This window comes from Microbispora siamensis (genome assembly GCF_016863095.1).
GTDB classification, from domain to species: Bacteria; Actinomycetota; Actinomycetes; order Streptosporangiales; family Streptosporangiaceae; genus Microbispora; species Microbispora siamensis.
In genome coordinates, this window is sequence record NZ_BOOF01000001.1 from 112,542 (window position 1) to 227,884 (window position 115,343).

The window sequence follows — 115,343 nt, forward strand, 5'->3', positions numbered from 1 at the left end:
CGGTCGCATCGGACAGGACGAGGCGGGTGCCGACCGGGTGGCGGGAGAAGTCCACCACCACGTCGGTTCGCTCGCCGGCGCTCAGCGTCAGCTGCGTCCGGGGCACCGGCTCCGGGAGCAGGCCGCCGTCGGAGGAGATCTGGGTGAACTGCACGCCGTCGAGGCCGAGCGTGAACGATCCCTCCGTCGAACCGTTGAGCAGCCGGAGGCGGTACTTGCGCGCGAACACCGGGAAGTACGGCTGCGCCTTGCCGTTGGCGGTGAGGACGGTGCGCTCCACCGGGTTGCCGAAGACGAGCGCGCCGGTCTCGTCGATTTGGGCGTTGCGGATCAGGATGGGCACGTCGAACGCCCCGGACGGCAGGCGCAGCCCCTTCTCCGCGTCGTCGTCGATCAGGTAGAAGCCGTGCAGGCCCCGGTAGACGTGCTCCGCCTCCATGTGGTGGGAGTGGTCGTGGTACCAGAGCGTCGCGCCCCGCTGCGCGTTCGGGTACTCGTACACGCGCGACTGGCCCGGCTCGATGACGTCCATGGGGTGGCCGTCGCTGCTCGCGGGCGTGTGACCGCCGTGCAGGTGCACATTGGCCGGCATGTCGAGCCAGTTGCGGAAGGTGACGGTGACCGGGCGGCCGGTCTTGGCCCGGATCGTCGGTCCGACGAAGGACCCGTTGTACGTCAGCGCGGGGGTCGTGACACCGGGCAGGATCTCCACGTCGGCGGGCCGGATGTCGATCTGGTAGGCGTCGCCGGCGGCGCTCGAGCGCACCGGCCGCAGCGTCTGCGGCACGGGCATGCGGACCTGGAACGGTCCGGTGGAGGCCGCCCCGGTCCGCCGTGCCCCGAGATCGGCCGCACCCGCACGCAGGGCCAGCAGCGGAGGGCTCAGGACCGCCCCTCCCGCGACGAGACCGCCGAGCGCCAGAAAGTTCCGTCGGTTCAGCATGTGCTCCCCATAGGGCGATCGGGCGTCGCCGTCCACACCGTGCGTGGACGGGATCGCAGTTGGTTGCCCGCTACTGGGCGACTCCGATCGTGGTCCTTTGCGGGAATTTGGTCTTCTTCCTGGATGCTGAACCTTTTGTCGGTGTAGCCGCCGGCCGGGATCAGGCGGTCTCGAGCAGGATCGTCAGCAGCTCCCGCGGTGCGTCGCGCACCCCGCCCACCAGCCGCCGTGGCACATGCCGGGGATCAGGGCGAACGTGGCCATGGTGTGCCTCACTGTCTCGTGGACGCTCGCGCGTCGGGTGTCTTGCCGGCCGAAGCGGTCCCGGCCCGGCGGGAGGGATTCACGGACGCCGCGATCAGGGCCGCGGCGGCGCACAGGATCGCGGTCCACGCCAGGGTCGCGGCGGTCGAGGTGTGGTCGGCGACGAGCCCGGCGAGCCACGGGCCCGCGGTCTGCCCGGCCGCGAAGATCGTGGTGAACGCCGCCAGGGTGGCCGTCCAGTCGGCGGGCGGGGTGTTCGCCTTGATGAGCGCGGTGACGGCGGCGGGCACGCCCATGAACGTCGCCCCGTAGACGATCGCGGAGGCGAGGATGACCGGTGGTGCGGGCGCCGCCATCGCCAGCGCCGCGCCGCCGCCCAGGAGGCCGAGCAGCACGGCCAGGGCCCGGGTGCCGGGCCACTGCGCGGTCGGGCGGCTCCACAGCGCGGGCGCCGCCACCACGGCCAGGCCGAGCGCCGTCCAGGTGAGCACCACCTGCCCGAGCGGCGCGTGCCGGTCGGCCAGGTAGGCGGACAGGAAGGTGATGTAGGTGATGTAACCGGCGGCGAACATCAGGTAGGCCAGGGCGACCCCCCACAGCGGCCGCACGTGGACCCGCCCGGCGTCGGCGGCCTGCGCCTCCTCCCCCGGCTGCGCGTCCTCCCCGGCCCTGGCGGCGGTCCAGCTCAGCAGCGCCGCCAGCCCGGCGGCCACGCCCAAGCCGGCCCAGGCCAGGTGCAGGTGGTCGCCCAGCGTCGGGATGCCGGCGCCGCTGACGACGATGCCCACCCCGGCGCCCGCGAAGTAGACGGTGATGGGCGCCCCGGAGGCGGCGCGGGCGGCGAGGCGCGACGCGATGACGCCGCCGGTGACGAACACGGCGGCGCCCGCCGCGCCTGCCGCGGCACGCGCCGCCAGCAGCACCGGATAGGCGTCGCTCGTCGCGGTGGCCGCCAGCGCCACCGCGGTGAGGACCATGCCCCACCGGAAGGTGGCCGCCGTGCCCAGGCGGCGTACGACGACCGCGGTCACCAGCGCGCCGAGCAGGTAGCCCAGCCCGTTGGCGGCGCTCATCTCCCCGGCTTCGCCCAGGGACCAGTGCAGCTCGTCCCGCATCGCCGGGAGGAGCAGCCCGTACGCGAAACGCGCCAGCCCGAGAGCCGACGCGGTGCCGAGAGCCAGCCGCGCCGCCTGCCACGCCGCCCGACGTGTCTCCCGCCGGACCGGCGTGCCGATGGCGAGAGGGTCGGACATGACGGACTCCCGGAGATCGAACCGATCGGTACGATCTCGAAGCGTAGCAGCGGATCGAACCGATCGGTACCATCTAGGTATGCCGGTTCCCAAGGGCTCGACGATCGATCCGGAGCGCACCCGCGCCGCCATCCTGGAGGCGGCCACCGCCGTGCTGTACGAACGCGGGCTCGACGGCGTCGGCGTCGCCGAGCTGTGCGCCCTCATCGGGGTGTCGAAGGAGACGCTCTATCGGCACTTCGGCACCAAGGACGGGCTCGTGGAGGCCATGCTCCGGGCCCGCAGCGAACGCGTGACCCGCTGGCTGGCCGAGGCCTCCGCGGCGGCCGGGGACGACCCCCGCGACCAGCTCGCCGCGGTGTTCGACGCGCTGCGAGAGTGGTACCAGGACCCGGTCTTCCGCGGCTGCGCGATGCTGAACGCGGCGGCTCAACATCACGTCGAGCCCGTGCGCGCCATCACCGCGCGCCACCTCGACCGCTACCTCGACCTGCTGACCGGCATCGCCGAGCGCGCCGGAGCCGCCGATCCGCCCCTCCTGGGACGCCAGTTGCTCATGCTGGTCGAGGGCGCCACCGTCGTCGCCGCGCACCACGGCACGGCCGGCACGGGCGAGCAGGCCCGCCAGGCGGCGCTCGCCCTGCTGTCGGCCGCCTCCCGCGACGGCGGCGGAGACTGAGCCGCCCGGACTACGGCGTTCGCGACGTGCCGGCCGAGGGCCGGCCGGGGTTACTTCTTCTTGCGCTTCTCGCGGATCTTCATTGTCACCTCGATCGGGGAGCCCGCGAAGCCGAACTCCTCGCGGATGCGGCGCTCGAGGAACCGGCGGTAGGTCTCCTCCAGGAACGCCGAGGTGAACAGCACGAACTTCGGCGGCTCCGTGGACGCCTGGGTGGCGAACAGGATCTTGGGCTGCCGGCCCCCGCGCACCGGCGGCGGGGTGGCCTGCACCAGCTCGGTGAGGAACTGGTTGAGCCGGGCCGTCGGCACCCGCGTGCCCCACGACTCCAGGGCCCGTTCGATCGCCGGGGCCAGCTTCTCGACGTGGCGGCCGGTCTTCGCCGAGATGTTCACCCGCAGCGCCCAGGGCGTGCGGACGAGCTGCCGGTCGATCTCCTTCTCCAGGTAGTACCGCCGGTCCTCGTCGACCAGGTCCCACTTGTTGAACGCGACCACCATCGCCCGGCCCGACTCGATGACCAGGCCGATGATCCGCAGGTCCTGCTCGGTCAGCACCTCGGAGGCGTCGATCAGCACGACCGCGACCTCCGCCCGCTCCAGCGCGGCCCGCGTGCGCATCGCCGCGTAGAAGTCCGCGCCCTTCAGCTCGCGGTCCCGCCGCCGGATGCCGGCCGTGTCGATGAACCGGTACGTCGTGCCGCCCAGCTCGATCAGCTCGTCCACCGGGTCGCGGGTGGTGCCGGCCATCGGGTCGACGAGCACCCGCTCCTCACCGGCGAGCTTGTTGAGCAGCGACGACTTGCCCACGTTGGGCTTGCCCAGCAGCGCGATCCGGCGCGGGCCCCGCCGCTCGCCGAACGTCTGCGGCGGCGTCTCGGGCAGCGCGTCGAGCACCACGTCGAGCAGGTCGCCGCTGGCGCGGCCGTGCAGGGCCGAGACCGGGTGCGGCTCGCCCAGGCCGAGCGACCACAGCCCGGTCGCCTCCAGCTCCATCTGCTGGTTGTCGACCTTGTTGGCGGCCAGCACGACCGGCTTGCCCGAGCGGCGCAGGACCGCGCCGACGGCCTCGTCGGAGTCGGTGACCCCGACACTGGCGTCCACCACGAAGAGGATCACGTCGGCCAGCTCGGCCGCGATCTGCGCCTGCTCGGCGATGCGCAGGGCCATCCCGGTCGCGTCGGGGTCCCAGCCGCCGGTGTCCACCAGCGTGAACCGACGGCCCCGCCAGGTCGCCTCGTAGGTGACCCGGTCGCGGGTCACGCCCGGCACGTCCTCCACGACCGCCTCACGACGGCCGATGATGCGGTTGACCAGCGTCGACTTGCCGACGTTGGGGCGCCCCACCACGGCGACGACCGGCAGCGGGCCCGAGTCGGGCTCCCGCTCCGCCTCCTCGGCGGAAAGCTCGGCGAGCTCGGCCTCGATCCAGCCGCCCTCGTCCTCGTCGTACTCCCCCGTCACGTCCATACCCTGCCTCATCGGCTGCTCTTCCCGTTCTCCCCGGCCTCCCGTGAGGCCTCCCGGCGGACCGCTTCCGGGGCCGGGCTCGTACGTACGTCGCACCGCGTGGCCCACCCCCTTCTCTGCAGACACGGCGCGGCAGACGCGGCGCTGGAGGCGGTCAGGCGGGGCGTGCGGGCGTCAGACCCGCTCCTTGACGAGCCGGAGCACCTCGGCGATCACCTCGTCCAGGTCCAGCGGCGTCGTGTCCAGTTCCACCGCGTCCGCGGCCATCGCCAGCGGATCGGCCTTGCGCGTCGAGTCGAGGGTGTCGCGCCGGGCCATCGCGGCCCGCTGCGCCTCCACGGTCGTCCCGTCCAGTTCGGCCGTACGGCGCAGGGCGCGCGCCTCGGCGCTCGCCGTGAGGTAGATCTTGACGGGCGCGTCCGGCGCGACCACGGTGCCGATGTCGCGGCCCTCGACCACGATCCCCCCGCCGGGAAGGGACTCGGCGATGATCTCCCGCTGCAGGGCCACAAGCCGGCGGCGCACCTCGGGCACGGCGCTGATGGCCGACACCGCGCCGGTCACCTCGGGGCCGCGGATCGGCCCGTTGACGTCGACGCCGTCCACGGTGACGCCCGGCGCGTCGGGGTCGGTGCTCATCACCAGTGCGGGCTCGGCGGACCTCGCGGCGATCTCGGCGGCGTCCTCCAGGTTCACGCCCCGCTGGAGCATCCACCAGGTGACCGCGCGGTACATGGCGCCCGTGTCGAGGTATCGCAGGCCCAGCGCCCGCGCGACGCCCTTCGAGGCACTCGACTTGCCCGATCCCGAGGGACCGTCCATGGCGACGACCAGACCCGACACCGGCTCTCCTTCTCCCCTTCGAATCGTCGTCCCCGAGGCTACCGGGATACCGCCAGAAAGCATGCATCGGCGGCGGGACAGGACCTCCCGCGCGACGGCTCTCAGGCGGTCTCCTCGGCGGTCCCGCCCAGCACCCGGGCCGCCCGCGCCTCCTGGGCCAGGCGGCGCAGGGAGGCGAGCACAGGGTCGCCGAGAGCCGTCCAGATCACGATCGCCTCGGCCATGGCGTGCAGGTCGCCGCGCCGGCTGATCGCCCGCACCTCCGTGTCCGCCAGGCTCTCGGCGGTCTCGGCGTAGGTCTCCAGCAGGTCCAGGTAGTCGTCCTGACCGAGGCGGCGCAGGGTCGCCAGCGCGTCCGCCAGCGTCCGCCTGGCCGGGTTGCCCGGCTTGACCTGCCAGCCCCGCCGGGCGATCAGGTCGTCGACCTGCGCGGCGGCCTCGTCCCAGGCGTCGTCCTCGGTGTGTTCCCTGGGTGGGGTCAGCGCGTACTGCGCCTTGCCGAGCACGTCGAACTCGGAGATGCCGGAGGAGAAGATCAGCGTGAGCGCCTGACGGGCCGAGGCCACCGGCAGCCCGCCGACCTCGACCAGCGCCCGGGCCAGCCGCAGCCGCCTGACGTGCTCCTCGCCGTACCGCGCCTGGTTGGGGCCGGTCCGCTCTCCCGGCGGGACCAGCCCCTCCCGCATGTAGTACTTGATGGTGGGGATAGGGACCCCGGTCCGCCTGCTCAGCTCCGCGATCCGCATGTCCCTCTCCCTCGCCGCACCCTCCCAGGATAGGCCCGGGGCTTGCTCACCCCCGCAGTTATGGATAGCGTCGCTATCGATTAATTATGGATAGCGACACTCTCTACTATCTGAATGGGGGAAGCGCATGTTCGGCGCTCTCGGCCGCTTCGCGGTCCGTCGCCGTCGCCTGATCCTGCTGGGCGCGCTGCTGTTCACCGTGGCCGCGGGCGTGTGGGGCATCGGCGTCTTCGGCCGCCTCGGCGGCGGCGCGGGCTTCGACGACCCCGGCAGCCCGTCCTCGCACGCCGACCGTCTGCTCGCCGGACCGCTGGGCCGCCACACGGCCGACGTCGTCGTGCTGTACGAAAGCGACCGCCTCACCGTGGACGACCCCGCCTTCGCCGGACCCGTACGCCGGGCCCTCGACGCGCTCCCCCGCCAGGACGTCGTACGACTGGAGTCGTACTGGTCGACCGGCTCACCCGGCTTCGTGTCGGAGGACCGGCACGCGACGTACGTCACCGTGCAGTTCCGCTCCCCCGACGACCAGGAGCGCGTACGGGCCCTGCGCGGCATCCGGGACAGGTTCGACGTCGAGGGCCTGACCGTGCGGTTCGGCGGGATCACGGCCATGACCGACCAGGTCAACAGCATGATCGGGCGTGACATCGGCCTGGCCGAGGCGATCTCGGTTCCGATCCTGCTGATCCTGCTGGCGGTGGTCTTCCGCAGCCTCCTGGCGGCCGCGCTTCCCCTGGCCGTCGGCGTGGTCGCCGCGCTCGGCACGATGGCGGTCCTGCGCCTGGTCACGCTGGTCGCCGACGTCTCGACGTTCGCCATCCAGGTCGTCACGGTGCTCGGCCTCGGCCTGGCGATCGACTACGCGCTGCTCGCGGTCACCCGGTTCAGGGAGGAGCTCGGCAGGGGCGCGTCCGTCGAGACGGCGGTGGAGCGGACGACGGCTACGGCGGGCCGGACGATCGCGTTCTCCGGCGCGGTCGTGGCGCTGTCGTTCGCGGGGCTCGCGGTGTTCCCGTCGCGGTTCCTGCTGTCGATGGCGTACGCGGGCGCCGCCACGGTCGTCCTGGCCGTGCTGACCTCCCTCACCGTGCTCCCCGCGCTGCTGGCGGTGATGGGACGGCGGGCCGGCCGCGCCCGGCCCGCCGCCTCCGGCGAGCGGTGGCATCGACTGGCCCACGCCGTCATGCGGCGGCCCCTCGCGAGCGCGCTCGCCGCCGTCGCGGTGCTCCTGGCGCTCGGCCTGCCGTTCCTCGGTGTGAACTGGGCCAGGCCCGGCGACTGGGTGCTGCCCGCGGGCGCCGACGCGCGCGCCGTGACCCGGGAACTGGCCGAGCGTTTCACCGCCGACCCCGCCAAGGTCGTGACGGCCGTCGTCGAGTCGCCCCGCGCCCTGGACCGGGCCGCACTGGACGGCTACGCCGCCCGTCTGGACGCCGTGCCCGGTGTGGAGGGCGCGTCCGTCACCGGAACCTCCGGCCCTCTCGCCAGGATCACCCTCGGCTACGCGATGGACCCCATGTCTCGCGAGGCCGTGCGGATGGTCGAGGACCTGCGGGCCGTGCCGCCGCCGGCCGGGGCCGTCACGTCGTTCACCGGGATGCCCGCCTCGCGGGTGGACATCGTGGACATGGTCGTCTCCCGCCTGCCGTGGATGGTGCTGTTCGTGGCCGTGGTGTCGATCGCCCTGATGTTCCTGGCGTTCGGCTCGGTGATCCTGCCGGTCAAGTCGGTGCTGCTGAACCTGTTGTCGCTGTCGGCGTCCTTCGGCGCCATCAAGCTGATCTTCCAGGACGGCCGCCTGGCCGGGCTGCTCGGCTTCGAGCCGGTCGGAGCCGTCGACGTGAACTTCCCCGTGCTGATCGTCGCGATCGCCTTCGGGCTGGCGATGGACTACGAGATGTTCCTCCTGTCGCGCGTACGCGAGGAGCGCGAGCGCGGGGCCGATCCCGCGGAGGCGATGGCGCGCGGCCTGGCCCGGACGGCCGGGGTCGTCACCAGCGCCGCCCTCCTCGTCGCCGTGTCCGTCGCCGGTTTCGCCTTCTCCAGCGTGACGATCATGAAGATGGTCGGCGTCGGCCTGGTGATCGCGGTCGCCGTGGACGCGACGATCGTGCGCTGCCTGCTGGTGCCGGCTACCATGCGGCTGCTCGGGGAACGCGCCTGGTGGGCGCCCTCAGGACTCCAGATCCGCCGGCAGCAACTGCTCGGTGAGCAGGCGCCGTACGCGGACGGTGCGGTCGGGGTGGTCGAGCCAAGAGTTCAGCAGCCGCCATCCGTGGTAGTAGCCGAGCGTGTAGATCCCCATCCCCGCCGTGCGCAGTGAGCCCAGCACCGCCGCGGCCTCGGCGTCGGAGAGCAGGGCCCAGCGCGACAGGTAGCCCGCGACCTCGTGGTCCGGCCGCCCCTCGGCGACCAGGAACGCCGCGTTGGCCCAGACGCCGAACAACGCGGTGCGGGCCCGGTGGATGGCGGCGAAATCGCTGCCGTCGGGGTCGATTCCCTCCTCGGCCAGGACGTTGGCGGTCAGCCATGCCTGGGCCTCGTCGTCCTCGAAGACGATGTCCTGCGCGTGCAGCCCGAGCCCTTCGCTGATCACGAACGACGGCCCGAGCATGAACCTCACCCACTGGTCGAGCCGGCCCTGCTCCTCGATCAGCACCAGCTCCTTGAGCATGGACTCGGCGATGTGCCCGGGATGGCCCTCGTGCGCCACCACGTACAGCAGGTCGGCCAGGTTGAAGGGCAGATCGGCGTTGATGAAGATCGTCGAGCGCAGTCCGCCCGCGTAGTGACCGGCCGCCAGGTAATGCGCGCCGTGCTGCAGCCGGCACTCCACCACCTCGTCGTCCGGCAGCGGCACCAGCGCGCTCGTACGCCGGCGCGTCTCGGCAACGGCCCGTTCCACGAGGGCGGGCAGCCGGCCGAGCCGTTCCACCGGCAGGGTGTGGGCCGCCTGCCAGGCCCGCAGCCGCTCGGCCAGCGAGCCGGGCCCTCCTCCGGCAGGGGGCAGGGCCCGGTCGAGCTGGGCGTGCGCCTCCTCGAACACCTCCAGCGGCAGCCAGGGCACCTCGACACCCAGGCACCGGCGGGCGTACTCCGGCAGTGGCAGTTCCTCCCCGCCGAGGCGCCGGGCGACCGCGCGCAGCGCCCGCACCTGCGCCGTCAGATACCGGACCCGTCCGGGTTCGAACGGCGGCCGGTCCAGCAGGGCCTCGGCGTCGTCGGCCAGCCGTCCCGGTGGAGGCGGATCCTCCCGTTCGACCTGTTCGCTCCACTCCTGCGGCCCGCGGTAGACGAGCATGGTCGCCCCGCCGTCACCGGTCACCTGCCTGTTGACGCGCAGTGCCAGCAACGCGTACGCGCGCAGCCACTCCTGGGGGGTCATACGACATCTCTCCCTTCCATGACACGACCGCGGTGCCGAAGCTAGCTGTACGGTTGGCCGTACGTCGTACGGAAGGAGGAGCGGATGTCCCGGCAGCGACCGCCCGCCGTCTGGTTCACTGAGGAACAGCCGCGCAAGCCCCGGCTGTCCCGCGAACGCATCGCGCGGGCCGCCGTCGCCCTGCTCGACGCCGAGGGAGTGACGGGCTTTTCCATGCGCCGCCTCGCCGCCCGGCTCGACGCGGGGGTGATGTCGGCCTACGAGTACGTCCGCGGCAAGGAGGACGTGCTCGACCTGGCCATGGACCAGGTCTTCGCGGAGATCGAACTCGACGACACCGGCATCACGCCCTGGCGCCAGGTCCTGACCCGGCAGCTCCACCAGAGTCGCCAGGTGATGAAACGCCACTCCTGGCTGCCGTCGCTGATGGCGGTCCGTCCCCTGCTGGGCCCGCACTTCCTCGCCCGCTCCGAGCTGTTCTACGCCACGCTCGCGCGGGCCGGGCTGCGCGGCCCCGAGTTGCTCGCCGCCGTCGGCACTCTGACGTACTACGTCCAGGGGTACACCGCGGCGGAGATCACCTGGCGCGGCTCGGTCCGCGACTCCGCCGAGGAGACCGAACTACGCCGTCAGGCCCAGGAGTACCTCGACCAGCGGGCGGAGCTGTATCCCACCCTGACCCGGCACGCCCAGCTCGCCGACGACGACTTCGACGGCCAGTTCCAGCGAGGGCTGGATCTCATCCTCGACGGCATCCAGGCCCGGCTCGGGCACGAGGCGCAGGACCGCTGATCCTCCGCGTGTCGACCTCCGCCTGTTGACCTTGCGCGTGTTGACCTTTCCCCTGGGTGAAGCCCCAGCATCGTCGGCACCGGCCGTGGCGGCCGGGACGAGGAGGAGTGGTGCGGGAGCTGCTGACCATCGGGACGTTCGCCCGGGCCGCCCGGCTGTCGCCCAAGGCGCTGCGGCTGTACGACGAGCTCGGGCTGCTGCGGCCGGCCGCCGTGGACGGCGAGTCGGGATACCGCTACTACGACCCGGCCCAGCTGGAGCGGGCCCGCCTGATCGCCGGGTTGCGGCGGCTCGGCATGCCGCTGGCACGCGTCCGGCAGGTGTGCGACCTGCCCGCGCCGGACGCGGCCGAGGAGGTGGCCGCCTACTGGCGGCACGTCACGGCCGAGACCGAGGCCCGCGGCCGGCTCGCCGCCTTCCTCGTCGACCACCTTTCGGGAAGGGGCAGCGCCGTGAAGGACACCACGACCACGCTGGGGATCCGCTACGCCGCCCGGTCGGAGCCCGGGCCGGTGCGGACGAGCAACGAGGACGTCGCGTACGCCGGCGAGCGGTTGCTCGCGGTGGCCGACGGGATGCGCGGCCCGGGCGGCGACCGCGCCGCAGCGGCGGCCGTCGACGCGCTCACGCGCCTGCGGACCCTGCCCGCGCCCCCCGAGGACCTGCTCGGCGCGCTCGCCGACGCCGTCGGCGACGCGGAGCGGGCGATCCGGGACATCGCCGCCTCGACACCGTCGGGGGAGGCGGTCACCACGCTGACCGCGCTCGTGTGGTCCGGGTCGCGGCTGGCGCTGGTGCACATCGGCGACAGCCGGGCGTACCTGTTCCGCGACGGGGGGCTGTTCCAGATCACCCACGACCACTCGTACGTGCAGTCGTTGATCGACGAGGGGCGGCTCACCCCGGAGGAGGCCGTCTCCCACCCGCGGCGCCCGCTCCTGGTGCGCGCGCTGACCGGCGCCGGGTCCTGCCTGCCCGACCTGTCGATGCACGAGGCCGTCCCCGGTGACCGTTACCTGCTCTGCTCGGACGGGCTGCCGGGTGTCGTGCCGGCCGGCGTGCTGCGCGAGACGCTCGCCGGTCCCGGCGGTCCGCGGCAGGTCGTCGACGAGCTGATCGACCTGGCGTACGCCGCCGGCGCCCCCGACAACGTCGCCTGTGTGGTCGCCGATGTGGTGGCCGACGCTCCGGCTGACCCGGTGGCGGCGCAGGGATCCGCGGCCACCGGCGACGACGAGGCCACGCGATGAGTGCCGCGACGGCGCGGCCGCCCCGTTCTTCCACCTGTTCCTCCAGGCCGGCCTCCGCCCGGTCCTTCGCCGTCGACTGCCGGCCGCTGGCCGTCCCGGCGTTCCGGCGGATGTGGGCCGCCTCGGTGGTCTGTGCCGTGGGCGGGTCCTTCAGCGTGGTCGCGGTGCCGACGCAGCTGTTCACGGTCACCGGCTCGTCGGCGGCCGTGGGAGCCGCCGCTGGGGTGTCGCTCGCCGCACTGATCGTGGCGGCGGTGTGGAGCGGCGCCCTCGCCGACGTCATGGACCGGCGGACGATGCTGCTGGCCGCTCATCTCGGCCTGGCCCTGACGTACGCGGCGCTGTGGATCCAGGCGGTCCTGGGCGGCCGCTCCGTCCCCGTCCTGCTGGTGGCGGTGGCCTTCCAGGGGCTGACCTATGGGACGGTCATGACGACGACGGGGGCCACCGTGCCCAGCCTCGTCCCGGCCGAGTTGCTGCCGGCGGCCAACAGCCTGAGCTCGCTGGTCCGCTACGGCGGGTCGATCCTGGGGCCGGTGCTCGCCGGGATGCTGGCCCCGGTCATCGGGCTCGGCACGCTGTACCTGTTCGATGCCGTCGCACTGCTCGCCGTGGTGTGGGCCGTCGCCATGCTGCCGCCGCTGCCGCTGCCTCCCGCGGCGGGCGTGACGGACGCGGGCGGCGGCCGGGTCTCCTCGGCGGCCCGCCGGATGCCGGCCGGGTTTCGCCACCTGGCGGCCGACCGGCTGCTGGTGGCGGTGCTGGCCGTGGACCTCGCGGCCATGGTCTTCGGCATGCCGTCGGCGCTGTTCCCCGAGCTGGCCCGCCACGCCTTCGACGACACGGCCGGGGGCGGCCCGGAGACGGGGCTGCTCTACGCGGCCTACCCCGCAGGGGTCTTCGCGGCCGGGCTGCTGTCGGGCACGTTCACCCGCGCCCGGCGCCACGGCGTCCTCGTGGCGGGTGCCGCCATCGCGTGGGGGATCGCCGTCGTGCTCGCCGGCCTGGCCGCCGAGCTGTGGATCGCGCTGGGGGCGCTCGCGCTCGGCGGCGCGGTCAACTTCGTGCTGAGCACCTTCCGCACCACGATCACGCAGGCGCGCACCGGCGACGCCGTACGCGGGCGTGTCCAGGGCGCGCTCACCGTCGTGCTGGTCGGAGGGCCGCAGATCGCGAACCTGCTGCATGGTGTTGCCGGCGCGGCGTACGGCCCGCGCATCGTGGTCTGCGCGGGCGGGCTGCTCACCGTGGCCGCCGTGACGGGGATCGCCTGGGCGATCCCCGACCTGCGCCGCTACACCGCTCCCGCTCTCGCCACGGAACCGGCGGTCACCCCGATGCCACCGGCCGCACCGGGAGACCGGATCAGCCCGGCACCTGCCAGCCGCGCTCGCGCAGGCCGTCGGTGAGCACTCCCGCCGCCTCCGGCTGGACGTACAGCTCGGCCGCGCCGAGCTCCAGCCCGGTGGCGTGTTCCAGGCGGATGTCCTCGATGTTGACGCCCGTCTCTCCCGCGGCCTGGACCAGGCGGGCCAGCTCGCCGGGACGGTCGCCGATGAGCACCTGGACCACCGCGTACGTCCGCGCCGGGCCGCCGTGCTTGCCGGGAATCCTGCCGGTCCCCCGCACGCCGCGCGACAGGAGATCGGTGACCTGCTCCATCGCCGCGCCGTCGCCCGCCAGCGCGCGCAGCGACCGGGCGGCGGCGCTCAGGTCGGCCACGAGCGCCTCCAGCACCTCGGCGACGGGCAGCGCGTTGCCCTCGAGGATGCCGGTCCACAGCGCGGGGTCGCTGGCAGCGATGCGGGTCACGTCGCGCACGCCCTGCCCCGACAGCCCGAGCGCCGTCTCCGACGCCTCCGCCAGCCGGGCCGCCACCGCGGCGGCCGTCACGTGCGGGGCGTGGGAGACCACCGCGACGGCACGGTCGTGCTCGTCCGCGTCCACCCGGACGGCGTTGCCGCCGCACAGCGAGATCAGCCGCTCCACCGCGGCCACCGCCCGCGGGGACGCCTCGTCCGTGGGGCAATACGCCCACGGACGGCCGAGGAACAGGTCCGCGCGGGCCGCCGCCGGGCCCGACCGCTCCCGGCCCGCGAGCGGGTGCCCCGCGATGTACGCCGACAGGTCGCAGCCGAGCTGGGCGGCCTGGGCCAGCGGGAGCGCCTTCACGCTCGCCACGTCGGTGTAGAAGCGGGCGCTGTCGCGCTTTTGCAGGTCGAGCAGTTGCTGGGCGACGAACTGGGGCGGCACGGCGATGACCGCGAGATCCACCCGCTGCTCGCCGGTCCAGTCCTCCCCCGCGCCCAGCTCACGCGCCAGCCGTACGGCTCCCGCGTCCCGGTCGGCCAGGAAGACCCGCACGTCCCGCTGCCGCAGCGCCAGTGCGATCGACGTGCCGATGAGGCCCGTCCCGACAACGACCACACTGCCGATCTCGGCGTCCTCGATGGGAGTCATCGTGCTCTTCCTGCCGTCGCCGTCCCCGGGTGCGCTGTCCCGCGACGGATGTCTCGTGGGGTGGATGGTGATGGTTCGCCGGCCGTGCCGCCCCGGCGTGGTCCTTCCGGGCGTCGCCTACTGGGCGATGTCCACGCGCAGCGCCACGGCACCGCGCAGGTACACGTGCTGGATCTCCTGCCGGGGACGGTCGGTCTGCACGTGGGCCATCAGCCGCACCACGCGCGGAAGCGCGCCCGGCACGTCGATCTCGGTCGCGCACAGCAGGGGCACGTCGTGGAACCCGAGCTTGCGCGCGGCCAGCGCGGGGAACTCTGCGGTGAGGTCGGGCGTGCACGTGAAGATCACGCTGATGACGTCGTCGGTCGTGAGGTTGTTGCGCCCCATCACCTCGGTCACCAGCTCGGTCGTCCCGGCGAGTATCGCGTCACGATCGTTGCCGTCGACCTGGACGGCTCCGCGAATCGCCCGCACCATGTCGTTCCCCTCTCGCTGGGCCGGGCCTGGTCTCCTCGCGGAGACGAGCCCGGCCCATCTACGTGGCTTTCAGCAATATGCCCGGCTTGCGGCTTTCGTTCGCCGCGCGGAAAGGCTACAGGCCGACCGCCGCGTACAGCTCACCGATCTCCTGCACGGTGAGCGCCCGTACGGTTCCCGGCTTGAGCCGGCCGAGCTTGACCGGGCCGAACTCGATGCGGGCCAGGTCGATCACCCGGTGCCCGACCGTCTCCAGCAGGCGCCGGACGATGTGCTTGCGGCCCTCGTGCAGGACGACCTCGACCAGCGCCTGCTGGCCGTGCTCCTGCACCACCCGGAACTCGTCCACCTTGGCCAGTCCGTCGTCCAGCTCCACGCCCTTGCGCAGCACCTTGTGCAGGTCGCGCGGGACGGGACCGGGCACCTTGGCCCAGTACTTCTTCTGCACGCCGTAGCTCGGGTGGGTCAGCCGGTGGGCGAGCTCGCCGTCGTTGGTCAGCAGGAGCAGGCCCTCGGTCTCGGTGTCGAGACGCCCCACGTGGAACAGCCGGGGCGCGAGGTCCTGCACGTAGTCGTTCAGGCACGGCCGGCCCTCGGGGTCGTCCATCGTGCTCACCACGCCGATCGGCTTGTTGAGCGCGTAGTAGACGGTGTCCGAAGACGTCGGGATCCGCTTGCCGTCGACCCGGATGACCTGCTTGGCGGGATCGACGCGGGCGCCGAAGCGGCGCACCGTCTGCCCGTCCACCGTCACCCGGCCGTCGCCGATCATCTCCTCGCACGCCCGCCGGCTGGCCACCCCGGCCTGGGCGAGCACCTTCTGCAGCCGCTCACCGCCCGGCACCTCGGTCGTGTCGCGCTCGTCGGTGTAGTCCTCGTCGTAGAAGTCCGGGTCGCGCAGCGGCTGCCTGGACGTCTTGAACGGGTTGCCCGCCGGGCGCGCGCCGGGACCCCTGGAACCTCCCGCGGGCCGCGCCGCGCCGCGCGAGCCCGCGCTCGCTCCGGCGCCGCCGAACCGGCCGCGACCGCCGCCCTGGCGGCCGATCGTCTGCACGTCGTCACGGCTCGCACGGCCCCTGCCACCGCCGCGCGGCGCGCGGAAGTCGCCGCGCTCGCTCCGCTCCTCACGGTCGCCGCGCCGGCTCCGGCCGTCGCGGTCGCCGCGCTCCTCGTCACGGAAGGCCGCCCGCCTCGTCTCCTGGGCCGTCTCGTAACCGCCGTCGCGGTCACGCTGCCGGTCCCGGCCGCCCTCGGGCCTGCCGTACCTGCCGCGCGAGCCGGTCCCCTCGGTACGGAACGAGGGACGGCCGGCGGAGGAGGCGTCCCGGGCACCGCGATCCCGGCCGGAACCGCGATCACGGTCGAAGTCACGCTCGTAGCCGCGGCCGCCGCGGTCGGAGCCACGGTCGGAACCGCGGTCGAAGCCACGGCCGCCGTCGCGGTCGCCGGTACGGCCGCCCTCGGGCCTGCCGTACCTGCCGCGAGAACCGCCCCGCTCCGCGCGGAAGGAGGTCCGGTCGTCGTCGCGATACCGCTCGCCGCCGGAACGCGCGTCACGGCGGCCGGTGTCGCCGTAACGACCCGTGTCACCGTAACGACCGGTGTCGCCGTAACGGCCGCGGGAGCGGTCGTCGCGGGCGTCGCCGGTACGGCGCTCGCCGTACCGGTCGCCGCGCGGGGCCTCCTCGTCGCGGGGCCGCCTGGAGTCCGGCCTGTCGGACCGGAAGTCGGACCGTGAGCCGGACCTGGAGTCGAAACCGTACCCGGACCGGGAACCAGGGACGCGGGAACCGCCGCGCCGGTCGCCCTGGGGGCGGAAGCCGCCGGATCCGCCGCGGGATCCACGCGGGCTCGCGCCCTGCTGACCGGTGCTCCGGCTCCGACCGCGTCCCTCACCGGACGGGGTGCCACGCCTGTTGTTCACTACTTCTGCTCCTCAAGAATTTCCACGTCGTCCGGGAGGAACGGGGCGAGCTCGGGAAGCTCGTCGAGGCTCCGCAGCCCCAGTCTCTCCAGGAAGTAACTCGTCGTCCGGTAGAGCACTGCCTGGCTCTCCGGGTCGGTTCCGGCCTCTTCCACGAGGCCGCGTGCGACCAGCGTCCGCATGACGCCGTCGCTGCTCACGCCGCGCACCGCCGCCACCCGGGCCCGGCTGACCGGCTGCCGGTAGGCGACCACGGCGAGGGTCTCCAGCGCGGCCTGCGTCAGCCGCGCCTGCTGGCCGTCCCTGACGAACCTCTCCACCAGCGCGGCACACTCCGCCCTGGTGTAGAAGCGCCAGCCTCCGGCCACCTCTCGCAGGTCGAAACCCCGTCCGGAGGCCGTGTATTCCTCCGACAGCGCGCGGAGCGCGGCGGCGACCTCCGCCGTCGGGCGTTCGAGCACCTGCGCGAGGGTCACCTCGGCGACCGGCTCGTCCACCACCATCAGGATCGCTTCGAGGGCCGCGGTGAGCGTGGGGCCCTCCACCGGCTCCGCCTCGGACTCCCGGGCCACGGAGGCCGGATCCGGTGATCCGGGGCCTGATGACGCGAGCGCGCCGCCGTCCCGCCCGGTCACATCGCCGGCGGAGCCGGCGAGGTCGTCGCCTGAACCGGGGGTGTCGCTCGCTTCCATCGCTCCTCGCTCGTCCTGCGGGTCACGTCTCCGCCGCCCGGTTCGTTCGCGTCCTCGGTTCGGCGCGGCCTCGACGCGGCCGGGTGGCCCGCCTCACTCGTCCCCTGCGGCCGTCGCCTCGGCGGGCCGCTCCTCGCGCCGGCCCTCGTCGTAGTCGTCGCCCACCGTGACGTCGCCGTCGGCGGTTCCCGTCCAGGTGACGTACAGGTCGCCGAGGGGTTCGACCTGTTCGAAGGAGACCGCGGCCTCCCGGAACAGCTCAAGGACGGCCAGGAAGCGGGCGACGACCTCGAACGTCCCCGCGCAGTCGGCGGTCAGCGCCCGGAAGGTCGCCGTGTGCAGCCGCCTCAGCCGCTCGACAAGAATAGCGGCTTGCTCCCTGACGCTGGCCAGCGGTTGGTAGATGTGCGAGACCGACACCGACGGCGGGGCCTTGGGGGTGAAGGCCCGTGCCGCGATCTTGGCGAGCTGCTCGGGCCCGATGCCGAGCACGAGTTCCGGCAGCAGGTCGGCGAACCGCTTCTCCATCGGCACGGCGCGAGGGAAGCGCAGCGCCTCCTCGGCCATCCGGCCGGAGAAGATCTTCGCGACCTCCTTGTACGCCCGATACTGCAGCAGCCGCGCGAACAGCAGGTCGCGGGCCTCCAGCAGGGCGAGGTCCTCCTCGTCCTCCACCTCTCCGGTGGGCAGCAGCCGGGCCGCCTTGAGATCGAGCAGGGTCGCCGCGACGAGCAGGAAGTGGCTCGTCTGGTCGAGGTCCCACTCCGGGCCCCGCGACCGGATGTACGCGATGAACTCGTCGGTGACCTTGTGCAGGGACACCTCGGTGATGTCCAGCTTGTGCTTGGAGATCAGCCCGAGCAGCAGGTCGAACGGCCCTTCGAAGACGTCCAGGTGCACCTGGAAGCCGCTCGGGGCGCTCTCCTCGGTCCCCTGGTCGGTCTCCTGGCCGGTCGTCACACCTGCCATTGTCCCCTACCGGCCTGATCGCGCGGCACCTACGACGACATCGCTGTCAGACGCGGGCGGGCCACCTGGCCAGCAGCTCACGGGCCAGCTCACGGTAGGCGGTGGCGCCCATCGAGCCGGGGTCGAACTGCGTGATCGGCTCCCCCGCCAGGGTGGCGTCGGGGAAGCGGACCGTCCGGTTGATGACCGTGTGGAACACCTTGTCGCCGAAGCCCTGCATGATCGTCTGCAGCACCTCGCGGGCGTGCAGCGTACGGGGGTCGTACATCGTGGCGAGCAGGCCGTCGATCTCCAGGCTCTTGTTGAGCCGCTCCTGGACCTTGCCGATCGACTCCATGAGCAGCGCGACGCCGCGCAGCGCGAAGAACTCGCACTCCAGCGGGATCATCACGCTGTGCGCGCAGGTCAGCGCGTTGACCGTCAGCAGGCCGAGGGACGGCTGGCAGTCGATCAGGCAGATGTCGTAGTGCGGCAGGAGCGGCTCCAGCGCCCGCTGGAGGGCGTACTCCCTGGCCACCTCGTTGACGAGCCGGATCTCCGCGCCGGACAGGAAGATGTTACTCGGCAGGAGCTGCATGCCCTCGACGGTGGTGTCGAGCAGCACGTCCTCGACCGTGACGTCGGGCTCCTCCATGATCAGGTCGTAGACCGTCGCCTCGAGCGGCCGGGGGTCGATGCCGAGACCGACCGACAGCGCACCCTGCGGGTCGAAGTCGACGAGCAGAACCCGCTGACCGACCTCGGCGAGCGCGGCGCCCAGGTTGATCGTGGTCGTCGTCTTGCCGACGCCGCCCTTCTGGTTCACCATCGCGACGATGCGCGCGGGCCCGTGCGACTCCGGCGGGGTCGGCTCGGGGAACACCGGACGTGGACGGCCGGTAGGCCCGATCGCGCCGGGAGCCCCCACCCACGTCCCCTCTGTGGTCGCAGTCACCTGTTGGTCCTCCCTGACGGCCTTCGAACCTGATCGAATCTAAAGGGTAGGCACGTGGTCGGCAAGGCGGCGCGCCAAAGGCCCGCGAGATGCGCCTTCTAATGCAACGCACGGGGATGCGCCGCCGCGTACACCTCCCGGAGCTTGTCGACCGTCACCAGGGTGTACACCTGCGTGGTGGTCACCGAGGCGTGGCCGAGCAACTCCTGGACAACCCTAACGTCGGCGCCCCCGTCCAGGAGGTGGGTTGCGAACGAATGGCGCAACATGTGCGGCGATACACCGGAAAGTCCGGCTCGTTCCGCCGCCGCCTGCAGCACCTCCCAGGCGCCCTGCCGCGTGAGCCGCCCGCCCCGCGCGTTGAGGAACAGCGCCGGCGTCCCACGGCCGTGCGCCGCCAGCCGGGGCCTCGCCCTGACCAGGTACGCGTCGAGCGCCTGGCGGGCGAAGCGGCCGAGGGGCACGATCCTGGTCCGCCCGCCCTTGCCCCTCAGCCGCACCTGGTCCTGGTCGGGCTCCTCGTCGTGGACCGGACCCGTGGGCACGTCGTCCACCGCCAGCCCGACGGCCTCGGAGATCCGGGCGCCCGTGCCGTACAGGACCTCCAGCAGCGCGCGGTTGCGCAGGGCGAGCGGCGAGTCCTCCGGGCCGCAGGCGGCGATGAGCCGCTCGACCTCCGCGACGGTGATCGCCTTGGGGAGCCGCCGGAGCTGGCGCGGCGGGCGCACCTCGTGCGCGGGGTCGTGGCCGGCCACGCCCTCGCGCAGGGCGAATCGGTGCAGCCCGCGTACGGCCGACACGGCACGGGCGGCCGAGCTGGCGACCAGCGCCGGGTGGTCCTCGTCGCCCTCCCGCAGCGCGGCGAGGAAGGCGACCACGTCCGACTCGGCGACCTGCGCGAACGTCTCGAGCCCGCGCGCCCGGAGATGCTCGACGTATCGGCGCAGGTCACGCCGGTACGAGGCGAGCGTGTTGGCAGACAGCCCCCGCTCCACCGCCAGGTGGGCGAGGTAGCTGGACAGCACCGCCTCGGGCTCGCTCAGGACGTCTCCCTACGGACTCATGCCTCCGGCGCGTCGGCGGGACGAAGGCCCTTGAATCCGTCGGCGGAAGCAGCGTATGCGGCGAGGATACCGGCGACGGCAGGAGAATTGTGGATCATTCCGCTCAGCACCTTGTCGACCGCCGCACCCAGGGGAATCCAGACCGCCGGCATGTCGGTCTCCTCGTGATGGCGCACGTACGTGTTCTCCTCGTCGGGGATCGGCTCCACGTCGCGCGCCAGGAAGACCCGGATCCGCTCGTCCGACATGCCCGGGGAGGTGCGCAGGTCGACCAGCGTGTGCCACGTGCGCGCCCGGTAGGCGGCCTCCTCGGCGAGCTCGCGCGCCGCGCACTCCACCAGCGGCTCGCCGGGCACGTCGCGGATGCCGGCCGGCAGCTCCCACAGCAGGCGCCGCGCCGGATGCCGGTACTGGCGGATCAGCAGCACGCGGTCCTCGTCGTCGAGGGCGAGCACCGCGACCGAGCCGGGGTGGACGACGTAGTCGCGGTCGGCGGTCACCCCGCCGGGCATCTCCACGGTGTCGGTGCGCACCGTGATGATCCGCCCGGCGAAGCGCTCGGCCGAGGCGACGACCTTCCAGGACTCCTCGGCGTCCTCCACCTTCACCGTGTTCTCGGCCGTCACTTGGCCCGCCCCGCCTTCGCCACGTTCTCCCGCCGGCCGGCGTACTCGAGCGCGGCCTGCACCAGCCCCTTGAACAGCGGGTGCGACCGGGTCGGGCGGGAGCGGAACTCGGGGTGGGCCTGCGTGCCGATGAAGAACGGGTGCTGGTCGGTGGCCAGCTCGGCGTACTCGACGAGGCGGCCGTCGGGCGACAGGCCGGAGAACACCATGCCGACCTTCTCCAGCCGCTCCCGGTAGGAGTTGTTCACCTCGTAGCGGTGCCGGTGGCGCTCCTCCACCTTGGCCTTGCCGTACAGGCGGCGGGCCAGCGAGCCCTCCACGAGCCTGGCCGGATAGAGGCCGAGCCGCATGGTGCCGCCCATGTCGCGCTCACCGGCGACGACGTCCTTCTGGTCGGCCATGGTGGAGATGACCGGGTTGATGGTCTCGGGGTCGAACTCGGTGCTGTCGGCGTCCTCGATCCCGGCCAGGTTGCGGGCCGCGTCGATGACCATGCACTGCATGCCGAGGCAGATGCCGAGCAGGGGAACGCGCTGCTCGCGCGCGTGCCGTACGGCGCCGACCTTGCCCTCGATGCCGCGCACGCCGAAGCCGCCGGGGATCAGCACGCCGTCGACGCCGTCCAGCTCACGGGCCGCGCCCTCGGGGGTCTCGCAGTCGTCGCTCTTGACCCAGCGGATGTTGACCCGCGCGTCGTTGGCGAAGCCGCCGGCGCGCAGCGCCTCGGTGACCGACAGGTACGCGTCGGGCAGGTCGATGTACTTGCCGACCAGCGCGATCGTGACCTCCTTGGCCGGGCGGTGGACCCGGCGCAGGAGCTGGTCCCACTCGGTCCAGTCCACGTCGCGGAACGGCAGGCCGAGCCGGCGCACCACGTACGCGTCGAGTCCCTCGGCGTGCAGGACCTTCGGGATGTCGTAGATCGAGGCCGCGTCGACGGCGGAGACCACGGCGTCCTCGTCCACGTCGCACATCAGGCTGATCTTGCGCTTGAGCGAGGTGGTGATCGGCCGGTCAGAACGGCAGACGATCGCGTCGGGCTGGATGCCGATGCTGCGCAGCGCGGCGACCGAGTGCTGCGTGGGCTTGGTCTTCAGCTCCCCGCTCGGGCCGATGTACGGCAGCAGGGAGACGTGCAGGAAGAAGACGTTGTCGCGGCCGACCTCGTGGCGGACCTGCCGGACGGCCTCCAGGAACGGCAGCGACTCGATGTCGCCGACGGTGCCGCCGACCTCGGTGATGACCACGTCGACGTCCGGGCCCGCCATGCCGCGGATGCGGTCCTTGATCTCGTTGGTGATGTGCGGGATGACCTGGACGGTGTCGCCCAGGTACTCGCCGCGCCGCTCCTTGGCGATCACGTTCGAGTAGACCTGGCCGGTGGTGACGTTGGCGGAGCCGTGCAGCTCGGTGTCGAGGAAGCGCTCGTAGTGGCCGATGTCGAGGTCCGTCTCGGCCCCGTCGTCGGTGACGAACACCTCGCCGTGCTGGAAGGGGTTCATCGTGCCGGGGTCGACATTCAGGTAGGGGTCGAGCTTCTGCATGGTGACGCGGAGGCCGCGAAGCTTGAGGAGGCGACCGAGGCTGGAGGCCGTGAGTCCCTTGCCGAGACTGGAGGCGACGCCGCCGGTGACGAACAGATGCTTGGTTTGTGCGGCGCTGCGCAAGAAGAACTCCCGTGGTCGATGTCGATCCGGCCGTCCGGTTTGGACGCCGCGATGCCCACGGGCTCTCAGAATATCAAACGCTGGGCAACAATGGGCTTGCCACGTGCACTAACCCGCCATAGCGGACAAGCCGACCTAACGGTAACTTGTCGCGTTATGTCGTTCGTGAAGCGCGCCGTCGGCCGTCTGGTCCACCGGGGCTGGGCCTACGTGCGGGAGGCGGCGGCGGTGAGCCCGGCCGCACCGGCGGGCTACCGGTTCCGCGCCCTCGGCGAGGGGGCGTGCATCTCCTTCCCCCAAGGCGCGATCTTCGGCGAGCAGTGGATCGAGATCGGCCCGCACACGCTGGTCGGCGAGCGGGTGTCGATTTCCGCAGGCATGGGCCCCGGCGTCGACCTCGGGCCCGACTCGATCGTGCGCATCGGCCGGGGCTGCTCGATCGGCAGGGGCAGCCACATCGTCGGCCACCAGTCCATCGACATCGGGGACGACGTCTTCACCGGGCCCTACGTCTACATCACCGACCAGAACCACGTGTACGACGACCCCGAGACGCCCATCGGGCGGCAGTGGCCGCGCAACAAGCCGGTCTCCATCGGCTCGGGATCCTGGATCGGGACGGGCGCGATCATCCTGCCGGGGACGCGCATCGGCCGCCAGTCGGTTGTCGCCGGCGGCGCCGTGGTGCGCGGGGAGTTCCCGGACCACTCGGTCATCGCCGGCGTCCCCGCCAAGATCGTCCGGCGCCACTCCCCCGACCTCGGCTGGCACAGCCCCTCGGCCGCCCGCCGCACCTCTCCCCTGCCCACCGACCCCCGCACCCGGACCGAGCACGAGTCCCGTACGGCCTGACCGAACGCCGGCAACCTCTCCAGCCTCCCGTGACTACGATGGGTGACTCGATTGTCGTGTCGAGTAATCGCCCGAGGAGAGGAGGACACGGATGACCGCGGCTTTCCCTGACTGGTTCTATCCCGGTCCGCCGGGCGGATGGACCGCCGACATGCTCGACCATCTTCCCCCTGACGCCCCCGCGCACGTCGAGTTGATCGATGGCTCCCTCATCATGAGGTCTCCCCAGACGAACTTTCATATGTTGATGGTCAACCTGCTGGTCGACCGCGACCGCGGCATTCGGCCGCCAAGTCATCTCGCGGTCGCCAGGGAGATGTCCATAACTCTCGGCCTGCGGCAGCGGCCGGAACCCGACGTCCTCGTCGTCAAGAAGGAAGCGCTTTCCGATCTACGGAGAACCTCCTACCGTCCCGAGGAGGTCCACCTCGTCGTCGAAGTGGTGTCTCCCGACTCGGAGGAGCGGGACCGCACGACCAAGCCGATCAAATACTCCGACGCCGGGATCAGATATCTCTGGCGCGTCGAGCTGGAGGACCAGGAGCCGGTCGCGTACACGTTCGAGCTGGAGCCGAGCGTGAAGGCGTACGCGCCGACCGGGATCCACCGCAAGCGCCTCACGACCTACGTCGGCTTCGACGTGGACATCGACCTGGACCTGAGCCCGTTCATCGGCTGATCCACCCTGTCCGGTCAGCCGGGCGGGGCTGCGACCCGGGCGCGGCGGGCCGCCCGGTAGCGCCGCACCCTGCGGATGAGCCGCCAGGCCACGAACGCCAGCACGGCCAGCGCCGCCACCACCAGGACGGGCAGGAAGATCGCGATCAGGCTCATGCCGAGCGAGCCCACGTCCTCGACCGTGCTGACGACCGGCGCGCCCACGCCCGCCGTGGTGGCGTTCACCACCGGCCGCGCCGTGGCCTTGATCACGTGTACGGCGAGGGCGACGGCGATTCCGAGCAGCCAGCCGACCGCCGGGTGCTCGGCCATCCACGCCGAGTTGTCGATCTTCGCCGCGGCCGCCGTGGCGCTGAAGACCACGCCGCCCGACGCGGGCCGCACCACCGTCTGGATCATGTCGTTGACGTGGTCGACCACGGGCACCTTGTCGAGGACGAACTCGGCGACCAGCAGCACGGCGACGATCGCGAGGACCCAGGTGTCGGACAGCCAGGCGTACTCGGTCGGCAGCCGCACGGCGTCGGTGAGCCGCGCGAGCACGCCGACGAGCAGCAACGGGATGTACGCGTTGAGCCCGGCCGCGGTCGACAGTCCGAGTCCGGTGAGCGCCGCGAACATGAGCAACCTCCTCCGGCCGACGGGACGATCCCGCCTTTCCGTCAACGGACGGCCCCGGCGCCGTGTCCCTGGTTACTACCGCGAATCGGGCTCGCGACACCTCACGGCATGAGCCGGGCGCGGCAACCGGGCCGACGGCTCGGTTGGCCGCTCTGCCGGCCGTCCGATCGGTGCCCGGATGCGCCGTCAGCCTGTCGCGGCGGTGAGTCCGTCGATCGCCGCGGGGAGGTCCTCGGCGCGGGCGCCGCGCTTCACCAGCGCGCCAAGGCGCTGCGCCTGCTCTCTGGTGGGGAGGAAGCCGGTCAGCAACGCGGGCAGAAGCAGTCGTCTGGCGAGCACCTCGGGGGCGGAGATGCCCTCGGGCCGCCGGACCACCGAGACGTTCACCCGGATGGCGTGCTCGTTGCCCGGCGGCACCCCGGGCCGGTCGGTCTCCCTGGCGGCGTAACGCATGCCGTGTGCCACGTCGCAGCGCGGGCACCCCGCCCGACGGCCCAGCGGGCCGCCGCAGGACGGGCACCGCCGCAGCGGCTCGCCCACCGCAGGTCGCATGATCACCTCCTGCGGACGCCCCCGCGCGTCGCTCATCGGCCGGTATTGGCGGGCGGCCGGCGCGCGAACCAGGTGTTCCTCCTGGGCTTGACGGCGGTTTCCCGGGGCGCGGCGGTCCGCTCCGCCACGGCTCCCGCCGTTCCCGCCAGCGGCAGCGTCAGAACGAAACGGGCGCCTACCGGCGAGTCCTCGATCCGCAGGGTGCCCTTGTGGGCGCGGGCGATGTCGCGAGAGATGGCGAGGCCGAGTCCGCTGCCGCCGGAATCCCGGCGACGCGCCTCGTCCAGGCGAACAAAACGCTCGAAGACCCGCTCGCGGTCCGCAGGGGCGATGCCCGCCCCGTCGTCGGTAACCGCCACGAGAGCCTGGCCGCCCACGGAGTCGACCGTTACCGTGACGGCGCTGACCGCATGCCGCCGCGCGTTGCTCAAGAGATTGCCGACCACTCGGGCCAGTTGGATCCGGGAGCCGCGGACTCGCACGTCGCCGGCCGCCCGAACGCGCACCGGCACCCCGGGGCCGAGGGCCGACACCTCCTCCGTCACCAGCGCACCGAGCTCTATCGACTCCGGCGCCGCCGCGTCGGCGCCGCGCAGCCTGGTCAGCAGCAACAGGTCGTCGACGATCGCCTCGAGCCGGCCGGTGGCCCGCAAGGCTCCCTGGATGGTGTCGCGCGGGTCGACATCGTCGGGATAGAGGAGAGCCTCCTCCAGTCGTGCCCGCAGGCCGGCGATCGGCGTCCTGAGCTCGTGGGAGGTGGTGGAGGCGAACTGACGCTCCCGCTCGACCGGGCGAAGGGTCCGGCCCACGGCCCACCACGTCATCCAGGCCACCGAAACCAAGATCAGAGCACCGCCCGCGGCGATGACGTACTCCAGATTGTGCGTGGCCAGGAGGGACGGCTGCGCCGTGCCGGCGTAGACGACCGGCGAGTCCGCCGCGGGAGAGACCCGATTGGCCATGAGCATGACACACCGGTCCTGCGCGGAGCACTCCGTGCGCTCTTGAAGGCGATCGTCGGCTGGAGGCCGCAGCGTGCTGAGCGGCCCCATGCCCGCGGCCTGCAGGCTGGAGTCGACGACCCTCCCGCGGGCATCCACGAGCTGGACGAGGGTGATGTCGGTGAATGTGGGGATCGGACGGGGCACGGCGCCGTTGCGCGCCGCCGCGCTCCACCGTGCGGCGACCTGCTCGGCCGAGAAGAAGACGTCGTTCTGGATTCTGTAGCGGATCGCCAGGTCGAGGCCGACGCCTCCCACGACCAGAGCAAACAGCAAGAGCCCTGCCGCGGCGATCGTGGAGCGCGCCTTTATGGAGTGCGGGTTCACATCCGGTTTCCCCTCCCTCGTAGCGGCGGACGGTTTCTGCTTCGGGACGATCAGTTCTGCGCGTACCAGCGCCGGATCGCCTCACCCGCCTGGGGCGCACGACGGTCCGCCGCGGCCCGCACGTCGGCCAGAGTCTGCGCGGCCAGCGCCCGCCGCCACGCCAACTCGGCCTTGCGCATCGCGGTCGAGACCGCGCACGGGGCGCGGAACTGCCACTCCGGCCTCGCCGCCCCGGCCCCGCGCCGTCGGATCTCCGTGCACTGGAACGCCTCGGCAGGTCCTTCGATCGCCGTCACGACGTCCATGACCGTGATCTCCTCCAGGGGCCGGGCCAGCCGGAACCCGCCCCTCACCCCCGGAGTGGATGTCATGATCCCCGCCTTGGCCAGCGCCTGAAGCTGCTTGTTGAGGTATGCGGGCGGCAACTCGAACCCGGCGGCGAGCTTCGCCGTCGAAACCGGCACCTCGTTGCCGAGCCATGCCAGCGTCAGGCAACAGTGCATCGCCCACTCGACGCCCTCGCTCATCCGCATAACCTGGATACTACACATCCAGGATTGGCGCCGGGAACCGTTGTGCCTGGTCAGAAGTGGTGCCGCCGCAGTGCGATCAGCCGTGTGGGAGGGAACCGGGTGAGGGCGTAGCGGCCGACGAGCGCGGCCGGAAGTCCCGGCTCCACGGGCGCGGAGCCCTCGTGAGCGGCGTGAGGACGAGCGCGAGGGCCGGCTCCGGCCGGCTCTCGGGCCGGAGCGCGGGTCAGCCGCCTTGACGGGTGGCGGGCTTGAGCACCAGCACGGCGGTGTCACCCGCGACCTGTGCGAGCCGCAGGTCGACGTCGCCGATGCGGCCCGGCCTGCTCGTGCTGATCGTCACCGCTCCCCTGACCCGGCAGCGGTCGTTGTAACAGCTCCGGCTGATGCTGATGTTCACACCGTCGACGACCGTCGAGGTGCCGGTGAAGGCGAGCCTGACGGCGTCTCCCCGCAGGCCCACCACGGTGATCTCGTCCACGCCCAGCCTCGGGTCGATCGGGATGGCGTCCCCCTCACGCACCCGCGCCTCGCAGTCGCCGTCCCGGCACCCGGCGAGGTCGGTCGGCGTCGCCGACGGGCTGGGCACCGGCGCCGGCGTGGGCGTCGCGGACGGACTGGGCGAGACCGGGGCGAGAGTGACCGACCGGCTCACCGGCACCGCGGCGAACGACCGCGCCGGAGCCTCGCCGCAGCCGGCGAGGAGCGCGGTCACCGACCCGGCGGCGAGCACGAGGCGAGCGTAAGGGCTGGACGCGATGGTCGTCGTACGCATTGTTTCCCCGATTGCCAGAGACGGATTCGCCCGGCGGGAGCCGCTCGAATAAGCGGCTCCCCTGACGCGTGAACGTGAATCCACGCGCCGACGAATGCCTTCCCCACATCAGGCCAGGTCAACCGCGCTCGAATCCCGAACCCCGCTCATTTCCGCACAGCCGCCGGCGTTTCCGGAGGGGTAATACCGCGAAAATCACACCGATTTCCGCATTTCACCCACCAGCGGTTCTCGCGCACAATTCACCGGAAGCCGCCGAATTCGAAATCCTGCGGCGCGGTTCTGCCGCAGGCGGGCGCCGGCCCATGGCGATGCCGCCCGTGCGGCTCGCCCCGGGCCGTCAGCATCGTCCCCGGCCGTTACGGCGTAGCACAAGGTCACCGGTCACCGCGCCGTCGCCGCACGGTCGTCGCACCGTCACTTCACGCCGGCCTCGCGCATGTCGCGGACCTCCCGCTTGAGCTCCTTGATCTCGTCGCGCAACCGGGCCGCCACCTCGAACTGCAGGTCGGCGGCGGCGTTGTGCATCTGCTCGGTCAGCGACTCGATCAGCGACTCCAGCTGGGCACGCGGCATCTCCCCCGCGATCGCCTTGGCGTGCTGGCCCGCGCCGCGGGACGCGAGGCCCGGCACCGGCGCCTTGCCGCGCGACTGCTGCCGCCCGGCGCCGCCGAGAAGCTGCGCGGTGTCGGCGTCCTCGCGGACGAGGCTGTCCAGGATGTCGGCGATCTTCTTGCGCAGCGGCTGCGGGTCGATGCCGTGCGCCTCGTTGTAGGCGATCTGCTTGGCCCGGCGCCGGTTGGTCTCCTCGATCGCCCGCTCCATGCTGGGCGTGATCTTGTCGGCGTACATGTGAACCTGGCCGGACACGTTGCGGGCCGCGCGGCCGATCGTCTGGATGAGCGAGGTCTCCGAGCGCAGGAAGCCCTCCTTGTCGGCGTCGAGGATCGACACCAGCGACACCTCGGGCAGGTCGAGGCCCTCACGCAGCAGGTTGATGCCGACGAGCACGTCGAACTCGCCCATGCGCAGCTCGCGCAGCAGCTCGATGCGGCGCAGCGTGTCGACCTCGCTGTGCAGGTAGCGGACCCGGATGCCGTTGTCGAGCAGGTAGTCGGTGAGGTCCTCGGCCATCTTCTTGGTCAGCGTGGTGACCAGGACCCGCTCGTCCCGCTCCGCCCGGACCCTGATCTCCTCCATGAGGTCGTCGATCTGGCCCTTGGTGGGCTTGATGATCACCTCGGGGTCCACCAGACCGGTGGGGCGGATGACCTGCTCCACCACCTCGCCCTTGCTGCGGCCCAGCTCGTACGGCCCCGGCGTGGCGGACAGGTAGACGGTCTGCCCGATGCGCTCCAGGAACTCCTCCCACTTGAGCGGGCGGTTGTCCATCGCCGACGGCAGGCGGAACCCGTGGTCGACCAGCGTCCGCTTGCGCGAGGCGTCGCCCTCGTACATCGCGCCGATCTGGGGGACGGTCTGGTGCGACTCGTCCAGCACGAGCAGGAAGTCGTCGGGGAAGAAGTCGAGCAGCGTGTGCGGCGGGCTGCCCGCCTCGCGGCCGTCGATGTGCCGCGAGTAGTTCTCGATCCCGGCGCAGGTGCCGACCTGGCGCATCATCTCGATGTCATAGGTGGTGCGCATGCGCAGCCGCTGGGCCTCCAGCAGCTTGCCCTGCCGCTCCAGGTCGGCGAGCCGCTCGGCGAGCTCCGCCTCGATGCCGGCGATGGCCCGCTCCATCCGCTCGGGACCGGCCACGTAGTGGGAGGCGGGGAAGATGTGCAGCTCGTCGTCCTCGCCGACGACCTCGCCGGTCAGCGGGTGCAGCGTCGCCAGCTTCTCGATCTCGTCGCCGAACATCTCGATGCGGACGGCCAGCTCCTGGTAGACCGGGATGACCTCGACCGTGTCGCCGCGCACCCGGAACGTGCCCCGGGTGAAGGACAGGTCGTTGCGGGTGTACTGCATGTCGACCAGCCGCCGCAGCAACTGGTCGCGCTCGATCTGCTGGCCGACCTTGAGCCCGACCATCCGGTCGACGTACTCCTGCGGGGTGCCCAGGCCGTAGATGCAGGAGACGGAGGCGACCACCACCACGTCGCGGCGCGACACCAGCGACCAGGTCGCCGAGTGGCGCAGCCGCTCGACCTCCTCGTTGATCGAGGAGTCCTTCTCGATGTAGGTGTCGCTCTGCGGGACGTACGCCTCGGGCTGGTAGTAGTCGTAGTACGACACGAAGTATTCGACCGCGTTGTTCGGCAGCATCTCGCGCAGTTCGTTGGCGAACTGGGCGGCGAGCGTCTTGTTCGGCTGCATCACCAGCGTCGGGCGTTGCACCCGCTCGATGAGCCACGCCACCGTCGCGGTCTTGCCGGTGCCGGTCGCGCCGAGCAGGACCGTGTCCTTCTCCCCGGCCCTGACCCGGCGCTCCAGCTCCGCGATCGCCGTGGGCTGGTCGCCGGACGGCGTCATGTCGGTGACGACCTGGAAGGGCGCGACCTTCCGCTTCAGGTCCGTCATGGATGTCATCGGCCGCTCAGCTCCTCACTCGCCCCGTCCACCGGTGCGGGCGGCCACACAGACGCGCGCCCGCTCCGGTTCACCTCCATAACCTACGCTCGGCGACCGACAATTCCGGCCCCGATGCCCGCTCCGTTCATCGCTTCCTGGCCGCCGCGCCCTGGTCGGCGAACCCTTTGCCGGACCATGACCCTGTCGTTACGATCGAGTCGGGGGCCGACACTGACGGGATGGCGGGGCTGACCTATGGCGGGGTTGCGGAGTGCCGTCGGCCGGTCGCTCGCGTGGGCGGCCAAGAACGTCGACGGGGCCATCGCCCTCGTGCTGGCCGTGGCGGTGGGCGTGCTCGGCGTGCTGCCCGACAAGGTGATCCCCGACGAGGTGAAGTCGCAACTGGTCAGCGGCACCACGCTGGTCGTCCTGGCCCTGGTCGCGACCGCGCTGCTGCGTGACCGGGTCCGGCAGGAGCCCGTCGAGGAGGCCATGCACGCCACCTCCGGCGTCCTCGCGCGGCTGCCCGAGCGCCTGGACCGCCTCGACGAACTGGAGGACCTGGTCGCGGGCACCCGCCGGGCTTTGGAGGACATGGCGGTCATCCGCATCCTGGGCAGCCAGCACGAGATCGCGCAGGCGCACGCGGACGCCCGGAGGGGCACCGACCGCTGGACGTTCAAGGGCGGCACCGGCACCTACATGCGCGCCGTCACGCTGCCCGAGTGCGTGGCCGCCGCGCGGCGCGAGAAGCGGCACCTCACGGTACGCCTGGAGATCATCGACCCGACGGACGAGGCGGTGTGCGAGAGCTACGCGCACTACCGCAGGTCGCTGTCGGACCGCCCGGATGGCACCGGTGAGCTGTGGACGACCGACCGGGCCAGGAAGGAGTCGTACGCGAGCGTCCTGGCCGCGTTCTGGTATCGCCAGCGGTACGGCCTGCTCGACATCGCGGTGGGGCTCACGCCGGTCATGACGACCTTCCGCTGGGACATGTCCGGCCGCTCCCTGATCATGACGTCCGAGGACCCCAACCGGGCCATCATCGCCTTCAGCGGCTCGTTCTTCTACGAGAGCTGCGGCACCGAGCTGCGCACGAGCTTCGAGCAGGCCCGCCGCGTGGCGATCGACCGCTACCGGTCGGTGCCGCTGAGCGACGAGCCGACCGTCGAGGAGGTCCGCAGGCTGTTCGACCGCGTCGACCTCCCCCTGCCCAAGTCGTTCACCGACCGCGACGTGGTCGAGGTCACCCGCAAGGCGCTGCGCGCCAAGGATCCGTACGCGCCATGAGGTACGGGGACGTGTCCGACGTGCTCGCCGGTGGGAGCGCCCGCGAGTGGGCCCTCGGCGTGCTCGGCGAGATCGCAGAGGGCGGCTCGCGCGGCTCGCGCGGCTCGGGCGTGCGGGGTGTGCGGCATCCGCTGGGGTTCCTCTGCCTGCCGCTGGTCCGCGAGGGAGACCTCGGGGTGTGCGTGCACGTGTGGACCGCCGGCGCCCGGCGCGCCCGCAGCACCACCTCCCAGGTCCACTGCCACAGCTGGGACCTGGTCAGCCACGTCCTGTACGGCCAGGTGCGCAACGTCCACGCCGTGGTGACCGACACCACCCGGTCCCCCACCCACCGCGTCTTCGAGGTGGTCAGCACCCCGTCGGGCGACGTCGTCCGCCCCACCCCGAGGACCGTGACGTACGCCCCGGGACGCGCCGAGCTGTTCGGCGCCGGGGACACCTACACGCTGGTCGCGGGCGCCTTCCACAGCAGCGTCATCCCCGAGGACGGCGAGGCCGCCACGGTGGCGCTCGGCCGCGGCCGGCCGGGCCTGGGCGACCTGTCGCTCGGGCCGCTCGCCACGCCCCTCCACCACGTCAGGCGGGAACGCCTCGACGTCGCCGAGACCGCACGTGCCGCCGAGCTGGCCAGGAGGAGCCTGTGGACCTCGAACACGCCAGGCGGGTAGCCGTCGAGGCCGCCCTGGCCGCCGGGGCCGTGCTGCGCGAGAGCGCGCCGGGAGCGGTCGCCGTCCACCACAAGGGCGGGTCGGGCGACGTCGTGACCGACCTCGACCTGGCCGCGGAGAAGCTGATCCTCGACCGCATTCGGGCCGAGTTCCCCTCCCACCGGATCGTGGCCGAGGAGTCGGGCGTCCACGGCGGCGACCGTACGGACGGCGGATGGACCTGGCTGGTCGACCCCCTCGACGGGACGAACAACGTGGCGATCGGCCTTCCCGCGTACGTCGTGGGCCTGGCGCTGTGCGCGGACGCCCGCCCGGTGCTCGGGGTGGTCCACGAGCCGCTCTCCGGCCGCACCTGGTCGGCCGTCAGCGGGGCCGGGGCCCGCGGGCCGGCGGGGCCGCTGACCGGGCCGCCGCGCCGCGACCTCCGGCACGGGCCGGTGCTGGCCTGGACGCAGGGCCACGGGGTCTCGCGGAGCGACCCGGCGGCACGGTCGTTGAAGATGACGATGGACGCCCGCGCCCGGCGGGTGCTCCAGCTCTGGGCTCCGCTGCTGTGCTGGGCGATGCTCGCCCGCGGCGACATCGACGGCATGATCGGCTACCGCGCGGAGGGTCTCGACCTGCCCGCCGGGGCCCTGATCGCCCGGGAGGCGGGGGTGGAGATCCGCGGTCTCGACGGCGGGCCGTTCGAGGCGTCCGCCGAGGGGCCGCCCGAGGACCGCAGCTTCGTCGCCGCGCCGCCCGCCCTGGTCGGGGACCTGCTCGACCTGGTCGCCGAGGCCCGTCGTCTGGCGCCCGCCCTGCCGCCGCTCTGACTCGCCGCAGACCCGGGGTCAGTCGTCGAGGCCGCGCGCGGCGAGCGCCTCGCCCAGCGCGTCGGCGTGCCGCAGGGCGCCCACGACCAGCGGGACGGCGAAGGCGCGCGGGCTCCGCTCGACCCCTCTGGCGCGCTGCGCCTCCCGCACCCGGGTGACCAGATCCGCGATCACCGGCACGCTGCGCAGTGTGAGGGACAGCAGCAGCGACAGGCGGAACGGATCGAGGCCGGCGAACCTGGCGGGGGCGAGGCAGCGCTCCAGGCAGGCCATGAGGGCGCTGGTGCGGGTCGTGAGGGTGACCAGCCCGGCCAGGGCGACGGCGAGCACGACCCGGAGCGTGGAGGACGCCGCCGTGGGCAGGTCCGCGAACACCAGCTGCACGCCGAACAGTGCCACGGCGAACCAGCGAACGGGCCGCACCTGCGCCCAGGCGGCGGCGAGCCCGACCCCGGAGACGGCGTACAGCAGCACCACGGCGGCCGCGGCGCCCGCCAGCGCCGCGGGCGAGCGCAGCAGCAGGAGCGCCGTGCAGGACACGGCGAGCCCGGCGAGCTTGGCCCCGGCGGGCAGCCGGTGCAGGAGCGAACCGCCGGGCACGTAGGCGCCGGTGAGCCCGCTCACGCCATCATCTTCCTGTAGTGGCCGATCGCGGCGGCGGGCTCGGCGTCGGCGACGATCCGCCCCTCGTCGATCACGATCACGCGGTCGAAGTCCTCCAGCAGCGGGAGATCGTGGGTCACCACGACCACCTGCTGCGGAAGGGTCCGGAGCAGCGCGGCGACCTGCCGGGAGTGGCGAAGGTCGAGCAGCGTGGTCGGCTCGTCCATGACCAGGATCTCCGGTTCGAGCACCAGGACCGAGCAGAGGGCGAGCAGTTGCTTCTGGCCGCCGGACAGGTGATGCGCGGGGTGGTCGGCGTGCTCCCCCAGGCCGTACCTCTCCAGGACCTCCCGCACCCGGCGCTCGACCTCCTCGCGCGCCAGCCCCTTGCGGCGCAGCGAGAAGGCCACGTCCTCGGCCACCGTGGGCATCACGATCTGCGCGTCCGGGTCGGTGAACAGGAACCCCACGCCGCGCCTGATCCGGGCCGCGTGGCGGCGGGTGTCGAGCCCGGACACCGTCACCGTGCCCGAGGACGGCAGGACCAGGCCGTTGACGAGGCGGGCGAGCGTGCTCTTGCCCGAGCCGTTGGCCCCGACCACGCCCACGCGGCGCTCGGTCAGCGAGGCCGTGACGCCGCGCAGCACCTCCCGCTGCCCGAGCCGCACATGGACGTCCTCCAGCCGGATCACTCACACCACCTCGAACAGGGCGGCGATCCCGAGACCGCCGCCGACCGCGACCGCCGCCAGGCCCAGCGTCCCGGAAGGCGCCCCGAGGAGCCGGCTGAACAGGCGAGTCACCACCACCGCTCCGCTCGCACCCCAGGGATGGCCGAGGGCGAGCGCGCCGCCGTCCGCGCACACGCGGCCGGCGTCCGCGCCGAGGGGATCGAGGCCGAGCGCGTCGGTGACCGCGAGCACCTGCGCCGCGAACGCCTCCACGATCTCCACCGCCGCCACCCTCTCCAGGTCCGCTCCAGTCCGCCGCAGCACACGCCGTACGGCGGGCACCGGCCCCCACCCGGGAAGCGCGGGGTCGCAGCCGGCGACGGCGCCGGCCAGCAGGCGCAGACCGGGCAGCCCGGCCGCCGCGCGCAGCCGCTCGGGCACGACCGCGACGGCGGCGGCGCCGTCGCTCACGGGGGAGGAGTTGCCGGCCGTCACCGTACCCCCCGGCACGAACGCGGCGGGCAGCCGGGCCAGCGACTGCGGCCGCAGCACGCGCGGGCGCTGGTCGTCCGTCCGGCCGCCGACGGGGACGATCTCGCGAGTGAACCGTCCGGCCTCCCGGGCGGCCAGCGCCCGCGCGTGGCTCCGGCAGGCGTACGCGTCCTGGCGCTCCCTGGTCACGCCGCGCGCGGCGGCGAGCGCCTCGGCGGCCGGGCCCATGTCCGGGTCCGGGTGCCCCTCCGGGGCGAACGGCGCGCGCTCGTACGGCACGCCCGGCTCGCCCTCCCGCCGGCGGACCCGCAGCGGCGCGGTGGAGGCGCTCTCGACACCCCCGGCGACGACGAGGTCCGCCTCGCCGCAGCGGACCGCCTGGGCGGCCAGCAGGATCGCGGCGAGCCCGCTGCCGCACTGCCGGTCGACGGTGACGCCGGGCACCTCGTGGCCCATCCCGGCGGCCAGCGCGCAGACCCGGGCGAGGTTGCCCCCGGGTCCCGTGCAGTTGCCCAGCACCACGTCGTCCACCGGGACGCCGAGGTGCGCCACGTCGCGGGCGACCGCCTCGATGACGGGCGCGGCGAGCCGGTCGGCCGTCAGGGTCCGGAACGCGTGGCCGGCGGTGCCGATGGGCGTGCGGCGGGCCGCCACGACGACCGCGTGCTCGTCCATGTCAGCCGAGCCGCCGCAGGCCGGGGTCGTCGCCGGCGGCGAGACGGGCGGCGACGAGGCCGCGGGCCGGCTTGCCCGTGGGGGTCCGGGGCAGCGACCCGGCCGCGTACCAGCGCCTGGGCCTTTGCGCCGGGTCGAGTTCGGCGCGCGCCGTCGCCTCCAGGGCGGCCCTCGACGCGCCCGTGCCCTCGACGACCGCCGTGACCACGGCGCCCAGGTAGGGGTGCGGCGTGCCGACCACGACCACGTCGTCCACTCCCGGCACCTTCCTGAGCACCTCCTCGACGTCCTCGGGCACCACGGTGGCGCCGCCGGTCTGGATCGCGCCGTCGCCCCGGCCGCGCAGCCGCAGGACCTCGCCGGGCCGGTGCGGCTCGGCCAGGTCGCCGACCGTCATCCAGCCGCCGTCGTCCCGCCGCAGGGGGCCGGTCGCGCCGGCCAGGTAACCCTCGCAGAGCCACGGGGAGCGCACCCACACCTCGCCCAGGGCCTGCCCGGACGGCACCCTGACGTCGATCTCGACGCCGGGGAAGGGCCGCAGCCCGGCCCCGTCGGCATCCACGGCGACGAACGACAGCTCGGTGGCGCCGTAATAGGACACCACACGCACTCCGGCCGCCGCTGCCCGGGTCCTGGTGGCGGCGTCCAGTGCGGCCCCGCCGACCACGGCCGTGCGCAGCGGGCCACCGGTTTTCTCCAGGGCGTCCAGTACGGCCGGCAGGCGGTGGGGCACCACGTGGACCACGGTGGCCCGCCGCAACTGATCCGCCAGCCCGCCCGGGGACCACCGGCCGGGGACGACAGCGGTCGCGCCCGCCGCCAGCGTGTGCACGGCGGCGAAGCCGTACAGGGAGGAAACCAGCGGGCCGGGGATCAGCACGACGTCGTCGGGGCCGATCCCGGTCAGCGCGTCCAGGTGGGCGAACGACGCGGTCCACGAGGCGCGATCGCGCACCACGGCGCGGGGCCTGCCGGTGCTGCCGGAGCTGAAGCAGGCCCAGGTGAGGTCGTCCGGCCCGGGGCGGTGCCGTACGGGCGGGCCGTCCGCCTCCGGCAGCGGGGCGTCGAAGCGGGCGGCGACCGGCACCGCGGCCATGACCTGCGCCCGTCGTTCCTCGCTCCAGGCGTGGTCGCACAGCAGCGGCGTGGCTCCCGCCAGGTCGGCGGCGAGCACGGCGACGAGCAGGGCCACCGGGTCGGCCTGGCCGGCCGCGACGAGCGCGCCGGGCCCGATGCCCTCGTCGGCCAGTCGGCGGGCGGCGCGGCCGGCCCGGGCGGCGAGTTCGGCGTAGCCGAGGTCGCCTCCGGGCCCGGACACCGCGATCCGGTCCGGGTGGGCGGCGGCGTGCCGCATGACCTGCGCGGCTACCGGCACGGGCGCGTCACCGCCCTCCTGCCCGCAGCCGCTCGCGGTGCACCGCGGGGACCGCGTCGGGGTAGGCCCGCTGGGTGCCCCGCGCCACGATCGACGCCAGCACCGCCTTGGCCAGGTCGCCGGGCAGGAAGGCCGCGCTGAGCAGCGCGGTCTTGCCCAGGGACAGCCCGGTGACCAGGGCCTGCACGGGGATGCCGCACAGGTAGACCACGCCGACGCCGCCGGCGAGGCAGGCGGCCACCAGCCGCACCGTGGACGGCGTGCGTCCGCCGCGTTCGACGATCCACCCGGTCAGGGCCGCGCCGGGAAGCCAGCCGATCAGGAAGCCGGCCGAGGGCCCGGTGAAGACGCCGAGCCCGCCGCGTCCACCGGCCAGCAGGGGCAGTCCCGCGGCGACCAGCACGAGCAGGACCACGATGGCGAGGGCGGAGCGCCACGTGCCGAGGATCGCCCCGGCGAGCATGACGCCGAGTGTCTGCAACGTGATCGGCACCGCGTCGCCGAAGATGTTCAGCGCGCCCGGCATGCCGAGCACGGCGATCAGCGCGGCGAAGACGCTGACCCTGGCGACGTCCGCCGCGGGGAAGCGCCGCCGAGGCGGACTCTGTTCATCTGTCACGGATCGATCCCATACCAAGACGCTCCGTTCGGCGCATGAGGAAACCCACAACTTTTCGCCGTGTCGTTCTCAGCGCCGCCCATAGCCGGGCGGCTGCGGCTCAGGCCGTGAGGATCAGGACGGTCACCGTCGCGGCGAGGCCGGTCACGGCGAGGCCCGCGCCGGTGGCGACGAACTTGGCCAGCGGCACCCGCACGTCCCCCCGCCGGCACCACTCGAACCACAGCAGCGTCGCGAGCGAGCCCCAGGGCGTGATCACCGGGCCCAGGTTGGTGCCCGCGAGCAGCGACAGCAACTGCGTGTGGTTGGCCGCGGGGACGACCTGCTCGCCCGCGACGTACGCCGGGAGGTTGTTGAGCACGTTGGACAGCGCGGCTCCGGCGGCGGCCGCGCGGTAGGCGCCGTCCCCGTCGCCGCCCACGCCGACGAGCGCGCGCATCACGTCCGCCAGGCCGAGGCGGCTGAGCGCCGGGACCACGAGGAACAGCCCGGTGACGAAGACCAGCAGCCGCCAGGGGATCAGGCCCCACACGAGCTTCGCGCGGTCGCGCCAGGCGAAGGCGGCGACCACCGCGACCGCCGCGACGAGGGCCGCGACGCCGATCTCCACGCCCGCCAGGAGCGCGGCGATGAACAGCAGGCACGCCACCCCCGCGACGCCGAACAGCACCCGGTCGGCCACCGGCACCGGAGGCGGCGGCACGTAGCGGTCCTCGCCCCGCTCGCCACGCCGCCAGTAGAACGCCCACAGGAACGCCATCGTCACCGCGATCGACACGGCCTGGGGCGCCCACATCCGCGCGGCGAACTCCTGCGTGGTCAGCGCGACCCGGTTCATGGCGAGCAGGTTCGTGAGGTTGGAGACCGGCAGCAGCAGGCTCGCGGTGTTGGCCAGCCAGACCGTGGTCATCACGAGCGGCAGCGGCGCGATCTTCGCGCGCGGCGCAAGGGCCAGCATGACCGGCGTCAGCAGCACGGCGGTCGTGTCCAGGTTCAGGAAGATCGTGACCAGCGAGGCGAAGGCCGTGCAGAGCAGGAAGAGAACGGCGTAGCTCCCCCGGCCGACGATCGCGATGCGGGTCGCGATGACGTCGAAGACCTGCGCCTCCTTGGTCAGCTCCGCCAGCACGATCACCGCGCCGAGGAACAGCAGCAGGGGGGCGATGCGTTCGACGCTGTCCCTGGCCTCCTCGGCCGGCAGCAGGCCGGTGGCCACGAAGACCAGGCCCGCCGCGAGCAGCCCGAACCTGATCCAGTCGAGAACGCTCAGTCTCCGCAGCCCGGTCGCCACGCGCACACCCTATCTCGCGGCCCCCGAGATGATCGAACCCCTCCAAACCGTCGGTGGCAGCGTGAATACTGAGCCCATGACGCACACGGGGCGGGGGGACGCGCGGACCGAGATCTTCGTCAGCTACTCCCCCGCCGACGAGCGGTGGGCGACGTGGATCGCGTGGCAACTCGAAGCCGCCGGCTATCGCACGATGCTGCAGGCGTGGGACTTCGTGCCGGGCACCAACTTCATCGACTTCATGGACCGCGGGGTCAGCGAGGCCGACCTGGTCGTCGCGGTGCTCACCCGCAACTACCTGGGCTCCCGGTACGGCAGGCTCGAATGGCAGGCGGCGCTGCGCGCCGATCCCGACAACCCGTCCAACAAGCTCGTGACGGTGCGGCTGGAGGACTGCCCGCTCGACGGCCTGCTGTCCACGATCACCTGGGTGGACCTCCTCGGCGTGACCGACCCCGGCGAGGCGCGGCGGCTGCTGCTGACCCGGATCCGGCAGGCGCTGGCCGGCCGGGCCAAGCCGGCCGAGCCGCCCCGGTTCCCGGCGGGGCCGGGCGCGCACGCGCTCCAGCCGCCCGCCGACCCCGCGCCCCCGGCCGTACGGGTGCCCCGGGCCCGGCGCACCCCGGCGGCCGAGCCGGTGTTCCCGACGGCCGAGCGCGCGGGCGGCGCCTCCTCGGTGACCGTGCTGCACGTCGCCGGGCCGCGGTTCGGGCGCGGCCTCGCCGAGGCGGACGAGCCGCTCGACGCGGGCGAGCTGCAGGCGAGCGTGTGGGCCGACCTGACCCGGCTGGCCGACGCCGGGGTGCCCAGGCCCGATCTCCTGGTGGTGACCGGCGACCTCACCGAGTCGGGCAGCATCCGCGAGTGCGAGCAGGCGCTGGCGTTCCTCACCGGGCTGCGCGTGCTGCTGGGGCTGGAGCCCGGACGGCTGGTGGTCGTCCCCGGGCCGCGCGATGTCACCAAGGCGGCCTGCCGGGCCTACTTCGCGACCTGCGAGGCCGACGACGTGCGCCCGCAGCCGCCGTACTGGCCGAAGTGGCGGCACTTCTCCACGCTCTTCGGCGAGCTCTACCAGGGCCTCGACGGCCCGGCCTTCGACAGCGCCCAGCCGTGGACGCTGTTCGAGCTGCCCGAGTTGCGCACGGTCGTCGCCGGGATCAACTCCACGATCGCGATGAGCCACCGTGAGGAGGACGACTACGGCTTCGTCGGCGAGGCCCAGGCGGCGTGGTTCGCCGAGCGGCTGCGGCCGTTCGAGGGCTGGCTGCGGATCGGCGTCGTCGCCCATCCCCCGCGTCCCGGCCTGCGTGACGCCGCCACCCTGGAACGGCTGCTCGGATCCCGGCTCGACCTGCTCGTCCACGGGCGGGCCCCCCGGGGCGGCGGCCCGGAGGAGGTCTGGGATCTGGAGGGGCTGCCGTGCGTGCCCGCGCTCGCCCCGGGCCGTCACCAGATCCTCCAGGTCACGCCCGAGGGGCTGCGCCGGTGGACCCGCGACCGGCCGGAGCTGGGCGACCCCGAGGTCCTGCCGTACGGCTGGCGCGGCTGGCGGCCGGAGACCCCCGCCGTGGCGGCTCCCGAGCCGCCGGCGCGGGAGCCGGAGGAGCCGGCGGGCCCGGCCGACCTGCTGCTCGACCGGATCGCCGAGGTCTGCGAGACCCGCTTCGAGCGGGCCAAGATCCGCCGCGTCGCCGGCGACCCGCCGCGCCTGCTCGTCACCCACCCCGAGGACGGGTTCGTCCGGCAGGTCCTGATCGGCGCGCACGCCGGGGAGCTGAACCAGGATCGCGTCGAGGCGTTCCTCGGTCACGTCCATGCGGCGGGGCTGGAGCACGCCGCCGAGCTGGTCTACCAGGGGCCGCAACCGTCCCGGACCTTACGCGACGACGCGCTGCGGCGCGGGCTGCGGCTGCGCAGCTTCACCGAGTTCCAGGGGCTGCTCGACCTGTCGTCGTACGTGGCCGGGCAGACGGCCAGGCTGCGCGGCGACCGCCGCTACCCGCCCGAGCTGTACGTGCCGCAGCGGTTCCGGGAGCTCGACCGGACCGGCGGCGAGGTGCGCGACGATCTGACCGACGAGCTGATGCGGCTGCTCGCGGCCGACCACGGGCGGTTCGTGCTCGTGCTCGGCGACTTCGGCCGGGGCAAGACGTTCTCACTGCGCGAGGTGGCCAGGCGCATCCCCGCCGAGCTGCCACACCTCACGCCGATCCTGATCGAGCTGCGCGCCCTCGACAAGGCGCACTCGGTCGCCGGGCTGGTCGCGGCGCACCTCGCCAACCACGGCGAGGAGCTGATCGACCTCAAGGCGTTCCACTACATGCTGCGCCAGGGCCGCATCGTGCTGCTGTTCGACGGCTTCGACGAACTGGTCACCCGCGTGACGTACGAGCGGGCGGCCGACCACCTCGACACCCTGCTGCGCGCGGCGGAGGACAAGGCGAAGATCGTCGTGGCCGGGCGCACCCAGCACTTCAAGTCGCGCAGCCAGGTGATGACCGCGCTCGGGGAGAAGGTCGGCCTGCTGCCGAACCGCCGGGTGCTCAGCATCGAGGAGTTCACCGAGGAGCAGATCCGCGCCTACCTGGTCAACCGGTACGGCTCGCAGGAGGCGGCCGACGACCGGATGGCCCTGCTCACGGGCATCGCCGACCTGCTCGGCCTGGCGCACAACCCCCGCATGCTCAGCTTCATCGCCGACCTGCCCGCAGAAAGGCTGCGTGCCGTCGCCCGGGCCGGGGAGGCGATCAGCGCCGCCGGTCTCTACCAGGAGATCCTCGACACGTGGCTGGCCTTCGAGGAGGAGCGCGTGCGCGGCGTGGCCGGAGCTCCCGGCGGGCTGACCCGTGAGGAGCTGTGGCGGGCCGCGACCACGCTCGCGCTGCGGCTGTGGGAGACCGGCGAGACCTACCTGCGGCCGGCGGAGCTGGCCGAGGTCGCCGACACGCTCACCGGCCTGGCCGCCGACACGCAGAACCTCGTGCCGTACGGACCGGGGCCCGGTTCCGAGCAGGCGGAGCGGACAGGCCCGGCCGACGCGGACGGCGCCGGGACCACCGGAGGACAGGGGTTCCCGGGAGGGCAGGGGGCCGCGGGAGGGCAGGGGGCCTCGCGGCTGACGCCCGAGCAGGCCGCGCACGCCGTCGGGGCCGGCAGCCTGCTGGTCCGCACGGACGAGGGATTGTTCGGGTTCATCCACGCCTCGGTGGTGGAGTGGCTGGTGGCCCGGCACCTCGCGGAGTCGCTCCACGCCGGCCACGCGCCGGGGCTCGGCCTGCGGCCGTTGTCGGCGCTGGCCGTCGACTTCCTGTGCGACCTGGCCGACGCCTCGCGGCTGCAGGCGTGGGCGGCCCGCACGCTCGCCTCCCCCGCCGCCGCCGACGTCGCACGGGCCAACGCCATCAAGGTGACCACCCGGCTGCGCACCTCGGCCAGGACCGACCTGCGCGGCGCCCGGCTCAGCGGGGAGGACCTGTCGTACCGCGAGCTGCAGGGCGTGGACCTCACCGGTGCCGACCTGACCGACACCCGGCTCGTCGGGGCCGACCTGTCCCACGCGGTGCTCAGGGACGCCCGGCTGGTCGGGGCGCGCCTGGACGAGGCCGTGCTGGTGGGCGCCGACCTGCGCGGCGCCGACCTCACCCGGGCCCGGCTCGCCCGCGCCGACCTGCGGGACGTCGCCGTCGAGGGCAGCCGCTGGGACCGGGCCGCGCTTATCGACGTCACCGGCGTCCCCCGGGGAGCACCGGAGCTGCGCGGCGCGGCCGTGGCGCCCGCCGTCCCCGGCACGGACGGCGGCCAGGTCGGCGCCGAGCTGGCCCCCGCCGTCGTCGGCGTGCCGTACGGCTACCACTTCGAGAGCAGCCGCCTGCCCGAACCGGTCGCCTACCACCCCGACGGCGGCGTGCTCGCCCTGGGCGGGGAGGACGGCGGCGTGCTGGTCTGCGACAGCGTCACAGGGTCCGCCCTGCGCACGCTGCAGGGCCACCGGGGCCGCGTCTACAAGGTCGCCTACGGCGAGGCCGGGCTGGTGACCGGCGCGAGCGACGGGACCGTCCGGGTGTGGGACCCGGCCACCGGAGAGCCGTCGCACGTCCTGCGGGGCCATCCCGAGGGGGTGTGGCCCGTGCTGACCTCCGGCGACCTGGTCGCGGCCGGCGGCGCGGACGGGATCATGCGGGTCTGGGCGTCCGGGGAGCTCGCATGGGAGCTGCCGGGCCACACCGCCCCGATCTACACGGCCGTGTTCCTGCCGGGGCTGCTGGTGACCGGCGACAGCGCGGGGGCGATCCGCGTGTGGGACCTCGACACCGGGCAGGTGCGCCACCACCTCCACGGCCACAGCGGAGCCGTCTACCGCCTGGTCCTCAGCCCCGACGGCACCCGCCTGGCCGCCGGCGACGGCCAGGGCGTGCTGCGCATCTGGGACCCCCGCACGGGCGCCGCGCTGCACGAGCTCACCGGTCACCCCGGCCGGATCTACTCCCTCGCCTTCCACCCGGAGGGCCGGCTGCTCGCCTCCGGCGACACCGAGGGAGCCGTACGGCTGTGGGACCCGGTCACGGGGGCGGCCGCCGGCAGCCTGCCCGGGCACAGCGGCGCCGTCTACCAGGTCCTGTTCGATCCCACGGGCGAGCTGCTCGCGACCGGCGACAGCGACGGGGTCGTACGGATCTGGGACCACCGCACCGGCCAGGCGCGTGCCGAGCTGACCGGGCACCGGGGCTCCGTGTGGCCGTTCGCGTTCCGCCCCGACGGCCGGCAGCTCGCGACCTGCAGCAACGACGGCACCGCCCGCCTGTGGGACCCGCACACCGGTCAGTGCGTCCAGACGCTGCGCGGCCACGGCCGCCGCATCACGTCGGTCCGCTTCTCCGCCGACGGCGGCATGCTCGCCGCCTGCGGCAACGACGGCTACGTACGGCTGTGGGACCCGGTCACGGGCCGCCGCCTGCGTTCGCTCACCGGGGCGGCCGACCGGCTGGTGTCGGCCGTGTTCAGCCCGGCCGGCCCGCTGCTGGCGACCGCGAGCAACGACGGCGGCGTCTACCTGTGGAACCCGGTGGCGGGGACGTACGAGCGCGAGCTCAACGTGGAGACCGACCACGTGTGGGCCGAGGCGTTCAGCCCCGACGGGCAACTGCTGGCCACCGCGAACGACGACGACAGCGTCCGGCTGTGGTACCGCCCCTCGGGGCGGCAGGTCGCCAACCTCGCCGGGCACCGGGGGCGGGTCAGGTCGATCGCCTTCAGCCCCGACGGCCGGCTCGTGGCCACCGGCTGCGACGACCGCAACGTGCGGCTGTGGGACGCGTCGACCGGCCAGTGGGCGGCGACGCTGAGCGGCCACGACGACCGGGTGTACGCGGTGGCCTTCTCCCCGTCGGGCGACCTGCTGGCGAGCGCGAGCAACGACGGCACCGCCCGCCTGTGGGAGGTCGCCTCGGGCGAGTGCCTGCACGTGCTCGCCGGCGGCGGGCGGCTGTGGACGGCGGCCTTCAGCCCGTCGGGCGACCTGCTGGCCACCGCCGGGGACGACCTCGCCGTCCACCTGTGGGACCCGGCCTCCGGCGCGCGCGTCGGCACCCTCGCGGGTCACGGCCGCCGGATCTGGTCGGTCGCGTTCCACCCCTCCGGGAATCTGCTCGCCAGCGCCGGGGACGACGGCGTGGTGATCCTGTGGGACGTCCCGGGACGCGAACGCCGCGCCACGCTGCTCGGCCTGCCCGAGGGATGGGCCGCGTTCTCGCCCGGCGGGCTGTACAAGCTGGAGGGCGACGTGACGGGCCAGTTCTGGTACGTGCTCGGCATGTGCCGGTTCGAGCCCGGCGAGCTGGACGAATACCTGCCCGAGGTCAGGCGGCTGGCCCTCGACGAGCCGTTCTGACGGGTGAGTGCGCCGGTCGGCGGCGGCGACGGTCGTACCGCCGCTGGTCATGCCGGCGTGGAGCCCGCAGCGGCGAGGCCGTGAGCAGGAGCCGGGTGAGGGTATCGATCACCTCGTCGTCGGAGCGGCCGGACTCCGGGTCGTCGCCGAGCAGCGCGTAGGCGAGCATCGACAGCATCCCGCCCATCGCCGCCGCGACCAGTTCCGGGTCGCCCGGGAGGGAGTGCCCCGTCTCTCTCAGGTGCTCCAGGTGCTCGCGGAGCACCCGGGTGTCCTCGATCAGGCGCCGCCAGAGCAGGCCTGCGCCGGGGCCGGCAGCCATCGCCTGTTCGAACAGGGCGATCACGATGGGCCGGTTGTCGCGCATCAGGTGCCAGACCACCGCCAGGTGCGGATCCTCTTGGGCGAGCCGGTCGTGTGCCTTGCCGTGCAGGTCGGCGAGCAGTGCTTGGAGCAACGGCTCCGAGAGATCATGATGCCGTTCTTCTTCAACCGCTTTTACGAGAAGGCCACCGGCTGGCTGTACGACCACGACCCCGGACAACTGCCCATGTCCCGGACGTCCTGATCCCCGCGGCTCATCGCTCGCGGGCGGTGTGAAGGCCGGAGATGACCATGTGGGCCAGCAGGGCGTGGCTCTCGTCGAGGTCCTCGGCGAGCCGGAACGCGCCCGCCGCCTCCAGGACGGCGAAGCCGTGCATCGCCGCGCGCAGGCAGCGGACGGCGTGGATCGCGGCCGAGCCCTCCAGCCCGTACGCCCGGAGTGCGGCGAACATGATGCCGATGAGCCGGTCTCCAGCCTCGGCCGTCTCGGGCCGTGGCGCCTGGATCAGCGCCGAGTAGCGGCGCGGGTGCCGGGCGGCGTAGGAGCGCCAGCCGTCCATCAGGGCGCGCAGCGCCTCGTCGCCGGACCTGCCGAGCACCGCCTCGCTCGCTATCTCCGTCAGCTCGCCCATCACCCGTCCGGACACCAGGACGCGCAGCTCGGCGAGGCTGCGTACGTGCTTGTAGAGGGAGGGGGTGGCGACGCCGGCGCGCCCGGCGACCGCGGACAGGGTGAGCGCGTCGGGGCCCTCCTCGTCCACGACGCGCAGCGCGAGATCGACGACGGCGTCCGGGGACAGCGCCGCCCTACCCACCGACCCGCTCCTTCAGGAACGCGAGCACCGCCGCGGCGACCTCGCCGGGGTGCTGCGCGTGCGGGTAGTGCCCGGCGCCGTCGATCATCACCACCTCGCCGAGCCCGGCCGGCATCCCGGCCACGATGGCGTCCGCCTCGGCCCGGGGGTCGGCCCAGTCGGGGTCCCGGGTGCCGATGACGACCAGGGCGGGGCAGCGGATGTCGCCGAGGCGGGCGCCGGCGTCCGTGGCCGCCGACATGCCCATCGTGCTCACCACCGCCATCCGCCCCGGCCTGCGCAGGTCGTCCTCCAGGTCGGCCAGGTAGTCCGCCCAGTCGGCGGGCTTGACGCCGGGGTAGGCGTGGTCGAGGTAGCTCTTCCACAGCCCGGTGCTGCGCAGGAGCGCCACGCCCATGAGCCGCGTCATGCCCTTGCGGTAGTGGCCGTTGCTCAGCAGCCCGCCCAGGTCGGGCTTCTGCACCCGGGTGAAGGGGGCGATCTCCACCAGGGCGGTGACCAGCTCCGGCCGCTGCGCCGCCGCGATGGTGGCCGCTCCCCCGGCGAACGAGTGCCCCACGACGACGGCGGGCCCGCCCAGGTTCTCGATCAGGGCGACGATGTCGTTCGCGGTGTCCGTGCGGGTGTAGGAGTCCCAGCCGAGGCTCGACTCGCCGTGCCCGCGCAGGTCCATGGTCGCAACGCGATATCCGGCGGCGGTCAGCGCCGGGACGAGGAAGCGGTAGGCGCGCCGGCTGTTCCCCATGCCGGGAACCATGACGATCAGCGGGCCCTCCCCCGTCACGTCGTACGCGATCTCGCCGTCACCGGTCTTCAGGAACTCGGTCATGCCGCCCTCCAGGCTCATTTGCATAGCTGAAAGGCTAATGGCATTAGCCAATGCGCGTCAAGACGCTCGGGCCCGCGGGGCGTCGGCGGACCCGGGTCAGGGGTTCAGCCGCGGGTCAGGTCCTGGAGGCCGACCACGCGCAGCAGCTCCAGCCGCTCGTAGGACTCGCTGCCCGGGCGGGCGGTGTAGACGACCAGCCGCTGGTCGTGCTCCGGGCTCAGCAGTACCTCGCAGTCCAGCTCCAGCAGGCCGACGACCGGATGCAGGAAGCGCTTGACGTCGGCGCGGCGCACGGCGACGTCGTGGGTGTCCCACAGCGCCGAGAACTCCTCGCTGCGGGCACGGAGCCGGCGTACGAGCCCTGCCAGCCGCGCGTCGTCCGGACGGCGGGCGAGTGTGGCGCGCAGATCCGCCACCGCCGCGCGGGCGGCGCGGTCACGGTCCTCGGCCGGGAAGAGTTCCCGCGCGGACGGGTCCGTGAAGTAGCGCCAGACGACGTTGTGCTCCGCCTCGGGGCGGGCGGACACATCGCCGTGAAGTGCTTTGGCCATCGCGTTCTGCGCGAGGACGTCGCCGCGGTCGCTCACCACCTGGGCGGGGGCGTCGGTCAGCCGGTCGAGGACGAGCAGCAGGCCGGGGCGGACATGCTCCGTGGCCGGCCGGTCCCGCGGCGGCTCCTCGCCGGCCAGATGGAAGAGGTGGTCCCGTCCGTCGCCGGTCAGCCGCAGCGCGCGGGCGACGGCGGCGAGCATCTGACGGGACGGGCGCGAGCCCCTGGCCTGCTCCAGCCGCGTGTAGTGGTCGGTGGACATGCCCGCCAGTTGCGCCACCTCCTCGCGGCGCAGTCCCGGGGTGCGCCGCCGCGCGCCCTGCGACAGCCCCACGTCGGCGGGGGTGAGCCGGGCGCGGGAGCGGCGCAGGAAGTCTGCCAGCTCGGTTCTGTCCTCCACACCCCCACCATGCCCGGTGACGCCGGACGCAGCCAGGGACCGCCCGTCCCCGGATAAGGGCGTCTCTCCCGCCGGCGCCCGCGCCGCCGCACGCTGGGAGCCGGCTCGGCGGACCGGCGCCCTCGCAGGGGCGACGGGACGGGCACCGGAGAGGTGCCGCCTGCCACACGTTTCGCGGGTTCGCCACCACAACGAAGGAAGGCATGGTTCGCATGCAGTACCGCACGCTCGGCCGGACCGGTATCAAGGTCAGCCCCTACGCGCTCGGCGCATTGATGTTCGCCACGTCGGTCGGCAACCCCGATCCCGGCGACTCGGCCCGCATCATCCACAGAGCGCTGGACGCGGGAATCAACCTCATCGACACCGCCGACGCCTACGGCGACTCCGAAGAGGTCGTCGGCAAGGCGATCGAGGGGCGGCGGGACAGCGTCGTCCTCGCGACCAAGGTGAGCCGCCCGATGGGCGACGACCCCAATCAGCAGGGCGCCTCGCGGCGCTGGATCATGACCGCGGTCGAGAACTCGCTGCGCCGCCTGCGGACCGACCACATCGACCTCTACCAGATCCAGCGGCCGGACCCCACCACGGACGTCGAGGAGACACTCTCCGCGCTCTCGGATCTGATTCACAGCGGGAAGGTCCGTGCGATCGGGACGTCCACGATGCCGGCGTCCGACATCGTCGAAGCCCAGTGGGCCGCCGAGCGGCGCGGCCTGGAACGGTTCCACACCGAGCAGCCGCCGTACTCGCTGCTCGACCGCGGCATCGAGCGCGAGGTGCTGCCGGTCGCGCAGCGCTACAGGGTGGGCACCTTGGTGTGGGGGCCGCTCGGGCAGGGACTGCTCACCGGGCGCGTCCGCAAGGGGCAGCAGAACGAGCTGCGCCGTGCCGGCTTCTTCACGCACCTGAACGACGAGCACCGTCTCGACGCCGTCGAGCGGTTCATCTCGCTCGCCCGTGAGGCGGGCCTGCCGCTGACCCATCTCGCCATGGCGTTCGCCATCGCTCATCCCGTCGTGACCAGCGCGATCGTCGGGCCGCGCACGATGAGCCACCTCGACGACCTGCTCGCCGGCGTCGACGTCGCACTCACCGACGACATCCTCGACCGGATCGACGAGATCGTCCCGCCCGGCACCGACGTCGGCACACTCGACCAGGCCTACGTGCCGCCGGCTCTCCAGCGGACGAGCCTGCGCCGCCGCCCCGTCGGCGAACGCTCCGCCGCCTGACACCCCCGCTCCGGCCCCGGGCCGACGACGCCTCGTACGGCGTTAAGGGTGGGGACGTGAGCCCGAGGCCCGTGCGCGCAGTCGACGCCGACGAGAAGGTCGACCGGCAGGCGCGGATCCTCGAGGCGGCGCTTCGGCTCCTGTCCCTGCAGGGCATATCCGGGGTCAGCATGCGTGCCGTCGCGCGTGAGGCCGGACGCGGTCACGGGGGCGCCGCCCCCACTCCCACCGGCTGAGGGAGACGCCGGACGAGATCGCCGCCATCCGGGCAGGTCTCAGGCCGCGCGGCGGCCTTCCCCGGTCGATCGGGAAGGCCGCCGCTCGGGCGTGGACCGTCAGGTGCGGGTGAGGAGGAGGTTTCCCGCGCCGCTCTTCCTGATCACGATGACCGCGTAGACACCGGACACCTTGGGGTCCGAGATGGAAACGCGCTCGGCCTTGCCCGGCCCTCCGCCGGTGGAACGGCTGGCCTTGGCGCGAGACAGGCCCCACACGCTGGGGTTCGGCGTCATCACGAACAGGTCGACGTCCTGCCCGTCGCGGGGCGTGGCGATGAACGTCGCGGGCTCGCCCTGCTCGATCCGGGCCGTACGGATCTCGACCAGCCGGTCGGCGCCCATGGTGATCTCCTGCGGGGTTCCCTTCTGGAGGTCGCCGTCGGGCGCCTCGGCCACCTCCAGCGCGTACTCCTGGTAGTCGACGTCCGAGACGGCGGTCGCGACGTGGACGTCGTCGTCGGAGGCGGGCTGCACAGCGATGAAGTCCGCGTTGGAGGCGGTCCCGTCCGAGCTGGACAACGGCACCTTGGCGTGATCGACAGGGTACGCGTAGAGGTCGACGTTCGCACCGTTCGGCGGAGAGGCGACCGTCGCCACCACCGACCACTTGCCGGCCGTCGTCGGGAAGACCGGCAGAAGATGTTCGTTGGAGGGCCAGTGCGCGATCTTCCGATCGAAGAGGTCCTCGTAGCGCGTGTTGCGGATGGCGTTCTGGAACAGCACCTGCTCGGCGAGAACCTTGTCCTGCGCGCTCAGCCCGCCCAGGAACTGGTCGATGTCGTCGGCGGGCGCCTTCCTGAAGGCGGCCACGACCCCGGCGGGGCCCAGGCCGCCGACGTCCCAGTACTTCTCGTCGCGCGGGCCGGAGTCGGCCAGGTCGAGGAGGGCGCCGGCCACACGACCCTCGACGTCGGTCCCGTCGAACCAGCCCGCACTGAACCAGGTCGGGCTCTCGATGTCGATCGCGGGGTCGGTGGGTCCCCATCGTAAGTGCGTGTCGTCGTAGGTCTGGACGGCGACCCAGTCGGCCCATCCCTCGCTCCAGGCGCAGGCCGGGGTCGTCTCGTCCTTGACGTAGTGTTCGTCGCAGGAGGCGTCATAGGGCGGCATGCCGTCGTAGGTGTAGTCCATGATGAAGTGGCCCAGTTCGTGGGCGACCGTCATCTTCGACAGAGCGACCGACGCGTCCAGGTGTATCTCGAAGCGCTTGGAGCAGTCCGTGCCGTAGGCCCCGGGACAGTAGTACGACAGGGGAACGACCCTGTCGGGCGCCCAGATCACCGTCACCTTCCGGCAGGACGCCTCACCGGGTTTCCAGCACTCGTTGCCCGGCTGGTTCAGCCAGCCCGTGTACGCCTTCCAGGTCTCGTGGGCGGCGGTGAAGATCCGGAAGGCGCCCTCGGCAGGGCTGCCGGGCGCGGCCTCGTAGTCGATGACCGACAGGGCGCTGCCCCGGGGAACGTCCTGTCTCACGTCGCTCCTGACGGCGTAATCGGTCCCGTCGCCCGGCTTCACGATCTCCCAGTAGTCGTTGGCCGAGGACACCTCGATGTAGACGTCCTGGCCGGTGCCGTCCTCATCGGCACCGGGGAAGCACACCTGGTAGTCGCCCGCGTCGTCGGTGAAGGTCGCCCCGAGCCGGTCAGGGCCGTCCCCGTCGGCGTCGAACGCCGTCACCCGTATCCCCGGCACTCCCCTGACGGCGCCGTCCTCCGCCCGGATGTGCTTGACGCGCCCCTGCACGCACGTGTCGTCCTCCCAGGTCCCCGACGTCGCCGGCGCCTGCGCGCGAGGCCCGCGGTCGTCCGGCGGCATGCCGAAGATCGACGACTTCTCCCCGATGGTGAGGTAGGCGAGCCCTTCACTGCTCGGGCCGGGCCGCCCGTCCCGCGCCTGGACGCGGATGGAGGCGGGGCCGGGTGCGACCGCGGTGACGATGCCCTCGTACCGGACCGGCGTGCCGCGCCGGGCCCGTTCCGTACGGCTCGCGCGGTCCACGGGGCTTCGCCCGATCGTCGCCGGGGCGTGGGCGAGCCCGGCGGGCGGGCGCACCCAGCGCAGGGTCTCCGGCAGTTCGATGATCGTCGTCGCGTTCGGCAGGTCCTCCTTCGCGGTGACCCCCACCGTGAGCGTCGCGGTCTGTCCCACGGCCGGGGCGCGGTCGAGTTTCACGTCGACGGTGAAGCAGTACCCCGGATCACATGAGGGTGGCTTCGCGGGGGCCGCGTGGGCCGGGGCCGCGACGAGGCCCGCCGCGGCCAGTCCGGTGGCGGCCAGGGCGGCGGCCATCAGTCGGCGTAACATCCTTTTCTCCTGATCAGCCCGCGCAGGCGACGGGCGAGTCGAAGTGTCCGGGTGAGGTGGGGTAGGGCGAGCCGTTGTCGTTGTCGGGGATCGCCAGCTCACGCTGGGCCGAGGGGTCGCCCTGGGCGCGGCCCGCTCCGGCGCCCCAGGCCACCTTGGCGAGGAAGTCGCGCATCGCGGGCGAGTGCTGGCGGACGATGTTGTGGCCGCCGTTGGCCGGGCCGCAGTGGGTGTAGAGGTTGAACGACCCGTTCCAGTCGATCATCTTGTCGCCCGGGTTGGGCCCGTTCGCGGTGCGGTCGCCCTGCAGCACGTCGCGATCCGCGCCGCCGTACTGCCAGTCGACACCCTGGTGGTGCTGGTCGTCGGCGGCGGACGCGTTGTCCTTGTCCGTCATCCGGAACCACAGGCACGGGTCGACGACGGTGGTGAGCGTGCCCTCGGGCATGCGGCCGGGGGCGCAGTCGCCCGGGTAGGACCCGCGCGGGTTGTAGTCGAGCAGGTCCGCCCCGGCGCCGCCGAAGACGTGGTCGACGAAGCGGTCGCCGGTGCCCCGGGCGGCCGGGTCGAACGCGCCGCCGCTGATGCAGTCGGCGGTCGCCGCGTCCAGGACGGGGTCGCAGCCCTTGCCGCCCCAGACGACGTCGTCGCCGTCGTCGCCGAAGACCTCGTCGCCGCCGCTGTCGCCGTTGATCAGGTCGTCGCCCGCGCCGCCGTGCATGCTGTCGCGGCCCGGCCCGCCGCGCATGCGGTCGTCGCCGCCCTTGGCGAAGCCGTCGTGCGGCAGGGCCGCGGCCACCCAGGTGTCGCCGTCCGCGTCGTGCAGCAGGTCGGTACGGCGGTCGTAGGAGCCGGCCGGGAAGCCGCGGTAGGTCTCCTTCGGCGGGGCGTTGAGGCTGACGGTGAAGCCGAGCCGCTGGGCGTCGCCCGCGTCGATGCGCTCGTCCACCACACCGCCGCGGTCGCCCAGCATGGCGTCCTCGCCGTCGCCGCCGTCCATCTCGTCGTCGCCGAGCTCGCCGAACATGTCGTCGTCGCCCGCTCCGCCGTACAGCCGGTCGTCGCCGTCCTGGCCCCACAGCCCGTCGTCGCCCTCGTCCCCGTAGAGGCGGTCGGCGCCGAAGGAGCCCTCCGGCTCGCACGTCGGCTGGGCCTGGGTGCAGAACCGGGTGGAGTCGCCGGGCAGGGCCGGGTCGTGCGTACGGCTGCGCGTCGCGTCCGCGGGCGCCTGGCCCGCCGGGTAGCGCTCGGTGTAGACGCGCTCGGTGTTCCCGGTCAGCGTGCGGACGAGCGAGCCGTTGTCGCCGAGCAGCACGTCGGCCGCGCCGCCGCCCTCGATCGCGTCGCCCTTGTCGGGTGCGCCCGGCGTGGCCGAGCCGCCGATCAGGTCGTCCTGGCCGGGGGTGGCGTCGTCCCCCTCCAGCTCCGCGGGTTCGCTCGCATTCCCCTTCCACCCGGGGTCGGCGAGCGGCTCGCTGGTTGTCTGAGTGGAGGTGGCCGACAGCGGGAGGTCGCCGCGGATCTGGTCCGCGCCGCCGCCGCCCTCGGCGTGGTCGCCCTGGCCTCCACCGGAGATGTGGTCGTCGCCGTCCTGGCCCCACAGCACGTCGACGCCCGAGCCGCCGGAGACGCGGTCGCCGCCCGCGCCCTCGCCCAGGAGCGTGACCGCCCGCGGGGTCATCGGCGTGCCGGCCGAGCCCAGGCGGACCGTCGCCCTGGACGGGGTGCCCGCCAGCGTCACCACGGCGTTGTCGCCCGCGACGACGTCGTCGCCGGGGCCGCCGAACAGCGCGTCGGCGGCGTCGTCGGCCGCGGCGTGCGAGCCGCCCACGATGTCGTCGTCGCCCTGGTCGCCCTCGACCCAGTCGACGCCGGGGCCGCCCTCGGCATAGTCGTCGCCCGCCTGGCCGCGGAGCCGGTCGGCGCCGCCCTGGCCGAAGATCGCGTCGTTGCCCGCGCCGCCGTCGGCGACGTCCGCGCCGGATCCGCCCGCCAGCGGCTCCACCCGATGGGTGTGGAGCTGGCCGGGCCGTACGGCGACGGGGGTGGCCGTGCCGGACGTGCTCAGGACGGCGTTGTCGCCCGCGATCACGTCGGGTCCGTCACCGCCGAACAGGGTGTCGCCCGCGTCGGGATGCGGCCCGGAGCCGCCGCCGGCGAGTTCGTCCTCCCCGGCCTCGCCGAAGATTCGGTCGGCGCCGTTGCCTCCCTCCAAGTGGTCGTCACCGGCGTCGCCGTGCACCTCGTCGGCTCCGATCCCGCCGAAGGCGGTGTCGGCGTCGGCCCCGCCGTGAATCACGTCGGGCCCTCCTGCCTCCTCCGGCGTCCCGTCCAGGTCGAAGGAGCCGGTGGCGTCTCCGTTGTCACCCACGAGGCGGTCGGCTCCGGCGTCGCCGTAGAGCGTGTCGCCCGCGTCGGCCTTGCCCGCCGTGCGGCTGCCGCCGACGAGCAGGTCGTCGCCGAGGCCGCCGAACGCGGTGTCCTCGCCGGCCTCGCCCGCGACCACGTCGTCCTGGGCTCCGCCGTACAGGGTGTCGTCGCCGCTGCCGCCGGTGACCTCGTCGGCTCCGTCGTCGCCGTAGGCAGTGTCGTCGCCGGAGCCGCCGCTGACGTCGTCGTCGCCCGCTCCGCCGTACAGGACGTCGTCGCCCTTCTCGCCGCAGACGCGGTCCTGACCGCCGCCTGCCTCGACCCGGTCGGCGCCCCCGCCGGCGGAGACGGTCTCCTCGCCGCTGCCGCCGAGGACGAGGTCACGGCCGTCGCCGTCCCCGCCGACCTCTGCGCAGGGTTCCTCCCGGATCCTGTCGCCGAAGATCGTGGCACCGCCGTCGCCGCCCACGATGTGGTCGTCGCCGTCGCCGCCTGCCAGCAGCTTGGCCGATGGCTCCACGCCCAAGGGCAGCGGCAGGTGCCGCACTCGTCTGGCCGGGCCGAACTCGTCGCGGCCCTGCGCCTCGCTCACGTCGGACGGCTCGGCGATCACCCAGTCGTCGCCGGGGCCGCCGAAGATCTCGTCCTTGCCGTGGCCGCCCGCGAGGACGTCCTCGCCGCCGCCCCCGAGGATCCGTACGGTCTCGCCGGGGCGGGAGTGCCCGGCGACCAGGTCGACGGCCTGGCTGCCGTACACCGTGTCGGCGCCCGCGCCGGTGTCGACGTAGTTCGGTCCCGAGTCGGCCGGTCCGTTCGCGTCGGGCCCGAACTCGTTCTGCGGCCCGGTGTGGATCTCGTCGGCGGCGGAGCCGCCGGTGAGGATGTCGCCGCCGGGCCCGCCGACCAGCAGGCTCGGTTGGGCGCGGTAGCGGGGCGAGGGGTCGGTCGCGGCGAGCGGGTTGTCGGAGGCGACGCCGATGGTGTCGTTCCCGCCGTTGCCCCACAGCCGGTTCGCGCCGAGTCCGGCGGCGATCCGGTCGTCGCCGTCGCCCGGGCCGTCGTCCGGCGCGCCGGGCAGACCGTCGGCCGTCCAGTCGGCCACCTCCACCGTGCCGACCTTCCGGACCGCGGGGGTGAGGCGGCCGTCGCCGGCCACCCAGCCGCCCGCGCCGCCCACGGTCAGGTAGTCGTCGCCGGGGCCGCCGGCCACGATCGGGGCCGGCCCGCCCTGCTCGTCGTAGGAGTCGGCGCTGGTGATCTGGTCGTCGCCCTTGCCGCCGTCGATCACGTTCCTTCCGGCGCCGGCGAGGATCATGTCGTCGCCGTCGCCGCCGAAGGCGACGATCTTCCGGTCGAACGGGAACGGCGCGCCCGAGGCGTCGGCGTATCCCTGGAAGACGAGCTTGAGGCCGCCCTTCGCGCCGCGGCCGTCGGCCAGCACCCGGTCGAGGCCCGCCGTGTGGTGCTCCTCCCGCACGCCGAGGGCGTTGACCACGAAGCCCTCGTCGCCGGGGAGCTGGCTGACCGTCCACTGCTCGGCGTCGTCGCTCGGCTTGGCCGTGCTGCCGCCCCTGGCCGCGCGCATCGGGCCGATGTGCAGGACCAGGGCGTCGCCGCTGACCGTGGCGAGCTTGGGCGGGGCCTCATCGCACTTGGGTTTGGCCGAGAAGTCGAGCAGCGTGGCCTCGACGATCGTCCAGTCGAACCGCTTCTTGAAGATCGAGATGCCGATCTCCACCCAGGCCTTGAGATAGACCTTGAGCTTGCCGTCCATCGTGAACAGGCACAACGGGTTGCGCAGCAGGACGCCCGCGAACTCGAAGAACCTGAACTTGCCGTCGTTGGTGGGGTCGGCCCAGAGCATCGCGATGCCCAGGGAGATCCCTCCGCTCACGCCTGCCTTGACGAGCAGCAGGTCGACCCCGGCACCCGCTTCCAGCGTTCCGTACAGCTTGATCGCCGGCAGGGGACGGCCACGCTCGTCGGTGGTCTTGAGATACAGGCTGTCGAGGATCTGGAGGTCTGCCTTGCCCTGCTCGATGGCCTTGCGGATGCCGTACGTGTCGAAGCCCGCCCTGATCCGAGCCTCGACCCCGGCGGTGCCGGAGATGACCACCATGATGGGCGGCGGCGCGTAGACCGGGCCGAACGACTGGCTGTAGGTGAAGCCCAGGCGCAGCGGGCCGGAGTCGTACGCGACGAGCTCGACGTCCTTGCCCATCAGCAGGCTGAAGATCGACCGCCCGGCGTTGTCCAGCACCGGGAAGCTGAAGCCGGACTTAGCGGACTGCTGCATGGGCCCCTGCTCGGCCTCGGCCCCGGCCTTCGCGGCCTTGCCCTTGTCGCACGTCCTGGCGCCCTGGTCGAGCGCCGCGAACAGGTCGTCCGTCGTGGGTGACACGTCCGCGATCAGGGAGTCCGCCACGTCCGGCGAGTTCTCCGTGGTGAGCGCCCTGTCGCCGGCCACGGTGAAGCTTCCGATCGGGATGTGCAGCTCACCCCGGCAGTCGGGCAGCGAGGTGACCAGCTTGGTGATCTCGATCATCCGCTCGATGAACTGGGTCGTGCTGTTGCCGCCCAGGGTGTTGAACTTCTTGGCGATCGTCATCAGGTTCACGTCACCGCCGCCCGCGGCCCGGCTGAGGTCCGAGAGCACCGGAATGGGCGCGTACAGCTGGTCGACGACGGGCCTCACCGGGTCGGTGACCCGCTTGACCTGGGTCACCACCGGCCCCAGGACCGTACGGAAGAAGTCGCCGGCCTCGAGGTTCACGTCGGTGAAGGCGATGGACAGGTTCGCCGGGTCGGGAGAGCCGCCCTTGGTGAGGTCCCAGGCCAGGTGGAAGTCGCCGAACAGCCCCGGCAGCATCGGCGACCCGGGCGTCACGGTGAAGCGCCAGTCGACGGCCACGTTGGCGTGCAGCGACGTCTCCACCAGGTCGGAGGCGTCGGTGAGCTGCGCCAGGCCGATCCGGCCGACCGGCTTGAGCCCGACGGTGAACGTGCCGGCGAACAGGTCGGGAGACTGCGGCGAGCGGTTCTTCACCGTGACGTCGAGGATGGACAGCTTGGCGTTGATCTCCTCGGGCAGCGACACGTTAACGCCCACCGTGGCCTGCGGCCGCTTGTCGGGTGCGGCGTCGATGTAGAAGCCGTTGGTCCGGTCGAGGCCCACGGTCACCTGCACGTGCCAGCCGATCTCGGCTCGCACGCCCTTGCCCGGGCCCTGACGCAGCGCGAGACCCGGGACGCCGATGTCCAGCTGCCGCTCCAGGGCCGCGCAGCCCTCCACGCAGCCCTGCCGCGGGTCGACGACGCCCTTGCCGATGCTCATCGTGAACTTCACGCCGGTCAGCTCGGTGCCCTTGGCGGCGTCGCACGCGGTGGGGTCCGCGGGCTCCGGCGCCTGCACACACGTGATCACCGGTTGCACGCCGGGGCCGACCTTGGGGGCCAGCTCGGCGTTGTACCACTCGCGCAGGTCCTTGCCGGTGGGCACCCGGCCGCCGTTCGGCAGCTTGGCGATGGCCGCCTTGATCTCCTGGCGCTTGGCTCCGACGAAGTCCGCACCCTGCTGCAGGTCGTCGCCGACCAGGGGCAGCCTGCCGCCGTAGGAGGCCGTGCGCATGCCGGTCTCCAGCGCGGTGAGGTAGCGGTCGATGCCGTCGCCCAGGTTGGTCCAGTCGAGCTCCAGCCCCGCGGGCAGGGTGGAGAAGTCGAACTCGGGCACCTCCAGCCGCTCGATGTCGCCGGGCAGCTTCTTCGTCAGGTCGAACATGTCCGCGAGGGGAGCGGCCCTGGGCAGGCGCAGGACGAGCGCGTGCCTACCGTCCGCCGTGATCGGGCTGCCGTTCACGTAGGCGGGCAGCACCGCGCACAGCGCCAGGTCGGTCTCGTCACGCCGGGGGTCGCGGTCGCAGGTGACCGGTTCGGTCGTCTCGTTGAGCGACAGGTCGAGCCCGGCGAAGAAGTCGGCCGGCGGCACGGCCTCCCGCGACCCGCCGTCGTAACGGAGGTTCACGCCGTACGCGAGCCTGGCCTGCATCGGGTCGTCGTCCGCCTTGCCCACGGAGACGGGCAGCGGGCCGATGTTCGCCTTGATCGTGCCGTCGAGCCGGGCGCTCGCCTCCAGGTCGAGGCCGGAGTCGGTGTCGATGAGCAGGTCGCGGGCGAGATCGAAGTCGCGCTTGAGCGCCACCCGCACGCCCAGCCGGATCTGCCCGCCGACGGAGGCGTCGAGCGTGCCCGAACCGGAGGCGGCGACCAGACTGCTGTCGCCGAAGGAGAAGCGCAGCGGCTCCTTCAGCGCCGCCTTCTTGTCGTACGCGAGCGACAGGCGCAGCGCGCCGTCCTCGTACCCGATGCGGACCTGGCCGCCCAGCGCCTTGTTCAGCTCGGCCACCAGCGCCTGCACGGTGTCCGGCGGGGCCGCGGTCAGCCGGTCGATCGCGTCCCTGAGCGGCGAACGCAGCGCGTACGCCGTGCCCGGCTCGGGACGGGCTTCGCCGAACTTCGCGGTGAACACCATGGTGTGCTCGCCGCAGACGGCCTGGACGGTCATCACGCGTGTGCCGATCACGACGCCGCGCCCGATATGCGCCTGGGCGAAGGTCCGGGAGGGGTCGGTGACGAAGCCGTTCTCGCTTCCGCAGGCGCCGTCGCCGTACACGACGCCGGGGCCCGAGCCCATCTCGTCCGCGGCGACGAGGTCGGACAGCGACCGGCCGAGGAGCGGCAGCTTGGTCGTCATCGCCGTGCCGACGGGGCCGCTGGGCTGGACGTGGTCGAGGTAGGTGGCCAGCGCGCCCAGCGACTTCACCAGCGCGCCGAACAGCGCCTGCGGGTTGTCGGGGTCGAAGGCGAAGTTCTTGACCTTGCCGATCTGGTCGAAGCCGCGGAAGACCAGGGTGTCCGGCGTGCGGATGTCCGGCATCTCCACGTCGCCGGTGACCTTGCCGCCGAAGAAGTCGGCCAGCCCGGGAACGCCGAAGGTCAGCCTGGCCCGGGCCGCGGCGTCCACCTGGGAGGTGAGGATGTCCGAGGGATTGTTCGCCAGGCGCTCGAACAGCCGCGTCAGCGGCACGTCCCCGACATCCTTGAGCGCGACCTTCACCACGTCGCCGCCGGACCTGCTGCTCATGGACAGATCGCCGGTGAGCCGTACGCCCAGGTAGCCGACGACGGCGTCCACGTTGACCGAGGTGAGGACCGACAGGCGCGCGCCGAACAGGTCACGGCCGGTACGCAGCATGATCCGGTCGGCGGGCCGGGGCAGCTCGGTGACCACGGTCGCGCTGCCGTCGGGGTTGATGTGCTTGTAGGGGCACGCCTTCTGCTGGCCGTCCGGCCGGGTGGCGCACTCCTGGCCGGTGGCCGGGTCGCCGAGGTCGAGCACGACCGTGGCGGCGGCGTGGTAGCCGCGCATCACTCCGGCGACCGAGGTGGTCGCGTTGGCCTGGGCGAGGCCCGCGCGGGCCTTGAAGGTGTCGCCCAAGGTGACCTGGCCGATCATTGGGTCGGCGGCGGCGATCCGGTAGGCCGTCCCGGCCGCCGGCACGCCTCCGCGCCAGCCGTCGCCGGTCAGTGTCACGACGTCGGCGGTGTTGTCCGCCACCATGCCGGTCGACGTGCCCGCGGTGATCGTGCGGCCGGCGAACTCTCCGGGCGTCCACTTCTGGCCGGCGTGCTTCAGCGTCGTGGCCGTGTAGGTGACGCCGGCGCCCGTGCCGCTGCTCACCTGTCCGGCGGGGTTGAGCGGCTCGGGCGCGGGGTTGACCGCTCGGTCGATCACAAGCGTGAAGGCGATCTTCTTGGTGGCGTCGTCGTAGCCCGCGTCGGCGACCTTGATGATCGCGCCGCCGGGCAGGCCGCGCGCCCTGCCGAGCGCGGCGAGCATGTCCTGGATGGAGGTGAACGTGGGCTGACCGGTGTTCCGGTCCACGCTGTCGGCGACGAACTTGTCGATCGCCTCGGAGATGCGCACCGCGTCGGCCAGGGAACCCCGCATGAACGGCAGGTCAAGGTCGCCCTGGCCGCCCCAGCGGGCCCGCTGCACGGCGGTGATCGCACTCGACAGATGCGTCAGCCCGTCGAGCAGGTCCTTCGGCGTGAGCGTCTGGAAGCGGTTCAGCCGGTCCAGGTCGGGCTGGCCCACGCTCACCTGCGGCCCGCCCGTGGCGAGGTCGGGCCAGTTCACGTCGACGGTCGCGGTGGCCCCCTCGACCTGGGCTCCGGCGAACGGCTGCGCGGTGACCGCGAGCCTGGCGGTCGCCGAGCCCTTCCTGGAGAAGGTGAACAATCCGGCGGCGGCGCCGTCCGCGCCCATCTCCCGCAGGTCGAGCCTGCCGTCGCCGTCCGGGTCGGAGGCGGTGGAGGTGAACGTGGAGGCGAAGGAGAGCGACGAGCCCGCCGAGAGATCCACGCCGAGGATGCCGAAGGCGGCCGAGGGCTTCGCCCCCGCCGCCAGGCGCCCGTCCGCCTGCACCGTCACGACGGCGTCCTTGCCCAGCCAGGCGGTCTTGGTGGCGGGGTCGTAGGCGAAGGGCAGCTTCGCGCCGAGCTTCAGCGTGACGTCCACTCCCCCGGAGGTCGCCAGTGAGACCTTGGGCTGCGCGCTGCTGACCGAGACCGGCCGGTCGGCGACCGTCCTGGTCACCTCCAGAGTCAGGTCGAGGTGCCTGACGCCACCCTGCGTGCTCGCCTTCGCCAGCAACCGGCCGGTACGCGGACCGGAGAGCGGATACTCGTCCTCCAGGCCGGACAGGCTGGTGAGGTTCTTGAGCTGGTCGTACACCGCGACGTCGAACAGATCGCCCAGGCCCAGGCCGTCCTCCCCGCCGGGCACCAGGCCGACGAGGGGGAGCTGCTCGCCCATCGGACCGAGCGCCGCCATGCCCCTGCCGACAGCGGCGAAGCGCTCGACCGCGGACACGAGCGCGGTGGTCTCCTCATCCCGTTGCGCGTCCGCCGACGCGGCCTGCGGCAGGCCGGTGAGCAGACCCGCCATCATCCCCAGAACACACACCGCACTGATCAGTCGCCGCCTCGACACCGGACCCCCAAAACCGACGTGACATACCGACGGCCTGTTCTAGTGACGGCGACTTGCGATCAGGTTGGAGACGACTTGGGAGATCCACACGAGCAGGTCCGGGCAGGAGGCCGGGCGTCCGACGGCCGGGGCACCGTGCCCCTCCACGCGCCCCGCCTGGACGCGGAGGCGTGAGGCGACAGCCTGCGATTGCGGTCGGCGGCTTTACACTGTAGATCTGCGACGTCTGACGCCCGGCGTGCGACTTCCGGACGAGGAAAGACCGGTCAGCCCTGCGGGGAGACCCGGGCGCTCAGGTCCTGCCAGATCTTGTCGACCTGGGCGTCCAGGTCGTCCAGGGAACCCTCGTTGCGGATCACGATGTCGGCGATCCTCAGCCGGTCCTCGCGGGAGGCCTGGGCGGCGATCCGGGCACGGGCGTCCGCTTCCGGCATGCCGCGGAACCGCAGCAGGCGCTCCAGCCGCACCTCGTCCGGCGTGTCCACGACGATCACCACGTCGTACAGGGCGGCCAGGTTGTTCTCGGCCAGCAGCGGCACGTCGTAGACGACGACCGCGTCGTCCGGGGCCTCTCGCTGGAGTTGCTCGCTGCGCTCGCCCACCTTGGGATGGACGATCCCGTTGAGGACCTTGAGCTTCTCGGCGTCGGCGAAGACGATCGCGCCGAGCCGTTCCCGGTCGAGCGTGCCGTCGGGACGCAGCACGTCCTCGCCGAACGCATCGACGATCTCCGCGAGCCCGGAGGTGCCCGGCTCCACGACCTCTCTGGCGATCTTGTCCGCGTCGACGACGACGGCGCCGCGGGCCGCGAGCCGGCGCGACACCTCGCTCTTGCCCGAACCTATACCGCCCGTGAGCCCAACCTTCAGCACGTGCCGCAGCCTATCGGGCAATCTGGGGCTCACGGCGCAGGTGGACCAGCGTCAGGTGGTCCTGGACCCGTTCGCGCTGGGTCTCCCGATAGCCGAGGCGCCGGTAGAGCCGCAGGTTCCCCTCCGACAGATGCCCCGTGAACAGGTCGAACGCCGCCGCCTCGGGCACGGCCTCGTGCATCGCGGCCAGCAGCCCGCTGCCGATCCCCTGCCCCTGCCGGTCGGGCGCGACCACGAGACGGCCCACGAGGCAGGTCGAGCCGGACATCTGGCCCCGGACCGCGCCGACCACCCGGCCGCCGTCCGTCGCCTTCAGCACGACCCCCGTCTCGATCACCGTACGCACCTGGTCGAGCGACTCGACGAGCGGCGCGATGAACGGGTCGCCGTAGAGCTGTGCCTCGGTCACGTACGCGGCCCGCTGCAGGGTGAGGATCTCCCCCGCGTCCGCGGGCAGGGCCCTCGCGATCTCCACCACGAGGGCCACCCTATCGGCACACCTGCCTCCGTCAGGGCGGGCCGGGCTCCCGGACGTGACTCGCCGCGGCCGGCCACCGCGTAGCCAGGGTCCCGCTCCGGCGAAGGCGTCCCCTGCACGCGAGCGACCGGGAAAAGAGGGACCGGGAAAAGGGGAAAGGCCCCGCCGAAGCGGGGCCTTTCGTGATGCCATGGAGGACTGGCCGTGACCTCCGGTCCAGAAGACCGGGTGTCAGCTCTGGCCGCCCGCCAGCTTCTCGCGCAGGGCGGCGAGGGCCTCGTCGGAGGCGAGGGCGCCACCAGCGGACTGCGAGGAGCTGGTCTCGCCGCTGTAGGACGACGGAGCGGCCTCGCTGGCCGCCGCCTCCTCCTGGCGGGCCTTCTCGATCTGCGAGCGGTGCGCCTCGAAGCGGGCCTGGGCCTCGGCGTACTGCCGCTCCCACTCCTCACGCTGCTTGTCGAAGCCCTCGAGCCACTCGCCGGTCTCGGCGTCGAAGCCCTCGGGGTAGATGTAGTTGCCCTGCTCGTCGTAGGTCGCCGCCATGCCGTACAGCGTGGGGTCGAACTCGACCTCGGCGCCGACACCCTCGTTGGCCTGCTTGAGGGACAGCGAGATGCGGCGGCGGTCCAGGTCGATGTCGATGATCTTCACGAAGATCTCGTCGCCGACCTGCACGACCTGCTCCGGAATCTCCACGTGGCGCTCGGCCAGCTCGGAGATGTGGACCAGGCCCTCGATGCCCTCCTCGACCCGGACGAAGGCACCGAACGGCACCAGCTTGGTGACGCGGCCGGGCACGACCTGGCCGATCTGGTGGGTCCGGGCGAACTGCTGCCACGGGTCCTCCTGCGTCGCCTTGAGCGACAGCGAGACCCGCTCGCGCTCCATGTCGACGTCGAGAACCTCGACCGTGACCTCCTGGCCCACCTCGACGACCTCGGACGGGTGGTCGATGTGCTTCCAGGACAGCTCGGACACGTGCACCAGGCCGTCGACGCCGCCGAGGTCCACGAACGCACCGAAGTTGACGATCGAGGACACGACGCCCTTGCGGACCTGGCCCTTCTGGAGGGTGTTGAGGAACGTCTGGCGAACCTCGGACTGCGTCTGCTCCAGCCAGGCACGGCGGGACAGGACCACGTTGTTGCGGTTCTTGTCCAGCTCGATGATCTTGGCCTCGAGCTCGCGCCCGACGTACGGCTGCAGGTCGCGGACGCGGCGCATCTCCACCAGGGAGGCGGGGAGGAAGCCGCGCAGACCGATGTCGAGGATCAGGCCACCCTTGACGACCTCGATGACCGTGCCGGTGACGATGCCGTCCTCGTCCTTGATCTTCTCGATCGTGCCCCAGGCGCGCTCGTACTGGGCGCGCTTCTTGGACAGGATGAGGCGGCCTTCCTTGTCCTCCTTCTGGAGAACCAGGGCCTCGACGTGCTCTCCGACCTCGACGACCTCGGCCGGGTCGACATCGTGCTTGATCGAGAGCTCGCGCGACGGGATAACGCCCTCGGTCTTGTAGCCAATGTCGAGCAAGACCTCGTCTCGATCGACCTTGACAACGGTGCCTTCAACGATGTCTCCGTCGTTGAAGTACTTGATGGTCTCGTCGATCGCGGCGAGGAAGGCCTCCTCGGAACCGATGTCGTTGACCGCTACCTGCGGGGTGCTCGAGGTGGCCTCAGTGCTGCTCGTCATGTGTGGAATTGCTCCGAACCGGACAGATGTCGTTGTGACAGAAGCGCGGCGGGCCGTTTTTCGTTCACCGGATGATGCTGCTTCCTGGTAGCCACCAGATGACCGAGCGCGAGCCCGCTCCGTCCGTGACGCGCGCGAGCCCACAGCGCAGCGATCAGCATATGAGACGGAGCGAGCTGGGTCAATCCGAGGCAACCAGACGAACGCCTAGTAGGTGATCACCGACTTCGCCCGCGCCGGTGAGAGCGTTGCCCGGAGTTTACGCGGCACCGACACTCGGGCCGGATCTCCATCCGACGTATAGCGCTCTCCTGGGTGTTTGTCGAGCCAGTCGAGCCAGTAGGTCGTGCACCAGCGCCGGCAGTCGCCGTGTTTTCCGTTGGACTGGATCCTCGGGATCGCGTATCGCGGAAAACTTTTCGCGTAGGGCGAAACCGTGGGCTGCGCCCCGGCCAGGAAGACGGCGTCGAAGTGGTAGCGAGTGCCGTCCCACGAGCCGTCGTGTGCCCTGCTCAGCTTCCTCGGCCGCGACCCGTACGGCAGCGCGAAGGTCGTGGAGGGCGGCGCGCCGATCTTCTTCAGCAGCCGCTCCTGCCGGACGATCTGCTCGCTGACCCGCTTGTTGGAGAGCCGCCGGAGATCGGGATGGGAGTAGGTGTGGTTGGCCACCTCGAAGCCGTGGTCGAGCAGCCACTTCACCGCCTGTCTCTGCCGCTCCCGGTCGCGCAGCCCGAAGGGGTCGCGGTTGACCCAGAAGGTGGCCGTGGGCCGGAAGTTCGGGTACTTCGCCGCGACCTCGTAGATGATGCCGACGGCCGTGTCGTTCCTCGGCATGCCGTTGTGGTCCACGGCGAAGTGGCTGGGGTGGCCGTCGTCGAAGGTCAGGACGACGGGATGGGTCCCGGCCGGGATGTCGATCTTCCTGGCGGCCAGTTCGGCCGCGGTGATCGGCACGTAGCCGTCCTTGGCCAGGCGCTCCAGTTCCTTGCGAAGCTGGTCGGGCGTCCGGTCGATGGACGCCAGCCGCTTGGGCAGGATGCGGTGGTACATGATCACGGGCACCAGGCCGGCCTCGTTCGCCTTGACCTTCCTGGCCGACTCGGCGGTCGCCTTCGGCGGGGCCGCACTGGGCGTGCGCGACGGCGTCGGCGGCTGCGCCCGCACCTGCGACCGTTCCTCGCCAGTGGACCGGGGCAGCAGCACGAGCGCGACAAGACCGATCACGACAACGACGACATTGGCGATTGCAGTCATTCGGGCAAGGTTGCGCACAGTTATTTGACCTTACTGCCCGACGTGTCCGTATTCACATGTGTTGCAATTTTCCTGTGGACTGGAGCTTGCGTGCGTGCGGACGACACGGGCACGTCACCTACGCCCCCGACGAGGAGGCGCTGCGGAACCGGCTGCGCGCCGAGACCGCGCTGGGCGAGGCGTGGCGCTGCCTGCGCTGCGGCGACTTCACTCTGGGCCCGCCGCGCGGCGCCGGACCGGCCGGCGACGCGCCCGTCGTGCTGCGCGGCCGGGCGCTGCGCGACGCCGCCGTGCTACGGCTGATCGCCGTCTTCCGCTGGGCCAAGGCCGTGCTCGTGATCGTCGGAGCGTACGGCGTGTGGCGGTTCCGGGCCCATCACGACGCCGTACGGCGGGCGTTCGACCAGGACCTCCCGCTGGTCAGGCCGCTGGCCCACAAGCTCGGGTGGAACCTCGACCAGTCGGGCGTGGTGCACACACTGCGGACCGCGCTGGGCGCGCGGACGACGACCCTCACCTGGATCTTCCTCGCCCTGCTCGCCCTCGCGGCCCTGCTGCTGACCGAGGGGGTCGGCCTGTGGCTGCTGAAGCGATGGGGCGAGTACTTCTCGGTGATCGTCACCTCGGCGTTCATCCCGGTGGAGATCTACGAGATCGCCGAGAAGGTGAGCCCGTTCCGGATCGTGATCCTTCTGATCAACATCGCGGCCGTGCTGTACATCGCGTTGAGCAAACGCCTGTTCGGGCTGCGCGGCGGGCGGCCGGCGTACGAGGCGGAGCGGCACGAGGCGAGCCTGCTGGAGGTCGAGCAAGCGGGCCTGGCCATGGCCGGGCGGGACCACGGGCCCACCCGGCCGACCGGCCGCCCCTGACCCGTCGCTCGCCGGACCCTCACTGGGCGGACCGGCCCGGTTCTGCGAGCGCGGCCCCCGGCGAACCCCGGCACGGTCAGCCGGCTCGGCACGGTGAGAGCGCGAGAGCCCGGGCGCATGCTCGGGCCCATGTGCGGGCCGTGGTCAGTGGCCGGCGTCCTCCCAGGTGGTACCGACGCCCACGCTGACCTCCAGCGGCACGCTCAGGTCGTAGGCCCGGCACATCTGCGCGCGCACGACCTCGGTCAGCTCCTCCAGCTCGCCCGGCGCGACCTCGAACACCAGCTCGTCGTGGACCTGGAGCAGCATGCGGGAGCGCATGCCCTCGATCGCCTTCTGCACGTTCAGCATGGCGACCTTGATGATGTCGGCGGCCGAGCCCTGGATGGGCGCGTTGAGCGCCATCCGCTCGGCCATCTCCCGGCGCTGCCGGTTGTCGCTGGTCAGGTCGGGCAGGTAGCGGCGGCGTCCGAGGATGGTCTCGGTGTAGCCGTCCTTGCGGGCCTGGGCGACGATCGACTCCAGGTAGTCGCGGACCCCGCCGAACTCCTCGAAGTACTCCTCCTTGAGGGCCCTGGCCTCCGCGACGGGGATGTTGAGCTGCCCCGACAGGCCGAAGTCGGACAGGCCGTAGGCCAGGCCGTAGTTCATGGCCTTGATCCGGGCGCGCAGGTCGGCGTCCACCTGCTCGGGGGGCAGGTCGAAGACACGGGACGCCGTCGCCTGGTGGAAGTCGTGGCCCGACTCGAAGGCCGCGATCAGCGACTCGTCCCGGGACAGGTGGGCCATGATCCGCAGCTCGATCTGGCTGTAGTCGGCCGTCAGCAGCGTGTCGTAGCCCTCCCCCACCACGAAGCCCTTGCGGATGCGCCGGCCCTCGACCGTGCGGATCGGGATGTTCTGCAGGTTGGGCTTCTCGCTCGACAGCCGCCCGGTGGCCGCCACGATCTGGTTGAACGTGGTGTGGATCCGCCCGTCGTCGGCGATCTCCTTGATCAGGCCCTCGACCGTGGTGCGCAGCTTGGTCTGGTCGCGGTGGCGCAGCAGGATCACCGGCAGCTCGTTGTCGGTCTGCTGGGCCAGCCAGGCGAGCGCGTCGGCGTCGGTCGTGTAGCCCGTTTTGATCTTCTTGGTCTTGGGCAGGCCGAGCTTGCCGAACAGGATCTCCTGCAACTGCTTGGGCGAGCCGAGGTTGAACTGCTCCCCCACCGCCTGGTGGGCGGCCTCCACCGCCTGCTTGACGGCCGCGCCGAACTCGGCCTCCAGCGCCGCGAAGTACTGCCTGTCGGCGGCGATGCCGGCCCGCTCCATCTCGGCCAGCACCCGCACCAGCGGGAGCTCGACCTCGGTCACCAGCCGGGTGCCGCCGCGTTTGGACAGGTGGGCCTCCAGCGCGTCGGCCAGGTCGCGCACCGCCTGGGCCCGCAGCGCCAGATCCCGGGCCACGCCCTCGTCGGCGTCCTCGAACAGGGAGGTCTGCCCGCCGGGCGCGGACTCGGCCCGCAGCTCGCGATGCAGGTAGCGCAGAACCAGGTCGTCGAGCGGGAACGACCGCTGCCCCGGCATCGCGAGATACGCGGCGAGCGCCGTGTCGCAGGTGAGGCCGCGCAGGTCGTGCCCGTGGGCCCACAGCGCGAGCAGCGGCCCCTTGGCGTCGTGCACGGCCTTCGGCCTGTCGTCGTCGGCGAGCCAGGCGTGCAGCGCCGCCTCGTCCTCCTGGGTGAGACGCGTGGGGTCGAGGTAGGCGGCGCCGCCGGAAGAGGCGATCGCCAGGCCCTCGAACCGCCCGGTGCCGCTGCCGTACGCGCCCTGGAAGGCGAGCCCGGCGCGGTCCCCGGGGAGGGCGGCCAGCCAGCCGGCCACCTGGCCCGGCTCCAGCACGGTCACCTCGAGCTCGAAGCCCTCGCCCGCCTCCGGCTCGGTGGTGCCGAGGGTCTTGAACAGCCGCTCGCGCAGCTCGCCGCGGATCTGCAGCGAGTCGAGGAGCTTGTTGACCTCCTCGCGGTCCCACAGGCCCATGGTGAGCGAAGACACCTCGGCGTCGACCGGGGCGTCGCGCTTCAGCTCGGTCAGCATGCGGTTGTGGATCACCTGGCCGAGGTGCTCGCGGAGCTTGTCGCCGACCTTGCCCTTCACCTCGTCGGCCCGCCGGACCAGCTCGTCCAGCGAGCCGTACTCGGAGATCCACTTGGTGGCGGTCTTCTCCCCCACGCTCGGGATGCTCGGCAGGTTGTCGCTCGGGTCGCCGCGCAGGGCCGCGAAGTCCGGGTACTGCGCCGGGGTGAGGCCGTACTTCTCCATCACGGCCTCGGGGGTGAAGCGGGTCATGTCACTGATGCCCCGCCGGGTCATCAGCACCGTGACCTTGTCGTCCACGAGCTGGAGCGCGTCGCGGTCGCCGGTCACGATGAGCACGTTCATGCCTTCGCCCGAGGCCCGCGTCGCCAGCGTCGCGATCAGGTCGTCCGCCTCGAAGCCGGCCACGGACATGCGGGGGATCCGCAGCGCGTCGAGCAGTTCGAAGATGAGCTGCATCTGGCCGCGGAAGTCCTCGGGGGTCTCCGCCCTGTTGGCCTTGTAACCGTCGTACGCCTCGTGCCTGAAGGTCGGCTCGCTCCGGTCGAAGCAGACCGCGATGTGGCTCGGCTGCTCGTCGCGCAGGATGTTGGCCAGCATCGAGGTGAAGCCGTACACCGCCTCGGTGTGCTGGCCGTCGGTGGTCATGAGGTTCGCGTCCTTCAACGCGTAGAAGGCGCGATAAGCAAGAGAATGCCCATCCAGGAGCAACAGACACGGACGGGTGGGGGTCGCTTCACTCTTCGGCACATCCGCAGCCTAGTCTCCCTGTACGACAGAAAACCCGTGCTCTTCCCACAGGAGGCGTCCCCTTGACCTTGACGAATCCCGAGGAGTTCGTGTCGTCGATGAACGCGCCCGGGGACCACCTGCACCAGCGGATGGGCATCGAGATCCTGGAGGCCAGCGCCGAGCGGGTGGTCGGCCGCATGCCCGTCAAGGGCAACACCCAGCCGTACGGGCTTCTGCACGGCGGCGCGTCCTGCGTGCTGGCCGAAACCCTCGGCTCGACCGGCGCCGCCCTGCACGCCGGCGCGGGCAGGATCGCCGTCGGCATCGAGATCAGCGCCACCCACCACCGCTCCGCCACCTCGGGGCACGTCACCGCCGTCGCCACCCGCGTGCACGCCGGGCGCACGCTCGCGACGTACGCCATCGAGATCACCGACGACGAGGGCCGGGCGGTCTGCACGGCCCGCCTGACCTGCATGCTGAGGGACGCTCGCTGAGGCCGGGAGGCTCGCGGGCCGTGCTCGCCCGCGAGCCTCCGGGGCAAGCACCACGAAAACCCCTTACGACGCATTGGGCCTTATAGCGGAACGGCTTGCGACTCTCTTTGCACGGGAGTCGCTCCGGTCGCTACCGTTGTGGCTCCAGAGCCCGTGGGAGACCGAGTAGACAACGTGCGGAGCCGGGGAAGCTGTGTACGGTCCCAAAGGTCCTCCCACGGGCTCACGCTCTTCCACAGCACCGACCCTCCGGTTGACTCCTTACATGCCCTGACCTGCGAACCCTTTCTCACGTCAGTGACACACCATGGTCACCAATTGGTGACGAACAACCCCGAAACGGGCGTCTCAGGCTTATGCTCCGGCCACAACATCGCAGCAACCTCGCGATGTTGCGCGTCCGCAGTGGGGGGCACGACCCCGCCATGACCTGAACAGAGGGAGCACCATTGCGCAGAGCCGTGATCGCGTTCACGGCCTTCCTGGGTGGAATCGTCTTTCTGCTCTCCTCCCCCGCCTGGGCGGACGGGGAGGCGTTGAAGGGCACACTCCAAAACCAAGGCCAGCCGGTGAACGGCGTGAAGATCAGCGTGGCGGGCGAAGACGGCAAACCCGTCGGGGACGCCACCACGGGTGCGGACGGCAAGTGGGAGGTGCCGGTCCCCAAGGCGGGCAAATACAAGGTCACGCTTGACCAGGCGACGCTCCCCAAGGGGATCGCGCTGAAGTTCCAGAACCGGGCCACCCTGGACGTGCAGGTCTACGAGGGCAGCGAGCGCAACGTCCTGTTCGCCCTCGCCCCCGCCGGCCAGCAGGGCGGGGCCGCCACGCCCGCCTCGTCGGACTCCTCCTCCTTCTGGGACCGGGTCGCCCAGCTCACCTTCGAGGGCTTCAACCTCGGGCTCATCATCGCCCTCGCGGCCATGGGCCTGTCCCTGGTGTTCGGCACCACCGGGCTCACCAACTTCGCGCACGGCGAGTTGCTCACGTTCGGCGCGATGTGCGCCTACTTCTTCAACGTGGTCGTGGGACTCCCGCTCATCTGGGCCGCGGTGATCTCGGTCGTGATCGGCGGGGCCTTCGGATACAGCCAGGACCGGTTCTTCTGGGGAGTGCTGCGCAGACGGGGCAGCAGCCTGGTCGCCATGATGATCATCTCGATCGGCCTGGCCCTGTTCCTCCGCTACGTCTTCCTGTTCTTCTTCGGCGGCGAGGGCGCTCCGTACGCGGACTACAACGCCCAGCCCGGCATCCAGGTGGGCCCGATCTCCGCCGCGCCGAAGAACTTCATCGCGATGGGCATCGAGCTCGCCGTGCTCGTGATCGTCGGGCTCGCGCTCCTCAAGACCCGCGTCGGCAAGGCCGCCAGGGCCGTCGCCGACAACCCCGCGCTCGCGGCCTCCTCCGGCATCAACGTCGACGGCGTCATCCGGATCATCTGGACCGTCGGCGGCGCCATCGCGTCGCTCGCGGGCGTCATGCTCGGCCTGTCGCAGAACGTCAGCTTCCAGATGGGCTTCCAGATCCTGCTGCTCGTCTTCGCGGGGGTCACCCTCGGCGGCCTCGGCACCGCCTTCGGCGCCCTCGTCGGCTCCATCGTCGTCGGCCTGTTCATCCAGCTGTCCACCGTCGTGGTGCCGACCGAGCTGAAGACCGTCGGCGCGCTGCTGGTGCTCATCCTCGTCATGCTCTTCCGGCCACAGGGCATCCTCGGCCGGCGCGAGCGCATCGGCTGATCGGAGACCACACGTGGACTGGAACACCATCTTCGTCACCACGGTCAAGGCCTCGATCGGCCTGGAGACCGTCGTCTACGCGCTCGCCGCGATCGGCGTCAACATCCAGTTCGGCTACGCCGGGCTGCTCAACTTCGGCCAGGCGGCCTTCCTCGGCGTCGCCGCGTACGGCATGGCCGTCACCGTTGCCACCTTCCACCTGCCGTTCTGGCTCGGCATCCTGATCGGCCTGGCGGCCACCATCGTGCTGGCCTTCCTGCTCGGCATCCCCACCCTGCGGCTGCGCGCCGACTATCTCGCCATCGTCACCATCGCGGCGGCCGAGATCGTCCGGCTCGTCTTCAGATCGGTGAAGTTCAGCAGCGTCTTCGGCGGCTCGGACGGCCGGCAGAACTTCTCCGGCGACTTCTTCGCGATGAACCCCTACTCCCCCGGCACGTACGGCATCGGCCCGATCAGCTTCAACGAACGGGTGACGTGGGTGCTGACGGTCGGCTGGGTGCTCATCGCGATCGCCTGCGGGCTGGTCTACCTGCTCATGAAGAGCCCGTGGGGCCGCGTGCTCAAGGCCATCCGCGAGGACGAGGACGCCGTGCGCAGCCTCGGCAAGAACGTCTTCTCCTACAAGATGCAGGCGCTCGTGCTCGGCGGCGTCGTCGGCTGCCTCGGCGGCTTCCTGTTCGCGCTCGGCCAGGCGTCGGTGCAGCCCGACCTGTTCAGCACCGAGTTCACCTTCTACGCGTACACGATCGTGATCCTCGGCGGCGCGGCCCGCGTCTTCAGCCCCGTCGTCGGCGCCGCGATCTTCTGGGTGCTGCTGGTCTTCGTCGGGAACACGCTCAGCGAGGCCGTGAGCGCCGGGCTGCTCCCCTCGTTGTTCACCGTGAACAACATCGGCGCGGTCCGCTTCATGCTGGTCGGTCTCGGCCTGATGCTCCTGCTCATCTTCCGGCCTCAGGGCATCTTCGGTGACAAGAGGGAGATCGCGCTCGATGCACGCTGACACCACCCCGACCAGGAAGGCGGCGGCGCTGGCCGCCTTCGCGGGCCTCGATCACGAGCCCGGCGTGCCCAAGCCCGACCCCATCCTGGTCGTCGACAAGGTCGTACGCCGGTTCGGCGGCCTCACCGCCGTCAACGTCGACCACGTGGAGATCCAGCGCGGCTCGATCACCGCGCTCATCGGCCCGAACGGCGCCGGCAAGACCACGTTCTTCAACCAGCTCACCGGCTTCGACAGCGCCGACGAGGGGTCCTGGACCTTCAACGGCAAGCAGCTCAAGGGCGTGCCCGCGCACCGGGTGGCCCGTGCGGGCATGGTCCGCACGTTCCAGCTCACCAAGGCCCTGTCGAAGCTCACCGTGATGGAGAACATGCGGCTCGGCGCGCAGAACCAGCGCGGGGAGAACTTCTTCCGCGCGCTGATCCCGGGCAGCTGGCGCCGCCAGGAGGACGAGATCACCGAGCGCGCCGAGGAGCTCCTCGAGCGGTTCAAGCTCGCCGCCAAGCGCGACGACTTCGCCGGCTCGCTGTCCGGCGGCCAGCGCAAGCTGCTGGAGATGGCGCGGGCCCTCATGGTCGGCCCCGAGCTGGTCATGCTGGACGAGCCCATGGCGGGCGTGAACCCGGCCCTGACCCAGTCGCTCCTCGGGCACGTGAAAGACCTGCGCGAGGAGGGCATGACCGTGCTCTTCGTGGAGCACGACATGGACATGGTCCGCGACATCAGCGACTGGGTCGTCGTGATGGCCCAGGGCGCCGTGATCGCGGAGGGACCGCCGGACACCATCATGTCGGACCCGCGCGTGGTCGACGCCTACCTGGGCGCCCACCACGACGCTCCGATGTCCGCCGAGGAGTTCGAGGAGCAGCTGCAGGAGGCCGAGGCCGAGCTGGAGTCCGAGATCGAGGAGAAGGCATGACCGCCCCCACGCCGGAAAACCACGCAGAGCCGGACCGCGTCCCCACGCGGGACGAGCCCGGGCCGGTCACGGCGGCGGACGAGGACGGCGCCGAGCCCGTCTCGCGGGCGGCCGTCGTCGACCGCTCCGACCACCTCGCAGGAGCCGAGAGCGCGCTGCTGCGGGCCGACGAGCTGTACGCCGGCTACATCCCCGGCGTCAACATCCTCAACGGCGCCGACCTGTACGTGAAGAAGGGCGAGCTGATCGGCATCATCGGCCCGAACGGCGCCGGAAAGTCGACCCTGCTCAAGACCCTGTTCGGGCTCGTGCCGGTGCGCAGCGGCTCGGTCACCTTGAACGGCGAGGACATCACCAACCTCAAGGCGCACACGCTGGTGGCCCGCGGGGTCGGCTACGTCCCGCAGACGAACAACGTCTTCCCCAGCCTCACGATCGAGGAGAACCTGGAGATGGGCGCCTTCCAGGTGCCCGGCAAGTTCAAGGAGCGGTTCGAGTTCGTCTGCGAGATCTTCCCCGCCCTCCGGGAGCGCCGCAAGCAGCGCGCCGGCTCGCTGTCCGGCGGTGAGCGGCAGATGGTCGCCATGGGCCGGGCGCTCATGACCGAGCCGTCGGTCCTGCTGCTGGACGAGCCGTCCGCGGGCCTGTCGCCCAAGCTGCAGGACCTGGTCTTCATCCAGGCCCAGCAGATCAACAAGGCCGGCGTCACGGTGATCATGGTAGAGCAGAACGCCCGCCGCTGCCTGCAGATCTGCCACCGGGGCTACGTGCTCGACCAGGGCCGCAACGCCTACATGGCGAGCGGTCGCGACCTGATCAACGACCCGAAGGTCATCCAGCTCTACCTGGGCACGCTCGCCCGGGCCTGAGCCGCTCTCCGAGGGCCCCGGCGGAGCCTCCGCCGGGGCCCTCGTCGTATGTCTGTGACCGTATTTCCACCTGATCGGCAACCGGCGGGGTGACAATGAGCCGTATGACCCGAACCCCCCTCCGGGCGGCGCTGGTCGTCCCGGCGCTCGCGATCGGCCTGTCCGCCTGCCAGTCGCCGTCCCCTGATCCCACGACCTCGGCGGGCGCCGCCTCGTCCACCGTGTCATCCGCCGGGGCCGCGTCCGGCAAGACCAGCGGCGCGGTCTACGTCACGGGCGCGAAGGCCGGAGACGACCCCTGCGCCCGCGTCGTGTCCGCTATCGGCTACCTGGGGCTGTCGCTGCTGCCCGCGGGACAGGAGGAGGCCCAGCACTGGGACGGGGACGTACGCGGCCGTTTCGGCTATCTGCGCGGCACGCTGGAGATGTACGGCCCCCATCTGCCGGCCTCGGCCTCGGCCGCCGTCGCGACCATCGACGGCGTCGCCGAGACCCTGTCCCGGGCCGACACGGCCGGTTCCCGGCGTCCGGACCTGCTCCGCCGCTATCGCAAGGCGTCCGCCGCCGTCCTCACCGCCTGCGGCCGTTCCTGACCCCGGGGGCGTCCCCCACTTCCGGTGGACGCGGAAAGGGCCCGCTCCATGGGAGCGGGCCCTTCGTGCTCGCGATCAGCCGGCGATCTTGCCGGTGTTGAAGGCGACGTTCTTGTTGGTGTTGTCGGCGCCGTACTGGTAGATGCCGATCGTCGCCTCGGCCGGGTCACCGGCCTCGTTGAACTCGATCGGGCCGGACGCGCCGTCGTAGTCGATGTCCTTGCCCGCGGACAGCAGGTCGTTGCAGGACTTGAAGTCCTTGCACTTCTCGCCGCCCGTGGAGACCTCCTGCAGCTTGGCCGCGATGTCCTTGGGCGCGTCGCTCTTGGCGGCGACCGCCGCGAGCGCGGTCAGGATGGTCGCGTCGTACGACTCGGGGCCGTAGTTGAAGTCCTTCAGGTTCGGGTCGACCGTCTTCAGCTTCGCCTTGAAGTCGTCGGAGACCTGGGCGCCCGGCTGGGTGCCCTTGGCGCCGTCGAGCGTGCCCTTGGGGAAGCCGTCCTTGCCCGTGCCGTAGTTGGACAGGTTGCCGTCGACGAAGTAGTACTTCACCTTCTTGGCGGTCAGGCCCTGCTTGACGAGCTCAGGAATGATCTTCTTGGTCTCGTCGAAGCCGATCAGCGCGACAGCCTTCGGGTTGGCTTCCTTGATCTTGGCGACGTCCGCCGAATAGTCGGCCGCCTTCGGGTCGTAGATGACCTTCTCCACGACCTGGCCGCCGCCGCCCTCGACCGCCTTCTGCACGTTGTCCGCGAGGCCGGTGCCGTACGCGTCCTGGAGGGCCAGGATGCCGACGGTGTCGTTGCCGTCGGCGAGGATCAGGTCACCGAGGACACGGCCCTGCAGCACGTCCGGCGGAGCCGTACGGAAGTACAGGCCCTTGTCGTTGTAGGTGGTGAACTGGTCAGAGGTGTTCGCCGGCGAGATCTGGACCACGCCCGCACCGGTGATCTTGTCGATGACCGACAGCGACACCGAGGACGAGGCGGCACCGATGACCACGTCGGCCTTCTGCTGCAGCAACTTGTCGACAGACTGGGACGCAATGTTGGTCGAGGTGTCACCCGAGTCCGTGTCGACCTCGACCACCGGCTTGCCGAGAACACCGCCCGCGTCGTTGATCTCCTTGATCGCCAGCCCGACACCCGCGAACTCCGGCGGGCCGAGGAAGGCGAGCGAACCGGTCTGCGGCAGCAGCGTGCCGACGGTGAGAACACCATCGCCCTGGGCGGTGGCGGCAGCGGGCGCGGAGGACTGGGCCGCCGGCGCCGAGGAGGCCGGCGCGGCGCTGTCCTCACCACCGCCACAGGCCGTCAGCGCGAGGCTGGCGGCGGCGGCGACGGCCAGCGCCCGCCCGAGGGGGGCAATGCGGATCATGAAGCATCTCCTTCATCCAGGCCCGGGAGTCGTCAGCGCTGCCGACTGGTCCCGATCGAATGGCTGAAAGGTACATAGGCCAGGCACGGCCCGACCAGGGATGCATCAGAACTGTCCGCACTTGGATGCGGAGTCGTAATAACTCCTCAACTTAGCGGGACGGCCCCTGACCAGGAGTCTTCTCCTCCGCGATCAGCGAGGCGACGTTCAGGCGGGCTGCTGGGCCTCACCGCCGTTCTCGTTCACCACGATCTGCGCCACCTGGCGCATGCTCATGCGCCGGTCCATGGACGCCTTCTGGATCCACCGGAAGGCCTGCGGCTCCGTCCACCCGTGCTGGGCCATGAGCAGGCCCTTCGCGCGCTCCACGAGCTTCCTGGTCTCCAGCCGCTCCGACAGCGTGGAGACCTCCTTCTCCAGCGCGGCGATCTCCTCGTGCCGGCTGACCGCCATCTCGATGGCCGGGACCAGGTCGCCCTTGGTGAACGGCTTGACCAGGTAGGCCATCGCGCCCGCGTCCCTGGCCCGCTCGACCAGGTCGCGCTGGGAGAACGCGGTGAGGATGAGACACGGCGCGATGCGCTCCGAGACGATGCGCTCGGCCGCGGAGATCCCGTCGAGCACGGGCATCTTGACGTCCAGGATCACCAGGTCGGGGCGGAGCTCCATGGCGAGCTTGACCGCCGTCTCGCCGTCGCCGGCCTCGCCGACCACGGCGTAACCGTCCTCTTCGAGCATCTCCTTCAGGTCGAGGCGAATCAGGGCCTCGTCTTCCGCGATCACCACTCGCCGCTGCGTACTCACGCACAAGAGGTTACCGACGTCCGCTACATTAGGACCACGGCAGGGGATGCCCCAAGCGATCTCCAAACAAGATCGACTGCTGCGTGGCAGCCATTGCCGAAACCGGACAAATCCGGAAATAGCCCCGATAGACCAATCGGCAGAGTCGATGGCCTCAAAATCCATTCAGTGTGGGTTCGAATCCCACTCGGGGCACTTGCACGAATAGCGGCCCCCAAGAAGCCGTCAGGGCGACGACGATGGGGCCATGGTTGCGCTCCAGCGGTCAGCGGTGACATATTGTGACCGCCGGGCCCCGCTGGGGCCGCGGAAGTGAGGCCGGGACCTCCCGATGGAATCGGGCGCCCGGCCTTCGCGGTTTCAGTGCCGGACGCCACGAGGAGCGGTCACAGGAACTCGATCCTCTGCCGGATGATGTCGAAGCTCTCACCCTCGCCGCCGAGCCACTACATGACACTGCCCACGAGTACGTCGGCGAGCCAGAGCAGCGGCTCGTCCGCTGATCTCCTCCACTCCGCTCGCAGGCCTCGCTCGACTCGGCCGGCCCCTCGGAGCGCGTCCACCAACGCGCGGTCTCGTCTCGTCTGTCGTGCCACTGGTCTCGCGTCTCGATGCAGACCGTCTCCACCTTCTGCTGAGACAGCTCGCACAGGAGCCTGTCCAGACAGAGGCGCCTCGCTCGTTCCGCTTTCCCGTTCTCCGGATATATGTCGACTACGACCATCGCCCGCAACGGCATCCTTGCCACCGCCTCGGCGATGAGCACGTGACGAGCGGAAGATTCATCCCGCCAGTGAATTCTCTGGCTCCTGCCAGCCCTGAGGCCCAGCAACCGCTCTCGCAGTTCCGCGCAGACGTGACGCCTACGTTTACGCTCCTGCGCCGCATGCTTTCGTCGACGAACGCCAAGAGAGCCACAGTGGGCCGATGATACGCCCTGTAACCGACAAGTCACCCTGGATGCGAGAATCAGGTGCCGGGGAGGAGGCGGACGGCGTCGAGGGCGAGGGAGAGTTCGACGACGTCCAGGGGGCGGGCCAGCGACCGGCCGGTGAGCTGCTCGATACGGCGCACGCGGTTGAAGACGGTGTTGCGATGGCAGTAGAGCTCGGCCGCCGCACGGGACGCGGACCCCTCGCAGCGCAGCCACGCCTCCAGCGTCGCGAGCAGCACGCCGCCGTCCGGTGACGCGGTGATCGGGCCGAGGACTCCGCCCGCGAGGTGCCCGGCCAGCTCCGGCTGGCAGACCACCAGGGCGGCGGGCAGCCGCCGGTCGAGCCGCGCGATCTCCGGCGCGGTCCCCGAGCAGGTGCGCATGGCCACCTCCGCCAGGCGGCGGGCGGTGCCGAGGTCGGCGAGGCTCTCCACCACCGGGCTGACGCCGGCGCTCGCGCAGACGACCGGGGTGATCGCGGCCACCAGGTCGTCCAGCTCCCGGTCGTCGAGGTACACGACGGCCATCTCCAGGTCCGGGCGCATGCGCCACAGGAAACGCAGCCCGCCGATCTCGTCGGGCCGGTGCACGCGGTCGGGCTGGGCGGGCAGCCGCGTTGTGACGACCGCATAGCGTCCGTGCTCCGGCAGGCCGAGGGCGTCGGCGGCCACACCGGCCACGGCCGGGTCGGCGCGGCCCTCCAGGAGTGCGTCGAGCATGGCGTTGACGCGCTGGTTGGTCCGGCCGAGCAGCTCGTTCTCCCGGCGGCGGTAGGCGTCGGCCGCCGCCACGGCCTGGCGGTCGATGGCGTGCCACACGTGGGTGGCGCTGCGCAGCAGGGCGGGCAGCCGCTCCTGGCCCTGGTCGCCGATGATGTCGATGACGCCGTTCCAGGTGACCTGCGCGGCCAGGCGGTAGCTGCGCATGAGCGAGTCCAGCGGGAGCCCGAACTCCGCCCGCCTGCGCCCGACCGTCTGGGCGTACGCGACGTCGCGCCGCTCGTGCCGGGGCTGCAGGATCGCGGTGATGCCGACGCGCAGTCCCTCGTGGGTGCTCTTCCAGTGGTCCTCGTAGGGGACCGTCATGCGGTAGGCCTCGTCGCTTTCCCTGCCGCGCTTCACCAGCTCGTCGGCGAGCTCGGGGAGCCGTTCCAGCAGGCCTGCGGCGGAGGTCCGCAGCAGTTCCCGGACCTCGGAGTCCGTCCTGGACCTCATGCCCCGAATGTGCCAGCCGGCGGCGTCCGGAACAAGGTTCGGTTTTCGTTTCGTGATGCGGGATTGTGCTGGAGCACAGGGCACGACCGGCGCGCATGGGCTGGGGTCCCGACTTGACTCCCGGCGCTGGACGGCCCTCGACCACGGTGGGTTGGGTGTGCCTTCATCGGAGTCACAGGAGGCGCGGATGTCTGGTGAGGCGGGCCCGGGGACCGGCGGCCCAGAGATCGAGGGCGCAGAGATCGAGGGCCCGCAGATCGCGGCCCCGGGAGCTGCGGACCCGAAGGCCGGGGGCCTCGAGATCAGGGGCCTGGAGGTGCGGTACGGCCCCGTGCGCGCCCTGCGGGGCGTCCATCTGGCCGTGCCCCGGGGCGCGGTGGCCGCGGTGCTCGGCGCGAACGGCGCGGGCAAGACGACGCTGCTGCGTGCCGTGTCGGGGACGCTGCGGTTCCACCGGGGCGCGATCACGTCGGGGACCGTCGCCTTCGGCGGATCCCGCCTCGACGGCGTGCCGGCGGCGGCCGTCGTACGGCGCGGCGTGGTCCAGGTGCCGGAGGGACGGCGGGTGTTCGCCCGGATGACGGTGGCCGAGAACCTGCGGGCCGGAGCGCTCGGCGTGCCGGGCAGGCGGGCGGCGGCGGCCCGTGAGCGGGTACTCGAACTCTTCCCGGTGTTGGCCGAGCGGGCCCACCAGCGGGCGGGCCTGCTGTCGGGCGGCGAGCAGCAGATGCTGGCGATCGGCCGGGCGCTCATGGCCGGGCCTTCGCTGCTGCTGCTCGACGAGCCCACGCTCGGGCTCGCTCCGCTGATGGCGGCCCGGATCGCCGACACCGTGCGGCAGATCAACGCCCAGGGGACGTCGGTGCTGCTGGTGGAGCAGAACGCCGCCATGGCGCTCGCGCTGGCCGAGCGGGCGTACGTGCTGGAGGTGGGCGAGGTGACGCTGTCGGGACCGGCGGCGGAGCTCGCGGCCAGTGACGAGGTGCGCCGCCGCTACCTCGGTATCGGCGCGCCCGAGACAGACCGACCGGTCGGTACCGACCCCGGCCCAGGTCACGAGAGGCACGAGAGGACCAGGCTGGCGAGATGGACGGCATGACCCACCGCCGCGGCGAACCGCGCGCACACCCGTTGAGGCGTCTCCGCATGCCCATGAGAAACCAACCGGTCGGTACGGCGGGCGGCGACGGCCTGCCGGAACTCGTGGTCAGCGAGGTGACGGTCCGCTTCGCCGGGCTCACCGCGCTCGACGCGGCGAGCTTCACCGTGGCCCCCGGCAGCGTGCACGCGCTGATCGGCCCGAACGGCGCGGGCAAGTCCACCTGCTTCAACGTGCTTTCGGGCGTCTACCGCGCCACCTCCGGCAGCGTGCGCTTCGGCGGCGCCGAGCTGACCTCGCTGCGCCCGCACCAGGTGGCGGCGCTGGGCGTGGCGCGGACGTTCCAGAACATCGCCCTGCCGCCGCACCTGACGGTCCGCGACAACCTCATGCTCGGCCGGCACCGCCTGACCCGGGCCGGCTTCGTCTCGGCCGGCCTGCGGCTGCCCTCGGCCAGGCGCGAGGCCGTACGGCACGGCGCGCGCGTCGCGGAGATCGCGGAGTTCGCCGGCGTCGGCGACGCGTTGTCCATCCCCGTCGGGCTGCTGCCGTACGGCGTGCAGAAGCGGGTGGAGCTGGCCCGGGCGCTGTGCATGGAGCCGCGGCTGCTCCTGCTGGACGAGCCGGTGGCGGGGATGAACGGCGGCGAGCGGCGGGAGATGACCGCCCTCATCCAGTCGGTGCGCGAGAGCCTCGGCATCTCGGTCCTGCTGGTCGAGCACGACATGGGCATGGTCATGCGGATCGCCGACGCGGTGACCGTGCTCGACTTCGGCAGGCGGATCGCGGGCGGGCCGCCCGAGGAGGTCCAGCGCGACCCCGAGGTGATCCGCGCCTATCTCGGCGACTTCGGCGGCCCCTCCGGTGAGCGAGGGGAGGCGTGATGGCGGTCTTCCTTGAGCTGCTCGTCAACGGGATCTCGGTCGGGGCCGTGTACGCGCTGATCGCGCTCGGCTTCGTGGTGATCTTCAAGGCGACCGAGGTGGTCAACTTCACCCACGCGTCGCTGCTGCTGGCCGGCGGTTACGTGATCGCCCGGCTGCACCCGCTGATCGGGTTCTGGGCGGCGCTGGCGGCCGGGATCGCGGCGGCGGCGCTGGTGGGCGCGCTGGTGGAGTTCCTGATCCTGCGCCGGGCGCACGTCGGCTCGCGCGGTGTGCTGGCCATCGTCACGATCGGCGTGGACATCCTGCTCACGACCGAGCTCACCCGCCGGATCGGCACCGAGGTGCTCGCCCTGGGCGACCCCTGGGGCGACCGGGTGCTGCGTCTCGGCCCGGTCACAGTGGCCGAGACCCGCGTCGTGGCCCTCGCGGTCGCCGCCACGCTGATCGTGGCGTTCCTGCTCGCCTTCAAGTTCACCGGCTGGGGCGTGGCGATGCGCGCCGCGGCCGAGGACGCGGAGACCGCCGCGCTGATGGGCGTGCGGCTCGGCCGGGTCTCGCTCAGCGCGTGGGCCGTCGCCGGGGCGCTGGCCGCGGTCGCGGCGATGTTCCTGTGCGTCTTCCCGACGCCGGGCCTGGACAGGGGCACGGCCGCGGCGGCGATGAAGGCCTTCCCCGCCGCCATCCTCGGCGGGCTCGACTCGACCACGGGCGCGCTGGCCGGAGGGCTGATCGTGGGCGTCACCGAGACGCTGATGAGCGGCTACCAGAGCGAGCTCGCCTTCCTGGGACGCGGCATCGGCGACGCGGCGCCGTTCCTCGTGATGATCGTGATCCTGCTGCTGCGGCCCTCCGGGCTGTTCGGCACGAAGGAGCCGGCCCGTGTCTGAACCCACGTCCACAGCCGGCACGCCCGTGCCGGAGACGCCCACGGCCGGCACATCCATTCCCAGCGCGTCCACGCGGGGGAAGCCCACGCGTGGCGCGTTCCGGCCCCTCCGGGCCGCGCTGTGTTTCGGGGCGCGGCCCCTGCGGGCCGCGCTGTGGCTCGCGGTGCTCGCGGTGGCGGTCGCGGTGCCCTTCTACCTGGAGGGGTTCTGGCTGCAGGCGGGGCTGTTCGCGATGTCGGCGGCGATCGGCGCCATCGGGATCAACCTGCTGACCGGGGCGACCGGGCAGCTGTCCCTGGGGCACGCCTTCTTCCTCGCGGTCGGGGCGTACTCCTACGTATCCCTGTCGTCGGACCTGGGGCTGCCGACGCCGCTCGCGGCCGTGGCCGCGGTGATCGTCGCGGGCGTGTCCGGTGGCCTGTTCAGCCCGATCGCGGGCCGCCTCAAGGGCGCCTACCTGGGCATCGCCACGCTCGCCCTGATCTTCGTCGGCCAGCACATCCTGTTCAACGCCGAGCCGGTGACCGGCGGCTTCAACGGACGGCCGGTGCCGCCGATGGAGCTGTTCGGTCTCGTCTTCGCCGACACCCCGGAGCTGGTGGTTCTGAACGTGCCGTTCGGCTCGCTCGAACGGCTGTGGTTCCTCGGGATCGCGCTGCTCGCGGGCGCGGCGGTGTTCGCCAGGGGCGTGCTGCGCGGCCGTCCCGGCCTGGCGATGAACACGATCAGGGACCACGAGATCGCCGCGGGGGTCATGGGCGTCCCGGTCGCCCGCTACCGCGCGGGCGTGTTCGTCCTGTCGTCCATGTACGGCGGGCTCGCCGGGGTGCTGGTCGCCCTGGTCTTCCAGCAGGTCGTGCCGGACTACTTCGGCATGCTGCTGTCGCTCGACTACCTCGCGACGATCGTGATCGGCGGCCTGGGATCGGTCGCCGGGGCGGTCGTCGGGGCCGCGTTCGTCTCCCTGCTCCCCCAGCTGCTCACGCGCTACAGCGACGCCCTGCCGCTGGTGGCCGAGCCGGGTTCCGGCGGGGTCTCCCCCGCCGAGGCCGCGCGGATTCTCTACGGCGCCGCCGTCGTCGCGGTGGTGCTGTTCCTGCCCGGCGGTCTGGTCGGGCTTGCCACGCGGCTCGGCCGCGTACGACTCAAGGAGCTCAGATGGGCAAAATCGGCACCCGCGCCGGCGTCGCGGCGTTAGCCCTGTTGTCCCTTGCCGTCACCTCGTGCGGTAGTGGGAAGGCCACGGGCGGCGGCGGTGGCGGAGACGCCGGGGCGGCGAACGTCGACGGGGTCAAGACCGGCCCCGGCGTCACGGCCACCACGATCACCGTGAGCGCGCTCACCGACCTGACCGGTCCGTACGCGTCGTTCGGCAAGAGCCAGACGCAGGCGCAGCAGCTGTACTTCGACCAGGTCAACGCCGGCGGCGGGGTCTGCGGCCGGAAGTACGAGCTGGTGGTGCGCGACCACGGCTACGACACGCAGAAGGCGGTGGCGGCCTACACCGAGATCGCGCCCAAGTCGGCGGCGATCGTGCAGTTCATCGGTTCCCCGATGATCACGGCGCTGAAGCAGCGAATCGACGGCGACAAGCTGCTCACGATCCCGATGGCGTGGGCGACCACGCTGCTCGGCAGCCGGGCCATCCAGGTGACCGGCACGACGTACGACGTGGACATGATCAACGCCGTCGAGTTCCTCACGAAGGAGAAGGGGATCAAGTCCGGCGACAAGATCGGGCACCTGTACTTCGAGGGCGACTACGGCGAGAGCTCGCTCAACGGCTCGAAGTACGCCGCGGACAAGCTCGGCCTGCAGATCGTCGAGCAGAAGATCAAGGCGACCGACCAGGACATGAGCGCCCAGGTGGCGGCGTTCAAGGCGGCCGGGGTGAAGGCCGTGCTCGTCTCCGTGGGGCCCCGGCAGACGGCCTCGCTGGTCGGCGTGTCCCTGGCCAAGGGCATGGACGTGCCGTTCGTCGGCAGCAACTCGGCCTACGCTCCGCAGCTTCTCGCGACCCCGGCCGGGCCGGCCCTGCTGAAGGACTTCTACTACGTCTCGGCGGGGACGCCGGTCAGCGCGCAGAACCCGGGGATGCAGAAGCTGGTGGCCGACTACCAGGCGAAGTATCCGGGGGAGACGCTCGACAGCGGCGTGCCCACCGGCTGGAGCGCGGCGATGATCGTGGATGAGGCGATGAAGAAGGCGTGCGAGGCCAAGGACCTCACCCGGGAGGGCGTGCTGAACGCGCACCGCTCGCAGTCGAACTTCGGCGGCGACTTCGGCACGCCGATGAACTTCACGTTCTTCGACAAGCCCGCCTCCCGGTCGTCGTACGTGCTCAAGCCCGACAAGGCGGCGCTCGGCGGCGCGGTCGTCTTCAGGGAGGCGGAGGTCTCCGAGCTGGCGAAGGACTACCCGGTGCCGGTGGGCTGACGCGGACAGGCCCGTGCCCGCGCCACGGAGGTTGGTTACTCGCTAGTATCCCGATACCGAATAATCGTCTGGAGAATCGATGCGACGCACCATCTACGGCGAGGACCACGAGGCCTTCCGCGACTCCGTGCGGCAGTTCGTGATCCGCTCGGTCGCCCCGAGGGCCGAGGAGTTCATCGAGCGCCGGCTGATCGACCGCGAGGTGTGGCGGGAGGCCGGCCGGCAGGGATTCCTCGGCCTTGAGGTTCCCGAGGAGTACGACGGCGCGGCCGCGGGCGACTACCGCTTCAACGCCGTGCTCACCGAGGAGCTCGCCGGGGTGGGCATGGCTCTGGCGTCCAGTTTCAGCATCCACTTCGACGTGGTCGCGCCCTACCTGGTGGAGCTGACGACGGACGAGCAGAAGAAGCGCTGGCTGCCGCCGTTCTGCTCGGGAGAAATGATTACCGCGATCGGCATGACCGAGCCGAGCGGCGGGTCGGACCTGGCGGCGCTGCGCACCACCGCCGTCAGGGACGGCTCCGACTGGATCGTCGACGGCTCCAAGACGTTCATCACCAACGGCTACCAGGCCGACCTCGTCGTGGTGGCGGCCCGGACCAGCCCGGAGAAGCGGGCCAAGGGCATCACGCTGTTCGCGGTCGAGGAGGGCATGCCCGGCTTCCATCGCGGGCGCAAGCTGGACAAGGTCGGCCAGCCGGAGGCCGACACGGCCGAGCTGTTCTTCGAGGGTGTGCGGGTGCCGGCCGGCAACGTGATCGGCGAGGTGGACCGGGGGTTCGTCGCGATGATGGAACGACTCCCCCAGGAACGGCTCGGCAGCGCCGTCACCAACATCTCCCACGCCGCCGCCGTGCTCGCCGAGACCCTGTCGTACGTGAAGGAGCGCAAGGCGTTCGGCCAGGCGATCGGCAGCTTCCAGTACAACAAGTTCACCCTCGCCGATCTGGTGACGAAGGTGGAGGTGACCCGGGCGTACGTCGACCAGTGCGTGGCCGCCCACGCCGACGGAGAGCTGACGGCGGTCGACGCGGCCAAGGCCAAGATGTGGACCGCCGAGGTGCAGAACCAGGTGATCGACGCCTGCGTGCAGCTCTACGGCGGCTACGGCTACATGAGGGAGTACCGCGTGGCACGGGCCTGGATGGACGCCCGGGTGACCCGGATCTGGGCGGGGTCCAACGAGATCATGCGCGAGATCGTCGGCCGGGACCTCGGCTTGTGAACGGGCCTGTGAAGAACCGGGAAGCCTATCCGCACTGGCGGGACGTGCCCACCCGCTGGAAGGACAACGACGTCTACGGGCACGTCAACAACGTCGTGCACTACTCCCTGATGGACACCGTGATCAACACCTGGCTGATCGAGGAGGCCGGCCTGGACATCCACGAGGGCCCGGCGATCGGGTTGTGCGTGGAGTCGCGCTGCTCCTACCGGGCCTCGGTGTCCTTCCCGCAGGTGATCAGCGTGGGCCTGCGGATCGGTCACCTGGGCCGGTCCAGCGTCCGCTACGAGCTCGGCCTGTTCGCCGGGGACACGCTGGTCGCCGAGGGAGATTTCACCCACGTCTTCGTGGACCGGCACACCCGCCGCCCGGTGGAGATCGGCCCGCCCCTGCGCCCCGCCATGGAACGCCTCCTCTCCCCTCCCCCCGTTTAGTGGTTTCAGCGCCCGTGGACGTTGACGGCCACGCCGCTCAGATGGTCCTCCTGGACGATGTCCAGCAGGGTGTTCGCCACGTCCGCCCGGGTCAGGGAACGCGGTTTGGCCGCCAAGTCGCGGCGGATCACGACCGCCCCGGTGGCGGGCCGGTCGGTGAGCCGGGTCAGCCGGACGATGGTCCAGTCCAGATCGCCGGCGCTCACGGCCCGCTCCAGCTCGCGGGCGTCGGCATACTGGGTGGCCAGCAGGCGGCGCAGCAGCCACAGGACCAGGACCGGCCTGCGGGCGACGATCGGGTAGGGGGTGGTGACGACCAGGCGACGGACCCCGGTCTCGGTCATGGCCTGCATGATGGTGCGGGTGGCCTCGGCCGCGCGGTGCGGATCGCCGCTGTCGCCGCCGTTGATGATGGAGATCACCGCGTCCGCGCCGGTCACGGCCGCACGCATCTTCTCCGGGTCGCGGCCGTCGCCTTCGACGACGACGTGCGGCCGCGCCTCCAGGGCGGCGGCGTTGCGGGTGAAGGCGGTGACCCGGTGGCCGCGGCGCAGCGCCTCGGCCAGGACGTGGCGGCCGGTGCGGCCGGTCGAGCCGATGAGAGTGAGGTTCACGGCTCCACCGTCCGGGTGATCGAGTCGACGCGGCCTGTGGCCGTGTCCGCATGTTCGAGTGGGGTTCCCATGACCGGCAATCGTCGTCCAGCCGGAGTTCGGCGGCGTCCCTCCCACGGAGTCATCTGCCGCTACCCCACCGGGATCAGCCCGGCCGGGCCGGGCTAAGTCGCCGGGAGTAGCCGGCGACGGCAGGAGGTCAGGCGAGGCTGTCGAGCCAGGCGCGGTGGAGGCGGGCGAACCGGCCTGAGCCGGCGATCAGGTGGTCCGGCGGGCCGTCCTCCACGATCCGGCCGTGCTCCATGACGAGCACCCGGTCGGCGATCTCGACGGTGGACAGGCGGTGGGCGATGATCAGCGCGGTCCGGTCGGAGAGGATCGTCCGCAGCGCCCGCTGCACGAGGCGCTCGCTGGGCACGTCGAGGCTGGAGGTGGCCTCGTCCAGGATCAGCACGGCGGGGTCGGCGAGGAACGCCCGGGCGAACGCGACGAGCTGCCGCTGCCCCGCCGACATGCGGCCGCCGCGCTTGCCGACCTGGGTCTCGTACCCGTCGGGGAGCGCGGAGACGAACGTGTGGGCGCCGATGGCCTCGGCGGCCCGCTCGATCTCCGAATCCGGCGCGCCGGGCCGCCCGAACCGCACGTTGTCGGCGATCGTCCCGCTGAACAGGTAGTTCTCCTGGGTGACCATCACCACGTGGCGGCGCAGGGTGTCCTCGTCCAGGTCGCGCAGGTCCACGCCGTCGAGCAGCACCCGCCCGGCGACCGGGTCGTGGAACCGGGCGATGAGCTTGGCCAGCGTGGTCTTGCCCGCGCCCGTGGTGCCGACGACGGCCACGGTCTGCCCGGCGGGAATCTCCAGGTCGAGCAGCGGCAGCACCGGCGGGCCCTCGGCGTAGGCGAACCTGACGCCCTCGAAGCGCAACGCCCCGGCGGCGCGCGGCAGCGGCACCGGGCGGTGGGGCTCGGCCACCGAGGGCCGCTCCTCCAGCACGCCCGACAGCTTCTCCAGCGCCGCCCCCGCCGACTGCAGGGCGTTGTAGAACTGACTGATCTCCTGCATCGGCTCGTAGAACTGGCGCAGGTAGAGCAGGAACGCCGCGAGCACACCGACCGTGACCGTGCCGCGCAGCGCGAGCAGGCCGCCGTACAGCAGGACGGCGGCGACGGTGACGTTGCCGATCAGCTTGATGCCGGGCATGAACACGGCGACCAGGCGCATGCCCCGCGTGTTGGCGGCGCGGTAGTCCGTGTTGAGCCGTTCGAAGATCTCCTGGTTGCGCGGCTCCCGCCGGAACGCCTGCACCGCGCGGATGCCGGTCATCGACTCCACGAAGTGGACGATGACCAGCGCGACCGCCTCCCGCGTACGGCGGTAGGCGACGCTCGACTGGCGGCGGAACCACCGGGTGAACAGCAGCAGGACCGGCAGCGGCAGCAGCGCCACCAGGCCGAGGCGCACGTCGAGCACGAGCAGCATCACCGCGGTGCCGCACAACGTGAGCACGGCCGTGACCAGGCCGTCGAAACCGGAGTCGAGCAGTTCCGCGATGGCGTCCACGTCGGAGGTGAGCCGGGAGATGACCCGCCCTGAGGTGTACCTCTCGTGGAACGACAGCGACAGGCGCTGGAAGTGGTCGAAGACCCGGCGGCGCAGCTCCAGCAGGATGTCCTGGCCGATCCGGCCCGACATCTGCAGGAACGCCTGCCGGGTGAGCGCCTGGGTGAGCGCGGCGCCCAGCACCGCGCCGACGATCGCGAGCAGCGTCCCCGCGCCCTGCCCGCGCAGCATGGGCGGGATGCCGTCGTCGATGCCCGCCTTCACCAGGTACGGCAGGGCCAGCCCGGCGGCGTTGGACACCACGATGACCGCGGTGAGCACGGCGATGGCCCGGCGGTGCGGGCGCAGCAGGTCGCCCAGCAGGCGGCGCGACCGGGTGCGCAGCAGCACGGAGACGCGCTCGGAGATCTCGTCGCGGTTCTCCGCGGCGACCCCGCGCCACACTGTCTCTCCCGCGTCGCCTCCGGCTCGCTCGGTGTCACCCCCGCCGTCAGCGGTCCCTTGGGTCATCGCATCGAGCCTTCGGGGTCGAGGTCGGCGTCCTGGGCGAGCAGTTCGCGATACTCCGGCACGGCCGACAGCAGGTCGCCGTGGCGGCCGACGTGGGTGACGGTGCCGTCGCGCAGCAGCGCCACCCGGTCGGCCAGCAGCACGGTCGAGGCGCGGTGCGCCACGACGATGCCGGTGGCCTCGGCGAGCACCCGCCGCAGCGCCTCCTCGACCAGCGCCTCGGTCTCCACGTCGAGAGCCGAGAGGGTGTCGTCGAGGACGAGCACCCGCGGCCTGCCGAGGATCGCCCTGGCCAGCGCGAGCCGCTGCCGCTGACCGCCCGACAGCGACATCCCCTGCTCCCCGATGCGGGTGTCGAGCCCCCACGGCAGGTCGTAGGCGAACGTCGCCTGCGCGATCTCCAGTGCCTGCCTGATCTCCTCCTCGGTGGCGTGCCCGTGGCCGAGTGTCACGTTCTCGCGGACGCTCATCGAGAAGAGCGTCGGCTCCTCGAACGCGGTGGCGACCACCGAGCGCAGCGAGGTCAGCGACAGGTCCCGCACGTCGTGCCCGTCCACGGTGACGCGGCCCGCGGTGACGTCGAGCAGGCGGGGCACGAGCGCGGTGAGCGTCGTCTTGCCCGACCCGGTGGCCCCCACGAGGGCGACGGTCTCCCCCGGCCGCACCTCCAGCCACACGTCGCGCAGCACCGGCCGTTCGGCGCCGGGGAAGCGGAACCCGGCGCCCTCGAAGCGTACGTGGCCGCGCGGGCGCTCGATGACGGCCGGGCCGCCGCTGATCGCGGGCACCGTGTCGAGCACCTCGACCACCCGGTCGGCCGAGGTCATGGCCTCCTGGCCCATGGCGAGGATGTAGCCGAGCGAGGCGACCGGCCAGACGAGCTGGAGGACCAGCGTGGTGAAGGCGACCAGGGTGCCGAGCGTCAGCGCGCCGGCGCCGACCGCGATCGCGCCGAGCAGCAGGACCAGGGCGAGCGTGACGTTCGGCACGACTTCGAGGAAGGTGAAGAACCGGGAGGCCAGCCGCACCTTCGCCAGCGAGGTGCGGCGGATCTCGCGGGCGGCGGCAGCGAAGTTCGCGAAGACGTGCTCACGCCGCCCGAACGCCTTGACCGTGCGGATCCCCACGGCCGACTCCTCGACCAGCGTGGCGAGGTCGCCCTGCTGGTCCTGCACCTGCCGGGAGATGACGATGTAGCGCCGCTCGAACCGCAGCGACAGGACCACGACAGGGACGGCGGAGACGGCGACGAGCAGGCCCAGCGGCCAGTACATCCGCAGGAGCACCACGGTGACCGCAGTGAGTTGCAGGATGTTCATGATCAGGAACAGCACGCCGAAGCCGAGGAACCTGCGGATCGTCGACAGGTCGGTCGTCGCCCTGGACAGCAGCTGGCCCGACTGCCATCCGTCGTGGAAGCTCATCGGCAGCCGCTGGAGGTGGCGGTAGAGGTCGTCGCGGATCGCGGTCTCGAGGCCGAGGACCGGCCCGGCCTGGGACCAGCGGCGGACGAACGTGAGGACCGCCTCGGCGATGCCGAGGCCGAGGGCCAGCAGCCCGAGCGGAACCAGCCCCCCGAGGTCCCCGTGGGCCACCGGGCCGTCGATGATCTCCTTGCTCACCAGCGGGATCACCGTGCCCGCGGCGATCCCGAGCAGCGCGGCGAGCCAGGACACCACCAGGCTGGGCACGTACGGGCGCAGGTAGGACCGCAACCGCCACAGCGAGCGCCACGACGACCGGCGGACAGTGTCGTCCCTTGCGTCGGGCCCGGGTTCCTGAGGGGAGTCCATCAACGGGCGCAGCGCTCCTCCGGCGTCTGACAGGAAAGGTCGACTCGCTCCTGCCATGCTCCGTCGAAGGGCGCCGCGCCTTCAAGGGGTTTTCCCCCTCCGCCGGGTGTCCCAGGCCGCGAGGCCCGGGAGAACCCGGCCGCCGGGGTCAGGTCGACGGGTGCGCGACCGCCGAGCCGATGGTGTGGACGCGCAGGGCGTTGGTGGAGCCGTGGTTGCCGGGCGGCGAGCCGGCGACGACGACGACCTTGTCGCCCTTCTCGCAGACGCCGAGCGACAGCAGCGAGGCCTCCACCTGCCGCACCATGTCGTCGGTGTGGTGCACGAACGGCACCTCGAACGTCTCCACTCCCCAGGTCAGCGCGAGCTGGCCGCGCACCTGCGGGTTGGAGGTGAACGCCAGCAGCGGGATCGGCGAGCGGTAACGGGCCAGCCGCCGGGCGGTCTCGCCGGACATCGTGAACGCCACCAGGGCCTTGGCCCCGACGATCGCGCCGACCTCGGCGGCGGCACGGGCGATGGCCCCGCCGGTCGTCTCGGGCAGGCGCTCCAGCGTGTGGGTGGCCTGCAGCGTGGTGCCCTCGGCGGCGACCGCGATGCGGGCCATCGTGGAGACCGACTCGATCGGGTAGTTGCCGACCGAGGTCTCGCCGGACAGCATGACCGCGTCCGCGCCGTCCATCACCGCGTACGCGACGTCGGACGCCTCGGCGCGGGTGGGCCGGGGGGCGCCCATCATCGAGTCGAGCATCTGGGTGGCCACGATGACCGGGTGGGCCTTCTCCCGGCACAGCTCGATGATGCGGCGCTGGACGATCGGCACCTGCTCCAGCGGCAGCTCGACGCCGAGGTCGCCGCGGGCGACCATCACGCCGTCGAAGGCGTCCACGATCTCCTCGAGGCGGTCGACGGCCTGCGGCTTCTCGATCTTGGCGAGGAGCGGGAGCCTGACGCCCTCCTCCTCCATGATCGCGTGGACGAGCGCGGCGTCGTCCGGCGACCGGACGAACGACAGGGCGATCATGTCGAAGCCGGTGCGCAGCGCCCAGCGCAGGTCCTCCTCGTCCTTCTCCGTGAGCGCCGGGGCGCTGACGGCGACGCCGGGGAGGTTGAGGCCCTTGTTGTCGGAGATCATGCCGCCGATGACCACGCGGGTGACGACACGCGGCCCCTCGACCGCGGTCACCTCCAGGTTCAGCCGGCCGTCGTCCACGAGGATCGTGTCGCCGGGCTTGACGTCGCCCGGCAGGCCCTCGTACGTCGTGGAGACGATGTCCCGGTCGCCGGGGACGTCCTCGGTCGTGATCGTGAAGACGTCGCCGTAGCCGAGCCGGACGGGACCGGAGGCGAAGCGTCCGACGCGGATCTTGGGGCCCTGGAGGTCGGCGAGGACGCCCACGGCGCAGCCCAGCTCGTCGGCGGCGGCTCTGACCCGGTCGAACACCTCCTTGTGCAACTCGTGGCTGCCGTGCGAGAGGTTGAAGCGGGCGACGTTCATGCCCGCCTTGATGAGCTCGCGTAGGCGCTCCGGCGAGGAGGTGGCGGGCCCGAGGGTACAGACGATCTTTGCTCGACGACTCACAGCACTACCCTAATTGGTACAGACCACTTGCAGTGACGGCGCACACAGCTGTCGCCAAATGTTCAGACACTTCACGCGATCATCCGCGTGCCCTAGCCTTGGCAGCCATGGGACGTACCCGGACCTGGGGGGTAATAACGGCGCTGTTCACCCTGGCCGCGTGCGGAGGCCAGGGTACCGAATCGGCCGCCCCGCCGACGGGTGTTTCGGTGTCGCTCAACCAGTGGCGCAGCGACGAGACGTCTCACGACCTGGAGGTGTCGGTGCGCAACGAGACCGGCACGCCGGTGCGCTTCCAGGACGTCCAGCTCGTCACCGCCTCGTTCGCCACGCTCCCGCCGACCCGCGTGGACACCACCCTCGGCAAGACGCCGCGCACGGACCTGCGGATCCCGTACGGCGAGGCGCGCTGCGACCCGACGAAGATCCCGCCGGTGCGCCCGGCCACGGTGGTCGCGCACATCCAGGTCGGCGACGGGGCGTTGCGCAAGGTGGAGTTCCCGGTCCACCACCCCGATCCCACGCTGGACGGGCTGGTGAAGGCCGAGTGCGGGGCCTACATCCTGCGCCAGTCGGTGGACGTGACGTTCGGGGACACCTGGACCCGGGTGGGCCGGACCCTTCACGGGAACCTCGTCGTCACCAGGAAGGGCGGCTCGGAGCGGATCACGATCGACGAGCTCGGCGCCACCACGCATTACACGATGCTCCCCCGCTCCGGGAAGCGCCGGCCGGTGGCGGTGCTCGCGGCGGACGCCACGCGGCTGGAGATCCCGGTGGAGGTCACCCCCATGCGCTGCGACTGGCACGCGTTCGCGGAGGCCAAGAAGGCCTACCTGTTCCCGGTCTACGGCACCGTGGGCGGCGGCGAGAAGCGCTACCTCATCGCGACGCCTCCGGCTCCGGTGCAGCAGACGTTCCTGTCGTACGCGCAGGACGTGTGCGGCGTCGGCGGATCCTGATCGCGAGCCCCGCCCAGGAGGCGAGCACGACGGCGATCACCGCCAGCCGCACGTGCCAGACGTACGCCTGCGGGTAGATCACGCCCTCGATGTAGGTGTCGATGAAGCCGCCGGGCAGCAGGCCGCGCTCCCCCGCCCTGGCCCTCCCCCAGTTCTCCAGCGCGGTCAGCGGGCACTCCACGAGCCCTGAGAGCTGCACCAGCCCCCAGGCGCACAGCGCGAGGTGCGGCCAGATCAGCCGGGGCCGCCACCAGGCGAGGAAGCCGCCCAGGGCGATGTAGGCGATGACGAGGAAATGCGCCACCATCGTGGCCTGCCAGACGAGCCGGTAGATCATGGTCTGCCCTCCTCCGCGAAGGAGGGTAGGCCGCCGTGGCCCGCCGGACATCCGGCGGGCTACTCAGACACGTACTCAGGCGGCGACGAGCCCCAGGAAGAGGCTCAGGGCGCGACGGCGGTGGCGGCCCGGGCGGCGTCGACCAGGCCGTGGCCGAAGAAGCCGTTCTTCGCCGTGGGCCCCTCGCAGACCTGGCTCTCGCCCGTGCCGTAGCGGTAGGTGCGGGGCGCGGGGCAGCCCTTCGGGGTCGCCGTGGCGTAGAGCATGCGCTCCACCTGCGCGGGGTCCATCTGGAGCCCGCCCTTGCCCGGCTTGCCGAACCGGCCGATGATCAGCGCCGCCACCCCGGTGACGTGCGGCGCGGCCATGGACGTGCCCTCCAGGTACTGGTAGTAGGCGCACTTGCCGTCGTGGCAGTCGCGGATCACCGAGGACGTCTTCGGCGTGCCCGCGGCGTCGACGAGGCCCTTGGCGCGCAGGACGTTCTCGGGGACGGCGGCCAGGATCTCCCGGCTCGCGCCCTTGAGACCGGTGCCGCCGTCGAACATGTCGCCGCCCGGCGCCGCGATGTCGGTCTGCTCGACGCCGTAGTCGGAATACGACGCCTTCTGCCCGCCGGGGCCGACGGAGGACACCGAGATGACGCCGTCGAGCTCGGCCGGGACGTTGAGGCAGGTGTTGTCGACGGACCGCTTCTTCTCCGAGCCCTTCGGGAAGTCGGGGCTGGAGGTGTCGTTCTTCACCTTGCCGAGGTCGAGGCCCTCGTTCCCGATCGCGGTGACGAGTGTGACGCCGTGCGCGCGGGCGTACTTGACCGCGCGGCGCATGCCCTCCAGGATCGCCCGCTGCTCCAGCCGCTCCCTGTTCGTGTCGCTCGCATTGTTCGCGCAGTTGAACGTCCAGGGGTCGACGAAGAAGCTCATGTTGACCACGTCGACGCCGACGTCGGCGGCGTACTCCAGGGCGTCCATCGTGGGCTTGAGGAAGAAGAAGCCCGAGTCGGTGCCGGCGCGGAGGTTGACCAGCGACACGTCGGGGGCGACCCCGCTGACGCCGATGCCGTTGATCGGCGAGCCGATCGTGCTCGCGACGTGGGTGCCGTGGCCGTCGTCGTCGACGTCGGCCGGGTCCTTGCAGCCCTTGTGCTCGCAGGGCCCGTCGAGCGGCTTGCCGTTCTCGTCGGTGGGCTCGTCGACGACGAAGTTGCGGCTGAGCGCGTGGTTGAAGTTGGGCGCAATGTCGGGGTGCTTGCCGTCCACGCCGGTGTCGATGACGCCCACGAGCACCTTGTGGCTGCCCCGGGCCTTGGCGTACGACCCGGTGGGGGTGGCGCCGATCATCTTCATGTCCCACTGGCGGCCCGAGAGCGGGTCGCCGCCCTGTGCTGACCTGACATGCTTCGCGGCCGACCGTACGTGCTCCACCCGCCGGGCGCCGGAGGCGGCGGGCGCGTCGGCGGTCTTGCCGATGGGACGGTCGAGCGCGACGCCGACCACGGAGGGGTCGGCGCCGATCTTCTCGGGGTCGGACGCGCGTACGACGAGGTAGCCGAGCTTGTCGTCCCTCCCTTGGATCGTTCCTCCGGCCGCCTCGGCCGCCCGCTCCGCGGTGGCCCGGTGACCGTCGGTATAGAAGACCAGGTAGTTCCGCGCGGGCTCGGACGCGCTCGCCGCCCCCGGCAGACCCGCGGCCCCCAGCCCGCCGAGCATGGTGATGGACATGATGGCCCCGGCGAGCCGCCCCCGTGCGTACAACGATCCTCCTCGGTTGCGGGCCTCTGGTGCGGAGGCCCCTCGATCCGGGCACAGCATCCTCCCGGCGGCCGCACGCGCTCGCAACCCGGCCACCGAACTGGATATGCCCGTTTTATCCCGTACACCCCGACCGCCGTGGTCCGGTCCCCTGGGACCACGGCGGCGGGTCACCTCTCAGACGAGGGGCCTCGCGGTCGGCGGAATGGGAACGGGCAGGACGGTCCGCCCGCTCAGGTAGCGGTCCACCGCCGCCGCGGCCGACCGGCCCTCGGCGATCGCCCACACGATCAGCGACTGGCCCCGGCCCATGTCGCCGGCCGCGAACACGCCCTCGACCGACGTCTCGTACGACGCGTTCCTGGCCACGTTACCCCGGGCGTCGAAGAACGACTCCGGGTCGCCGGACAGCGCCGCGAGGTCGTTCAGCAGCGGGCCCTTCTCCGGGCCGAGGAAGCCCATCGCGAGCGTCACCAGCTCGGCCGGGATCTCCCGCTCGGTGCCGGGGATCGGCGTGAACCCCGCCGCCGGGCCCTCGACCTCGACCAGGCGCAGCGCCCGCACATTGCCCTCGTCGTCGCCGACGAACTCGGTGGTGGACACCGCGTACACGCGGTCGCCCGCCCCGGCCTCCAGCTCCTCGTGCGCGCTCTCCATCTTGAACAGCATCGGGTAGGTCGGCCACGGCTGGCTGCCCGGACGGGTCGCCGGCGGCTTCGGCATGATCTCCAGCTGGGTGACCGACAGGGCGCCCTGGCGGATCGCCGTGCCGATGCAGTCGGCGCCGGTGTCGCCGCCGCCGATCACGACGACGTGCTTGCCCTCGGCCGAGATCGGCGACTCGGCGTAGTCGCCCTCCTGGGTCTTGTTCGCCGGCGGGAGGTACTCCATCGCCTGGTAGACGCCCTTGAGCTCACGGCCGGGCACCGGCAGGTCGCGCCAGGCCGTGGCGCCGCCCGCCAGCACGACGGCGTCGAACTCCTCGCGGAGCTGAGTCACCGTGACGTCCACGCCGACGTTGACGCCGGTGCGGAACTCGGTGCCCTCGGCCTCCATCTGGGCGAGGCGCCGGTCGACGTGCCGCTTCTCCATCTTGAACTCGGGGATGCCGTAGCGGAGCAGCCCGCCGATCCGGTCGGCCCGCTCGAACACGACCACGTCGTGCCCGGCGCGGGTGAGCTGCTGCGCGGCGGCGAGGCCGGCCGGCCCCGAGCCGACGACCGCGACCTTCCTGCCCGTCTTGGCGGCGGGCGGCTGCGGCGTGACCCAGCCCTCGGCGAAGGCGCGGTCGACGATCTCGACCTCGACCCGCTTGATCGCGACGGGGTCGGAGTTGATGCCGAGGACGCACGCCGACTCGCACGGCGCCGGGCACAGACGGCCGGTGAACTCCGGGAAGTTGTTGGTCGCGTGCAGCCGCTCGATCGCCTCACGCCAGTCGTCGCGGTAGACGAGGTCGTTCCACTCGGGGATGAGGTTCCCGAGCGGGCAGCCGTTGTGGCAGAACGGGATGCCGCAGTCCATGCAGCGGGCCGCCTGCTTGGTGAGCGCGGGCCGGGGGAAGTCCTCGTAGACCTCGCGCCAGTCGCGGATGCGAACGTCGACCGGGCGGCGCGCCGGCAGCTCGCGCCCGTGTGTCAGGAACCCCTTCGGGTCAGCCAACGGTGTTACCCCCCTCTATCCCTGCGTGGAAACGGTCATGGAGACGGTCGCGATGATCCGCATCGGCGTCACCCGTGGGCGGCGGCCATGACCGCCTCGTCGATGTCGCGGCCCTCGGCCTCGGCGGCGGCCCTCGCCTGGAGGACCCGCTTGTAGTCGGTCGGCATGACCTTCCCGAACCGGCCGAGCGCGGCGTCCCAGTCGGCGAGCAGCGCCTTGGCCACCGTGGACCCGGTCTCCGCGAAGTGCTTCTCGACGATCTCCCGCAGGAACTCGGCGTCGTCGTCGTCCAGCGCCTCCAGCTCGACCATCTCGCGGTTGACCCGCTCGGGCCGCAGGTCGAGCACGTACGCGACGCCGCCCGACATGCCGGCGGCGAAGTTGCGGCCGGTCGGCCCGAGGACGACGGCCCGGCCGCCGGTCATGTACTCGCAGCCGTGGTCGCCCACGCCCTCCACGACGGCGGTCGCGCCGGAGTTGCGCACGCAGAACCGCTCGCCCACGATGCCGCGGACGAAGACCTCGCCGGACGTCGCGCCGTACAGGCCGACGTTGCCGGAGATGACCTGCGTCTCGGCCTCGAACGGCGCGTCGGGGTGCGGGCGGACGATGATCCGGCCGCCCGACAGGCCCTTGCCGAGGTAGTCGTTGGCGTCGCCGGTCAGCCGCAGCGTGACGCCGCGCGGCACGAACGCGCCGAACGAGTTGCCCGCGGAGCCGGTGAACGACACGTCGATCGTGTTGTCCGGCAGGCCGGCCCCGCCGTACCGCTTGGTCACCTCGTGGCCGAGCATCGTGCCGACCGTGCGGTTGACGTTGCGGATGGGCAGCTCCAGCGTGACCGGGTCGCCGAAGTTCAGCGCGCCCTCGGCGAGCTGGATCAGCGTGTTGTCCAGCGCCTTGTCGAGCCCGTGGTCCTGCTCGACGACCTTGCGGCGCGGGGTGCCCTCGGGCAGCTCCGGCTGGTGCAGGATCGGCGCCAGGTCGAGGCCGGAGGCCTTCCAGTGCTCGACCGCCTGGGTGGTGTCGAGCAGGTCGGCCCGCCCGATGACCTCGTCGAGCGAGCGGTAGCCGAGCTCGGCGAGGTACTCGCGCACCTCCTGGGCGATGAACTCGAAGAAGTTCACCACGAACTCGGGCTTGCCGGTGAACCGCTTGCGCAGCTCGGGGTTCTGGGTGGCCACGCCCACCGGGCAGGTGTCGAGGTGGCAGACCCGCATCATGACGCAGCCGGAGACGACCAGCGGAGCGGTGGCGAAGCCGTACTCCTCCGCGCCGAGCAGCGCCGCGATGATCACGTCGCGGCCGGTCTTGAGCTGGCCGTCTGCCTGGACGACGATGCGGTCGCGCAGGCCGTTGAGCAGCAGCGTCTGCTGGGTCTCGGCCAGGCCGAGCTCCCAGGGGGCGCCCGCGTGCTTGACCGAGGTCAGCGGGGAGGCGCCGGTGCCGCCGTCGTGGCCGGAGATCAGCACGACGTCGGCGTGGGCCTTGCTGACGCCCGCCGCCACGGTCCCGACCCCGACCTCGGCGACCAGCTTCACGTGGACGCGGGCGCGCGGGTTGGAGTTCTTCAGGTCGTGGATGAGCTGGGCCAGGTCCTCGATCGAGTAGATGTCGTGGTGCGGCGGGGGCGAGATGAGGCCGACGCCGGGCGTGGAGTGCCGGGTCTTGGCGATCCACGGGTACACCTTGTGACCGGGCAGCTGGCCGCCCTCGCCTGGCTTGGCGCCCTGCGCCATCTTGATCTGCAGGTCGTCGGCGTTGACCAGGTATTCGCTGGTCACGCCGAAGCGGCCGGAGGCCACCTGCTTGATCGCGCTGCGCCGCTCGGGGTCGTGCAGCCGCTCCGGGTCCTCGCCGCCCTCACCGGTGTTCGACTTGGCGCCGAGCCGGTTCATCGCGATGGCCAGCGTCTCGTGCGCCTCCATCGAGATGGAGCCGTACGACATGGCGCCGGTGGAGAACCGCTTGACGATCGACTCGACCGGCTCGACCTCCTCGATCGGCACGGGCGCGCCGCCGGGACGCAGCTTGAACAGGCCGCGCAGCGTCATGAGCTTCTCGGACTGCCCGTCCACCAGGGACGTGTACTCCTTGAAGATCTCGTAGCGCCGGGTGCGGGTGGAGTGCTGCAGCTTGAAGACGGTGGTCGGGTTGAACAGGTGCGGCTCGCCCTCGCGGCGCCACTGGTACTCGCCGCCGACCTCCAGCCGCCGGTGCGGGTTCTCCGCGCGGGGATAGGCCCGCGCGTGCCGCTCCAGCGCCTCCTTGGCCAGCACGTCGAAGCCGACGCCGCCGAGGCGGGAGGTGGTGCCGGTGAAGCACTGGTCGATGACCTCGGCGCCGAGGCCGAGGGCCTCGAAGATCTGCGCGCCGGTGTAGGAGGCGACCGTGGACACGCCCATCTTGGACATGACCTTGAGCACGCCCTTGCCGTACGCCTTGATGAGGTTGCGCACGGCCTTGCGCGGGTCGAGGTCGAGCTGACCGGTGGCGATCATGTCCTCGACCGTCTCCAGCGCGAGGTAGGGGTTGATCGCGCTCGCGCCGTAGCCGATGAGCAGGGCCATGTGGTGGCACTCGCGGGCCTCGCCGGTCTCGATCACGAGGCCGACCCGGGTGCGGGACTTCTCCCGGATGAGGTGGTGGTGCACCGCGCCGGTGAGCAGCAGCGACGGGATCGGCGCCTTCTCGCGGGACGACCCGCGGTCGGACAGCACGATGATCCGCGCGCCGTCCTCGATGGCCCGGGAGACCTCCTGGCGGATCTCCTCGAGCCGCCGCACCAGCGCCTCGCCGCCGCCGGCCGCGTCGAACAGGCCGGACACGACGTACGGCTGGAAGCCGGGCAGCGCGCCCTCGTCGTTGATGTGGATGATCTTGGCGAGCTCGTCGTTGTCGATCACCGGGTAGGGCAGCACGAGCCGGCGGCACGAGGCCGGGCCGGGGTCGAGCAGGTTGCCCTCGGGGCCGATCGTCGACTGCAGCGAGGTGACGAGCTCCTCGCGGATGGCGTCCAGCGGCGGGTTGGTGACCTGCGCGAACAGCTGGCTGAAGTAGTCGAACAGCAGCCTCGGCTTCTCGCTCAGCACCGCCACCGGGGTGTCGGTGCCCATCGAGCCGATCGGCTCGGCGCCGTTCTTGGCCATCGGCGTGAGGATGACCCGCAGCTCCTCCTGGGTGTAGCCGAAGGTCTGCTGCCGCTTGACCAGCGCCTCGTGGGTGGGGTGCTCGTGCTCGCGCTCGGGCAGCTCCTCGAAGCGGACCAGGCCCGCGTGCAGCCACTCGCCGTACGGCTCGGCGGCGGCGAGCTCGGCCTTGATCTCGTCGTCCTCGATGATCCGGCCGCGCGCGGTGTCCACCAGGAACATGCGGCCCGGCTGCAGGCGGCCCTTGCGGACGACCTTCTCCTGCGGGATGTCGGACAGCACGCCCGCCTCGGAGGCGAGCACGACCAGGCCGTCGTCGGTGACCCAGAACCGGCCCGGGCGCAGGCCGTTGCGGTCGAGGACCGCGCCGACCAGCGTGCCGTCGGAGAAGGTGATGGACGCGGGGCCGTCCCACGCCTCCATGAGGGTGGAGTGGAACTCGTAGAAGGCCCGGCGGGCCGGGTCCATCTCGGTGTGGTTCTCCCACGCCTCCGGGATCATCATCAGCACGGCGTGCGGCAGCGACCGGCCGCCGAGGTGCAGCAGCTCCAGCGTCTCGTCGAACGAGGCGGTGTCGGAGCCGTCGGGGTCGCAGATCGGGAACAGCCGCCGCAGGTCGCCCGGGATCAGGCCGGTGGCGAGCATGGCCTCACGGGCGCGCATCCAGTTGCGGTTGCCGCGCACGGTGTTGATCTCGCCGTTGTGCGCGACGTACCGGTACGGGTGGGCCAGCGGCCAGGAGGGGAAGGTGTTGGTCGAGAAGCGCGAGTGGACCAGCGCGATGGCGCTGACGTAGCGCTCGTCGGACAGGTCGGCGAAGAACGGCTCGACCTGCAGCGAGGTCAGCATGCCCTTGTAGACGATGGTCCGCGAGGACAGCGAGGAGAAGTAGACGTCCGCCTCGTGCTCGGCCCGCTTGCGGAAGGCGAACACGATCCGGTCGAGGTCGACGCCGGTCTCGCCGCCGGGCGAGGTCACGAACAGCTGCGCGAAGTGCGGCATGACGGCCCGGGCGGTGGCGCCGGGCAGGTCGCGGTCCACCGGCAGGTCGCGCCAACCGAGGATCGTCACGCCCTCCTCGGCGGCGATCTGCTCGATGAGGCCGATCGCGGTCTGCCTCGCCTGCTCGTCCAGCGGCAGGAACGCGGCACCCGCGGCGTACGCGCCCTCGGGCGGCAGCGTGAAGTCCACGACGGCCCGGAAGAACGCGTCGGGGATCTGGGTGAGGATGCCCGCGCCGTCGCCGGTGTCCGGCTCGCTGCCGCTGGCACCCCGGTGGTCGAGGTTGCGGAGCGCCGTCAGTGCCTTGGCGACGATGTCGTAGCTGCGGCGGCCGGCGACATCGGCCACCATGGCTACGCCACAGGCGTCGTGCTCGAATCCGGGGTCGTAGAGTCCCTGGGGCTCGGGGAGACCTCCGGGAAGGCCAAGGCGGGCAGCAGGCATGTAGTCACTCCCGTCGTCAACGTCTGCGTGGAACAGAGGGACGACGCTGGCCCTGCTGCGGTTGTGGTCCTTAGAGATTACAACACGCTGCCGGAATAGTGCCCCCCAGGTCCGCTTCGCGAACCTTCACAGGTCAGCGCCGTGGATATGGTTTGCGCATGGGTGGTCATGAGGCGATCGACGAACTGCTGGCGGAGGCCGGCGTGGACGGCCTGCGCCTGCGCGGAGCGCTGGCGCTCCTGGCCGACGGCCGCTGGTGGACCCTGGCCGACCTGGTCAGGGAGACCGCGACGTCGCGGCGGACGATCGAGTCGCTGCTGCGGGTGCTCCCCCTTGAGCACAGCGGCGACCGCGTCCGTATTCCCATTGATCAGGTCAACCGCTACAACGTCGGAGTAGATGCGGATATTTCCGGTCTTGGGAATCCGGTCGCCGGAATGGTCGCAGAACACGCCGAGACGCTCGGACGCCTGGAGGCGCTGATCGCCGAGGCTCCCCGGGGGCGGCACGCACTCGACCACGTCTCCGCGACCGCCGAGACCGTGCTGCGCCGCGCCCTCCTGCTGGGGCGAAGGTTCTGGCTGCCCGGCGCCCGCCTGCTGTGCGTCGGCGACCACGACCTGACCTCGCTGGCCGTGCGGATGGTCCACCCCGAGGTCGAGGTCGCCGTGGCCGACATCGACGACCGCATCCTGGAGTACATCGACGCCCAGGACCTGGGGGTGCGCACCCGCTGGGCCGACCTGCGCCTCGGCCTGCCGCCGTCGCTGCGCGGCTGGGCCGACCTCGCGATCACCGACCCGCCGTACACGCCCGAGGGGATCGGGCTGTTCGCCGCCCGCGCCGCCGAGGGCCTGCGCGACCGCGAGCAGGGGCGGATCCTCGTGGCGTACGGCGCCTCCGAGCGCACTCCGATGCTCGCGCTGAAGGTACAAAAGGCCCTCTTCGACCTCAACCTGCTGCATGAGGCGATATTTCCGCACTTCAACCGGTATCACGGGGCGGAGGCGATCGGCAGCGCGGCGGACCTGTACGTGCTGCGGCCCACCACGAAGACGTGGCCGGCGATCGCCGCCCGGCTCGACCGCCTCGCCACGGCCATCTACACGCAGGGTCCCCAGGCCGTCGAGGCCGCCCCGGCGGCGCCGCCGGACGAGGCGGCCGTGACCGCGTTCGGGCCGGGCCTGCTGGCCGGCGACTGGCCGCGCGGCCTGCTGCCGCAGGTGCCGCGCACCCGGCTCGCCACCCTGCTGGCCAAGCCGTACGCCGCCGACCCCGAGCGGGTGGCGATCGCCGTGCCGGCCGGGCTGGAGGCGGCGCTGCCCCGCCTGCTGCTCGCGACGCGCGCCCGGCACGTGCGCGTGCTCACCGCGGGCCCTGTGGTGGACACGGTGGCGGACCTGCCCGCGCTCGCCGCGCTGCTCGCCCCCGTGTATCGCCTGACCGCCGAGGGCCACGTCCTCGACGCCGTACGGCTCTCGCCCCCGGACGGCGGACCGGACCGGGTGGTGCGCAGGATCATGGACAGCGCCCACGGGAAGGTCGCCAACGCCTGGCGCGAGGCACTGACCGAGACGGCCGGGCTCACCAAGCGGCAGGCCAGGGCCGCCGTCGAGGAGGCCGCGCCGTGGGCCCTCGACGCCACCCCGCTGGAACTCCCCCTCCACCGCCTCGCCGGGATGAGGGCGCGGACCGGCGCTCCCGCCACGGCCTGATCAGACCGGGCACCGCGCGGGCATATCGGGCCGGCCTAGCGGGCCGCGGGGACGGACGCCTGCGCGGACGTGCTCGCGGCGGGTGCGGACACGGCAGGAGAGGCGCCGGGATCGGAGGGAGGCTCCTCGGCGGGCTGGGCGGTGTCGGCCGGGCCCGGCGGTTGCGCGGGGTCCGACGGCACCCCGGCCACCTTGACCACACGGCGGAAGACCGCCTTCTCGGTCTCCCGCACGGCCAGGCCGAGCATGATGAAGTCGTCCTTCTCCCCCGGTTCCGCGCCGTCGGCGCGGCCGATCCAGGCCACCCCGAGGTAGTGCCCGAGGACGTAGGCGTTTCCCTCGCTGTAGGCGCCGAACTTCGCCCGCGGCGACTCCAGCGGCTGCACCCAGGCGCCCCGGTAGAGCGACGCCAGCGACTTCGCCAGCGACTCGGCCGCGGCGACGTCCGCGAGGTTGAACAAGGTGTACTGCGCGACGTACACCCCGTCGGCGGTGGCGTACAGGCCGCGGACGGCCTGGCTGCACCCGGCCTCGGTCAGGGCGTCGGCGAGGTCGGCTCCCCACACGGCGCCCGCGCAGGCCTGGTCCAGACGGCCGGCCAGCCGACGCAGCGTGACCTTCCCGGCCGTGACCGTCCGCGCGCCGAACACCTCCTGGACGGTCAGCGGCGCGCTGTCGGCCTTCCTGTCGCCGATCGGGGCCAGTTCCTTCACGGACGGCCAGGACTGGAAGGACGCGGGCAGGCCCTCCCCCGACACCTCGCCCGACGCCTGCACCGGCTGCGACTGCCCGCCGCCGATCGCGTTGACCACCAGCGTCAGCACCAGGGCGATCGCCAGCACTCCCACAGCGGTGACCGACCACACGACCACACGCTGCTGCCGGTCGTCCAGCCCCAGCTCGGCCAGGGCGGCCCCGGTCCGCCCCTCGGCCGGCGCGGACGACCGGCGCTTGCGCTTGGTCATAGACCGCCGGTTCCAATCAGCGAGCCCAGGCCCCAGGTCAGCGCCGCCGCCACGGCCCCCACCACGAGCTGGCGCAGGCCGCTGAACCACCAGCTGCGGGCCGTCACCCGGGAGACCACGGCGCCGGCGGCGAACAGCGCCACCATCGACACCACGGCGGAGATCCACAGCCCCCGCACGCCCAGCAGGTAGGGCAGGAGCGGGATCAGCGCGCCGATGCTGAACGACAGGAACGACGACACGGCGGCCAGCACGGGCGAGGGCAGGTCGTCGGGGTCCACGCCCAGCTCGGCCCGCGTGTGGACCGCCAGGGCCTCCTCCGGGTTCCGGGAGATCTGCCGGGCCACCTCCCTGGCGGTCTCCGGGTCCACGCCCCGCTGCTCGTACATCCGGGCGAGCTCGGCCTCCTCCGCCTCGGGGTGCCGCTCCAGCTCCCGGCGTTCGACGTCGATCTCCGCCTGGGCGAGCTCGCGCTGGCTGGCGACCGACACGTACTCGCCGCCCGCCATGGAGAACGCCCCGGCGGCCAGGCCGGCGATGCCGGCGAGAGCGACGATCCGGGTCTCCGCGGTGCCGCCGGCGACGCCCGCGATCAGCGCGAAGTTGGAGACCAGCCCGTCCATCGCGCCGAAGACGGCGGGGCGTAACCAGCCGCCGTTGACGTCCCGATGCTCGTGGTGGATCTCGGCCCGCGCCCCCGTCGTGGCCTTCGTCATCGCTGGCCGGCCTCCGGTTCCACCGCCGGGCCGTCGCTCGCGGCGCCCGCTCCCGCGGTCGCCGTCTGCCTGCCGGAGCCCGCGTCGCCGCCCGGTGACGGGTCGTCGGCGCCGCCTCGTGCCTCCCGGTCCTGTGCCTTCTCGTCCCGCTCGTCCGCACGCAGGAGTTCCGGCTCGTCGGCCTGGTCCCGCCCGTGGGCGGGGTCGGAGAGGTCTCCGCCGGTGTCGCCGGCCGCGCCCAGCGGCTCCTCGCCCGTACGGTTGCGGGCCAGCCACAGGTACGCCAGCGCGCACAGGAAGATGACGATCGAGGTCCACTGGTTCAGCCGCAGGCCGAGGATGTGGTGGGCGGGGTCCACCCGCAGCCCCTCGATCCAGAACCGGCCGAGCGTGTAGCCCGCGACGTACAGCGCGAACACCCGGCCGTGCCGCAGGCCGAACCGGCGGGCGGCCAGGATCAGCACGCCGGCGAGCGCGAGGTCCCACAGCGACTCGTACAGGAACGTCGGGTGGTAGGTGGTCGCGCCGGGGACGGTGCCCGGGCGGCCCGGATCGATCTCCAGGCCCCACGGCAGGTCGGTGGGGCCGCCGAACAGTTCCTGGTTGAAGTAGTTGCCCCACCGGCCGATGGCCTGCGCCACGGCCACGCCGGGGGCGAGGGTGTCGGCGACGGCGGTGAAGGAGATGCCTCGACGGCGGCACGCGATCCACACGCCGAGCGCGCCGAGGGCGATCGCGCCCCAGATGCCGAGGCCGCCCTCCCAGATGAACAGGGCGTCGATCGGCCGCTTGGGCGCTTCGGAGCCGAAGTAGATCTGCCAGTCGGTGATGACGTGGTAGAGACGTCCGCCGACGAGGCCGAACGGCACGGCCCAGACCGCGAGGTCGGTGATCGTCCCGGGGGCGCCGCCACGGGCGCGCCAGCGGCGTTCGCCGATCCAGACGGCGACGATGACACCGAGCACGATGCACAGCGCGTACGCGCGGATCGGGATCGGTCCGAGATTCCAGACCCCCTGTGACGGGCTGGGAATCGAGGCGAGGAGGGGCATGTAACGTGACGTTACCGCAAGACAGGGCGGGCCCGGAGCGAGGCGCGGGCATCCGTCCCGCGACCTGCGCCGACCGTCCGCCGCACCCCGCTCAGAGCCCGTCGTCCGGCGTCTCGCGGAGGGCGGCGAGGCGTGCCGCGAGGTCCCCCAGGCCCGGGTGTTCGCCGAGATCCACCAGCCCCAGCCAGCCGAGCGCGGCGACCGCTTCGGGGTCCCGGGCGCCGAGAACGCCGCCCACGAGCGCCGCGACCGTGTCGGCGTCCCCGCCGAGCGACACGGCGTACGGGAGCGCCGCGGCCAGGTCCGGGGCCTCGCGGATCACGTGGACCACCGCGGCGGCCGTCTCCACCGCGTCCAGGGAGACGCCCTCGGGCGGGGGCGACCACCGGCCGCGTGCGGCGTCCACCACGGCGTCCATCGGCCCGTGGTGCTCACCCGCCCAGCGGGCCTCGGCCGCCGCCGCGTCGAGCAGATCGCCCCCGCCCGCGTCCTCCACCGCGGACGACGCCATGGCCGCGATCACGCACGCCGCCGCCACGGCTGCCGGCGCCCGGTGCGTCGCGGCGGACAGCGTCTCGCACAGGCCGCGGCGGCGTTCCGGCCGGTCAGGTGGCACGGCCCAGCCGACCGGGGCGATGCGCATGGCCGCGCCGTTGGTGGGCAGGTCGCCGGCCGAAGGCACGGGGAGCTCTCCCGTGGCGTGGAAGTGCGCGAGGGCCCGCCGCGTCGTCGGCCCGAGGCCGCGCACCCCGGGGGCCGCGTCGGACAGACGGGCCAGGAAGTCCATGGAGCCGGGCCGCCCGCCCGTGTCGGCCAGGCACCGGGCGACCAGCACCATCTGCGCGGTGTCGTCGGAGGTCGAACCGCGCGGCCACCCCCGGTCCGGCGCCGGCAGCCGCACGACCTCGGCCGCGTCGATGCGCTCCGGCGGGCGGCCCTCCCAGGGCACGCCGAGCGCGTCGCCCGCCGCGAAGGCGATCATCGCGCCGTGGATCCTCCTCGCGGCGCCGGAGAGTTCGGTGAGTCGAGGCCGGTCGTCGTACGGCATGCGGGCATGCTAACCACGGCCGCGACGGTGAAACCCGGCGAGAACGCCAGGGCGGCGTAGTAGGCGACGACCGCGAGCACCAGACCGGCGACTCCCGCCGTGGTCCTCCACCCCTGGGACGCGGTGAGCTCGTACACGCCGGTGATCGCGAACGTGGTGGCGGACATCGCCATCACGGCGGCGGCCACCAGCTTGGGCAGGCCGGCGAGGGCCGGGACGAGCATCGCGGCGGCCGTGAGCAGGACGACGCCTGTCCGCCGGCCTGCTCCCCCGGGAGGTCGCGCCCGCTCATCGGCCCGGCGGCGCCGCTCCGCTGCGGCCTCGCCGTACCGTCACGACCGGTTGTCCGGCTCTTGGGTGCGGCTGTCGAACTCGGTGTGGCCGTTGGGACACTTCGGAATCGTGTCGCCCTCCTGGACCGACACCTTCTCGCCGCAGACGGCGCAGTGGAAGACGCCGGTCTTGCGGGCCTTCTCACCGGTGTGGGCGGGCACGGCGCCTCCTCGCTCGGCTCATCGCGACGGAACCGCTCGGGCGCGGGCGGGGCTCCGGTCGGAGCGGCCTGTCCCCCGCCCTGTGCGGAGCTTGCGACATCGCGCTCGATACCCCCGTCAGGGGAGAGCCACGCGGCTTTTGCCCGATTCTTGGCGACGGGCGGGGCGCGGGACGGCCCGCGTGGGGCCGTCCCCGCGGGAGGTCACTTGCCGGCGCTCTCCACCGCGTCACGCAGCGAGTTCGGCACGAAGGCGACGTTGGTGTCGAGCTCCTTGCCGTTGAGCTTGACGGTCGGCGTGCCGGTCAGCTTCTGCGCGCTCATGGTCTGCGCGGAGAACTGCTGGTGCGCGGCGACGTTGCGCTGCTGCCGTACGCAGTTGTCGAAGTCCTCCGCGGTGACTCCGGCTTCCTTGCCCCACTTGATCAGCTCGTCGATCGTGAAGCCGGTCACGGTCTCGCTCGGCTGGTTCTTGTAGAGCTTGTCGTGGAACGCCAGCCACTGCCGGCCGTCCGTGATGCAGCGGGCGGCGGAGGCCGCGCGCAGCGAGTTGCCCTTGGTCGGCTCCTGCGTGAAGATCGTGATCGGGTGGTAGACGACCTTGGCCTTGCCCTCGGCGGCCAGGTTCTTCAGCGTGGACCCGCTGGTCTCCTCGAACTGCTTGCACGCCGGGCACTGGAAGTCCTCGAACACGTCGACCACGGGCGCGGTCACGCCGGACTTGGCCATCACGACCGTCCCGTCCTTCTCCACGGTGACGGGAGCGGCGTTCCCGGAGGTCTCCTCCGCGGTTCCCTGCTGCACCGACCACACCGTGAAGGCGACGGCGATCACGACGATCACCGCGATGGTGGCGATCATCGTGATGCGCTTGCGCTGCTCCTGCTTGCGCAAGGCCTCCCGCTGGGCCGCGATCCGGGCCCTGGCCGCCTCACTCGTCCGCTTGCTCACGAAGCTTCCCCCCTGGCTTTGCTTTCCGGTTCCGTTCGCGCACTACCGTCGGCCCCGCGCGGCCTGGGGCGGTAGGGCCGAAGGACCCGTGATCGGTCGCCGTGCTCGGCGACGTCGTCCCCGGTCACACACCGTCGTCCTCGCCGCCGTCCGAGCCGTCCTCGTCCGCCGTCTCCCGCTCCCCCGTGAAGCCCAGCGCGGAGTCCAGCGACAGGCGGCTCGCCGGCCTGACCACGATCCACGCCGCACAGACCAGCAGCCCGAGGTCGCGCATCAGCTCCCAGAAGTAGTTCGGATCCTGTCCCGCGGCGAGCGTGCCGTCGCCCCCGAAGCAGCCGCAGTCGATGCGCAGCCCCCTGGCCCAGGCCGACGCGATGCCGATGACGAACGCCACCATCAGCACCCCGCCGACGGCCGCCGCCGCGCGCGTGAACAGGCCGACGAGCAGCAGCAGGCCCGTGATGATCTCCAGGACCGGCAGGCCGTATCCCACGACCTGCGCGACGGAGTCGGGCAGGAGCTGATAGGCCCGCACCGCCTGCACCGACAGCGCGGGCGCTCCGATCTTGAGCGCCCCGGCGACGATCAGTACGCCGGCGAGCACGACCCGTGCGGCGGTCGTGACCCAGGAGAGCACGGGTTTCGCGGGCTGTAACCGTTCGGACACCGAGGCGCCGGATGCCAACTGAACCATGAGTCTCCTCGCCCGGTAGGCAACACCGACTGAACAGTACCGGGACCCAACCTCACCATGTGCTGGATAAGAGCATGGTAAGCCGCCTTATCTTGGCTGCTCGCGGCGCATGTACGGGAAGGAAACCCCAGGGCGGCTCAGCGCCGGACGCCCCGGGCGAGTTCGGACGCGAGCTCGCGTACCGCCGCAAGGCCGGACTTCTCGTCCGGCGCGTCGAGCAGCCGCCGGATGAAGGCGGACCCGACGATGACGCCGTCGGCGTACGCCGCGACCTCGGCGGCCTGGGCGCCGTTCCCGACGCCGAGCCCGACGCAGACGGGCAGCGACGTGTTCGCCTTGGTCCGCTTGACCAGGCCCTCCGCCGACGAGCTGACGGTCTCCCTCGCGCCGGTCACGCCCATCAGCGAGGCCGCGTACACGAAGCCCGTGCAGCAGGCGGCCACCCGGGCGATGCGCTCGTCCGGCGAGCTGGGCGCGACGAGGAAGACCGTGTCGATGCCGGCCTCCTTGCTCGCGGCGAGCCAGGGCTCGGACTCCTCGGGCGTCAGGTCAGGCGTGATGGTCCCGACGCCGCCCGCAGAGGCGAGGTCGCGCGCGAAGCGCTCGGCGCCGTAGCGGTCGATCGGGTTCCAGTACGTCATGACCAGCGTCGCGGCCCCCGACTTCGCCACGCCCTCGACGGTGCGCAGCACGTCGGCGATGCGGGTGCCGTTGGTCAGCGACCGGTGCACCGCGTCCTGGATGGTCGGGCCGTCCATGAGCGGATCGGAGTACGGCAGGCCGATCTCGATCACGTCGCAGCCGGCCTCGACCATCGCCGTCGCCGCGGCGACCGCGCCGTCCTTGGTCGGGAAGCCGGCCGGCAGGTAGCCGACCAGCGCGGCCCTGTCCTCGGCGCGGGCCTTGTCGAACACCGCGTGGAGTGTCGTCATCGGGATGCCCTATCGATGCTGATCAGAGGTTGAAGTACTTCATTGCGGTGCCCATGTCCTTGTCACCGCGGCCCGACAGGTTCACCAGGATGACCGCGTCCGGGCCGAGCTCGCGGCCCAGCCGCAGCGCGCCCGCGAGCGCGTGCGAGGACTCGATGGCCGGGATGATGCCCTCGGTGCGGGCCAGCAGGGCGAAGGCCTCCATGGCCTCCTCGTCGGTCACGCCCTCGTAGGTGGCCCGGCCGGTGTCCTTGAGCCACGCGTGCTCGGGGCCCACGCCCGGGTAGTCGAGACCGGCCGAGATCGAGTGCGACTCGATCGTCTGGCCCTCCTCGTCCTGCAGGACGTAGGTGCGGGCGCCGTGCAGCACGCCGACGCTTCCCTCGGTCAGGGTCAGCGCGTGCTCGCCGGTCTCCACGCCCCGGCCGCCGGCCTCGTAGCCGTACAGCCGGACACCCTCGTCCTCGATGAAGGCGTGGAAGACGCCGATGGCGTTCGAGCCGCCGCCGACGGCGGCGCAGACCGCGTCGGGCAGCTTGCCGGTCAGCTCCAGCACCTGGCGGCGCGCCTCGACCCCGATGATCCGGGCGAAGTCCCGGACGATCTCGGGGAACGGGTGCGGCCCGGCGACCGTGCCGAACAGGTAGTGGGTGTGGTCGACGTTGGTGACCCAGTCGCGGAACGCCTCGTTGATGGCGTCCTTGAGGGTCTGGCTCCCGTTGGTCACCGGCACGACCGTCGCGCCGAGGAGCTTCATCCTGGCGACGTTGAGCGCCTGGCGCTCGCAGTCGACGGCGCCCATGTAGATGACGCACTCCAGGCCCATCAGCGCCGCGGCGGTGGCGGTGGCGACGCCGTGCTGACCTGCCCCGGTCTCCGCGATGACGCGCCGCTTGCCCAGCCGCTTGGTCAGCAGCGCCTGGCCGAGCACGTTATTGATCTTGTGGGCGCCGGTGTGGGTCAGGTCCTCGCGCTTGAGCAGGATCCGCGCGCCGCCCGCGTGCTGGGCGAAGCGCGGCACCTCGGTCAGCGTCGTGGGACGGCCGGCGTACGTACGCAGCAGGTGGTCGAACTCGCGCAGGAAATCCAGGTCGGCCTTGGCCTTCTCGTACTCCGCGGCGACCTCGTCGAGGGCCGGGATCAGGGCCTCCGGCACGTACCTGCCGCCGAACCTGCCGAACTTGCCGTGGACGTCGGGGTCGTTCCCGTGGACGCCGTTGCCGGCCAGATCGGCGGGGGTGATGATGGTCCCTTCCGTCGGGGTCACGCGGCCTCCCTCTGCAGCGCTGTCGTTCACGAGTGCCTCTCGGAGCCGGTGTCCTGCCGCGAGGCCGGGTGGGCGCCCGCGGTCACCAGGTCGTTGACCGCCGCCTTGGGGTCCCTGCCGGTGACCAGGCTCTCGCCCACCAGCACGGCGTCCGCTCCCGCCCGCGCGTACGCGAGCAGGTCGTGCGGGCCGCGGACGCCGGACTCGGCGATCTTGATGATGCCGTCCGGAACCTTGGGCGCGAGCTTGGCGAACACCTCGCGATCCACCTCGAGCGTCTTGAGGTCGCGGGCGTTGACACCGATGATCTTCGCGCCTGCGTCGACCGCGCGGACGAGCTCCTCCTCGGTGTGCACCTCGACGAGCGGGGCGAGCCCGATCGACTCGGCGCGCTCGATCAGCGAGACGAGCGCCTGCTGGTCGAGGGCGGCCACGATGAGCAGGGCGAGGTCCGCGCCGTGCGCCCGGGCCTCCCACAGCTGGTAGGAGGTGACGATGAAGTCCTTGCGCAGGACGGGGATGTCCACGGCCGCGCGCACGGCCGCGAGGTCGGCGAGCGTCCCGCCGAACCTGCGCTGCTCCGTCAGCACGCTGATGACGTGGGCGCCGCCCTCCTCGTAGTCCGCCGCGAGGGCGGCGGGGTCGGCGATGGCGGCGAGCGCGCCCTTCGAGGGGCTCGACCGCTTCACCTCCGCGATGACCGACACCCGGTCGCCGCCGAGCGCGGCGTAGGCGTCCCGGGGCTCGGGGGCACGGGCGGCGAGCCGCTTGAGCTCCTCGATCGGCACGTTGCGCTGCCGCTCTTCGAGGTCCTCCCGCACGCCCAGGATGATGTCCTCAAGAACACTCACGCGTCCTCCTCGCCTTCGGCTCGGAGCTCGCGCGATTTGCCTGTCCGCTCGCTCACGCGTAAGGGTCCCTCCGGTCGGCTGCTCTGCGTGTCCTGCCCTGCGATGGTATCGGCCCGTCTCGCGTCGGGCCGCCACCGGGTCGATTCACGGTGCGAGGAAATGCCCGAAAGGCGTATTACGCACCACCCAGAAGACGGCCGCGACGGCGAGGAGTCCCCACAGGTACGCGGGGCGCGCGATGTCCGGGCGCACGGGCCGTCCCTGCCATGATCGTAACGCCCAGCGGGCCCACAACGTGATTACGACAGGGACGCAGAAGACAAAGAGCAGGTTCATCCGCGCCGCCCCGGCGAGGTCGGCGTGGGCGAGGTCGTGCACGGCGCGCAGCGCGCCGCACCCGGGGCAGTACAGGCCGGTCAGGTAATAGAACGGGCAGACGGGGTAATGCCCCGGCTCGTGCGGGTCGACCACCGCCAGGTACGTCACCGCCCCGGCGAGAACCGCCGCGGCGCCGAACGGCGCGCGCAGCGACCACACCCGGTCCCACGCGCGCCGTCCGGTCACGTCCATGAAGGTCAGCCTAACGCGGGGCGCGCACGACCACGGTGCCGACGATCTTGTCGGCGAAGGTCTGCCGCTTGGCGTCCCATAGCGGCCACAGGTAGCCGATGTAGCAGGGCAGGCCGTCGATGACGTGGCAGATGTACCGGACGACGGCCATGCCGAAGCCGATGTACTCGCCGGTCTGCTCCTTGACCGTCTGGATGCCGACGGCCTTCTTGCCCACCGTCTGGCCGGTGGTGCCCTCCTTGTACTTCAGCCACAGGCCGAGGCCGATCGCCACGACGAAGCCGAGGAGGTAGATGATCATGCCGATTCCGCTGCCGCCCGAGGAGGTCATCTCACCCGTGTTCGGGTCCACCTGGATCGAGCTGGCGGTCATGGAGCCGCCGATGGCGTAGAGGATGCCGGACGGGACGCCGACGAGGAGGCCGTCGATCAGCGTGGCGCCGACGCGCAGGCCCCAGTGCGCGAACTCGGGGGCCGGGTAACCGCCGGGCGGGCCGTAAGCGCCGCCGTACTGGGCACCCCCGGGCGGAGCCGGGTACGAGCCCTGCGGCGGCGGGTAACCACCCTGCGGGTAGCCGCCCTGCGGCGGGGGATACCCGCCCTGCGGGCCGGGCTGGTTCTGGGGGTAACCACCCGGGTTGTAGCCCGGGTCGTTGCCGTACGTCATGTGGTACTCCTGCGTGAGTGGGGAAAGGAGTCTCGGATCTTTTCAGCGCGACGAGACCGGAGACGCCCCCGAAGATCCGCGGAGCACCGCATGGAGACGGGCCGGGGATGCCGGGGAGGAGCGACGCGACGACCATGCCGTTCCCGCCGGCGCCGGAGGGTGGCCGGCGCCGGTGCGGACTACCGGCCGGAGCCGGTGACGACGGCCGCCGGAGGCCGGCTGCCGGTCACCCCGGCGGGGCGGGCAGCCGCGGCCGCCCGTGCCGCCCGGCCGACTCCCGTGGCTCATTCGGTCTCCTGTGAGGTGATCAGAGGTCGGCGCGAAGCCTACCGGCAGCGGGGCGGCCGGTCCGGTGGAAATCGGCTTTGTGGACAATTTGTAATCTGAGGTGGGAACGATCCAACGCGCTCCGGAAGGGCGCTCTCCCGCGGTCGACCGGTCAGGCGGTGGGGTCCTCGCCCTCGTCGATCGCGTCCCACATCGCCCTGTCGGCGTCCTTCACCCGGGCGGCCCCGCCCGTGCCCGTGCGCCCGGCGCCCCGCTCGTACCTGCTCGACATGCCGGGCCAGCGCACGCTCAGGGCCGCCGCCACCGCGCCCGCCCCGGCCAGGACGAGCCCGCCCGCGGCGGCCAGCGCCGGCCAGACCCAGGCGCGCGACTCCACGGAGATGTGCCCGGAGGACGTCAGCGCGGTCGTCATGTGCTGCGCGGCCGCGGCGGCGATCGTCCCGCCGCGCGTGCCGTCCCACGCCCCGGCCGCGACCGCCGCGCCGAGGAGGGCGACGACCACGCTCGTCACCCGCCGCGCGACGCCACGGGTCGCCAGCACGGCCAGCACGGCGGCGAGCGCGGCCAGCGCCGCGGGGGTGAGCCAGGCGACCAGGTCGTCGCCGGTGAGGGAGCCGCCGCCCGCTCCGGCGGGGCTGCCCGCCGTGCCGAGCGTGACCCACACCCGGCCGGCGGCCAGCAGCGCGAGCCCGCCGCCCACGGCGCAGGCGGCCAGCCAGACGAGCAGCGAGCGCCGCGCCGTGCGCGCCTGGTCGCGGGCGGGCGCGGGGGCGGTCACGGCGCGCCGCTCACGTCGAGGACGTCGGCGTCGAAGCAGGTGCGGTCGCCCGTGTGGCAGGCCGCCCCCACCTGGTCGACCTTGAGCAGGATCGTGTCGCCGTCGCAGTCGAGCGCCACGTGCTTGACCCACTGCACGTGGCCGGAGGTGTCGCCCTTCACCCAGTACTCCCCCCGGCTGCGGGACCAGTAGGTCGCCCGGCCGGTGGTGAGCGTGCGGTGCAGCGCCTCGTCGTCCATCCAGGCGAGCATGAGCACCTCGCCGGTGTCGTGCTGCTGGACGATCGCGGGCACCAGGCCGTCCGGCGTGCGCTTGAGCCGGTCGGCGATCTTCGGGTCGAGGGCCATGAGGCCAATTGTGCCGCAGGTCCCGGCCGCCCCCGGCGCCGCTACCCCGCCGTCACCGCTGCCGTCACCCTGCCCTGCCTGCCGTCGTGGTCACCAGCGACAGCGGCAGGTCGCCCACCCGGCGTACGGCGTGGTCGCCGTCGCGCGGGCCGCCCCGGTAGACCGATCCCGCGACCCAGCTCGCGGTGTTGGACGCGACGACCCGGCCCTCCGCGTTGACCAGGAACGCCGGGCCCGGGATCTCCCGCAGCGCCGGGAGCACCGCGGCCTCGAACCGCCGGACGAACACGTCGGCCGCGGCCACCCCGGCGAAGCTCCCCCCGGCCGGCACGGGCACCGACAGCGTGAGGCTGTACTCGTCGGTGCACAGGTAGTCGACGTACGGGCCGCAGATCGTGCGCTCGGCGCCGGAGAACGGGCCGGCGTACCAGTCCCAGTGGGTGTAGTCGTAGAAGGCGCTGCTCGCCGGGTCCATGTTCCGCAGCAGCTGCACGGGGTCGCCGGAGGGGTTCTCCTGCCACCATTCGAGGTACCACGGCGCGTCGGCCAGCAGGCCGGGCGCGGCGATGAAGCCGATCCCCGCGATCAGCGCCGGCAGGTGGGCGGGCAGCGCGCCGCCGCGCAGCCGGGCCCACAGCAGCGGGCGCAGCGCCGCGAGGTCGGCCACGACCGGGCGGCGCGTGCCGCCGGCGGGCAGGACGCAGGCGACGGCGGCGTCGCGGACCTCGCGCAGCGCCTCGAAGACGCCCTCGGCCGTCTCACGCACGCGCGCCAGCGCCGCGGCGGCGCGGTCGTGCTGCACAAGTGACGCCGGTGTGCTCATGCTTCTTACTCCCGCAGCCGCAGCCGAAGCTCGATGAGGTGTCGTGTCGCGTCGAGCACGTGCCGCTCGGCGACGGCCCTGGCCTGCTCGCCGT

Annotated in this window: 94 protein-coding genes, 1 tRNA gene and 1 pseudogene (2 of these 96 cut by a window edge); 30 read left to right on the forward strand and 66 right to left on the reverse strand. The window is 72.2% G+C overall.

The features are described 5' to 3' along the window. Together Msi02_RS00540 and Msi02_RS00545 are read right to left on the reverse strand one after the other, a co-directional pair. Positions 1 to 943: the 5' portion of a multicopper oxidase family protein gene (locus tag Msi02_RS00540; RefSeq protein ID WP_204046569.1), read on the reverse strand. Its footprint begins 485 nt before the window's first position; the window shows 943 of its 1,428 coding nt (coding positions 1-943); it begins with the start codon at positions 941 to 943; its stop codon lies off the left edge, out of view. A gap of 272 nt (positions 944 to 1,215) precedes the next feature. Then, positions 1,216 to 2,460, reverse strand: a complete 1,245-nt coding sequence (locus tag Msi02_RS00545; protein ID WP_204046570.1) for a YbfB/YjiJ family MFS transporter — start codon at positions 2,458 to 2,460, stop codon at positions 1,216 to 1,218. Between the two features lie 79 nt (positions 2,461 to 2,539). Here Msi02_RS00545 and Msi02_RS00550 point away from each other — a divergent pair, with 79 nt between their 5' ends. Continuing rightward, complete coding sequence (locus Msi02_RS00550) at positions 2,540 to 3,139, forward strand: TetR/AcrR family transcriptional regulator (protein ID WP_204046571.1); 600 nt, start codon at positions 2,540 to 2,542, stop codon at positions 3,137 to 3,139. Positions 3,140 to 3,189: 50 nt separating this feature from the next. Here the strand turns inward: Msi02_RS00550 and der are convergent, their stop codons facing one another. From der to Msi02_RS00565, 3 genes are all read right to left on the reverse strand, one after another. Then, positions 3,190 to 4,620, reverse strand: coding sequence for a ribosome biogenesis GTPase Der (gene der / locus Msi02_RS00555; protein ID WP_239107986.1), 1,431 nt, complete (start codon positions 4,618 to 4,620; stop codon positions 3,190 to 3,192). 162 nt (positions 4,621 to 4,782) lie between these two features. Continuing rightward, positions 4,783 to 5,430 (reverse strand): (d)CMP kinase, encoded by a 648-nt coding sequence (gene cmk, locus Msi02_RS00560; RefSeq protein WP_239108016.1) that lies wholly within the window; start codon positions 5,428 to 5,430, stop codon positions 4,783 to 4,785. Positions 5,431 to 5,552: 122 nt separating this feature from the next. Next, positions 5,553 to 6,197, reverse strand: coding sequence for a MerR family transcriptional regulator (locus tag Msi02_RS00565; protein ID WP_204046573.1), 645 nt, complete (start codon positions 6,195 to 6,197; stop codon positions 5,553 to 5,555). Between the two features lie 127 nt (positions 6,198 to 6,324). Between Msi02_RS00565 and Msi02_RS00570 the strand changes: the two are divergent. Then, positions 6,325 to 8,364: pseudogene (locus tag Msi02_RS00570) on the forward strand (MMPL family transporter); the annotation flags it as partial. Between the two features lie 9 nt (positions 8,365 to 8,373). Here Msi02_RS00570 and Msi02_RS42885 read toward each other — a convergent pair. After that, positions 8,374 to 9,585 (reverse strand): DUF885 domain-containing protein, encoded by a 1,212-nt coding sequence (locus Msi02_RS42885; RefSeq protein ID WP_239107987.1) that lies wholly within the window; start codon positions 9,583 to 9,585, stop codon positions 8,374 to 8,376. Between the two features lie 84 nt (positions 9,586 to 9,669). Between Msi02_RS42885 and Msi02_RS00575 the strand changes: the two genes are divergently transcribed. The 3 genes from Msi02_RS00575 to Msi02_RS00585 all read left to right on the forward strand — a co-directional run bounded on the left by Msi02_RS00575 (position 9,670) and on the right by Msi02_RS00585 (position 13,036). After that, entirely contained in the window at positions 9,670 to 10,377 is a 708-nt protein-coding gene (locus Msi02_RS00575; protein ID WP_204046575.1) for a TetR/AcrR family transcriptional regulator, read from the forward strand. Positions 10,378 to 10,487: 110 nt separating this feature from the next. After that, on the forward strand, positions 10,488 to 11,627 hold the full coding sequence (locus tag Msi02_RS00580; RefSeq protein WP_204046576.1) for a MerR family transcriptional regulator: 1,140 nt from the start codon (positions 10,488 to 10,490) through the stop codon (positions 11,625 to 11,627). Next, the gene (locus tag Msi02_RS00585; protein ID WP_204046577.1) at positions 11,624 to 13,036 is read left to right on the forward strand and encodes an MFS transporter; all 1,413 of its coding nucleotides are present in this window, start codon (positions 11,624 to 11,626) and stop codon (positions 13,034 to 13,036) included. The genes Msi02_RS00580 and Msi02_RS00585 overlap by 4 nt, the downstream gene beginning before the upstream one ends. Here Msi02_RS00585 and Msi02_RS00590 read toward each other — a convergent pair. The 9 genes from Msi02_RS00590 to pyrG form a co-directional block, all read right to left on the reverse strand. Next, the gene (locus tag Msi02_RS00590; protein WP_079315793.1) at positions 12,993 to 14,087 is read right to left on the reverse strand and encodes a prephenate dehydrogenase; all 1,095 of its coding nucleotides are present in this window, start codon (positions 14,085 to 14,087) and stop codon (positions 12,993 to 12,995) included. The two genes, Msi02_RS00585 and Msi02_RS00590, sit on opposite strands and share 44 nt — an antisense overlap. A 117-nt stretch (positions 14,088 to 14,204) precedes the next feature. Beyond that, positions 14,205 to 14,564, reverse strand: a complete 360-nt coding sequence (aroH, locus tag Msi02_RS00595) for a chorismate mutase (RefSeq protein ID WP_204046578.1) — start codon at positions 14,562 to 14,564, stop codon at positions 14,205 to 14,207. A gap of 115 nt (positions 14,565 to 14,679) precedes the next feature. Then, positions 14,680 to 16,488, reverse strand: a complete 1,809-nt coding sequence (locus Msi02_RS00600; RefSeq protein ID WP_204046579.1) for a pseudouridine synthase — start codon at positions 16,486 to 16,488, stop codon at positions 14,680 to 14,682. Beyond that, entirely contained in the window at positions 16,488 to 17,180 is a 693-nt protein-coding gene (gene scpB, locus Msi02_RS00605) for an SMC-Scp complex subunit ScpB (RefSeq protein ID WP_204046580.1), read from the reverse strand. Before scpB ends, Msi02_RS00600 begins: the two co-directional genes overlap by 1 nt. 93 nt (positions 17,181 to 17,273) lie before the next feature. Then, positions 17,274 to 18,149: a segregation and condensation protein A gene (locus tag Msi02_RS00610; protein ID WP_204046581.1), complete on the reverse strand. Its 876-nt coding sequence runs from the start codon at positions 18,147 to 18,149 to the stop codon at positions 17,274 to 17,276. Positions 18,150 to 18,195: 46 nt separating this feature from the next. Next, positions 18,196 to 19,083, reverse strand: a complete 888-nt coding sequence (locus Msi02_RS00615; protein ID WP_373308207.1) for a ParA family protein — start codon at positions 19,081 to 19,083, stop codon at positions 18,196 to 18,198. A 98-nt stretch (positions 19,084 to 19,181) separates the two neighbouring features. Beyond that, the gene (locus Msi02_RS00620) at positions 19,182 to 20,108 is read right to left on the reverse strand and encodes a site-specific tyrosine recombinase XerD (protein WP_239107988.1); all 927 of its coding nucleotides are present in this window, start codon (positions 20,106 to 20,108) and stop codon (positions 19,182 to 19,184) included. A 35-nt stretch (positions 20,109 to 20,143) separates the two neighbouring features. Beyond that, positions 20,144 to 20,773, reverse strand: a complete 630-nt coding sequence (locus tag Msi02_RS00625; protein ID WP_179155221.1) for an NUDIX domain-containing protein — start codon at positions 20,771 to 20,773, stop codon at positions 20,144 to 20,146. After that, entirely contained in the window at positions 20,770 to 22,440 is a 1,671-nt protein-coding gene (gene pyrG, locus Msi02_RS00630; RefSeq protein WP_079315787.1) for a CTP synthase, read from the reverse strand. The genes Msi02_RS00625 and pyrG overlap by 4 nt, the downstream gene beginning before the upstream one ends. Positions 22,441 to 22,596: 156 nt before the next feature. Here pyrG and Msi02_RS00635 point away from each other — a divergent pair, with 156 nt between their 5' ends. Together Msi02_RS00635 and Msi02_RS00640 are read left to right on the forward strand one after the other, a co-directional pair. Further along, positions 22,597 to 23,292, forward strand: a complete 696-nt coding sequence (locus tag Msi02_RS00635; RefSeq protein WP_079315786.1) for an acyltransferase — start codon at positions 22,597 to 22,599, stop codon at positions 23,290 to 23,292. Between the two features lie 91 nt (positions 23,293 to 23,383). Then, entirely contained in the window at positions 23,384 to 23,971 is a 588-nt protein-coding gene (locus tag Msi02_RS00640; protein WP_204046582.1) for a Uma2 family endonuclease, read from the forward strand. Between the two features lie 14 nt (positions 23,972 to 23,985). On the opposite strand, the gene Msi02_RS00645 is transcribed toward Msi02_RS00640, so the two are convergent. From Msi02_RS00645 to uvrB, 6 genes are all read right to left on the reverse strand, one after another. After that, positions 23,986 to 24,591 carry a DUF4126 domain-containing protein gene (locus Msi02_RS00645; RefSeq protein WP_204046583.1) on the reverse strand — a complete coding sequence of 202 codons (606 nt, stop codon included), beginning with the start codon at positions 24,589 to 24,591 and terminating at the stop codon, positions 23,986 to 23,988. Positions 24,592 to 24,777: 186 nt separating this feature from the next. Beyond that, on the reverse strand, positions 24,778 to 25,143 hold the full coding sequence (locus Msi02_RS00650) for a hypothetical protein (RefSeq protein WP_204046584.1): 366 nt from the start codon (positions 25,141 to 25,143) through the stop codon (positions 24,778 to 24,780). Between the two features lie 32 nt (positions 25,144 to 25,175). After that, entirely contained in the window at positions 25,176 to 26,471 is a 1,296-nt protein-coding gene (locus tag Msi02_RS00655) for a sensor histidine kinase (protein ID WP_239107989.1), read from the reverse strand. Positions 26,472 to 26,521: 50 nt separating this feature from the next. Further along, positions 26,522 to 27,004, reverse strand: a complete 483-nt coding sequence (locus tag Msi02_RS00660; protein WP_239107990.1) for an RrF2 family transcriptional regulator — start codon at positions 27,002 to 27,004, stop codon at positions 26,522 to 26,524. Positions 27,005 to 27,227: 223 nt separating this feature from the next. Then, positions 27,228 to 27,776, reverse strand: coding sequence for a hypothetical protein (locus Msi02_RS00665; RefSeq protein ID WP_204046585.1), 549 nt, complete (start codon positions 27,774 to 27,776; stop codon positions 27,228 to 27,230). Positions 27,777 to 28,193: 417 nt separating this feature from the next. After that, positions 28,194 to 30,305, reverse strand: a complete 2,112-nt coding sequence (uvrB, locus tag Msi02_RS00670) for an excinuclease ABC subunit UvrB (protein ID WP_204046586.1) — start codon at positions 30,303 to 30,305, stop codon at positions 28,194 to 28,196. Between the two features lie 237 nt (positions 30,306 to 30,542). On the opposite strand from uvrB, the gene Msi02_RS00675 reads away from it, so the two are divergent. Genes Msi02_RS00675 through Msi02_RS00685 form a run of 3 tightly spaced genes read left to right on the forward strand, consistent with a single transcriptional unit; the run spans position 30,543 to position 33,063 of the window. Continuing rightward, on the forward strand, positions 30,543 to 31,580 hold the full coding sequence (locus Msi02_RS00675; protein ID WP_204046587.1) for a hypothetical protein: 1,038 nt from the start codon (positions 30,543 to 30,545) through the stop codon (positions 31,578 to 31,580). Then, the gene (locus tag Msi02_RS00680; RefSeq protein ID WP_204046588.1) at positions 31,577 to 32,248 is read left to right on the forward strand and encodes a hypothetical protein; all 672 of its coding nucleotides are present in this window, start codon (positions 31,577 to 31,579) and stop codon (positions 32,246 to 32,248) included. Before Msi02_RS00675 ends, Msi02_RS00680 begins: the two co-directional genes overlap by 4 nt. Then, positions 32,221 to 33,063 (forward strand): inositol monophosphatase family protein, encoded by an 843-nt coding sequence (locus Msi02_RS00685; RefSeq protein ID WP_204046589.1) that lies wholly within the window; start codon positions 32,221 to 32,223, stop codon positions 33,061 to 33,063. The genes Msi02_RS00680 and Msi02_RS00685 overlap by 28 nt, the downstream gene beginning before the upstream one ends. An 18-nt stretch (positions 33,064 to 33,081) precedes the next feature. On the opposite strand, the gene Msi02_RS00690 is transcribed toward Msi02_RS00685, so the two are convergent. The 6 genes from Msi02_RS00690 to Msi02_RS00715 all read right to left on the reverse strand — a co-directional run bounded on the left by Msi02_RS00690 (position 33,082) and on the right by Msi02_RS00715 (position 38,789). After that, positions 33,082 to 33,687, reverse strand: coding sequence for an energy-coupling factor transporter transmembrane component T family protein (locus Msi02_RS00690; RefSeq protein ID WP_204046590.1), 606 nt, complete (start codon positions 33,685 to 33,687; stop codon positions 33,082 to 33,084). Continuing rightward, on the reverse strand, positions 33,684 to 34,358 hold the full coding sequence (locus Msi02_RS00695) for an energy-coupling factor ABC transporter ATP-binding protein (protein ID WP_204046591.1): 675 nt from the start codon (positions 34,356 to 34,358) through the stop codon (positions 33,684 to 33,686). The genes Msi02_RS00690 and Msi02_RS00695 overlap by 4 nt, the downstream gene beginning before the upstream one ends. Continuing rightward, the gene (locus Msi02_RS00700; RefSeq protein ID WP_204046592.1) at positions 34,359 to 35,504 is read right to left on the reverse strand and encodes a thiolase family protein; all 1,146 of its coding nucleotides are present in this window, start codon (positions 35,502 to 35,504) and stop codon (positions 34,359 to 34,361) included. A 1-nt stretch (position 35,505) separates the two neighbouring features. Continuing rightward, positions 35,506 to 36,879: an AMP-binding protein gene (locus Msi02_RS00705; protein ID WP_204046593.1), complete on the reverse strand. Its 1,374-nt coding sequence runs from the start codon at positions 36,877 to 36,879 to the stop codon at positions 35,506 to 35,508. 7 nt (positions 36,880 to 36,886) lie between these two features. Beyond that, positions 36,887 to 37,498, reverse strand: a complete 612-nt coding sequence (locus Msi02_RS00710; RefSeq protein WP_239107991.1) for a biotin transporter BioY — start codon at positions 37,496 to 37,498, stop codon at positions 36,887 to 36,889. Positions 37,499 to 37,598: 100 nt separating this feature from the next. After that, a complete protein-coding gene (locus Msi02_RS00715; protein ID WP_204046595.1) occupies positions 37,599 to 38,789 on the reverse strand; it encodes an ArsB/NhaD family transporter in 1,191 nt (396 codons plus the stop codon). 76 nt (positions 38,790 to 38,865) lie between these two features. Here Msi02_RS00715 and Msi02_RS00720 point away from each other — a divergent pair, with 76 nt between their 5' ends. Next, the gene (locus Msi02_RS00720) at positions 38,866 to 44,676 is read left to right on the forward strand and encodes a WD40 domain-containing protein (RefSeq protein WP_204046596.1); all 5,811 of its coding nucleotides are present in this window, start codon (positions 38,866 to 38,868) and stop codon (positions 44,674 to 44,676) included. Here Msi02_RS00720 and Msi02_RS00725 read toward each other — a convergent pair. The 4 genes from Msi02_RS00725 to Msi02_RS00740 form a co-directional block, all read right to left on the reverse strand. Beyond that, positions 44,645 to 45,133, reverse strand: a complete 489-nt coding sequence (locus Msi02_RS00725; RefSeq protein ID WP_204046597.1) for a hypothetical protein — start codon at positions 45,131 to 45,133, stop codon at positions 44,645 to 44,647. The genes Msi02_RS00720 and Msi02_RS00725 overlap by 32 nt on opposite strands. A 121-nt stretch (positions 45,134 to 45,254) precedes the next feature. Beyond that, a complete protein-coding gene (locus tag Msi02_RS00730; RefSeq protein ID WP_079320648.1) occupies positions 45,255 to 45,815 on the reverse strand; it encodes a TetR/AcrR family transcriptional regulator in 561 nt (186 codons plus the stop codon). After that, positions 45,808 to 46,668 (reverse strand): alpha/beta fold hydrolase, encoded by an 861-nt coding sequence (locus Msi02_RS00735; RefSeq protein WP_239107992.1) that lies wholly within the window; start codon positions 46,666 to 46,668, stop codon positions 45,808 to 45,810. The genes Msi02_RS00730 and Msi02_RS00735 overlap by 8 nt, the downstream gene beginning before the upstream one ends. Before the next feature lie 80 nt (positions 46,669 to 46,748). Beyond that, positions 46,749 to 47,594: a helix-turn-helix transcriptional regulator gene (locus Msi02_RS00740; RefSeq protein WP_204046598.1), complete on the reverse strand. Its 846-nt coding sequence runs from the start codon at positions 47,592 to 47,594 to the stop codon at positions 46,749 to 46,751. Between the two features lie 203 nt (positions 47,595 to 47,797). Here Msi02_RS00740 and Msi02_RS00745 point away from each other — a divergent pair, with 203 nt between their 5' ends. Both Msi02_RS00745 and Msi02_RS00750 read left to right on the forward strand, forming a co-directional pair. Further along, positions 47,798 to 48,829, forward strand: coding sequence for an aldo/keto reductase (locus Msi02_RS00745; RefSeq protein WP_308441771.1), 1,032 nt, complete (start codon positions 47,798 to 47,800; stop codon positions 48,827 to 48,829). A 56-nt stretch (positions 48,830 to 48,885) separates the two neighbouring features. Further along, positions 48,886 to 49,065 carry a helix-turn-helix domain-containing protein gene (locus Msi02_RS00750; protein WP_239107993.1) on the forward strand — a complete coding sequence of 60 codons (180 nt, stop codon included), beginning with the start codon at positions 48,886 to 48,888 and terminating at the stop codon, positions 49,063 to 49,065. Between the two features lie 99 nt (positions 49,066 to 49,164). Here the strand turns inward: Msi02_RS00750 and Msi02_RS00755 are convergent, their stop codons facing one another. From Msi02_RS00755 to Msi02_RS00780, 6 genes are all read right to left on the reverse strand, one after another. Beyond that, positions 49,165 to 51,411 carry a hypothetical protein gene (locus Msi02_RS00755; RefSeq protein WP_204046599.1) on the reverse strand — a complete coding sequence of 749 codons (2,247 nt, stop codon included), beginning with the start codon at positions 51,409 to 51,411 and terminating at the stop codon, positions 49,165 to 49,167. A gap of 13 nt (positions 51,412 to 51,424) precedes the next feature. Next, a complete protein-coding gene (locus Msi02_RS00760; protein WP_204046600.1) occupies positions 51,425 to 60,790 on the reverse strand; it encodes a calcium-binding protein in 9,366 nt (3,121 codons plus the stop codon). Between the two features lie 308 nt (positions 60,791 to 61,098). Then, the gene (gene coaE / locus Msi02_RS00765; RefSeq protein ID WP_204046601.1) at positions 61,099 to 61,704 is read right to left on the reverse strand and encodes a dephospho-CoA kinase; all 606 of its coding nucleotides are present in this window, start codon (positions 61,702 to 61,704) and stop codon (positions 61,099 to 61,101) included. A 10-nt stretch (positions 61,705 to 61,714) separates the two neighbouring features. After that, positions 61,715 to 62,182, reverse strand: coding sequence for a GNAT family N-acetyltransferase (locus Msi02_RS00770; protein ID WP_239107994.1), 468 nt, complete (start codon positions 62,180 to 62,182; stop codon positions 61,715 to 61,717). A gap of 231 nt (positions 62,183 to 62,413) precedes the next feature. Continuing rightward, positions 62,414 to 63,877: a 30S ribosomal protein S1 gene (gene rpsA / locus Msi02_RS00775; RefSeq protein ID WP_204046603.1), complete on the reverse strand. Its 1,464-nt coding sequence runs from the start codon at positions 63,875 to 63,877 to the stop codon at positions 62,414 to 62,416. Positions 63,878 to 64,084: 207 nt separating this feature from the next. After that, positions 64,085 to 65,131 carry a polysaccharide deacetylase family protein gene (locus Msi02_RS00780; protein WP_079315844.1) on the reverse strand — a complete coding sequence of 349 codons (1,047 nt, stop codon included), beginning with the start codon at positions 65,129 to 65,131 and terminating at the stop codon, positions 64,085 to 64,087. A gap of 74 nt (positions 65,132 to 65,205) precedes the next feature. Between Msi02_RS00780 and Msi02_RS00785 the strand changes: the two genes are divergently transcribed. Next, on the forward strand, positions 65,206 to 66,003 hold the full coding sequence (locus Msi02_RS00785) for a DUF2127 domain-containing protein (RefSeq protein WP_204046604.1): 798 nt from the start codon (positions 65,206 to 65,208) through the stop codon (positions 66,001 to 66,003). A 144-nt stretch (positions 66,004 to 66,147) separates the two neighbouring features. Here Msi02_RS00785 and polA read toward each other — a convergent pair whose 3' ends face one another. Beyond that, a complete protein-coding gene (gene polA / locus Msi02_RS00790) occupies positions 66,148 to 68,829 on the reverse strand; it encodes a DNA polymerase I (RefSeq protein ID WP_079315845.1) in 2,682 nt (893 codons plus the stop codon). Between the two features lie 98 nt (positions 68,830 to 68,927). Here polA and Msi02_RS00795 point away from each other — a divergent pair, with 98 nt between their 5' ends. The 6 genes from Msi02_RS00795 (at position 68,928) to Msi02_RS00820 (ending at position 74,428) form a co-directional block, all read left to right on the forward strand. Beyond that, positions 68,928 to 69,308 carry a PaaI family thioesterase gene (locus Msi02_RS00795; RefSeq protein WP_143737403.1) on the forward strand — a complete coding sequence of 127 codons (381 nt, stop codon included), beginning with the start codon at positions 68,928 to 68,930 and terminating at the stop codon, positions 69,306 to 69,308. 449 nt (positions 69,309 to 69,757) lie between these two features. Next, a complete protein-coding gene (locus tag Msi02_RS00800) occupies positions 69,758 to 71,044 on the forward strand; it encodes a branched-chain amino acid ABC transporter permease (protein ID WP_239107995.1) in 1,287 nt (428 codons plus the stop codon). 13 nt (positions 71,045 to 71,057) lie between these two features. Continuing rightward, positions 71,058 to 72,047, forward strand: a complete 990-nt coding sequence (locus tag Msi02_RS00805) for a branched-chain amino acid ABC transporter permease (protein ID WP_079315847.1) — start codon at positions 71,058 to 71,060, stop codon at positions 72,045 to 72,047. After that, a complete protein-coding gene (locus tag Msi02_RS00810; RefSeq protein ID WP_204046605.1) occupies positions 72,037 to 72,966 on the forward strand; it encodes an ABC transporter ATP-binding protein in 930 nt (309 codons plus the stop codon). Before Msi02_RS00805 ends, Msi02_RS00810 begins: the two co-directional genes overlap by 11 nt. Then, positions 72,963 to 73,835, forward strand: a complete 873-nt coding sequence (locus tag Msi02_RS00815) for an ABC transporter ATP-binding protein (protein ID WP_204046606.1) — start codon at positions 72,963 to 72,965, stop codon at positions 73,833 to 73,835. Before Msi02_RS00810 ends, Msi02_RS00815 begins: the two co-directional genes overlap by 4 nt. Before the next feature lie 104 nt (positions 73,836 to 73,939). Next, positions 73,940 to 74,428, forward strand: coding sequence for a hypothetical protein (locus tag Msi02_RS00820; RefSeq protein ID WP_204046607.1), 489 nt, complete (start codon positions 73,940 to 73,942; stop codon positions 74,426 to 74,428). 75 nt (positions 74,429 to 74,503) lie between these two features. On the opposite strand, the gene Msi02_RS00825 is transcribed toward Msi02_RS00820, so the two are convergent. Beyond that, on the reverse strand, positions 74,504 to 75,805 hold the full coding sequence (locus Msi02_RS00825) for an ABC transporter substrate-binding protein (protein ID WP_204046608.1): 1,302 nt from the start codon (positions 75,803 to 75,805) through the stop codon (positions 74,504 to 74,506). A 207-nt stretch (positions 75,806 to 76,012) separates the two neighbouring features. Beyond that, positions 76,013 to 76,591: an ANTAR domain-containing response regulator gene (locus Msi02_RS00830; RefSeq protein ID WP_204046735.1), complete on the reverse strand. Its 579-nt coding sequence runs from the start codon at positions 76,589 to 76,591 to the stop codon at positions 76,013 to 76,015. A 139-nt stretch (positions 76,592 to 76,730) separates the two neighbouring features. On the opposite strand from Msi02_RS00830, the gene Msi02_RS00835 reads away from it, so the two are divergent. Then, positions 76,731 to 76,804 (forward strand) — tRNA-Leu (locus Msi02_RS00835). Positions 76,805 to 77,578: 774 nt separating this feature from the next. Here Msi02_RS00835 and Msi02_RS00840 read toward each other — a convergent pair. After that, entirely contained in the window at positions 77,579 to 78,757 is a 1,179-nt protein-coding gene (locus tag Msi02_RS00840) for a PucR family transcriptional regulator (RefSeq protein ID WP_204046609.1), read from the reverse strand. A gap of 187 nt (positions 78,758 to 78,944) precedes the next feature. Between Msi02_RS00840 and Msi02_RS00845 the strand changes: the two genes are divergently transcribed. From Msi02_RS00845 to Msi02_RS00875, 7 genes are all read left to right on the forward strand, one after another. Beyond that, entirely contained in the window at positions 78,945 to 79,856 is a 912-nt protein-coding gene (locus Msi02_RS00845; protein ID WP_204046610.1) for an ABC transporter ATP-binding protein, read from the forward strand. A gap of 47 nt (positions 79,857 to 79,903) precedes the next feature. Beyond that, a complete protein-coding gene (locus Msi02_RS00850) occupies positions 79,904 to 80,740 on the forward strand; it encodes an ABC transporter ATP-binding protein (RefSeq protein ID WP_373308211.1) in 837 nt (278 codons plus the stop codon). Continuing rightward, positions 80,740 to 81,630, forward strand: a complete 891-nt coding sequence (locus tag Msi02_RS00855) for a branched-chain amino acid ABC transporter permease (RefSeq protein WP_079315855.1) — start codon at positions 80,740 to 80,742, stop codon at positions 81,628 to 81,630. The genes Msi02_RS00850 and Msi02_RS00855 overlap by 1 nt, the downstream gene beginning before the upstream one ends. 118 nt (positions 81,631 to 81,748) lie before the next feature. Then, entirely contained in the window at positions 81,749 to 82,828 is a 1,080-nt protein-coding gene (locus Msi02_RS00860; protein WP_373308222.1) for a branched-chain amino acid ABC transporter permease, read from the forward strand. Then, entirely contained in the window at positions 82,789 to 84,066 is a 1,278-nt protein-coding gene (locus Msi02_RS00865; protein WP_204046611.1) for an ABC transporter substrate-binding protein, read from the forward strand. The genes Msi02_RS00860 and Msi02_RS00865 overlap by 40 nt, the downstream gene beginning before the upstream one ends. Positions 84,067 to 84,145: 79 nt before the next feature. Then, positions 84,146 to 85,291 (forward strand): acyl-CoA dehydrogenase family protein, encoded by a 1,146-nt coding sequence (locus Msi02_RS00870; protein WP_204046612.1) that lies wholly within the window; start codon positions 84,146 to 84,148, stop codon positions 85,289 to 85,291. 8 nt (positions 85,292 to 85,299) lie between these two features. Continuing rightward, entirely contained in the window at positions 85,300 to 85,725 is a 426-nt protein-coding gene (locus Msi02_RS00875; RefSeq protein WP_204046613.1) for an acyl-CoA thioesterase, read from the forward strand. A gap of 5 nt (positions 85,726 to 85,730) precedes the next feature. On the opposite strand, the gene Msi02_RS00880 is transcribed toward Msi02_RS00875, so the two are convergent. From Msi02_RS00880 to pyk, 4 genes are all read right to left on the reverse strand, one after another. Further along, positions 85,731 to 86,339, reverse strand: coding sequence for an NAD(P)-dependent oxidoreductase (locus Msi02_RS00880; RefSeq protein ID WP_204046614.1), 609 nt, complete (start codon positions 86,337 to 86,339; stop codon positions 85,731 to 85,733). A 199-nt stretch (positions 86,340 to 86,538) separates the two neighbouring features. After that, positions 86,539 to 88,410, reverse strand: coding sequence for an ABC transporter ATP-binding protein (locus Msi02_RS00885; RefSeq protein WP_204046615.1), 1,872 nt, complete (start codon positions 88,408 to 88,410; stop codon positions 86,539 to 86,541). Further along, on the reverse strand, positions 88,407 to 90,203 hold the full coding sequence (locus Msi02_RS00890; protein WP_204046616.1) for an ABC transporter ATP-binding protein: 1,797 nt from the start codon (positions 90,201 to 90,203) through the stop codon (positions 88,407 to 88,409). The genes Msi02_RS00885 and Msi02_RS00890 overlap by 4 nt, the downstream gene beginning before the upstream one ends. Positions 90,204 to 90,351: 148 nt before the next feature. After that, the gene (pyk, locus tag Msi02_RS00895) at positions 90,352 to 91,785 is read right to left on the reverse strand and encodes a pyruvate kinase (RefSeq protein WP_193202965.1); all 1,434 of its coding nucleotides are present in this window, start codon (positions 91,783 to 91,785) and stop codon (positions 90,352 to 90,354) included. A gap of 107 nt (positions 91,786 to 91,892) precedes the next feature. Here pyk and Msi02_RS00900 point away from each other — a divergent pair, with 107 nt between their 5' ends. Beyond that, positions 91,893 to 92,747: a hypothetical protein gene (locus Msi02_RS00900; protein WP_204046617.1), complete on the forward strand. Its 855-nt coding sequence runs from the start codon at positions 91,893 to 91,895 to the stop codon at positions 92,745 to 92,747. Here the strand turns inward: Msi02_RS00900 and Msi02_RS00905 are convergent. The 4 genes from Msi02_RS00905 to gltB form a co-directional block, all read right to left on the reverse strand. Further along, the gene (locus tag Msi02_RS00905) at positions 92,668 to 93,084 is read right to left on the reverse strand and encodes a DUF2784 domain-containing protein (protein WP_079315861.1); all 417 of its coding nucleotides are present in this window, start codon (positions 93,082 to 93,084) and stop codon (positions 92,668 to 92,670) included. The genes Msi02_RS00900 and Msi02_RS00905 overlap by 80 nt on opposite strands. A 104-nt stretch (positions 93,085 to 93,188) precedes the next feature. Further along, a complete protein-coding gene (locus tag Msi02_RS00910; RefSeq protein WP_239107996.1) occupies positions 93,189 to 94,838 on the reverse strand; it encodes a S8 family peptidase in 1,650 nt (549 codons plus the stop codon). A 174-nt stretch (positions 94,839 to 95,012) separates the two neighbouring features. After that, positions 95,013 to 96,497, reverse strand: a complete 1,485-nt coding sequence (locus Msi02_RS00915; RefSeq protein ID WP_204046618.1) for a glutamate synthase subunit beta — start codon at positions 96,495 to 96,497, stop codon at positions 95,013 to 95,015. Positions 96,498 to 96,565: 68 nt separating this feature from the next. After that, positions 96,566 to 101,092 (reverse strand): glutamate synthase large subunit, encoded by a 4,527-nt coding sequence (gltB, locus tag Msi02_RS00920; RefSeq protein WP_204046619.1) that lies wholly within the window; start codon positions 101,090 to 101,092, stop codon positions 96,566 to 96,568. Positions 101,093 to 101,250: 158 nt separating this feature from the next. Between gltB and Msi02_RS00925 the strand changes: the two genes are divergently transcribed. Continuing rightward, positions 101,251 to 102,807 (forward strand): bis-aminopropyl spermidine synthase family protein, encoded by a 1,557-nt coding sequence (locus Msi02_RS00925; protein ID WP_204046620.1) that lies wholly within the window; start codon positions 101,251 to 101,253, stop codon positions 102,805 to 102,807. A gap of 35 nt (positions 102,808 to 102,842) precedes the next feature. On the opposite strand, the gene Msi02_RS00930 is transcribed toward Msi02_RS00925, so the two are convergent. The 17 genes from Msi02_RS00930 to Msi02_RS01010 form a co-directional block, all read right to left on the reverse strand. Beyond that, entirely contained in the window at positions 102,843 to 103,772 is a 930-nt protein-coding gene (locus Msi02_RS00930; protein WP_204046621.1) for a hypothetical protein, read from the reverse strand. Then, positions 103,769 to 104,488 (reverse strand): VIT1/CCC1 transporter family protein, encoded by a 720-nt coding sequence (locus Msi02_RS00935; protein WP_204046622.1) that lies wholly within the window; start codon positions 104,486 to 104,488, stop codon positions 103,769 to 103,771. Before Msi02_RS00935 ends, Msi02_RS00930 begins: the two co-directional genes overlap by 4 nt. After that, entirely contained in the window at positions 104,485 to 105,540 is a 1,056-nt protein-coding gene (gene lgt / locus Msi02_RS00940) for a prolipoprotein diacylglyceryl transferase (RefSeq protein WP_204046623.1), read from the reverse strand. Before lgt ends, Msi02_RS00935 begins: the two co-directional genes overlap by 4 nt. A 91-nt stretch (positions 105,541 to 105,631) precedes the next feature. Further along, on the reverse strand, positions 105,632 to 106,588 hold the full coding sequence (locus tag Msi02_RS00945) for an ADP-ribosylglycohydrolase family protein (RefSeq protein WP_204046624.1): 957 nt from the start codon (positions 106,586 to 106,588) through the stop codon (positions 105,632 to 105,634). Further along, positions 106,519 to 106,812, reverse strand: coding sequence for a hypothetical protein (locus tag Msi02_RS00950; RefSeq protein ID WP_204046625.1), 294 nt, complete (start codon positions 106,810 to 106,812; stop codon positions 106,519 to 106,521). Before Msi02_RS00950 ends, Msi02_RS00945 begins: the two co-directional genes overlap by 70 nt. 108 nt (positions 106,813 to 106,920) lie before the next feature. Further along, entirely contained in the window at positions 106,921 to 107,082 is a 162-nt protein-coding gene (locus Msi02_RS00955; RefSeq protein ID WP_079315866.1) for a zinc ribbon-containing protein, read from the reverse strand. A gap of 203 nt (positions 107,083 to 107,285) precedes the next feature. Then, positions 107,286 to 108,032: a DsbA family protein gene (locus Msi02_RS00960; protein WP_079315867.1), complete on the reverse strand. Its 747-nt coding sequence runs from the start codon at positions 108,030 to 108,032 to the stop codon at positions 107,286 to 107,288. Positions 108,033 to 108,156: 124 nt separating this feature from the next. Next, positions 108,157 to 108,726 (reverse strand): DoxX family protein, encoded by a 570-nt coding sequence (locus tag Msi02_RS00965; protein ID WP_204046626.1) that lies wholly within the window; start codon positions 108,724 to 108,726, stop codon positions 108,157 to 108,159. A 137-nt stretch (positions 108,727 to 108,863) separates the two neighbouring features. Next, complete coding sequence (trpA, locus tag Msi02_RS00970; protein ID WP_079315869.1) at positions 108,864 to 109,658, reverse strand: tryptophan synthase subunit alpha; 795 nt, start codon at positions 109,656 to 109,658, stop codon at positions 108,864 to 108,866. Positions 109,659 to 109,680: 22 nt separating this feature from the next. Further along, entirely contained in the window at positions 109,681 to 110,886 is a 1,206-nt protein-coding gene (trpB, locus tag Msi02_RS00975; RefSeq protein ID WP_239108019.1) for a tryptophan synthase subunit beta, read from the reverse strand. Between the two features lie 65 nt (positions 110,887 to 110,951). Next, on the reverse strand, positions 110,952 to 111,776 hold the full coding sequence (trpC, locus tag Msi02_RS00980) for an indole-3-glycerol phosphate synthase TrpC (protein WP_143737397.1): 825 nt from the start codon (positions 111,774 to 111,776) through the stop codon (positions 110,952 to 110,954). 144 nt (positions 111,777 to 111,920) lie between these two features. Then, complete coding sequence (locus Msi02_RS00985) at positions 111,921 to 112,346, reverse strand: DUF2752 domain-containing protein (protein ID WP_204046628.1); 426 nt, start codon at positions 112,344 to 112,346, stop codon at positions 111,921 to 111,923. 10 nt (positions 112,347 to 112,356) lie between these two features. After that, the gene (locus Msi02_RS00990) at positions 112,357 to 113,013 is read right to left on the reverse strand and encodes an RDD family protein (protein ID WP_204046629.1); all 657 of its coding nucleotides are present in this window, start codon (positions 113,011 to 113,013) and stop codon (positions 112,357 to 112,359) included. Positions 113,014 to 113,452: 439 nt separating this feature from the next. After that, positions 113,453 to 114,079 carry a Trp biosynthesis-associated membrane protein gene (locus Msi02_RS00995; RefSeq protein WP_204046630.1) on the reverse strand — a complete coding sequence of 209 codons (627 nt, stop codon included), beginning with the start codon at positions 114,077 to 114,079 and terminating at the stop codon, positions 113,453 to 113,455. Then, complete coding sequence (gene hisI, locus Msi02_RS01000) at positions 114,076 to 114,426, reverse strand: phosphoribosyl-AMP cyclohydrolase (protein ID WP_030509961.1); 351 nt, start codon at positions 114,424 to 114,426, stop codon at positions 114,076 to 114,078. Before hisI ends, Msi02_RS00995 begins: the two co-directional genes overlap by 4 nt. Before the next feature lie 64 nt (positions 114,427 to 114,490). Continuing rightward, a complete protein-coding gene (locus Msi02_RS01005) occupies positions 114,491 to 115,249 on the reverse strand; it encodes a cache domain-containing protein (protein ID WP_204046631.1) in 759 nt (252 codons plus the stop codon). A 5-nt stretch (positions 115,250 to 115,254) separates the two neighbouring features. After that, positions 115,255 to 115,343: the 3' portion of a FadR/GntR family transcriptional regulator gene (locus Msi02_RS01010; protein WP_079315896.1), read on the reverse strand. 655 nt of this gene lie beyond the right edge of the window; 89 of the gene's 744 nt are visible here — the last part of the coding sequence; the start codon falls outside the window, past its right edge; its stop codon occupies positions 115,255 to 115,257.

What these genes read in the sequence shown, in the direction of transcription:
- aroH (WP_204046578.1), bottom strand. Translation starts at nt 14,564, where the DNA reads ATGGTGCGGGCGATTCGCGGAGCCGTCCAGGTCGACGGCAACGATCGT.
- Msi02_RS00735 (WP_239107992.1), bottom strand. Translation starts at nt 46,668, where the DNA reads ATGCAAATGAGCCTGGAGGGCGGCATGACCGAGTTCCTGAAGACCGGT.
- Msi02_RS00945 (WP_204046624.1), bottom strand. Translation starts at nt 106,588, where the DNA reads ATGCCGTACGACGACCGGCCTCGACTCACCGAACTCTCCGGCGCCGCG.
- Msi02_RS00645 (WP_204046583.1), bottom strand. Translation starts at nt 24,591, where the DNA reads ATGTTCGCGGCGCTCACCGGACTCGGACTGTCGACCGCGGCCGGGCTC.
- Msi02_RS00825 (WP_204046608.1), bottom strand. Translation starts at nt 75,805, where the DNA reads ATGATCCGCATTGCCCCCCTCGGGCGGGCGCTGGCCGTCGCCGCCGCC.
- Msi02_RS00590 (WP_079315793.1), bottom strand. Translation starts at nt 14,087, where the DNA reads ATGACTCCCATCGAGGACGCCGAGATCGGCAGTGTGGTCGTTGTCGGG.
- Msi02_RS00850 (WP_373308211.1), top strand. Translation starts at nt 79,904, where the DNA reads ATGCCCATGAGAAACCAACCGGTCGGTACGGCGGGCGGCGACGGCCTG.
- Msi02_RS00840 (WP_204046609.1), bottom strand. Translation starts at nt 78,757, where the DNA reads ATGAGGTCCAGGACGGACTCCGAGGTCCGGGAACTGCTGCGGACCTCC.
- Msi02_RS00755 (WP_204046599.1), bottom strand. Translation starts at nt 51,411, where the DNA reads ATGTTACGCCGACTGATGGCCGCCGCCCTGGCCGCCACCGGACTGGCC.
- Msi02_RS00700 (WP_204046592.1), bottom strand. Translation starts at nt 35,504, where the DNA reads ATGGACGAGCACGCGGTCGTCGTGGCGGCCCGCCGCACGCCCATCGGC.
- Msi02_RS00845 (WP_204046610.1), top strand. Translation starts at nt 78,945, where the DNA reads ATGTCTGGTGAGGCGGGCCCGGGGACCGGCGGCCCAGAGATCGAGGGC.
- Msi02_RS00550 (WP_204046571.1), top strand. Translation starts at nt 2,540, where the DNA reads ATGCCGGTTCCCAAGGGCTCGACGATCGATCCGGAGCGCACCCGCGCC.
- Msi02_RS00950 (WP_204046625.1), bottom strand. Translation starts at nt 106,812, where the DNA reads ATGCTCGTCCCGGCCCTCGCCGGCCTGCCCAAGCTGGTGGCCGCCGCC.
- Msi02_RS00585 (WP_204046577.1), top strand. Translation starts at nt 11,624, where the DNA reads ATGAGTGCCGCGACGGCGCGGCCGCCCCGTTCTTCCACCTGTTCCTCC.
- Msi02_RS00820 (WP_204046607.1), top strand. Translation starts at nt 73,940, where the DNA reads ATGACCCGAACCCCCCTCCGGGCGGCGCTGGTCGTCCCGGCGCTCGCG.
- Msi02_RS00900 (WP_204046617.1), top strand. Translation starts at nt 91,893, where the DNA reads ATGGGACGTACCCGGACCTGGGGGGTAATAACGGCGCTGTTCACCCTG.
- Msi02_RS00890 (WP_204046616.1), bottom strand. Translation starts at nt 90,203, where the DNA reads ATGGACTCCCCTCAGGAACCCGGGCCCGACGCAAGGGACGACACTGTC.
- Msi02_RS00720 (WP_204046596.1), top strand. Translation starts at nt 38,866, where the DNA reads ATGACGCACACGGGGCGGGGGGACGCGCGGACCGAGATCTTCGTCAGC.
- Msi02_RS00885 (WP_204046615.1), bottom strand. Translation starts at nt 88,410, where the DNA reads ATGACCCAAGGGACCGCTGACGGCGGGGGTGACACCGAGCGAGCCGGA.
- Msi02_RS00575 (WP_204046575.1), top strand. Translation starts at nt 9,670, where the DNA reads ATGTCCCGGCAGCGACCGCCCGCCGTCTGGTTCACTGAGGAACAGCCG.
- Msi02_RS00930 (WP_204046621.1), bottom strand. Translation starts at nt 103,772, where the DNA reads ATGACCAAGCGCAAGCGCCGGTCGTCCGCGCCGGCCGAGGGGCGGACC.
- Msi02_RS00545 (WP_204046570.1), bottom strand. Translation starts at nt 2,460, where the DNA reads ATGTCCGACCCTCTCGCCATCGGCACGCCGGTCCGGCGGGAGACACGT.
- Msi02_RS00870 (WP_204046612.1), top strand. Translation starts at nt 84,146, where the DNA reads ATGCGACGCACCATCTACGGCGAGGACCACGAGGCCTTCCGCGACTCC.
- hisI (WP_030509961.1), bottom strand. Translation starts at nt 114,426, where the DNA reads ATGGCCCTCGACCCGAAGATCGCCGACCGGCTCAAGCGCACGCCGGAC.
- trpA (WP_079315869.1), bottom strand. Translation starts at nt 109,658, where the DNA reads ATGACGACACTCCACGCGGTGTTCGACAAGGCCCGCGCCGAGGACAGG.
- Msi02_RS00610 (WP_204046581.1), bottom strand. Translation starts at nt 18,149, where the DNA reads ATGGCAGGTGTGACGACCGGCCAGGAGACCGACCAGGGGACCGAGGAG.
- Msi02_RS00650 (WP_204046584.1), bottom strand. Translation starts at nt 25,143, where the DNA reads ATGCGACCTGCGGTGGGCGAGCCGCTGCGGCGGTGCCCGTCCTGCGGC.
- lgt (WP_204046623.1), bottom strand. Translation starts at nt 105,540, where the DNA reads ATGCCCCTCCTCGCCTCGATTCCCAGCCCGTCACAGGGGGTCTGGAAT.
- Msi02_RS00855 (WP_079315855.1), top strand. Translation starts at nt 80,740, where the DNA reads ATGGCGGTCTTCCTTGAGCTGCTCGTCAACGGGATCTCGGTCGGGGCC.
- Msi02_RS00815 (WP_204046606.1), top strand. Translation starts at nt 72,963, where the DNA reads ATGACCGCCCCCACGCCGGAAAACCACGCAGAGCCGGACCGCGTCCCC.
- gltB (WP_204046619.1), bottom strand. Translation starts at nt 101,092, where the DNA reads ATGCCTGCTGCCCGCCTTGGCCTTCCCGGAGGTCTCCCCGAGCCCCAG.
- Msi02_RS00640 (WP_204046582.1), top strand. Translation starts at nt 23,384, where the DNA reads ATGACCGCGGCTTTCCCTGACTGGTTCTATCCCGGTCCGCCGGGCGGA.
- Msi02_RS00985 (WP_204046628.1), bottom strand. Translation starts at nt 112,346, where the DNA reads ATGGACGTGACCGGACGGCGCGCGTGGGACCGGGTGTGGTCGCTGCGC.
- Msi02_RS00810 (WP_204046605.1), top strand. Translation starts at nt 72,037, where the DNA reads ATGCACGCTGACACCACCCCGACCAGGAAGGCGGCGGCGCTGGCCGCC.
- Msi02_RS00660 (WP_239107990.1), bottom strand. Translation starts at nt 27,004, where the DNA reads ATGCGGATGAGCGAGGGCGTCGAGTGGGCGATGCACTGTTGCCTGACG.
- Msi02_RS00865 (WP_204046611.1), top strand. Translation starts at nt 82,789, where the DNA reads ATGGGCAAAATCGGCACCCGCGCCGGCGTCGCGGCGTTAGCCCTGTTG.
- Msi02_RS00905 (WP_079315861.1), bottom strand. Translation starts at nt 93,084, where the DNA reads ATGATCTACCGGCTCGTCTGGCAGGCCACGATGGTGGCGCATTTCCTC.
- Msi02_RS00990 (WP_204046629.1), bottom strand. Translation starts at nt 113,013, where the DNA reads ATGACGTACGGCAACGACCCGGGCTACAACCCGGGTGGTTACCCCCAG.
- scpB (WP_204046580.1), bottom strand. Translation starts at nt 17,180, where the DNA reads ATGGAAGCGAGCGACACCCCCGGTTCAGGCGACGACCTCGCCGGCTCC.
- Msi02_RS00565 (WP_204046573.1), bottom strand. Translation starts at nt 6,197, where the DNA reads ATGCGGATCGCGGAGCTGAGCAGGCGGACCGGGGTCCCTATCCCCACC.
- Msi02_RS01005 (WP_204046631.1), bottom strand. Translation starts at nt 115,249, where the DNA reads ATGAGCACACCGGCGTCACTTGTGCAGCACGACCGCGCCGCCGCGGCG.
- Msi02_RS00665 (WP_204046585.1), bottom strand. Translation starts at nt 27,776, where the DNA reads ATGCGTACGACGACCATCGCGTCCAGCCCTTACGCTCGCCTCGTGCTC.
- cmk (WP_239108016.1), bottom strand. Translation starts at nt 5,430, where the DNA reads ATGGACGGTCCCTCGGGATCGGGCAAGTCGAGTGCCTCGAAGGGCGTC.
- Msi02_RS00680 (WP_204046588.1), top strand. Translation starts at nt 31,577, where the DNA reads ATGAGGTACGGGGACGTGTCCGACGTGCTCGCCGGTGGGAGCGCCCGC.
- uvrB (WP_204046586.1), bottom strand. Translation starts at nt 30,305, where the DNA reads ATGACATCCATGACGGACCTGAAGCGGAAGGTCGCGCCCTTCCAGGTC.
- Msi02_RS00925 (WP_204046620.1), top strand. Translation starts at nt 101,251, where the DNA reads ATGGGTGGTCATGAGGCGATCGACGAACTGCTGGCGGAGGCCGGCGTG.
- Msi02_RS00780 (WP_079315844.1), bottom strand. Translation starts at nt 65,131, where the DNA reads ATGACTGCAATCGCCAATGTCGTCGTTGTCGTGATCGGTCTTGTCGCG.
- Msi02_RS00745 (WP_308441771.1), top strand. Translation starts at nt 47,798, where the DNA reads ATGGTTCGCATGCAGTACCGCACGCTCGGCCGGACCGGTATCAAGGTC.
- Msi02_RS00965 (WP_204046626.1), bottom strand. Translation starts at nt 108,726, where the DNA reads ATGGTTCAGTTGGCATCCGGCGCCTCGGTGTCCGAACGGTTACAGCCC.
- der (WP_239107986.1), bottom strand. Translation starts at nt 4,620, where the DNA reads ATGAGGCAGGGTATGGACGTGACGGGGGAGTACGACGAGGACGAGGGC.
- Msi02_RS00635 (WP_079315786.1), top strand. Translation starts at nt 22,597, where the DNA reads ATGTCGTTCGTGAAGCGCGCCGTCGGCCGTCTGGTCCACCGGGGCTGG.
- Msi02_RS00935 (WP_204046622.1), bottom strand. Translation starts at nt 104,488, where the DNA reads ATGACGAAGGCCACGACGGGGGCGCGGGCCGAGATCCACCACGAGCAT.
- Msi02_RS42885 (WP_239107987.1), bottom strand. Translation starts at nt 9,585, where the DNA reads ATGACCCCCCAGGAGTGGCTGCGCGCGTACGCGTTGCTGGCACTGCGC.
- Msi02_RS00795 (WP_143737403.1), top strand. Translation starts at nt 68,928, where the DNA reads ATGAACGCGCCCGGGGACCACCTGCACCAGCGGATGGGCATCGAGATC.
- rpsA (WP_204046603.1), bottom strand. Translation starts at nt 63,877, where the DNA reads ATGACGAGCAGCACTGAGGCCACCTCGAGCACCCCGCAGGTAGCGGTC.
- Msi02_RS00760 (WP_204046600.1), bottom strand. Translation starts at nt 60,790, where the DNA reads ATGATGGCGGGTCTGCTCACCGGCCTGCCGCAGGCCGCGTCGGCGGAC.
- Msi02_RS00675 (WP_204046587.1), top strand. Translation starts at nt 30,543, where the DNA reads ATGGCGGGGTTGCGGAGTGCCGTCGGCCGGTCGCTCGCGTGGGCGGCC.